Genomic DNA, 110344 nt, shown 5'->3' on the forward strand with positions numbered 1-110344 from the left:
AACCGCTTCGGCTTGCTGGGCTTCCGCGACCGGGATTTCGGCGCGAAGGCCGACCAGCCGGGCGCGGAGTTGCCGCTGAAGGATTGGGCGGCGCGGCATCTGGAACGGGCCGGAATCGTCGCCGACGGGCCGATCCGCATCCTGTGCTTCCCCCGCGTTTTGGGCATGGTTTTCAACCCGCTCAGCGTCTGGTTCTGCCACCGGGCCGACGGCAGCCTCGCCGCCATCATCCACGAGGTGTCGAACACCTTCGGCCAGCGCCATTCCTATTTGATCCCCGCCGAAATCGGCGCCGATGGGCTGGTGCGGCAGAGCTGCGACAAGCGTTTTTACGTCTCCCCCTTCATGGACATGGAGACGGCCTATCATTTCCGCATCCGCCCGCCCGCCGACGATCTGCTGCTGGCGATCCGCCAGACCGACGCCGAGGGGCCGGTGCTGCACGCCACCCTGGCCGCCCGCCGGGTGGAGATCAGCGACGGCGCGCTGCTGCGCGCCTGGGCGCGCCATCCGCTGATGACGCTCAAAGTCGTGGCGGGCATCCATTGGGAGGCGCTGCGCCTGTGGCGCAAGGGCATGACCATCCGCCCGCGCCCCGACGCCCCCGCCGATCCCGTCACCATCGTGACGCCCGCTCTGGCGTCGCCAACCTCCCTGTCATCCGCCGCCCTTTCCCCCATCATCGCCCCCAGCAAGGGAATTCCCGCATGACCGACGTTGCAGCAACCGCCGTTCGTCCCTGGTGGCGGCGGCTGACGCCCGGCCGCGATCTGTGGACCAATCTGTTTTTGCGCGCCGCCTCCCGCATCCGCCATGGCAGCCTGACCATACGGCTGCCCGACGGGCGGTCGATGGAGTTCGGCAACCCGGCGGACGGCCCGCGCGCCGACCTGACGCTGGACGACCCGACGGCGGCCCGTCATCTGCTGTTGGGTGGCGACATCGGTCTGGCCGAGGCCTATGGCGATGGGCTGTGGCGCAGCTCCGACCTGCCCGCCTTGATCGAGCTTGGCATCCGCAACGAGGCCGAGTTGGGCAGCCAGATCCTGGCCTCAGCCGCCCTGGCCTTCGTCAACCGGCTGCACCACCGGCTGCACGACAACACACGCGGCGGCAGCCGCCGCAACATCGCGGCGCATTACGATCTGGGCAACCGCTTTTACCAACTGTGGCTTGACCCCGGCATGACCTATTCCTCCGCCCTGTATGAGCGGGCGGGGCAGAGCCTGGAGGACGCGCAAGACGCCAAGATCCGCCGCGTCGGCGACCTGTTGGAGCTGTCGCCGGGCCAGAGCGTGCTGGAAATCGGCTGCGGCTGGGGCGGCATGGCGGAGCATCTGACCCGCGCGCGCGGCGTCTCCGTCGTCGGGCTGACCCTGTCCACCGAACAGCTCGCCTTCGCGCAAGGGCGCTTGGCCGACAGCCCCGAATCTGGGATGGCGGAATTCCGTTTGCAGGATTACCGCGACGTGGAGGGCCAGTTCGACCGCATCGTCTCCATCGAAATGATCGAGGCGGTCGGCGAAGCCCATTGGCCGCGTTACTTCAGCACCCTGCGCGACCGGCTGACGCCCGGCGGCTGCGCCGTCGTCCAGGCGATCACCATCGAAGACAAACGTTTCCCCGGCTACCGGCGCGGCTGCGATTTCATCCAACGCCACATCTTCCCCGGCGGGATGCTGCCCTGCCCGTCGGCGATGCGGGAGCAGGCGGCGCAGGCCGGGTTGGTGATCGACCATGTCGAAACCTTCGGCTTCAGCTACGCCGAAACGCTGGCGGAATGGCGGCGGCGCTTCCTGGCGGCGTGGCCGCAGGCCGCCGCCCAGGGCTTCGACGAGCGGTTCGGGCGGCTGTGGGACTATTATCTGGCCTATTGCGAGGCCGGTTTCCGCGCCAAGACCATCGACGTCGGCCTCTGGCGCTTCCGGCGGCCATCATGAGCGTCCAAACATGACTGGCCCGCAATGACCAGCGGCGGGGCGTTGTCGGCGCGGCGGCTAGCGCTCTACGCGCTGCCCGCGCTGCCGCTGGCGCTTCCCACGATTCCGGTGGCGGTGCTGCTGCCCGCCCATTACGCCGAAACGCTGGGCCTTGGGTTGGGAAGCGTCGCCTTGGCGCTGACGGCGGCGCGGGCGCTCGACCTGTTGACCGACCCGCTGGTCGGCGCGCTCAGCGACCGCAGCGGGCGGCGCAAGCCATGGATCGCGCTGGGCGGGCTTCTGGCCGGGCTTGGCCTGCTGGCGCTGTTCAACCCGCCCGATCAGGCCGGGGCCGCCCATCTCTTCGGCTGGAGCCTGCTGCTCTATGTCGGGTGGAGCATGGTGCAAATCCCCTATCAGGCCTGGGGGGCGGAGTTGGCGACCGGCTATGACGCCCGCGCCCGCGTCAGCGGCGCGCGCGAAAGCGTCGGCGTGCTCGGCCTGATTCTGGCGGGCGCGGTTCCGGCGGGGGCGGCGGCGCTGGGCTTCAGCGCGGCGCAGGGCTTGAGCCTGCTGGCCATGGTCACGGTGGCGCTGGGCGCGCTCGCCCTGTCGGGCCTGCTGTGGGGCGTGGCGGAGGTTGGGCGGCCTGCCGGTGAAGGGCAACCACGCGCCTTCCCCTCTCTGCGGCCGATCCTGTCCAACCGCCCCTTTCTGCGGCTGCTCGCCGCCTGGATGGTCAATGGGCTGGCGACCGGGGTTCCGGCCACGCTGTTTCCCTTTTTCGTCGGCTCGGTCCTGATGGCGGGCGACGTCGCCAAGGGCGTCTTTCTGCTGGTCTATTTCCTGTCCGCCGTCGCCGCCGTGCCCTTGTGGCTGCGGCTGGCGGCGCGGGTGGAAAAGCACCGGGCCTGGTGCCTCGCCATGCTGACCGCCTGCGCCGCCTTCGCCCCGGTTCCCTGGCTGGGGGCGGGCGACCTGCTGGCCTTCGGGCTGGTCTGCGTCGTCACCGGGGCGGCGCTGGGCGCGGATTTGGCCCTGCCCCCGGCGATGCAGGCCGACGTCGTCGATTACGCCCGCTGGCGGGAGCGCGGGCCGCCCCGCGCCGGGCTGCTGTTCGCGCTGTGGACCATGGCGTCAAAGCTCGCGCTTGCGCTGTCGGTGGCGCTCGCCCTGCCGCTGGTCGCCGCCTTCGGCTTCGATCCGCGCGTCGCCACGCCGTCCGCGTCGGCGCTGTTGGCGGTGGGGGTGATCTACGCCGGGGTTCCCACCGTAGCCAAATTGATCGCGGTCGCGTTGGTCTGGGGCCACCCGTTGAGCCGCCGACGCCACGCCGCCATCCGCAACCGGCTGGATCGCCGGGCCACCGCCCAAGGATTGGACCCCGCATGCTGACCCGCCTGCTTCCATCGCGCCTTTTGCTGACCGCCGCCGCCCTGCTCTTCGCCTTGAACGGATGCTCGTCGATGAAGGTCCAGGATTTCGCCGACCAGAAACCCGTCCTCAAAATCGAAGAGTATTTCGCCGGGCGCACCAAGGCCTGGGGGATCTTCGAGGACCGTTTCGGCACGCTGCGCCGCAGCTTCACCGTCACGATTGACGGCGCGTGGGATGGGCGGGAGCTGATTTTGGACGAGAATTTCCTCTATTCCGACGGCGAGAAGGACCGCCGCGTCTGGCGCATCCTGAAAACCGCCGACGGTCGCTATGAGGGGCGGGCCGACGACGTGATCGGCACGGCCATCGGCGAATCGGCGGGCAACGCGCTGAGCTGGAATTACGAGCTGATGATGAAGGTCGGCGACGGCGCATGGCGTGTGCGCTTTGATGATTGGATGTGGCTGCAACCCGGCGGCGCCCTCATCAACCGGGCCAACGTCTACCGCTGGGGCCTGTGGATCGGCACCGTCAGCCTGTTCTTTCAGCCCGAGGGGCGCGGCGTCATTCCGACAAGCGCCCCGCCGCCGTTGAACCCATCGGCGGACAAACGCCAAGCCGCCGCTGGATGAGGCGCAGCGGCGCGCCCAGCAGCGGCAGCCGCGCGTAGACATGCTCGCCCGAGTCCCAATGGTCGATGTGCTCCGACACCCGGCCATCGGCGGCTTGCACGACCTCGCTGGTTCCGATGACGTCGAGGCGCCCGATCACCGGGAGCGTCGCCTCGAACCGCCAGCGCAGCAGCGCCAGATCCGGGGCGAACAGACGGTGCGTGACGGTGAACCGCAAATCGCCGCAGCCCGCCAGCGTGTGTTCCATCACCGCGCGCAGGGCGGCGCGCCCCCGCGCGTCGTTGAAGGGATCGCGGAAGCGCACGTCTTCCGTCGTCAGATCGGGCAGCCGATCCAGCGCGGCGGGGCTGAGTTCTTCGAAAAAGCGCACCCAGCCATCCAGACCGGCGCGGCGGGCGTCGTCGCTCATCCTGCCCCCGTGATTTTGCGGACCAAGGGAAAATACACGCCATAGGGCAGAAGGCGCAGCGCCTTCATGATCCGGGCGAAGCGTTTGGGAAAGATGATCTCGAAGGCCGATCCGCCAAGCCCCGCGACGATGCGCTCAGCGGCCTCCTCCGCGCCGATCAGGTCGGGCATGGGAAAGGGGTTGCGCGCGGTCAGCGGCGTGGCGACGAAGCCGGGGGAGATCAAATGCAGCCGGATCCCGGCGCGGTCGCAATCCAGCTTCAGCGATTCGCACAGATTGATGAGCGCCGCCTTGGTCGGCCCATAGGCCGCCGCCGTCGGCAGCCCGCTGTACCCAGCGACGGAGGCGACGACGGCGACCACGCCCCGGCCCCGCGCCCGCAGGCGCGGCAGAACGGCGTCCAGCCCATGGACGACGCCCATGTAATTGACCTCCATCAGCGTCCGCGCCGTGGCGGCGGCGTAATCGTCGAGCGACATCGGGATGTGGGTTCCGGCGTTCAGCACCACCTGATCGAGCGGGCCGTGCCGTTCCTCGATCGCCGCGACGCAGGCCGCCACCGCGCCCGCGTCGGTGACGTCGAGCGGGAAGGCGTGGATCCGCCCCGGCGCCAGCGCCGCCAACTCCGCCAAGGACTCGACGGAGCGGGCCGAGGCCGCCACCGTCGCGCCGTCGCGCGCCAACCGCAGGGCCAACGCCCGCCCGATGCCGCTGCCCGCCCCGGTGATCCAGACCAGCGGCGGCCTCACCTCAGGCGCGCTCATTGCGGACGCTCCGCCAATGCGGGATCGGGGCCGCAGCGTTGGCAGACATAGTCGATGGTCGAGCCGTCGCTCGCGGCGAAACGCAGGCCCGTCCAATGACCGGCGTCGTCGTACCAGACCGTCGCCCGCATCTCGCCGTCATAGGCGTAGCGGGTGGAGGGGCGGCTTTGCGCCCCGGTCGGCACGGAATCGCGCCCCTGGGCGGTCATGGTCACGCGGTTGATTTTGCCGGTGATGGTGTTCAGAACCTCGGTCGCGCCGATCACCCCCGGATTCCAATGATCGGTCGGAAACAGGCCGGGCGGCGCCTTGGCCACGCCGTCCGGCCCGGTGACGAGCAGGCTTTGGCCCTCGGCGCGGGCTGACACGCTGGTGACGGTTCCGTCATCGTCCGTGCGGCTGTCCAGCGCCGTCATCCGCCCGGCGGTCCATTGGCTGGTCGAGCGGTAATCGAAACGGTAGACGGGGATTCCCAGCAGGCGGACGACGATCCGGCTGGTCGCCGCCGCCTCCACCCCGTTGGCGGCGCGGCGCAGGGTGACGCGGTGCTCGCCGACCGGCGCGCCGTCGCGCCGGATCTCGAACCGATAGTCGTTTTCCGCCGGAAGCGGGGCGGACTGGGCGGGGAACGCCGCCAGCAGGGCGGCGGCCAAGGCGTGTCGCAAAAGGGCCGGGGGCGGCATCGCGCAATCCTCGTCGGGTGTCCACTGCCCATGGTTACGCCACCGGGACGATTGTGGATCACACCACCCGACCAAAGGCCGAGACGCGCCGCCTAAGCTCAGGCCCCAAGCTCAGGCGTTGAAGCTCAGGCGTTGAAGCTCAACAGGATCTCGCAGCGCCCGCCGTTGCGGACGGAGGAATGGACGTTGTTCGCCATCCGCCCGATCATGTAAGAGGCCAGACGCCGCATGCCGTCGTCGTCCTCCAGGATTTCATCCTCGGTCGGGCGGCTCTTTTCCATGGTCAGCGGCAGGCCGCTGTAGGTGACGGTGACGGAAAAGGTGAACTCGTCGAACAGGGTTTGCAATTCCAGCGGGCGCCGCCCGCCCGCCTCCGTCATCACCATGTCGTTCTGGCCCAGCAGGTCGAACACCTCCTGCAAGGCGAAGCGGACGCGGTGGATGGTTTCCGGCTCCGCCGCCCAAAGCTGGCCCTGCTCCGTCACCACCTCGGTCAATTGTTCGGGCGTCAGATGGGCGATGTCCAGCCGCACCCGGCTGCGGGTGCCGGTGCCGATGCGCAGGGTGGCGTTCAGCAGGATGACCAGCGTCACGCTGACCGTCAGCGGCGAGCCGACCCAGGGCTGAAGCCAGCCCGGCAGGGTTTCAAAGAAATGCGGATCGACCAACCGCCCCAAGCCAAAGGCCAACGCGATGCCCAGCACGAAGATCTTGCGCGAATCGAGCATGCGGGAGCTGATGACCTGGATGCCGTTCATCACCAGGAAACAGCCGCTGGACATCAACGCCGCGCCGATCACCGGCGGCGGCATGATGAGCAACGCGGTGGCGATCTTCGGTGAAAAGGACAGGCCGACCAGCAGCGTCCCCACGCCAAGGCCAATATACCGGCTGGTCGCCCCCGTCGCCACCGACAGGCCGACCGCGCCGGAGGTCGCCGCCTGCCCAACGCCGCCGATCAGACCGGCGAAGACGTTCGCCACGCCGTCGGCCAGAATGCCGCGCCCGATGTTGCCCATGTCCGGGCGCTTCCAATCCGCGTCGTTGGCCTTCTGCGCCGCCGTCACCGCCCCCACCGAATTCAAGGTCATCGCCAGCGCGGTGATGATGAAGGGCAGCAGCAGTTCGACGTCGAAGGCCAGCCCGAAGCTTCCCGGCTGGGGCATGGCCAGCAACGGAGCCTCCTCCAGATGCTGGATGTCGAGCGGGGCGAGCCAGCCCTCCGCCATGCCCAGCGCGTAGCCGAACACCACGCCGATCAACGAGCAATAGAGCCGCAACCGCTTGCCGCCCCAGACGTTGAAGCCGACGATCACCGCCAGCACCGGCAGGCCGACCGCCGCGAAGCGCAGATACTCGCCGTCCGCCTGCCCCATGCCGACCAGTTGGCGCACCGCCAGGATCATCACGGTCAGGCCGATCATGAAGACGACGAAACCGGCGATTTCCGTGGGAAACAGCGGCCTCAACCGATGAATGACGCGCGACAGCCCCATCACCAGCAGGCCGGAAAACAAACTCATGCCGAACAGCAGCGGCAAACCGCCCTTGGCCAGCGCCAAGGCGGCGGGCGGCAGCAGAATGGTGGTGGTGGTCGCCGGAACCATGAAGCCCGATCCCAGCCCGCCCCGCCCCAGACATTGCAGGATGGTGGCGACGCCCCCGGCGATCATGGTCAGGCTGACCAGACGGCTGCCCGCTTCGGTGTCGAGCTGCGCCATCCGGGCGATCGTCACCGACACCACCAGAAAGATCGCCACCAGGGCGAAATGCTGAAGCGACAGCAGGACCAGAGCCAAGGCGGGGGGCTTTTCATCGACCCAATAGGTGATCTCTGTCGGTCGCTTGGCCATGATGCTCGCTGTGCGGGATCAGTCGGAAGCACGCACGATAGGCGGTCCTCACCAACCTGCCAAGCCACCCGTCATCCCATTGACAGGCCGTTCACATTCCAGTCACACGACTTCAAACCCCAACCGCCGTTCAACCGGGCGTCGCAGCCTTCTCGCCGTCCTGGTTTGGACGCCCGCTCTGCGGAAATCGGTTTCGCCCTTTTTCCGACAGCTCGGCGCCCGAGGATGTTTGGTCGTTTTGCGTCGGGGTGATCCTCGGGTTTGGGTTTAGGCCGCGCGCCGCCGCTGGCCGAGCGTGGTCAGGGCAAGGAGGAAGGCCGCCGCCGACATGGCCGAAGCGACGCGGAACGCCGCGCGCATGCCGTCCGCCACCCTGTCGGGAGTCGCGGTGGCGGCGTCGCCGACGGCGTGGGCGAACAGCGCGCCCATCAAAGACGCGCCGGTGATCAAGCCGAGATTGCGGGCGAGCGCCAGCAAGCCGGAAACAAGGCCGCGCTGTTCGGGACGGGCGTCGGCCATGACGGCGGTGTTGTTCGGCGTTTGAAAAAAGGCAAGGCCAACGCTGATGAGCAGGATGGCGACGATGTAGATGGCCACCCCGCCCGACAGAGAGACCCACGACATCACGAAGGCGCCGACGGTGAAAACGGCAAGCCCGGCAACCATGGCAAGCTTTGCGCCGATGCGGTCGGCGGCAGCGCCGGCCGGCACGCCCATGATCGCGGCGGCGAGCGGCCCAACGGTCATGACCAGACCGACCATGCGGGTGTCAAGACCAAGCGCCTTGGCGAGGAAGAACGGCCCAAGCACCAGCGTCGCCATCATCACGGCATAGACGAGCACGCTCATCACCATGCTGGTGGACAAAAGCGCGTTGCCGAACATGGCGAGCTTCAGCAGCGGCGCGCGCGCCTTGATCTGCACAGCCAGGAACAGCGCAAGGCCGACGACCGCGCCAAGACCCAGTTGCAGAACAATCGGCGCCGCAAAACCCTGCTTGCCGGAAAAGGTCATGGCCAGCGAATAGGCGCCGAGGGTGAACGCGAGAAGGATCGTGCCGAGCCAGTCGAATCGGGCGGCGGGCAGGGGGTGTTTCGGAGCGTCGACGGCGTTGGGCAGATAGCGGCTCACCAGCAAAAAAGCGAGCAGGCCGAAGGGAAGATTGACCCAGAACACCGCTTGCCAGCCGAACGCCGCCAGCACCAGCGACCCGAGCGAGGGACCAAGCGCGATGCCGAACGAAACCATGGTGGAGAGCACCCCCATGGCGAAGCCGGCGCGCTCTTTTGGAAAGATCTCGCCGACAAAGGCGAAGGACAACGCCATCAGGATCGCCCCGCCCAACCCTTGCATGGCCCGACCGACGATGAGCATGGGCAGAGTGTTGGACAGAGCGCAGAGCGCGGAGGCCGCCATGAAGATGACAAGCCCCCAGAGATAAAGCCGCTTCTTGCCGAGTTGGTCGCCGAAACGACCGACGCCGACGATGAGGGCGGTGACGACGAGCAGATAGCTCACCACCACCCATTGCACGGATCCGAACTCGACCCCAAGCGCGTTCACCAGGGTCGGCAGCGCGACGTTGATGATGTTGGTGCCGAGCTGCGAGAGCAGAATGGCCAAAGACAGGCCGGTGAGAACCATGCCGGAATGGATGGATCTGTGCTGGACCGCCTGCGCGGCGCCATGCGGGTGTGGGTGTGGGTGCATGATGGGTCCAATCGAAAGGGTCCTCAGCGGGACTGTTGATGCCCTCTTTCGATAACGGGCATGTTCAATTGCATACAGTGCAATTCATCTATTGTATAAGTGCATAGTATGCACTCAACCGGAGCGGAAACGCCCATGTCCGCCAGATCCAACCCAAAGGCCCATGTTTCACTCGACATGAACCTTCTGGTGACGCTCGACGCCCTGCTGGCCGAGGGCAGCGTCGCCGGGGCTGCGCAGCGCCTCAACCTCTCGTCACCGGCCATGAGTCGGCAACTGGCCCGCATCCGCCACCTGCTGGCCGATCCAATTCTTGTCCGGGCCGGGCGTGGTCTGGTTCCGACGCCACGCGCCGAGGCCCTGCGGGAGCGGTTGAGGCGTCTCGTTCTGGAAGCCGAGGCGCTGGTGCGCGGCGACGACGAATTGGATTTGATGCGGTTGGAGCGCGTGTTCGTGATCCGGGCCAACGACGGTTTCGTCGGAAGCTTTGGCGCCGTTCTCGCGTCCTGTGTGGAAGCGGAGGCGCCGCGCGTCCGGCTTCGCTTCGCCCATCAAGACAAGGAGGACGTCGAAGCGCTGCGCGAGGGGAAAATCGACGCGGACGTCGGCGTCATCGGCGCGATGGGGCCGGAAATCCGGCTGCAAGCGTTGTTTCATGATCGCTTTGTCGGCGTCGTGCGCCCCGATCACCCGCTCGTCAACGCGGTGACGCCGCAGCAATTCGCCGCGTTCCCGCATGTTTCGGTGTCGCGGCGCGGGCGTTTTTCTGGACCAATCGACGACGGCTTGGCGGCGCTCGGACTCAAACGCTTCGTCTCCATCGCCGTGGCGAATTTCGCCGACGCCCTCGCCATCGTGCGCACCTCGGACCTTGTCGCCGCCGTGCCGGCGCGCCTGACCGAAGCGGCGCGAAGCGGCCTTGCGAGTTTTGAGCTGCCGGTGAAAACCGACGCGCTCACCATTTCGCTCGCCTGGCATCCACGATTCGACGCCGATCCGGCGCATCGCTGGCTGAGATCCGTCATGCGGAAGGCCTGCGGTCAGGCTGCTCGCTGACGGTTGGGAGCCTGCGAGTGGGCTTGGACTTTGATAGCCAAACCCCGATTGCCGCGTCACGGTCGCCCTTTGAAACTGGAGCGATCAACGGAACTGCGGCGTCCCTTCATCAAACTCTTGCGCAATCGGCAGTTTAGCGCCACATTCTCGACCCCTGGATGGGCCTGTAGTTCAGTGGTTAGAACGCGCCGCTCATAACGGTGTTGTCGTCGGTTCAAATCCGGCCAGGCCTACCATCTTTTCAATGGGTTAGCTCTCTTCTGTTTTGGGAAAGCAGCCCATGGGAAAGCAATGGGAAAGCAGAGTGGCTATTTGGTCGCTCTCAGGGCCAGGGCTTCAGCCCGGAGGACCTTGCGGATTGAGCTGATCGTGCCGTCCGAAACGCCGGTCAGCTCCTTCACTTTGGCGTGTGGAACGCCTTCCAGGATTAAGCGGCGGACCTGCTGGCGCTTCTCGTCGCCGATGCCGTGGCGGATGGCTTTGCCCGTCGTCTCGGCATCGGGGGCGGGCCTATGGCTGTTCCTGACCAGTGCGGCGAGTCGGTGCATCACGTTGTTGATGGCCGTTGCCGCATCGGCCAGATATTCAGGTTCGTAGGGCGCATAGACGGCTGTGGTGCTGGCGGCGCCCGACGGCAGGTGGCCAAGGAAGAGGCTGATCTGTTCGCCCGGCACGCGGGCTTTGCGCAGCTCCCGCGCCATGGTGTGGCGGATCGAATAGGGCGTCACGCGCGCGTCCAGCCCGGCGGCGGCTCGCGCGATTCGGAAAGCGGCGATGATCGACGTGATCGGCTTGCCGCGATAGGTCACATACCGGCCCGTCTTCGCGTCCGCCGCGTCGGGGGCAAGCCAAGGGACCAGAGCGGCGGCGACCGGAACCACAGGCCGCCATTTCTTGTTCTGGACGCGGCCCGGTGGGTTGAGCGTCAACACACCATTGTCGGCGTCATACTGCGTCACCGTCAGATCAAGGATAGCCGCCGGACGGGCGAGCGTGCCGATGGCCAGCCAGAGATAGGCCAGCGTGTGGCGGGACTGCGCGCCGTCGATCAGGCGGGCCAGCTCTTCCAGGGTCAGAGGACGGCCCTTCGGCTCCCGTGACCGCAGCTCTTCCGTTGGCCGAAAGCCCGCGATGAAGGGGATCGACTCGACCTCTTCGTTTTTTCGCGCGTGGTTCAGCGCCGCGCGGAAGGTGGACAGGATGCGGTCGATTCCGCCGGGGCCGGTCCCCAACTCAGTCAAATGCTGGCGGAAGCGGCGTTGTGCGTCCGGCGTGATGTCGGCGACCGTCTTTCCGTCCCACCAAGCGTGAATCAACCGCAGCTCCCGCTTGATCGTTTTGGCCGATGGGCGGGATGCGGCGTGGTCGGTCCAATAACGCAGCGTGATGGCGTCGATCAGGGCCTGAGACCGGGGGGCGTGGCGCGGTCGTTCGCTGTTCAGAACCCAGGCGATCAACGCCCGCTGGGCTATCGAAAAGTCTCGCTCGCCAGTCGAGACGCGGCGGACCTGACGGCTGGGTTGATCGTACCATGCGCGATACCAGACCCCGGAATCGCGTCCGGGCTTCTGTTCGAGCCAATAGCCTTGGAAGTATCCAGGCTTGTCGCTGTGGTCTGGCATGGTTCAACGCGTTGGTTGTTGAAGTACGCTTTGAGTTGGTCGGGCAGGTAGTAGATTTTGTTGAGGATGCGGACATGACCGATCTGGCCGGATTTGCGCAAACTCCGCAGCGATCCGCGTGAGATGCCGATTTCCTGCGCGGCCTCTTCTTCGGTCAGCCGCTTCGGCAGGACGTCGCCGCCATTTCTGTCGGTCACGATCATCCCTCCTGCGACGGGAAGAGGATGTCCGTCACCTCGTCCCAACGGTTTGACGCTTCTTCGAGCTGGTCGCGGTACTGCGATTCGCGCATCACCGCCTCGTCCCAAGCGGGGCGGTCGATCAGCTCGTTCAGTTGGTCGCGGATCAGGCCGTCAATCACCGTTGGATCGAGGGCGTCCAACTCCCAAGACTTCGACCCGTACTTCTTGACGTAGTCGGCGAAGCGGCTGTCGGCTTCCTTTGCCGGGTTGGGCGGCGGCTTGAATCTGCGGATCTGATCCATGTTCAGGGCGAGCCGCCGGATTTCTACAGCCCCCGGCGCCGCCGCGAAGAGCGCCAACCGTTCGTCGTTGTCGCGGGTCATATCCAGACCGCTGGGGTCGTGGTCCCCCAAATGCAGGATCACCACCTGTTTGCCCCGGTTGTGGGCGCGGCGCAGCCGCTTCCCCGCGCGCCATTGTTCCGACTGGCTGCTGTAGCCCCGGCAGGCGAAGAACGGAACGTAGTGGTCGTTGCACACCCGCTCGATCACGCCGACCAGCGCCTCTTTCTCGATCCACACCTCGACGTGGGCGGGCTGGTCGGCCCAACGGTCCACGCGGAAGCTGCTGGCGGCTGCCGCGATGATGTCCTCCGGGTCGTTCCAGGTGCTGACCTGTTGCAGGTTGCGGGTGCGGTCCTCAATCGCTTCCCAATCGACCAGCCCGGCCATGCGGGCGTCGTTGACGATCTGGCCGAGACGCTTGTAGCTCTGCTGACTGTTCTCGATCAGGGCGCGGGCGACGAACTGGTAGTAGAGCTGGCGCAGCGTCAGCGTGAAGCCTTGTCGCTGATAGTCGGCGATGATGTCGTTCGCCTGTTCGATCACGACCGCGTTTCGACCGATGAAGCGCTTTTGCACGAAGCATTCACAGGGCATGGTCGGCATCCTGCTGAAAGCGGTTGAGCAACCCTTCAACCTGCTGCCGCAGATTCAGAACGGCGTTGCGCCCGTCCAACGGGCAGGGGCCAGCGGCTTTCAAACCGTCCAGAACGGTTTCGAGTTTCGTTACGGCGGCAAGACCCGCTTGATGAAGCTTCTGCTGTTTGGTCATCGCCCAGCCTCCGCGTTCGCCGCGTCGTCGGCCAGCTTCAGGCACGCGCGGGGGAGGAAGCAGCCGCCAAGCTGGGCGTCCTCTGTGCTGATGTGGCGGTGGATGCCGGTGACGTCGTGCAGCAGATTGAAGTCGTCGGCGGCCAGCAGCTTTTCCAGGTCCAGCGGGCAGCCGTTGGCGTGGCAGGCGGTCAAACTCATGGCCACGTCGTGGCGGTCGAGCTTCGGCGCGCCTGCAAGCCGACAGGCGGCAGCCGCGCGGTTCACGATCTTGACGATGAGGCCCGCGTCACGGGCTGAGACGTCAAACGAAATCATGGCGTGTCCTTTTGGTTGGTCACTGCACCCGCAGGCGCAGGTTCAGGAAATAGACGATGCTGGCCTTCTGACGGTTCAGGCCGTGGCGCGCGATCTGGAGCAGCAGGCCCTTGCGGGTGATCGGTTCCAGGCCGCGCGGTTGGCACCAGCCGAGATAGGCGCACCACAGGGCTTCGGCCTTCAGGCGGGCGCCGGGGGCCGGTTCGGTGCAGTCGGCGAGGAAGGAGTCCACCCAATCGGGCGTGTCCTTTCCCCGGCGCGCCGCGTCCAGGGGCGGCAACGGCGATTGACGCCACAGCCGCCGGGCCGCGTCGCGACCGCCCAGCATGCGGGCTTCCCGGATCATGTCGATCCACAGGCGATAGACCGCTTCAAGATCGGGGTCGCTGGTCTGCGGCGCGGCGGGCAAAGCTCCGCCGTTCGCCGCCGGATGGGGCGTTTCGGTCATGATCCTGTTCGTGTGGTGATGCGGGGCCGTTAGGCCGGGCGCTGTGTCGTTTGGGTTGAGACGGGTCTTTCGGCTCTACTCGTTCCCGCGTACCATCGGGGTTGCAACACAACCGATGGAGCGTGCGAATGTCGTCAAAAGGCTTGAGTGTTGACGAGGTTGAGTTCCTTAAGGGGCGCATTGAGAAATACAGACTTCCGCCCCCTGATGCTCACGACATAGAAAAAGCGCTTCACGTTTTAAGTTTATCTTCAGTGACTCTGGATAATGGCCTAATTGCTCGGCTCGTTGTGAACAAGGGCGGCCATTCAGAAACGATTGATTTAGCTTTTGACCCCCTTGTTGTTCGCGAGATGATCGGAATTCTGAAGAATTCTGGATTGGAATTGGGTTGGTTGGACGCAAAGGGTGAGGTTCGCGTTGCCAAGCCCAAAAAGGTTGGACAACCGCGCTCTTAACCTTTCCACTCTTCGACAGCTTGTAACGGCTCCACACGCCGCCAGATGCCAACGTCTTGTTCGGTAATGGCGGGCCGATGGTTGGTGACCGGCCCTTCGATAAAGTTGACCCGGACGCCGTGCAACTTCCGGGTCTCCATCGGTTCGCCGCCGGTCACTTCCTTGACCAGACTTTCCGACAACCCATCGCCCTTTTCCGGTTCGTCCGTCAGAACGAGCCGCACGCCCGGCAGTTTGGCGATGGACGGCTTCCGATCAACGGGGGTGGGGTGTTTCATGCCCAACAGCGCGCGGGCGTGGGCGCGGGCGGCGGGGCCGTGTTTGGCGAGGGCGGTGGTGGTGAAGTCGGTCAACAGATCGGCGTCGGTCACGACGCTGCCGTTGGCGGCCAGATCGGCGATGCGGCGGCCCATCTTGCGGGCGGTGGCGTGCAGACCATGGGCGCGCTGGGCGCGGCACGTTTTCTTCATGGGTTCTCCTGTGCGGTTTGGTTGAGCCGGACCTTTCGGCCCGGCTCAACCGCGCGTACCATCGGGGTTGCAACACAACCGATGGAGCGTTCCTATGACGGAAGACGAAATGCAGGAGGCGATTCACCGCCTCGAATGCCAAGTGGTCGCTCTTGCTGCGGTGTGCGGTCATCTGGCAAGGGGCTTGGTTTCAAAGGAGGTTCCTCAGGACGATGTGGAATCGCACCTGCGGGATGCCCAAGCCCACCTGCCGCATTCGGTGAAGACCTATGGTGAACCCATCGTGAAAATGATCGTCGCCACCCTCAAGCACGGCTCTGTTGAAGCCGAGGACTGACCGACCTGTTGGGTCGGGGGGAGCAGGCGCTTCAACAGAAACGCCCGTTCTTTTTCGGTCGGCCAATACTCAGGCTTACCCCAGGTCATGTTTCTCCAGATGACGAAATCCGTTTCATCTTCAGCCGTCCATTCTCCGGCGGCCTGTTTCCTCTCTCGATGCTCGCGAAAAAGGGAGCGCAACATCCCAACGGGGCACGGGAACGTCACGGTTGCGCCCATCTTGCAGGCGGTGGCGTGCAGACCATGGGCGCGCTGGGCGTGGGTTGGTTTCTTCATCGTGCTTCCTGTGTCTTGAAGGTTGAGCCGGACCTTTCGGCCCGGCTCGCCCGCGCGTACCATCGGCGTTGCGACACAACCGATAGAGGCGCGAACATGGGTCTGTGGGATCGATTGAGCGGGCTGTTCCGGCGTACCGAGAACCGTCCGCCCGCTATGCCGCCGGACTTCCATCCGGTGGGACTGACCGCTGATGATGACGCCGACATGGTGGGCGTGGCCGTCACCATCACGGAAACCTATGTCGTGGTGGACAGGCCGGTGCATGACGCTTCCTCTGACCGGCTGAAAGCCGTTGAGGAGTTGGCCAGACAGGACGCCCTTGAAGCCATGGCCGGAGGCAGGGCGCAGGAAGCGGTGCGCCCGCGCCGAAAGCACTTCATGGTTGGCAACGCGGAGTTTGAACCGCTCGCCGAAGATGCGGCGGGCATGACCTTCGCCATCGACTATCGCGATTCGAAAGGGAACCAGAGCCGTCGCCGCATCACGATGCGGGATTTGTACAGCGATGGCGCGCGAACCTACATCCAGGCTTATTGTCACGAGCGCGGCGCGCCACGCGCTTTTCGGTTTGACCGCATCGTTGACGTGATCGACGTAGACGGTGAATGCCACAGCCCGCGATCCTTTTTTGTGGATCAACTGGGGCTGGAGATTCCCGACGATCCGGTTGAACCGACAGCGCCAACGCGCCGCGAGCGCGCCAAGCCCGCCCCGGCGGAAGATCGCGCGCCCGAATCCGTCCCGTCGGCGGCAGTTCCAAGGCTTGCCTCCGTGGTGGCGCCCATCGACATCAGGCCGACGGACAAACCGGGCATGGCCCAACGGCGCGCCGCCCGTGACGGCATTCGGATACTGACCGCCTTGGCGCGTTCCGATGGTGTGATGCAGGATGAAGAAATCAACGTGATCCTGTCCTACATCACCGTTCGGGCTGAAATGGCCGGGATCGCGACCGATCAAAAGGATCGAGAGGCGCTGACCCGTTACCTGAAGCGACAGTTCCCAAGCGCCGATGTGCTTTCGGAATGCTTGATGGCCCTGAACGCCGCGCCGATGGAAGAACAGCGCCTGTTGGTCAGCCATGCCATCCAGTTGATGGACGCGGACGGCGTGCAAGACCCGGCTGAGGTCGAGCTTGTCATGCGCATTCAACAAGAGCTTGGCGGCTAAAACCATTCGTTCGCCCTGGAAAATCCCCTGGACGGAAGCAGGTCCGTCCAGGGGGAGTTTAGGGAGGCGCTTGCGCGGTATTCCTGCAAGCAGAAAAACGTTATGCGCATACGCATTCGATACGCAATAGAAAAATGCGCAAACGCATAGTTTTTTAGGGCCGGTGATTTCCGGCTTGATGTGGCCTTAGACCATCCGCTCCGCGCGGAGAGTGGCTATATGTGAATGCTACAGTATGCAATTATTACAATTCTGAAGCAACAATAGACTACCATTGAATGCGCTGTGGCGATAACATGAGGTGATGCACAAGCCCAAAGTGCAGAAAAGCCTAGATGCGGTGGGGACCACATCTAGGCTCTTACGAGGCTCCCACCTCGCCGGGTATTGTCGCCGCGCTCATGCGCATGAGGCGTCAACTCACTGTCTGCGCCCGATCAGGCAAGGCAGAGATTCGCATGTGGTGGGAGAAATGGGAAGTTCTTGCGATATCGGGATATGTCCCAATTGCAGCAGGCGGCCTGCTTCTCTCGGTTGAATGTTCCCGCTTGCTCGATAGATTTTCTCTTCGATCAAGAGGGTGGCCTGTATGTTTTGGGGGTTCTCGTGTCAGAAGATCGACTTGATGATTTTATCAAAGACTATTCAATCTTGCCGCCGGATATCCAGCGCGAGATTCAGTTGTTGATTATTCGGAAAGCCCGAGACGTGCGCGAAAAGTCTCGGCTTGCTTATGAGCATAGTCTTGAAAATTCTTCCGCGCTTCAGGATCAACGCTGCCAATAGTGCGCATGTCGTCAATCAGACGTGCCATGGCTGCGTCATCTGAGATCGTAGCATCGACGCTTTCCGACAACAGGAAGTCATCGACGGTTTGGCCTATAAAAGAGGCCAGGGCGATCAGATTTTCTGGTTTGATGTCAGCGCCTTTCGTCCACCTGTTCACAGTTGACTGATGGACGCCGATCTTCTCAGCCAGCTCAAGCTGCGTCAGCTTGTGCTGGTTCAGGAGACGAATGATCTTCTCTGCCAGATTTACCATGCGTATAGGCATATAGCGGCTCGCTAGGCTGTGCAAATGCGCAAGCGCATTTTTCTGTTGCCAAACGATGCGTATGCGCATACGGTTTTTGCCATGAACCAGATGCAGCATATCCGCACGATAATTCTCGGCATTTCGCAAAAAGAAATGGCCGGGATTGTCGAGCGTGACCAAGCAACCATCAGTCGGTGGGAGCGTGGTTCTCTCGAACCATCGCGTGATGATTTGGTAAAAATCAGAAAATTCGCGATGAATCGTGAATCTCTAACATGGTCTGACTCTCTTTTCTTCGAAGTTCCTTCGCCTTCAAATTCGCCATGACTGAGACGGATAAAAAAACTCTTGGGAGGGGCGTGGCCGTGCTGCTGGCCTGCCTTGTTCTGGCGGGCTGGCTGCTGTGGGCGGCGGTGCTGCGTCCGGCGGTGAGTGTGGTCCATGCCACAGTGTGGCCGGGCGATCATCAACAGTCTTGTTCAATCATCACGCGAGTAACGGACAATGACCAAAAACCATGACGAACAGTCGCCCGCTGCTCCGGTCGAGCGCGTGAAAATGAAGTTTCCCAGAGGCCAGATCGTGCCGTTTGTCGAGCCAGAGCTGGGCGCGCCGATGGACCCCGCTCTGTTCGCGCATCTGGTCGCCAACGCTCCGCCCGTGACTTACTATCCGATCAGTCGCCCCTATCGGAAGAAGCAGGGGTGATGTTCCCCCGCTCATCCAACCAGCCCGCTTGCCAGCCGCCCGCAAGGATCATGTCGGCAAGATGTTTCGCGGCGACCGGGTTGAAGAACAAGACCTTTGTGGTGTCCCGCCCTTCGTCGCGGACAACCAGTGAAAAGGCGACGCCATTATCCACTGCGGCTGACGTCATGCTGACCACGTCCGGGGCTTCCTCGATCTGCGCCCCGGTTGGGGCGGTGGGCTTTTCGTCCTCGAATTCCAGGCGGCAAACGGTCAGCGCTTCTTTGGTCATCGGGTTCAAAGCCATTGGCGGTCTCCTTTGTCGAGTGATGGTGTCGGATGGTAGCGCGCGCGACCGTCGCGGTCACGGTCTGAGCTGCCACTCGCGCGCGTCACAAATGCAGTTCTTTTCCCAAAAAGCGAGTATCGGACAATGACCAAGCGCCGTGACCCGCTGTCGCTGGAAGACGCCGTTTTTTTGACGCACGCCGTGTTGGGCGACGCGACAATCGAAAGCGTCACCGGCAAAAGCGCGCGTCTGGCGCGCGCCTGGTCGGACCCCGACGACGACGGCCATAATATCCCGCTGTTCCAGGCCCTGCGGCTTGACCGGGCGATGGTGGCGCGCGGCGAGACGGCTTTGATCCTCGCCGCCTATCGCGCCGATCTGCGCAAGGCGGCGGAATTCGCCAGCGGCATCACCGACCCGGTGGCGCGGCTGGCCGACGCGATGGCCGAAATGGGCGATCTGGCCACAGAGCTGCGGCGCGCGCGCTGCCCATCGGGCGACGGCGGGCGACAGATCACGCCGGAGGAGGCCCGAGCCGTCCTGCACGCCCTGTCCGACCTGCGCGGCGTGCTCGACGCGCTGGAACAGGATGTCCTCGCCGCGCTGCCCGCCCCGCGCCCCGTCGGGGTGGCGTCATGACCGCCCGCGCGCTGGATCCCGGAATCGCCCTGTCGGTCGCCTGTGGCCAAGCCCTCTTGGGTCGCAGGCAGGACGCCGACCGCGAGCGGTTGTCCGCCGCCGTCGCGGCTGTGCCGGACGTCCCCAGCGCCGCGCGCGGTCTGGCGCAGGTCGCCGCCGCGTGGCTGGCCGGGGACATGGACGATCACGCCCTGTCCGTCGCGCTCGCCAATTTCAACGCCCCTTTCTGCGCGGCCTACCGCCGCCGTTTCGATCTGGCGCAGACCGGGACTGTCGAAACCGACATGCCCCTGTTCGCGCCGTCCGCCTCAACCCATGCCGCGCACAGCGCGGACGCCATGGAGGATTGACCCCGTGACCCCACGACATCTGACGATCTATTTGGCAAGACGGACGATGGCCGCACCCGGCCTGTCGATCACGACGCAAGCGCTTTTCGCCGATTATCGGCAGTGGTGCGCGCGCTTCGCCATCCGCCCGCTGGGGCGCCAACGGTTCGGAAAAGAGGTCCGTCCGACATGGTGCCCGGTTACGCGGACAACCACCGTCTATGGGCTGGCGCTGCTGCCGTACGGTGAAACTCCCGCGCAGGACTTGCGGCGCGGGAGTTTCACCATGCCGATCCTGGTGCTTCGCGAGGGGCTGACGGCGGACGACGTGGTGGCGCTGTCGCTGGTGGCCGACGAGTTGGCGCGCCAGCGGTTGGACGAAGGCCATTCGGCGGAGCGGGACGACGTTTATCCGCCGGGCCTGCTGGACACCGCCGGTGGCGAATATCTGTCCCACGCGGGCTACCACCGCCGCGACGACTTCCCGCCGGGCCAACCGTCCGATTCCTGGCCCTGGTCGGCGGAGCATTGGAAGCCGAAAGACCCGATGCGGGACGCGACGCGCGGCTGCGCGCTGGGCGTCGCCGGGATCGCCCGCCGCCTGCGGGCCGGTGAACAGCCGGTGGGAGCGTGACGTCATGGCGAGCAAGTCATCTGTCCTCGTGTTCGACGTTTGGGGCGGTCCCGACAGCATGGATCATCTGGCGCGTCGTTTCTTTGACTTCGGCGACGCCTCTTGGCCCGCCGTCGCCGCGTCCGAGGTTTCCGCCGGGTTCCTGGTGAATGTTCGGATGATCGGCCCCGGCGAAGGCTGGGGCGACCGGCAAGACTTCGACCACCGGGGCGCGTCTCCGGCGGGTCGGGCGTGAAGGGGGCCGCGACCATGAAAAACTCCATTCGCGCGGCGTTCGAGAACGCCCGGCTGATGCGCCAGTTCGGCGACGATCTGCCCAAAATGCCCGCGCTGTTCGACCGCTACCGCAGCAACCTTGCGGTGATGGCCGCAGACGCCCAACACGCCGCTGACCGGCGACGGCTGCCGCTTGGGGAGGCTTGAGCCATGGGCGATCACTGCACCATAGAGTGGCTGGTCGCGTTGGCGCAGGCGCGCAACGCCATCCCGGCCAGCATCAACCCGATCCGGGGATGCAGCCGCGCGAGCGAGGCTTGCCGGAACTGCTACGCCGCTGGCATTGCCCACCGCTTTGGGCACAAGGGCAACGGCATCTGGGGCGGTCTGACCGATCTGGACTCCAACGGCGTTCCCCGCTTCAACGGCACCCTCCGGTTCGTCCCGGAGGCGCTGAGTGTTCCGATCAAAGCGAAGCGGAGCCGGGTCTATTTCGTCTGCGACATGGCGGACCTGTTCCACGCCCGCGTCGATCAAGATTGGATCGATCAGGTGTTCGCGATGATGGCCTTGTGCCGTCATCACCTGTTCCTGCTGCTGACCAAGCGCCCGGATCGGATGCGGCGCTATCTGACCGCGCGGGAGACCCCGTATCGGATCAACAGGTGCCTTTACACGCTTGGCAGCCAATCTAACCGGGCCGGTGATCTGCACTTTGCGCTGAAGGTGGTGGACGAAAGCGGCAAGGATCGGTTGCCGTACTGGCCGCTCCCCAATGTCTGGACGGGGGCGACCGTCGAAAATCAGCCAACAGCGAACGAGCGGGTGTCGGAGCTGCTGGGCGCGCCGTCGGTCCTGCGCTTCCTGTCGGTGGAACCGATGCTTGGGGCGGTGGACTTGACGGCGGTGGAAAGCCTGTTTTGGGATATGGGAGACCACGGAGGTCAACGCAACGCCCTAACCGGAGAACTCTACATTCCCGGTTGTGCGGGCGAATCGTCTCGAACCCTGTCCGGTGGGTCACGCCTGGGATGGGTCATCACCGGGGGCGAAAGCGGCCCCTGCGCGCGGCCCACGCACCCGGATTGGTTCCGGTCGGTGCGCGACCAGTGTGCGGCGGCGGGAGTTCCCTTTTTCTTCAAGCAGTGGGGTGAGTGGCTCCCGGCGGAAGATGTTCCGAGCGAGGCGCAGGAAAGCTTGGAATTGCAGAACCGTGATGGCTACGCGGGCGGCGAGGACAATCTCGCCCTCCTGTACCGCGTCGGCAAGAAGGCTGCCGGTGGCCTGTTGGACGGACGCACCTGGGACCAAGTCCCGGAGGTGGTCTGATGGTGGCCTATTCCTTCAAAAAGCGATTCGCCCCGCCGATCCTCTTGGGGCTGGAACCCGGCCCGTTGCAGCCGGGCGCGAAGCGCCAGACCATTCGCGCGGATCGCAAGCGCCATGCGCGGCCCGGCGAAGAAATCCAGCTCTACACGGGGATGCGCACCAACTCGTGCCGCTTGCTGGGCCGGGCGATCTGCACGGATGTCTCCGCGATCTGCCTGTCGTTCGGCGCGTCGCCGTCGGTCCAGATCGGCCAAGGAACATTCTGCAACGCCGTTGAGCTGGACGCCTTCGCGCGACAGGACGGCTTCGTGGATTGGGCCGATCTGGCGCGGTTCTGGGCGTCGGAACATGAGCAAACGCCCCTGTTCGACGGCGTTTTGATCCGGTGGGAGATTCGGCCATGACCGAAAAGCCCGGTCCTGAGCTGGTCGCCGCCGCCGCTGACTATGCGGCGCGGGGGTGGCCGGTGTTCCCCTGCGTCGCGGGGCAGAAAATCCCCTACAAGGAAAAGGATTTCTTTGAACACGGCGTGTTGGACGCCAAGACGTCGGCCTATTGGGTTGGGCAGTACTGGCGGCGGTGGCCGTCGGCGAATGTTGGGCTGGCGGTGGGCGAGGCGGCGGGCTTTTGGGTGCTCGACGCCGACGTCAAAGAGGCCGTCGGCGACAAGCCCGGCGAAAACGGCTTTGAGACGCTGGCGGTGCTGGAAGGGCTGTTCGGCGAGCCGCTGCCCGCCACGCTGGGGCAGGAAACGCCCAGCGGCGGGCGGCACTGGCTGTTCAAATGGCCGGGCCGCGCGGTCAAAAACAGCGCGCGGTCGCGGCTTGGCCCCGGCCTCGACACCCGGTCCAGCGGCGGCTACATCCTCGCCGCGCCGTCGATCCACCCCAATGGCGGGCGCTACGCCTGGAGCGGGCCGGTGGAGACGACGCCGATTTTGCCCGCGCCGGAATGGGTGGTCCGCCTGTTGATGGGCGAGCCGGAGGATCTGGAGTGGTTGCGCCTGCGTTTGGATGGCCGGGAGATTCCGGCGTTTCTCGCCAAGCGCGTTGGCCAGCCCGTTCCAGCGGCGGCGCGCGCCCGCCCGACGCCGAAGCCGGAAACCCTGTCGCCCTACGCCCGCGCGGCGCTGGACGATGAGGTCAAGACGGTCCGCCAGACTGGACCCGGCAATCAAAACAACGCGCTGAACGAGGCCGCGTTCAAGCTGGGCGGGCTTGTGGAAACCGGGGCGTTGCCGGAATCCCTCGTGCATCAGCATTTGATGGCCGCCGCGCTGTCCTGGGCCATCGACCCGCGCAAGGGCGGCTGGAGCCACGAACATCTGACCAAGATCATCACAGGCGGCATCGCCTCCGGGCGGAAAAGCCCGCGCGACGTGCCGCCGCCGCCGGAGCGCGCGCCCCGCGCCGCCCCCCGCCGTCGTCGGGCCGACGCGCCAACGCCGGTGGCGGTGGGCGTGCAGATCGCGGCGGGGCGCGCGGTGTGGTCGGCACGCCAACCGCTGGCCGACACGCCCGCCGCCGCCTTTTTGACCGCGAACGGCGTGAACGCGGCCAATGTCGGGCCGTGGTTTGGTTTTGGCGAGGTGGAATATCTGCATGCGCCGGACGGCGGCGAGCCGCTGTGTCTGGGGAAATTCCCGGCGCTGCTGGCCGGGATGGCGCGCTGGGCCGACCAAGGCCAGCCAGAAGTGCGGGCGGTCAACGTCACCTATCTGGACGGCGCGGGCCGTCCGGCCAGCGTCCATGATCCGCTGACCGGCGAGCTGCTGCCGTCGCGCGCGCTGATTGGCGCGTGGCACGGCGCGGCGGTGCGGTTGGGCAAGCTGGCCGGTGATCGGCTGCACCTTGCCGCCGGGGTTTTGGGCGGGTTGCAGGCGCGCAGCGTCTATCCGGCGATTCCAACCTGGATCGCCGGGCCGCCATCGGCGATGGCGCATCTGGCGCTGCCCGCCGCGATCCGCACCGTGATCGTGATCGGCGCGGGCGACGCGCCGGAGGAACTGCGCGCCCGCGTGGCGCGGTCGTTGGGCGGCGCGGATGGCCGGGTGACGGTGCGTTTCGCCGACGCCCGGCGGCGCGCCAGCGTCGCGGCGGGGAGTGGCCATGGATGACGCCGCCGCCCGCCTGCTGGCTTTTGAATTCATGGTGGCGACCGACCGTCGCGCGGTGGACGTCTACCGCCTGTGCCGCCGGGTTCTGGGCCACCGCGCCACGCGCCGGGAATGCCGGGCGCTGTGGTCCGACGCCTTCGACCTGTTGGTCGTTCTGATCGCTGATTCCGAAACATTCGCCGCAGGCATCCGCCGCCGCGTTCGCGCGGCGGGGCGGCGATCCGACTGCGGTCATGACCGAGAAAGGATGCGGGCATGAAGCCTGACATCAGCCTTCCATCACGCCGCGCGCGGCTGAATGTCGGCGATGTCCGTCGCGGCCTGCGCGGCGGCGGACAGATCGTGCAGCGTTTGCAGGTTCATCCAGAATTCCGGGCCGGTGTCGAAATAGCGGCCCAAGCGCAACGCGGTGTCCGCCGTGACCGGCGTTTCCTCGCGCGCCAGCCGCTCGATGCGCGTGCGCGGGACGCGGCACGCCTGCGCCACGCCGTAGGGCGTCAAGCCCAAGGGAATCAGGAACTCTTCCCGCAGGATTTCGCCCGGATGCACGGGCGGGTTGGGACCGATCATGGCGGTGTCTCCTCAATGATAATCGACGATTTCGACGTCATGGGCCGCGCCGTCGCGCCAGACGAAGCAAACGCGCCATTGGTCGTTGATGCGGATGGAGTGTTGCCCGGCGCGGTCGCGCTTCAACGCTTCCAGCCGGTTGCCCGGCGGCTGACGCAGGGCGTTCAGATCAATGGCCGAGGCCAGCATCGCCAGTTTGCGTTGGGCCGGGCGGATCAGGTCGGACGGAAAACCCTTGGCCGCCGCGCCGTTCCAAATCGCTTCCGCCAATTTGCCCTTGAAGCCCGCGATCATCGTCTTGCCCTTGATTGCCGTGCCATGAACGTATCGCGTCGCGATACGTTAGTCAAGGGCGGCGTATCATGGCCTGATACGTATTTTGGGGGTGGGTCATGACGGATCGCCTCTCCCCCGCCCCCCTCCTGTTCGATCTTCCAGCGATTGGGGGCAATGCTCCCTTGCGGGCCGGAACGCTGTCGGGCGCGCCCGCGTCCTGGTCCTTGAAACCGCTGTTGCCGGGCGAATACACGCTCGTCATGGCTGATCCGCCGTGGCGCCTCGCCTTGCGCAGCAAAAAGGGCGAGGCCAAATCGCCGCAAGCTCATTATGACTGCATGCCTTTGGCCGACATCAAGGCCCTGCCGGTTGGGCATCTCGCCGACAAGCGCGGGTGTCTGCTGTGGCTGTGGGGGACATGGCCAATGCTGCCCCAAGCCATCGAGACGGGCTTGGCATGGGGGTTCCGCTATGTCACCGGATTCCCATGGGTCAAGCGGACGGTCAACGACAAGCTGGCGTTCGGGACGGGCTATGTGGTTCGGGTCTCGACCGAACATGTCACCTTGTGGGCCATTGGCGACCCGCCTTATGGGCCGGGCTGCAAATCCGAACGCGGCATCCTGCTGGACGGCGGCGCGGCGCTGGACGCCAAGACGCGCGAGCACAGCCGTAAGCCCGATGAGCAATACGCGATGGCGCGCCGCCTGATTCCCACGGGTCCGGCCTGCGAGCTGTTCGCCCGCCAATCCTGGCCGGGCTTCGACGTTTGGGGCAATCAGACGGACAAATTCCAGGCGGATGCCGGGGCGGGCGGGCTGTGACCGTTCCGCGCCCTCCCGCGCCTCCCCCCCGCCCCCTCAAGATTGGCCCGCGCGAAAGAGGGGTGGGCTATGCCCGATGACGCACGGGGCATTCCCGAGGCGCTAGACGACCTGCGCGCCCAGATCGACGGGGCCGTCGCCGTCGATCTGGGCGCGGGCGGCGGCGTCCTGCCGCCCGACGACGACGAAGATGGCGCGCCGCCGCCGGATCGCGAGCTTGCGGCCTTCGATCAATCCGACAAGGGCAACGGCGAGCGGCTGATTCAGCGTTCCGGCGACAAGCTCGTCTTCGTCGACCAAAACGGTTGGGCGGTGTGGGACGGCAAGCGCTTCGCCTATGAGTTGGGCGAGGGGGCCGCGACGAAGCTGTGCCACCGCATGGTCGAAAAGCTGCGCGACGAAGTGATGGCCCTGCGCGATCTTGGCCCGCCGCCCGCGCCGCCAACCGAGTTGGACGAGCCGGACCCGATGATCCAGGGCAAAATGCGGCTGGAGCGGATCAAGGCGTGGGAACGCGGCCTGAAAGCGTTTGAGGCGTTTGCGGTCAAGTCCGGCAACACGCCGCAGGTCAAGGGGGCGTTGGCGCAGGCCGCGCCGTACCTGTCCAAGCCCGCGCGGGCGATGGACGCCAACCCCTGGCTGCTGACCGTGGACAACGGCACGCTGGACCTGCGCCAGCAGCCCGAGACGCTGGACGGCATGCGGCTGGGCGGGTTCCGGCGCGCGAACCTGATAACCCGGCTGGCCGGGGCCGGGTTCAGCCCGCAGGCCGCCGCGCCGCAGTTCGAGCGTTTCATCAACCGGATTTTGCCCGACCCCGAGGTTCGGTTGTTCGTGCAAAAGTTGTTGGGCTATTGCCTGACCGGGGACACGTCCGAACAAATATTTGTGATCTTCTATGGGACTGGCAAAAATGGCAAATCAAAGCTGGTTGATCTGATCCGAAAGATATTCGGAGACTATGCCGCGACCATTCCGGTTGGCGTTTTTCTTGACGGAAAGGAGAAGAAGGCGGACGGGCCGAAGCCGTCCATCGCCAAGCTGCCGGGCGTGCGGCTGGTGCTGATGAGCGAGCCGGACAAGGGCGAAGCGCTGTCGGAAGGGCTGGTCAAAGAGGTGACGGGCGGGGAGCCGATGGAGACCCGCAAACTGAACCGCGACCCGTTCGAGTTCCGGCCAGAGTTCACGCCGATCATGGTGACGAACCACCGGCCCATAATCCGAGGGCAGGACGTTGGCATCTGGCGACGGGTTATCCTCGTTCCATTTGAAGTGTTTATCACCCCGGAGGAGCGCGATCCGCACATTCTGGACAAGCTGCTGGAAGAGAAGGAGGGCGTCCTCAACTGGCTGCTGACCGGGCTGTGGTTGTGGCGCGAGGAAGGGCTTGACCCGCCCGCGAAGATCATGGCGGCGGTCGAAGAGTACAAGCGCGATCAAGACCCGCTGGGCGATTTTCTGGAAGCGGAGGCGGCTGGCATCCAGGGCAAACGGGTGACGGCGACGGCGCTCTACGCCGCCTATGCCGTGTGGTGCGAAAGAAACGCGGTGGAACCGCTCAAGCAAAACGGGTTCGGACGAAAGATGAAAGATCGTGGTTTCCGCACTGTCAAAAGTTGTGGTGTCAACGAGTATGTCGGGCTGTGCCTGCTCACCACGCCCCAGACGGTCGCCGCGCCGCCGCCCGAGGCGTGGTGAGCGCGGTGACGGGCAGGGAGCAATTCCCCCGACAGGGATCAATCGCGGGCATGCCCCCCTTGGTGAAAGGCGCGGAAATGCTGGGTTTAGGGAGGATAGGGAGCGAAGGGAGCGATTTTCGGACATCACCCTCATGTGCGTGTGTGCGTGCGTGGGCGAGCGCGCGCGTATAGGCCACCGGCGAATATTGCTCCCTATCCTCCCTATCCTCCCTAAAATGAGGATTTCCAAGGGTTACAGAGAGGGAGCAATCCAAAAATCCAGGGATCAATCGGTATTTTCAGGGAGCAATCGGGCATGGGCGTCGTGGTGAACGTCACGGATGATGCAGGCGCGGCGGTCGTGACGGGCCGGTGGCGCGATCTGCCGGAGCGGGGCGACCCTGTCGTGCCTGGGTTGGCTGGTGGGCGCGGTTGGGTGGCGCTGATGTACGCGCGGGGCCGGATGGACGCGGCGCAGCTTGCGGCGGCGGTGGACATTGGGCGCGGGCTGATGGTGGACGCGGTCGCGGCCAGCGGCTTGCGCGCCGTCGATCCGGCCCGGCTGGTAGTGGACGGTGGGAACCGGACCAGCCCACCGGACTTTCCGTCGGGCGGTTGCGCGGCGGGTGGCGGGTCGCCGTCGTCGCGGCGGGTCGCGGAGTGGCGTCGGTCGCTGCGCGCGGATGAGAAGGCGGGCTTGCTGCGCGGTCGTCATCGGGCGCTGTGGTTGGACGTCGCCGTGGTGCGGGTGGTGATGGGCGAGGATGCCCCGACCAAGCTCGATGAGCGGTTGGGGTTGCGCAAGGATCGGGTTCGTGACGCGGTGTTGACAGCGTTGGCCGGGTATGCCGCAACTTTCCGTCTTGCTGTGCCGAAAAAAACCACTTGACGGACGCGGGGGTGTTTGTGCCAGTGTTTCACGTAGATTGCCATAGTGCGCCCGGCCAGAGTGTTCCTCTCGCCGGGCGCACGGCGTTTCAGCCCCATGCAAGACACTCACATCCCCCTTTCCGCCGCGCGCGGCGCGCTCATTTGGCCGATGGCCAGAGGGGTGGTCTGTCCATGATTAAGATCGACGTCAAGAATGGCGAAGTGGCCATCCGTCTGGTTGGCGGCGTGTCGCAGCAGTCGCGCCGCATCATGGCCACAGCGCTGACCGAAACCGCCTGGATCGCGCAACGCACGCTCCGCGACGACATGAAGCGCGTGTTCGACCGTCCGACGCGGTACGCGCTGAATTCGCTGAGCGTGTTGAAGGCCAGAAGCTCCACGCTGACCGCCAAGGTCTATTTTCGCGACGCTTGGGACAAAGGCGTTCCTGCGGCGAAATTCATGGGGCCAGAGGTTTTCGGCGGTCAACGCTCGCACAAGCGTGGTGAAAATCAGCTCATTCGCGCGGGGAAGATGCCAGCGGGGCGCTTTATTCACCCTGGCAAAGAGGCTGACATGGATGAGCATGGCAACATGGATACCGGCCAGATCATCAAGATTATCTCGGCTCTAAAAGCCTTTGGCGAAGTCGGCTATCTGGCAAACCGGAATAAAAAGAACCGTAGCCAGGGCAAGCGGAAAGATGAGTTGTACTTCGCCATCGGCGGGGCTGGCGCGCACCTGCGCCCCGGCGTCTATCGGCGAACGGGTGGGCCGGGCAAGAAAGGCGGAATGCCGCGCGGGATCGAACCCGTGATGGCCTTCGTTCGCGCGCCAACCTATGCGCCGCGCTTGCCGATGGCCGCGACGGTCGAAGGCGTGGTCGTCCGCGAGTTCCCCGACCAGTTCCGGCGCGCCCTGGAACGGGCCGCCGCCCGTGGCCGCTGACCGGACCATGAAAATCAACGGGTCCCTCCCGGCGCTTCCCCCACTGCGGGAAGTTCGCGCCGTGGGGGTTTGCCAGAGAAACAGCGATTTCAAAGCCTTAAATTCACTTAACTGGCTTTAAAGTCCACACCGCACACCGATGAACCTCAGCAAATCCGAGTTCGCGCGCCATCGCGGCGTGTCGCCTGCCGCCGTGTCGCAATGGATCAGCAATGGCCGTCTGTCTGGATCGGCGCTGATCGGCGCTGGGCGGACAGCGAAGATCAACGTGGAAGAGGCTGACCGTCAACTCGGCGTCACGCTGGACTTGGGCCAGCAGATGGCGCAACAGGCGCTGCGTCCGTCGCCCCCTTCGCCGCCGTCTTTTCGCTCGCCTGAAGACGATCACGCCGCCCGCTATCAGAAGGCGCGGGCGGACAGCGCCGAAATCGACGCGGAGCGCGCGCGACGCCGCGATCAGGCGGAGCGTGGGCTGTATCTGGAGACCGACGCCGCCCGCGCGGCTTGGGCGAAGGAGCTGGGCGGCCTGTTGACCGCCATGGACCAGTGGATTTCCGATCTGGCCCCTGCCCTTGCGGCGACGCCGAGCCGTGATCCGAAGGAACTCGCCGTTCTGCTGCGCCAGCGGTGGCGAGAGTTCCGCCAGCAACAGGCCGATCAGGCCCGCGCCACCCGCGACGCGGTTCCGGCGCTGACGGTGGAGACCGCCACCACCAACGCCGCCGCCGTCGGCGCCGAAGCGGAGGACGCTTGATGCCGTTGGACGGCGATTTCCTAGCAAATCCGGCCCGTGTCGTCGCCGACGTCATGGCCGATCTGCTGCAACCACCCCCGCCGGTGGATTTCAACGTCTGGGCCACCATGAATCTGGTGTTCGGGCAGGAAAGCCCGTTTCCGGGGCCGTACAAAGACCAGCGGTTCCCCTTCTTCCGTCGCGTTCTGGAAGTCTTGGGGCCGGATCACCCGGCGCGCGTCGTCCTCATGATGAAATCGGCGCAGTTGGGCGGCACCGTGCTGGCGCAAATCTTCCTGGGCGGGGCGCTGGACCTCGACCCCGGCCCGTTCATGTACATCCACCCCAGCGAGGGCAACGCCACACGCTGGGCGCGGACAAAATGGCGGCCCATGCTGCGCAACACGGCGGTTCTGACCAGTTTGTTCGGCGCGGCCAGCACGCGCGAGGGTGGAAACAGCACGCTGTATCAAGAACGGCGCGACGGTCGCGGATTCCTTCAGATCAGCGGCGCGAATTCCGAAGCGTCGCTGTCGATGATTTCCGTTCCGCGTCAAGTTCAGGACGATCTGTCGAAATGGGAGATGAACAACGCGGGCGATCCCGAAACCCAAGCGGACAGCCGGTCAAAGGCGTTCGAGTGGGCGAAGATCTTCAAGATCAGCACGCCGCTGATTGAGGACAATTGCCGCATCACGCGGGCGTTCGAGAAATCGACGCAAGAACATTACCATGTGCCGTGTCCCGATTGCGGTTTCCTGCATCGTCTGGAATGGGAAAACCTGCTCGCCAATCTGGACGAGGCCCATCCCGAAGACGCGCATTTCACCTGCCCGGATTGCGGCGTGGAAATCCATCGCCACCAGTTGCCGGACATGCTGCTGGCGGGTCGTTGGGTGGCGGACAACCCCGGCGCGTCGATCATCGGCTTTCATCTGTGGAGCGCCTATTCGCTGCTGGAAAGCTGGCAGCGGATCGCGGAAGCCTGGATCGCGGCGAAAGGCGATCCGGCCAAGGAACAGGCGTTTGAGAACGACACGCTGGGCCGGGCCTATCGGGCGGCGGGGGAAAGCCCGCCGTGGGAGGGCTTGCGCGACCGCGCGGAAGCGGGCGAGCGCCGCCGTGGAATCATCCCGCGCGGGGCGCTGCTGCTGGTCTATGGCATGGATTGCCAAGACGACCGCGTCGAATGGCAATTCGTTGGTTTCGGGCGCGACCTTCGGCGCTGGACCATCGACTATGGAACCGTGGAGCATCACATTTCCACGCCCCAAGCGCTGGACGGTCTGGACGCGCTGATGAAGCGCTCGTGGCCCGACATGTTCGGCAACAAGCGCGAGGCGGCCTTGGCCGCCATCGACGGCAACGCCTGGACCAACGAGGTGTTTGATTGGGTCAAACGCTGGCCGACCAACCGCGTCATCATGGTGCGCGGCGTCCACCCCGACACCGCGCCGCCGCTCGCCTTGGTGCGCAAGGAACGGGGCCGGGACGGCAAGCTCAAACGCTATCAGAAGCGCTTTTTCAACGTCGGCGTTTCCGGCCTGAAGTTGGGTTTCTACAAGAACTTGACCAAGCTGGACCCGTTGGAACGCGGCTATGTCGATTTTCCGGCGGGACTGGGCGAGGAGTTCTTCCGTCAAGTGACCGCCGAACGGCGCGTCCCGGTGAACCGTCGCGGTTTCACCGTCTGGCGTTGGGTGAAAGCGCGCGATCAGGCCAACGAGGGGTTGGACACGGCGATCTACGCCGAGGCGGGCGCCATCAAGTTGGGCTGGCGGACCAAAAGCGACGCGGATTGGGACCGGCTGGAGGCTGAACTGGAAACGCCGCCCACCGTCGGCCAGCTCGACCTTGAGGATCTGATGACCGGGTTCGCGCCGTCCCCTGCGGTCAAGAGCGACGCCGCGCCTCAAGCGACAACCTCCGACAAGCCGCCGGAGCGGCCCCTGTCCCTTGCGTCACGTCTTGCCTGAACGGTGGTTTTGATGATCGATCCCCAAATCCTCCGCGTTCGCCTGTCCAAGCTGGAAGCGGCCAAAGACGAGCTTTTGACCGGAAAGGCTGTGGTGTCCATCACCGACGGCGGGAAGGCGATGACCTTTAGTCGGGCGAAGCTGTCCGATCTGAACGCTGAAATCATGGGCTTGAAGTCGGCTTTGGGTTTGGCACGTCGCCGCGCCATCGGCGTGAGTTTCGGGCGATGATCGTCAACAGCGACGGGACGCCCATGCGCGCGCAGGCGTCGGCCCCGACCGCCTATCAGGCGTCGGACCCGATGAGTCACGAGCTGGCGGGGTGGCATCCGGTCCTGGGGTCGGCGGACGCCGATCTTCTGCCGGAGCGCGCGGACATCGTCGCGCGCATCCGCGATTTGGCGCGCAACAACGGGTGGGCGTCCGGCGTGGTGCGGCGTGAAATCGACACCGTCATCGGGTCCGGCCTGCGCCTGTCCTGCAAACCCGATTACCGGGCGTTGGGCTTGTCGGCGGAGTGGGCGGCGGAATGGGCCGATCAGGTCGAAGGCCAGTTCCGACTTTGGGCGGACGATCCGGGCCGCTGGTGCGACGCCACCCGTCATTACACCTTGGGTGGTCTGTTCGGTCTGGCCTATCGCCATTACGTGATCGACGGCGATGCGGTGGTGATCCTGCAATGGCGTCCGCACGCCGGACCCTACGCCACCACCATCCGCGTCGTGGACCCTGACCGTTTGTCCAACCCGCAAAATGTGATGGACACCGACACGTTGCGCGGCGGGGTCGAGTTTGATTCCTGGGGCGCGGCGGTCGCCTACCACATTCGCAAGCGGCACCCCAACGACTGGCCCAACGCCGGGCGGGACGCCTATGTCTGGGAGCGGGTGCCGCGCGAAACCCCCTGGGGCCGCCCGATCACCGTTCATTTCTTCGACAAGGAGCGTGACGAACAGTCACGCGGGGTCGGTCGTCTGACGCCGGTGCTGGAGCGGTTGAAGATGCTGGACCGCTACGACAAGGTGGAGCTTCAGGCGGCGGTGCTGAACGCCATCCTGGCGGCCTTCATTGAAAGCCCGTTCGACCACGACCTGATCGCCGACGCGTTGGAAGACGGCAAGCTGTCCGGCTATCAGGATCTCCGCAAAGCGTTCCATGAGAACCGCAACATCAGCATGGGCGGTGTTCGTCTTCCCACCCTGTTCCCTGGTGAGAAGATCGGTTTTCACACCGCGACCCGACCGAACCAAGCCTATGCCTCGTTCGAAGCGCAAGCCCTGCGCAACATCGCGGCGGGCACCGGCTCGTCCTACGAACAGATATCAACCGATTGGTCGCAAACAAACTACAGTTCCGCCCGCGCTGCGTTGCTTGAGACGTGGAAGACGATGATTAGCCGACGCAAGGCATTCGCAGGCGGCCTCTGTTCGCTGATCTACGTGACGTGGTTGGAAGAGGCCATCGACGCGGGCAAGGTGGTGCTTCCTGTCGGCGCGCCCGATTTTTACGCCGCGCGCGCGGCCTACGCCCGATGCGATTGGATCGGCCCGCCGCGCGGTTGGGTGGACCCGGTCAAGGAACGCCAAGGCGCGTTGCTGGGCGTCGCCGGTGGGCTGTCCACCCTGGACGATGAATCCGCCGAGCAGGGCAAGGATTATCAGGAAACCTTGGCGCAGCTCCGAATCGAAATCAGCGAAATGCCGCCGGGCGTGCTGCATCCGGCGCAGGCGGATTTCGCCAAGCTGATGGCGGGTGCCGCCGCCAGTCTGGGCGCGGATGAATCCCGCCAGAGCCAGCCGCAGCCGTAAAGGACGGACGACATGTTTTCGATGTTGCATGGTCCGGCGCTTTTGGCGCCGGAGTGGGAGGCGGCTGCCGCCGACGCGCTGATCCGCTTCCGGTCTGAGCGTTCCAACCCGCCACGCGGCGCGCTTGCGCTGGTGGGGGACGTTGGCGGCGGCCAGCGGCTCTACGGGGTGGCCGACGGTGTGGCCGTCATCCCGGTGTCTGGCCTGTTGGTGCAAAAGCTGTGTTGGATCGGTTGGGGCTATATCACCGGCTATGACGGGTTGCGCGTGCAGCTCGCCCGCGCCTTCGCCGATCCCGAGGTGAAGGCCATCGCGCTGGACATCGACAGCGGCGGCGGCGACGTCGCCGGATGTTTCGATCTGGTCGAATGGATTGTGGCGGCGAAGGCCGCCGCCGGAAAGCCGGTGGCCGCCATCCTGTCGGAAATGGCCTATTCAGCGGCCTACGCCATCGCGACGTCGGCGGACAGCGTCGCGGTTCCGCGCACCGGCGGGCTGGGGTCGATTGGGGCGCTGTGCGTCCATTGGGACTTCTCGGCGCTGCTGAGCCGGGAGGGCGTCGCGCCCACCCTGATCCATTCCGGTCAACACAAGGTGGACGGCAACCCGTTCCAGCCGCTGCCCGAGGATGTGCGGGCGCGCTGGACGGCGACCGTGGATGATCTGCGCCGCCTTTTCGCCGATGTCGTCGCGCGCAACCGCCAGTCGTCCGGCGCCGCGCTGACGATGGAACAGGCGATGGGCACGGAAGCCCGTTGCTTCACTGGCCCCGCTGGTGTGGCGGAGGCGGTTCGTTTGGGATTGGCCGACGCAATCCTGTCGCCAGACCGCGCGTTCGCCGCCCTGGTCAGCCACGCCAGCACGCTTTGACCAACAGTTTTTTGAGGAGAACATCGCCATGATGAGATTCAGTTTTTCCCATCTGTTGCCGGGCGGGCGTTCGCGCGCGCAGGGGAGCGAGGCCCCGCCGGGAAACAGCGACGCCCCGAACGAGGACGCCCCCGCCGACGGGGAGTCCAGCAAGGACAAACCCGAGGGCGATGGAGAGGGCGACGCCCCCAACGAGGATGGGGGCGATGGGGACGCCGCCCCGGAAGACGACGACCCGCAGGACGCGACCGCCCGCGCCTTCGCCAAAGGCTGGTCGGCGGGGCGGGCGCGGTGCGCCGCGATCTTCGCCAGCCCTGCCGCCGCCGGAAACATCGCCGCCGCGTGCGAATTGGCCTTCAACACCACGCTGCCGGTCAAGCAGGCCGTCAGCGTTCTGGCCGTCACCGGCAAGAGCGGCGGCGGGTTGCGGCAGGCCATGGCGTCCCTGTCCGGGCCGCAGATCGGCAGCGACGGGCCGGGGGCTGGCGGCGACGCCCCGTCCGGCGCGAAATCCAACCCGTTGGTGGCCGCGCGCGCCAAAGCGACGGGCCATCGCCCGCGCCCCCGTTGAGGAGATGAAGCCATGATTGTTGAACGTTACACCCCTCAAACGCTGTTCAGCGGGTCTTTCCCGGTCCACAGCGAACCCCGCCGGATCGCCGCCGGGCAGACGCTGGCGGCGTTGTCGGTCTTGGGTCGGGTCACGGCGACCGGGGCGCTGACGCTGTCCGTGCAGGCGGCGACCGATGGGTCGGAAAAGCCCGTCGCCATCCTGCTGGCCGCCACCGACACCAACGCGGGCGCGACCGACGCCCCGGTCTATCTGGCGGGCTGCTTCAACCCGGCCCTGTTGGTCTACGGCGCGGGCCACGACGCGGACAGCGTCAAGGCCGCCTTGCTTGGCTCGCCGCTGTTCCTGCGCGCGATCCTCTGACCTCTTGTTTGTGGGAGTTTACGACCGATGAGCATCACCCTGTACACCACGCGCCAGATGATGGGCGTGTTCGAGGAATACGACGCGCCCGGCACGCATTTTCTGGACCGATATTTTCCGCGCCTTCAGACCTTCGACAGCGAGCTGATCGACTTCGACGTGATCGAGAAAGGCGGCGTCAAGCTGGCGCCCTTCGTCATGCCCACCGCCGCAGGCGCGCCGGTGCGCTCGAAAGGGTCGGTGACGAAGACCTTCAAGCCCGCCTACGTCAAGCCGATGACGGAAGTCGATCCGAATCGCCCCTTCACCCGCCGCCCCGGCGAACGCTATGGCGGGGACATCACCCCCGCCGAACGCCGGGCGGTGGTGATCGCCGACATTCTGCTGGACCATCGGGCGCAGATCATCCGGCGCAAAGAGTTCATGGCGGCGGAGATCCTGCGCAGCGGCATGGTGACGGTGGTCGGCCCGGACTACCCCAAGGTGCTTGTCGATTTTGGCCGTGATCCGGCCTTGACCGCCGCGTTGACCGGGGCCGCGCGCTGGGGCGAAGCGGGCGTCGATCCCATCAAGACGCTGGAAGACAAAGCGGCGTTGACGCAGGAAAAATCGGGACTGCCCGCCACGGAGGTGACGTTTTCCCCCACCGCCTGGTCTTTGTTCCGCGCGTCGGATCGGGTCGAACGGTTGTTGGACCTGCGGCGTCAATCGTCCGGCGACGTGGAGATGGGTCCCATCGCGCGCGGCGGTCCCGACAAACCCAAGCAACGTTTCGTCGGTTCCATCGGCGATTTTGATTTCTGGGTCTACAACGACGTGGCCGAAGATGACGGCGGGGCGACGATCAAGCTGATGGGCGACTATCAGGTGGTGCAGGCCGCCCCACAGGTCGATGGCGTGCAAGCGCAGGGCGCCATCCGTGATCCGCGCGCGGGCTATCAGGCGTTGGAGTTCTTTCCGAAGAACTGGATCAACGACAACCCCAGCGCCGAATTCGTCATGACCCAATCGGCCCCGTTGGTGGTGCTGCCGTTGCCCAACGGCACCTGCTGCACCACGGTGCGCTGACATGGCCGCCGCAAAAAAGCGCCGCGTCGTGGCGCGCGTCACCCTGATTGCGAGCGATCAGGGCAAGACGCAGGAAATCGCGCCGGGGCAGGAAGCCGACATCCTGGCGGATGAGGCCGACTCCTTGGTCCGTCGCGGGTTCGCGTCCTGGGGCGCCGCCAAGCCGCAAGCGGCGGACGGCTCCCCCGGCCTGCCGCTGGAAGACGCCGACGCATGAACGTGTGGGCGCAAGCGTCGGCGGAGCTAGCCGACGCGTGCCTCGCCACGTTTGGCGAGGCCGCCATTCTGTTTCCCGGCGTCGCCGGGGCGCGGGAGGTGACGGTGATCTTCGATGAACAATGGATCGAGACTGATCCTGAAACGGGCGTCGGCGTGTCCAGCAGCGCGCCGCGCGTGCGCGCCCGTCCGTCTGATTTTGACGGCGTTCACGCGGGCGACCGCATCCGCGTCCGGGGCAAGGCGTGGACTCTGGCGGACCTTCAGCCTGACGGCCATGGCATGACGATGGGGGTGCTGTCGCGATGACGACATCGGCGCGCCAGACCATTCGCGACGCCTTCCGCAATCGGTTGAGCCGCGTCGGGCCGGACGGCGTTCACCCGACGATGGCGGGCGCCCGCGTGTTTTCGTCCCGCACCCGTCGCATCGGCTTGCGGGACATGCCGTGCATCCTGCTGTTCGCGCGTGGTGAAAAGGTGCTTGGCGCGCCGCTCAACGACGGAACGGTGGAATACACCGACCGTGAATTGCGGCTGACGGTCGCGGCGATCTTGGTGGAAATCCGCAGCGACGCGGACATCGAGACGGAAGATCGCCCGGACAGCCGCCTGGATGATCGGCTGGACGAGATCGCGGAACAGATCGAGCGGACGCTCGCCGGTTGGGAAATCCCCGGTTTCGAGGGCGCGGACATCGCGCTTGTCGAAACCGAGCTGTTTGTGGATGTGGACGGCGCGGAGCCGCACGGCAACGCGCTGTTGACCTACGCCGTCGCCTACCGGCTGGCCCGCGTCCTGCCCGGCGCGGAAGACCCGCCGATTCCCACAATGGTGATGGCGTCCTGGTCGCCCGACATTGGGCCGCCGCACGAAGCCGACTATCGGCCCGTCGCCGATCTGCCGGTCCTTTTGCCCGTGGAGACACCGTGATGGCGCGCCAACCGGGCGAAATTGTGTCGGACCTGGAGCGTCGTGTGGGCAACACCATCGCCTATGGCCGCATTGAGGCGGTTGACTACGCCAAGGCGCGCGCGCGTGTGCGCACCGGCGAAAACGTCACCGCCTGGATACCCTGGGGAACGGCCCGCGCGGGGGGGGATCGGACGTGGCACCCGCCGGAAATCGGCGAACAGGTTCTGGTCGCGTCGCCCTGCGGCGACCTGTCCCAAGGCTGCATCGTCACCACGGTCAATCAATCGGCGCACCCGGCCCCCGGCGACAAGGCCACGGTGTCGCGCGTCGTCTATCAGGACGGCGCGGTGGTCGAATATGACCGGGACGGCCACACGCATGCGATGCGTCTGCCAGCGTCCGGGACGGCGACGGTGGAGGTGGGGGCCGCCACCATCGTGACCACGCAGGACGGCATCACGCTGACCTGCGGCGGGTCCTCGTTGCGCGTCACGCCCGCAGGCGTCTTCCTGTCCGGTCCAACGGTCGGCATGACCGCCGACGCCGGAAACGGGTCGGCCACGTTGAGCGGCCATTTCAAGATGGTCGGACAGCTTGCCGTCACCGGCGACGTGTCCGCCACCGGCGACATGCTGAACGCCGGTCAGAACAGCAACCATCACAGTCACTGACGGACGGAGAGGGTCATGCAAGGCATGAACGCCGCCAACGGCCAGCCGTTGAGCGGGCTGGACCATTTGCGCCAGTCGATCACCGACATTCTCACGACGCGGATCGGCACGCGGGTGATGCGGCGGGATTACGGGTCCGATCTGCCCGCCCTGGTTGACGCGCCAATGAATCCGGGGCTGTCGCTGGACCTGTACGCCGCCACCGCGACGGCGTTGCGGCGTTGGGAACCGCGCATCCGCTTGTTGCGCGTGGCCATCGCCGCCGCCGCCCCTGGTCGCGTGGTGCTGCGTCTTGAGGCGCAATATCTGCCGGATGGCGCGGCCATCACCATGGACGGCATCGTGGTGGAGTGACGGGAAATGGCGTCCTCTTCGATTGATCTGTCCAGCCTGCCCGCTCCGGCGGTGGTCGAACCCCTGTCGTTCGACAGCGTCGTCGCGGCGATGCGGGCGGATTTCCTGGCGCGCTACCCGGCCTTTTCCGCCATGCTGGACAGCGATCCGGTGATGAAGCTGCTGGACGTCGCGGCCTATCGCGAAGTGTTGATGCGTCTGCGGGTCAACGAGGCGGCGAGGGCCACCATGGTGGCTTACGCGCGTGGCGCTGATTTGGAGAATTTGGGCGCGCTTCTGGGGGTCGGACGGCTGTCCACGAACGGCGTGTCGGAAGACGATCAGCGCTTTCGCAGCCGCATCGCCATGTCGCTGGAAGGCTATTCGACCGCCGGTTCGCGCGGGTCCTACCTGTATCACGCCCTGAGCGCGTCGGCTTTGGTGAAGGACATCGGCGTGGACACGCCCATTCCCGGCGTCGTCCGCTTGACCGTCTTGTCCACCCATGCCGATGGCGCGCCCGATCTTGCGACGCTGGCGGCGGTGCGGGCGGCGGTAAACGACGACCGTGTGCGCCCGCTCACCGATCGGGTTGACGTGCAGGCGGCGGCGATCCGTCGTTACGACGTGCGGGCTAGTCTTGACATTGATCCAGGCCCGGACAGCGGCACGGTGCTGGCCGCCGCATCCGCCGCGCTGCAACGCTATGTCGCCCAGCGCCATGGGTTGGGCGTGACCGTGCCGCTGTCCGGCTTGATGGCCGCCCTGCACCAGCCGGGCGTGGCGGCGGTTCGGTTGACGCAGCCTCTCGCTGACATCGTTCCAGCGTCCACCGAGGCCGCTTTTTGCGCCTCCGTCTCGCTGGCCATGGGGTGACGGGCATGGTCGATTTGCTTCCGCCCAACGCCACGGCGCAGGAACGGGCGATCAGCGTCACGCTCGCGCGGTTGGCCGACGTGCCGGTTCCGATCCGGGATCTCTGGAATCCGTGGACCATTCCCGCCGAGCTGCTGCCCTGGCTGGCCTGGACCCTGTCGATTGACGAGGAGTGGGAAAGCGCCCGCACCGATCAGGACCGCCGCGCCCTGGTCGCGTCGGCGGTGGAGTTGCATCGCTACAAAGGGACGCCTTACGCCATCCGCCGCGCGCTCGCCGCGCTTGGCCACACGGTGGCGTCGATCACCGAGGGCTTGCCCAGCGTTCGACACGACGGCGCAGGGCGGCGCGATGGCGGCGCCCGTTATGACGGGGCGGCGCGCTGGGCGCTGTTCCGCGTCGCTGTGGTGGCGGGCGACGCTGGGCTGACCCGGTTGGACACGGGGCGCATCGTGACGGCGATTGGCCACGCCAAGAACGCCCGTTCGGTGCTCCACGCGCTGAGGCTGCTCGTGAATCCAGAGACGACGCGGGACAGCGACCCGGTTGCCACGCCAATGTTGCGCGTTGGGCTGACGATTCCCACCCGTCGCGTGGGGATCCGCGACGGCACCCGGCGACGCGGCGGCGTGGTGGCGCTGCGGCGCGACGGCAGCGTGCGTTATGACGGCGCTGAAACTCGCGCGGGTCGCGTCATCCCCTCTCCGGTGTTCGTCGAAAACAGTTTGCGCCTGCGGCTGCGGCTGGGCCTGCGGTTGGAGTGCGCGCGCGCGCCATACCTGCCGCGCGACGGATCGGTGCGCTACGACGGGTTGGTCAACCGTCGTCACGATGGGCCGTTGTCGGTCCTGAGCTTGCGTCTCCGCCGCCGTTCCGCCGCGTCCGACGCTGAAGTTCGCTTCCTCGTCGCCGATCCCATCGCCGAATCCAGCCAATTGGCCGCCGTTCGGCTGTCCGGGCCGGACGGCGTGGACAGCCGAACGGCGGTGACGATCCGCGTTCAGGGTCACGAAACCCTGGTTGATTGGGCCGTTGCGGCTGACGCCGCCCCCGACCTCACGCGGGTGTCGGCGATCACCTTGCTGCGGCAGGACGGCTCCACCGTCTGCGCCCTTCTGTTCGATTCCCCTGCGGATCGCCTGCCGTCCGATCCTTGGTCGGGCGCTTGGGCTTTGTCACCATTACCACAGCGAGACACGCGCATGACAACGACTTACCTGCCCGCCTATTACGACGGCGTGCGCCGTCTGCTCACGACCGGCGACCCGGCGTTGCTTTTGTCACACGTCGCTTTCGGCGAAGGATTCGCGCCGGACGCCGACGCCATAACCAACCCGGTGTTGGTCCCGATTGGTGGGATCGTGTATCCGCCCGACGAACCCAAGCGAATGTTGGTCCATTGGGTGCTGCCGCATGAGGCGGCCAACGGTCTCATGGTTCGGGAAATCGGCCTGCTGCGCGCCGACGGCGTTCTCGTTGCGCGCATGGTGCGCAGCGCCATCGAAAAAACGCCGGATCTGGAAATCGGCGACGTCTGGAAACTCGACGTCTGAGGAGGACACGACCATGGGAACTCTTGTCGATCCCGACAATCCGGCTTGGACGGATGTCTACCAGTTGGAAATTGATGACGAGGTGGCGGGCGGCCCGGACGGCGTGGACAACCGGCCGCACAAAGATCTCGCCGAACGCACCGCCTATTTACGCCTGGGACACGAGGCGCTTGCCGCAACGGTGGACGATCACGCCAGACGGCTGACCGACATCGAGGGCGACAGTTCGGCGGTTGCGGGCCGGGCGCAGCGCCTCGTCTGGGGATTGGGCGACAGCGGGTATGATTGCGAGCTGTTCGTCGCCGACGGCTACAGTTGGCGCGACATGCCCGTCGTCGGCGACGTTGTGACGGTCGCCGGTGACGACAGCGTCGATTGCGCGTCCACGGCGCGGCTGTTGGTCGGCGGCAGCTATGTGGTGTGGGCGGGGGCGACGCGGGCCACGGTGACGGTGGCGCAAATCCTCTCCGCCACCCGGTTGCGCGCGACGGCTCCCCTCGTGGTGTCGCTGACCGGCGGGCAGATAGGGCGCACCGATTGGGCCGTCGGAACGGGATTCGCCGACGCCCCTGTCGGCGGCGTGCTGTTCAGCCGGGCCTTGTCGGCGGTGCGTTACTACGCGGAAGGTCGCGTGGTCGTGCGGCGCGACGTCGGCGACGCGGTTCTGGACGTGGCGTGGCGCGGGGCGGGCGGCAACCTCTGGACGGCGGGCGCGCGCGTCGAAACGCTGGAGGCGGAGGCAGGAACCCGTGACGAGGTGTGGGCGGTCGGCGGCGGGCCGATGGACATCCGTGTGACCGTTTCCGCCGGGCCGTCCGGGCTTGGCGCCCGCGTCCATTCCATGGTGGCCTACACCGCGCCGAAAGCGGGCGTCGCTGATTTTGTGCAACGGCCCGTCGCTCTGTCGCCGGTCGACGGGGCAGAGAACGCCAGCGAGACCCCCACCTTGACGGCCTCGCCCTATCGGTCGCTGTACGGTCTGCCGCAAGCGTCGTCACGCTGGCAGGTCAGCGAGGACCCCGCCTTCGGCACGGTGCTGCACGACCACGCCGACGGCGCCGTCGCCAATTACCAGCTTCCGGCGGGCGTTCTGGTGACGGGGCGCGCCTATTTCTGGCGAGTCAACAACACCGACAGCGACGGCAATGTGTCGCCCTGGTCTGAACCGGGAGCATTCACCACAGGATCGACCTTTGAATATGTCGTGAAACCGGCGGCGGTCGCGCCAGCGGCGGGCGCGACCGGGGTGTCGCGCACGCCGACTTTGCAATCGTCGGGCTTTGCGTCGGTTGGTGGAGCGGACACCCACGCGGCGAGCCGCTGGCGGGTCGGCACATCGGCGGCGATGACGACGCTGGTGCATGACAGCGGCGACGACGCCGCGCATTTGACCAGCTACACCGTGCCATCGGCTGCCGGGCTGGCGCTGCTGACCAGCTATTGGTGGCAGGCGCGGCATATCGGCGCGCGCATTGGCGCGGGCGAATGGTCCACTCCGACCGCCTTCACCGTGCAAGCCCTCCCCGCGACGCCGACCAATCTGGCCCCGGCGGCGGCGGTCGGCGTCAGCTTGACGCCGACGCTGCAATCGTCGGGCTTCTCGATGCTGGCGGGCGGCGCGGACGCGCATCTGGCGTCGCGGTGGCAAATCGCCGCTGACGAGTCCTTTGCTGTGATTGTGCATGACAGCCTGGAGACGGCCAGCCTGACCAACTACGCCGTTCCGTCGGCGCTGCTGGCCTTGACCTCGTACCGCTGGCGCTGTCGGCACAAAGGCGCTGTTTCGGGCTGGTCCGATTGGTCGGTTCCGACAGCCTTCACCACCCGCCAACCCGTCGGCGAACAAGAGTGGACGACGCCGGGCGTCTACCAATTTGTTCCAGAACCGGGTTGTACGGCGATCTGCGGTGTGGCTGTGGGTGGCGGCCACCCGAACGGCGGCGGCGGCGGATTGCGCTGGGCCAACGAAATCCCGGTGACGCCGGGCGTCCCCGTGACCATCACCGTCGGCGGGCCGGGCGAATCCTCAAGCATTGGCTCCTGGCTTGTCGCATTTGGCGGCACGGCGACGGCGGGCGGCGCGGGCGTGGTCGATCCGAGCTTGGCCGACCGCAGTGGCGGCGGCGCCGGCGGCGCGCCGGGAACAACCAGCGAGGGGAACGTCAGCGGCGGTGGTGACGGCAATGGCGGCGGCGTCGGCCTGCGTGGTCAAGGGAACAACGGGGCTGGCGGCAGCGGGAGCAATGAAGGCGGAAGCTCCGGCAGTCCTGGAAGCGGCGGCGGCGGCGGCGGGGCTGGCGGCGGGGCGGGCAATCCTGGCTACAGCGGCGGCCCCGGCGGTCGCGGCGGCGCTGCTGGCTATATGGGCAATGGCGGGCGGGGCGGCGACGGGGCAGGCAGCGGAAACACCAACCCGCATTCAGGCAACGGTCAACCGGGGTCGAACGGCGTCGGCCCGCAGTATGGCGGCGGCGGGACCGGGACCGGCGGCGTCCGGGTGATCTGGGGTCCGGCCCGGTCCTATCCCACCAACGCGGCTTGAGGGAGGCTTTCATGTGGTGTCGCGAACAGGATGGATCGGTCGCTGAGGTTACGACGACCGATCCGGCGGGCCGCTACCCAGCGGCTGTTGTGTGGATTGAGGTCCCGCTTTCTCTGCGAAAGTGGATCGCCACCGATTGGATCATCGTCGATGGCGTTCCAGGCCCGCCAACGCTGGACCATCTGGTCGACCAGTTGTTGGCCAAGGTCGCCGCGCGCGGCGAATCCGAGGCCGCGCGCGGCGTCGTGATGCCGGACAGCTATCGCGTGGACACGTCTGAACGCGGCAGAACGTTGCTTCTTGGCGCGTATCTTCGGGCCGCGCAACTGGCGCAAAGCGCGCCTCAAGCCTTGATTCGCTGGAAGCTGTCGCGGCGTGTTTTTGAATCGGCGTCGGTCAGCACGGTGATGCGGCGGGGAGCGGCGGCCATCGACCACGTCCAACACTGCATCGACCGTGAGTTCACGATCACGCAAGCGATCTTGGCGGCGGCGGATGTCGCCGCCGCCATCGCCGCTTACGATGCGGCGATTGACGCCTATGGGGCCACCGGCGCCACGGGGTGGCCGGGTCCCGCGCCGGGCGATCAGCAAGGCTGATCGGCTCTCCCCCCTTCTTCTTCAAAAGCTTGCGCCCCGCGTCCACCCCGCTTTTGCGGGGCGCCGCGTCCTGCGCGTTTCATGGAGTGTCCGTATGCCCGAACAATTTTTGCATGGGGTTGAGGTTGTCGAGATTGACGATGGCCCGCGCCCAATCCGCACCGTCAAATCGTCGATCATCGGGGTGGTCGGCACCGCGCCCGACGCCGACGCCGCCGCGTTTCCGCTGAACACGCCGGTGTTGGTGGCCGGGTCCCGCGCCGCGTCCGCGAAGCTGGACATGATCGGGGAGCGAAAAGGCACCTTGCCCGGCGCGCTGGACGCCATTTTCGACCAGATCGGGGCAATGGTCGTGGTGGTTCGCGTCGCCGAAGGGGTTGGGGACGGGGCCGTTGCCGCGACCATGGCGAATGTGCTGGGCGGGGTGGACCCCGTCACCGGCGCGTATCGGGGGGTGCACGCCCTGCTGTCCGCGCGAACGGAATTGGGCGTGATCCCGCGCGTTCTGATCGCGCCGGGCTTCACCCACCAGCGCCCGGACGATCCTGATTCCCCTGGTCAGACGCTGGCCAACCCGGTGGTGGCCGAACTGTTGGGCATCGCCGAACGCACCCGCGCCGTCATCGTGAAGGATGGCCCGAACAGCAACGACGCCGCCGCCCTGACGGATCGCGCGGATTGGGGCAGCGCGCGGGTCTATCTGGTCGATCCTTGGGTGAAGGTGCTGGCCGGAACCGCCGTCGTCAACGAACCGGCGTCGGCCCGCGTCGCCGGGTTGATCGCCAAGATCGACAACGACCGTGGCTTTTGGTGGTCCCCGTCCAACCAGACGATCAACGGCGTGCTTGGCACCAGCCGCGCCGTGGATTTCACGCTGGGCGACGCCAATTGCCGGGCCAATCACCTGAACGAGCATGACGTCGCCTGCATCATCCGTGAGGACGGCTTCCGCCTGTGGGGCAACCGCACCTGCGCCAGCGACTCGAAATGGGCGTTCCTGTCGGTGCGCCGCACCGCCGACATGATAAACGACAGCCTTCAGCGCGCCCATCTGTGGGCGGTGGATCGCAACATCACCAAGACCTACATGGCCGACGTCGCCGAAGGCGTGAACGCCTATCTGCGGTCGCTGACGGCGCAAGGGGCGATTCTCGGCGGTCGCTGTTGGCCGGACCCCGACCTGAACAGCCCGGCCAACATCGCGGCGGGCAAGGTCTTTTTCAACTTCGACTTCACCCCGCCGTATCCCGCCGAACACATCACCTTCCGGTCGCAACTGGTCAACGACTACATCGTGGAGATCCTCTGATGCCGATCCAGTTTCCACGGGTTCTGAAAAACATGAACCTGTTCATCGACGGTCGCGGCTATGCCGGGCGGGTGGACGAACTGACCTTGCCCAAGCTGACCTTGCAGACGGAAGACCACCGGGCCGGTGGCATGGACGCCCCCGTCGATCTGGAATTGGGCATGGAGAAGCTGGAAGCCGCCATGACGGTGTCCGATTTTGACCCGGATATTTTCAAATCCTTCGGGCTTTTGGACAGCGCCGCTTTGCCGGTCACGGTGCGCGGCGCGTTCCAGGCGCAGGGTGGGACCGTGCAGGCGGTCACGGTCAATCTGCGTGGCGGGTGGAAGGAAATCGACCTGGGGACGTGGAAGCCGGGCGACAAATCCGCCCTCTCCCTGGCTTTCACCGGCTTCTATTACAAGCTGACCGTTGACGGCGGCGATCTGATTGAGATCGACGTCATCAACATGAAGCGCGTGATCGACGGCAAAGACCAGCTCGAAGCCCAACGGACGGCTATCGGTCTGTAACTCCCGGCCTGTAACCCCGATCAATCCGTCGGCGTTCGTCCGGCGGAATGCCCATTCTGATTGACCAGCAAGGATTTCGACCATGACCGAACCCACGACCCGTGGCGCGCGCGCCATCCCGCTGCCTGAGCCGATCACCATCGGTGGGCGCGTCCTGACGGAAATCATCCTGCGTCGGCCCAAAACGGGCGATCTGCGCCGCATGGACAAGGTTGGCGGCAGCGACCTGAACAAGACCCTGTGGATGATCGGCGCGTTGGCCGAACTGTCTCCGGCGGAGGTTGACGATATTCCGGCGGATGTCCTGCCGCTGATCGCGGAGGTGGTCGCGGATTTTACCGGGACGGCGCGGGGCTGAGTCCCGACGCCGTGTGGGCGGCCATGGCTGACGTGGCCGCCGTGTTTCATTGGTCGCCGGACCTCATGGACATGATGGAACCGGAGGAGCTGCTTCGGTGGCGTGGTCTGGCGCGCGAGCGCGCCGGGCTGGCGTAGGGGGTGAACGTGGCGAAAGCCGAAGTATCCGTCATCGTTTCAGCGGTGGACCGGCTGACCGCCCCGATCACCCGCATGAACGCGGCGATGGCGCGTCTGGCCGCACCGGCGCGCGCAGTGAACATGGCCATGGGCAATCTCGCCAACGTGTCGGGTGTGACGGCTCTGGGCGCGCGGTTCCAGGCTGTGGGCGGCGCGATCCGGTCGGTGTCCGGGCATGTCGGGGCGCTGACCGGAAAGCTGGCGGGGTTGGCCGGGATCGGCACCATCGGACTTGGCGCGGGCGCGGTCGCCATGGGCAAGTCCGTGGTGTCGGTTTCCGCCCAGTTTGAAAAATTCGAGACGATCTTGACCACCATCATGGGTTCCAACGCCAAAGCGAAGGAAAGCATGAAGTGGGTGGCCGACTTCGCCGCCAAGACGCCCTACGAGTTGGACGGCGTCATGGACAGCTTCGTGAAGCTGAAATCCTACGGCATCGACCCGACCGATGGAGCGTTGCAGACGCTGGGCGACGCGGCGGCGGCGATGGGCAAGCCGCTGAATCAGGCGGTGGAGGCCCTGGCCGACGCCGTGACCGGCGAAATGGAGCGGATGAAGGAGTTCGGCGTCAAATCGAAGACCGAAGACGACATCGTGTCGATGGCCTTCACCGACGCGAAGGGGCGGCAACGCACGTTTCAGGCGGCCAAGGACGACGCCAAGGCCATGAAGGCGGCGGTTCTCGCCATCTTCAAGGCCAAGGGCTTCGATGGGGCGATGGACAACCTGTCCAAAACCTGGGACGGCATGGCGTCGAACATGATGGACAACATCGCCGGGTTCTGGCGGTCCATCGGCGACGCCGGTTCCTTCGACGCGCTGAAAGGCAAGCTGGCCGGATTGCTGGCCTGGATCGACAAGCTGAAGGCCAACGGCACGTTGGACGCCTGGGCCAAACGAATCTCCGACGCCTTCGTCACCGCGTTGACCGCCATCGAAAACAAGGTGATGTCGGTCGATTGGGAAGCGGCGTGGGTGCGGGTCAGCGGAGCGGTCGCGGATTTCGTCGGATGGGTCCAGCGCGCCGTGACCTTCGTCGGCGGGTGGGAAAACGCGGCCATTGGCGCGGCGGCGGTGATGAACGGCGCGCTGATCGCCGCCGCGCTGAACCTTGGGTTGGCGCTGGGCGGGGTGACGATGGGGCTGGCGCGTGTCGGCATGAGCATGGCGGCTCTGGCTACGGGCGGGGTTTTGTCTCTTGCGTCGGCGTTTTTGCGGCTGAATTTCGCCATGACGGTCACGGCGGCGCGGATGGCGCTGCTGCTGTTCGCGCCGTTGGCCGCCGCCGTCGGGAATTTTGTGACGGCGTTGCGCGCCGGTTATGGCGTCATGGCGGCGTTCAACCTTGCGATGGCGGCAAGCCCCATCGGCCTTGTCATCGCCGCCGTGGCCGTGTTGGCGGCTGGCGCGGCGCTGCTTTACCAGAATTGGGACGGGGTGTCCGCGTGGTTCGCGGGGCTTTGGGCGCCCGTCAGCGCCGCGTTCAACGACGGGTTTGTCCAAGGCGTCGTCGCGCTACTGAGCCGGTTCAACCCCGTCTCGTTGGTGGCGCAGGCCGTGAACGACCTGATCGCCTATTTCACCGGGATTGACCTTTACGCCTTGGGCGCGGCCTGGGTTCGCGGCTTTCTGGATGGGTTCAAGGACGAATGGGCGGTTCTGACCCGTTGGGTGTCCGGCGCCATGGCGGAGTTGACGGGCTGGTTGCCGGATTGGGCGAAAGACAAGCTTGGCTTGTCAGCGCCAAAAGGTGATTTGAGCGCCTCCGCCGCCAGTTCGACCGGGGGCAAGACGGCCCCTCAGGCGGCACCTCAGGCGGCACCTCAGCCGGTGGGCGCTCGCCCGTCTGGGGTGACGGCGGTGGCGACCGCTCCGGCGGCGATTCCCTCCCCAGCGAATCGCCTGTCCGATCCGACGCCGTCACCGGCGATCACCGCCGTGGCGAGCGCCCCGGCGTCGATTCCATCCCCGGCAAGCCGCGTGCCTGTCCCGAAGCCGTCGCCGACCATCGCCGTCGTGGCCGCCGCCCCAGCGGCCATACCGTCCCCGCGCCCCACCCCGGCGGCGGCGGCGGCGATCCAGGCGGCGGCGTCACCGGGCGTCGCGCCCCCGCCGTCGCCCGGCGTGAAGCCGTCGCCTCCCACCCAGACCCAGACCCCGGCCCCGGCAAAGCCGCCGGAACCGGGGTTGGTGAAGTCGGCCAGCCCCACCACGACGATCAGCGCGCCGGTGACGGTGTCGATCACCGTCAACGGCGTGGCGGAACTGGACCTGTTCAAGCGCGAAGCGCAGGCCGTGGTGGAGCGGGCCTTGGCCGACTGGCGTTCAGCCCTGCAATCGGACGCGGCGGCGTCCCTGTACGATCATTGAAAGGTGAAGGCCAATGGCATTCGTCTTAATACTTGAACCCTGGAGTTTGGCTGCTCGCCGATTGCTCCATATTGATGCAACCTTGCAGAATGGAGTAAGAGCCGCCGCCGCCAACGCTTGCCACCATGTCGCAGTGTTTTCGCATGGCTTGCGGCAATCCGGCCCACAAAGGCTTCAAACCGTTGTAAGCCGATTGCTCCATTTGAAAGCACCCGTTGCGGATGACTTCAGACGGCGCGCCCCCACCCGCAGCGGCAACGGATCCGCAATGTTTGGCCACGTCATAGCGCGGAATGTCCTGTGCCGACGCGGTTCCGGCGATCATGACGACCATCGCCACACCGATGCGTGCGCCCATCATGGCGTAACACCCGAAAAAACACGATTTTCTCTTTCCACGGCGTCCTCCCGATCATTGTGCTTTTCGACTCCTACCACCAAAAAAGGCGCAAGGAAAACCCATCATCGACAGGGGGCGTCACCATGTCAGACCGAATCATGATGGGGCTGGGCGACTTCCGGTTTGAAATCGGCACCGCCGCCTATCAAAAGCTGCAACGCACCCAAGGCTTCCGTTGGGAAAAGCAGGACCGCATTGGTCGGGCGCCAGCCCTGCAATTCACCGGGCCGGACCTGATCGCCGTGGAACTGGAAGGCACCATCTACACCGCGTTCAAGGGCGGTTTGGGGCAGGTTCTGAAAATGCGCGAGTTGGCCGCCAAGGGCGAGCCGCAGGACCTTGTGGACGGAACCGGCAAAGTCTGGGGGCCTTACGTCATTCTTGACGTGGCGGAAACGCAATCGGTGTTCCTGGCGGATGGCCGTCCGCGCCGGATTGATTTCACCGTCAAGCTTCAGGAATACGGCCAAGACGCGGGGGCCGCGTGATGGCCGCGCGTTATGTCACCCGCGACGGCGACACCGTCGATTGGATCGCCTGGAAACATTACGGCGCGGTGGGTGGAGCCATGGAGGCCGTGTTGCAGGCCAACGACGGGTTGGCTGACGCGGGTCCGCTGCTGCCCGCAGGTCGGACGATTCTCTTGCCCGACCTGCCGTCGCCGACCGTCCAGACCCTTGTCCGCATCTGGGGGTGACAGGCCATGATTCCCGTGTTTCGGCTGACCGCCGACCGCAAGGACATCACCGCCGCCATCGCGGATCGGTTGATTTCGATATCCTATAAGGACGAGGCGGAAACAAAATCGGATCGTCTGACCTTGCGGTTGGACGACCGCCCCCGCGACGGCTCCTATCTGGCGATGCCCAGCGTTGGGACCAAGCTGGAATTCGCCATCGGCTACAAGGATGGCGGCGCGGTGTCGATGGGGTCCTTCACCGTGGATGAGATCAAATACAGCGGCCCGGTGGCGACGCTGGAAATCGGGGCCAAGGCTGCGGGGATGGAGACCAGCTTCCGTTCGCCCGTGTCCAAATCCTGGAACGACACCACGCTTGGGGCCATCGCCGAGGCCATCGCCAAAGAGCATGGCTTCACCGTGAAGGCCGACCCGGTCTTAGCCGCCGTTCCGGTGCGGCATGAGGATCAAACCAACGAAAGCTCCATGGCTTTCCTCACGCGGCTGGCGTCCGCCCACGACGCGGTCGCCAAGCCTGTGGACGGGTATCTGGTGCTGGCGCCGAAGGGGCAAGCCAAGGCCGTGACCGGCAAGGCGTTGCCCGGCGTCACGCTGCGTCCGGGCGACCTGACGTCTTGGACCTACAGCTACTCGGCGCGGTCGGAAGCGGGCGAGGCCGACAAGGACGGCGCGGACAAACCGGGGTCAAAGGGCGGAACCAAGGCCGTCTATTGGGACAAGGACACGGCGGCGCTGAACGCCGTCACCGTCGGAGACCCGCCCTATGAGAACGTCAAATTCGTGTCCAGCAACCCGGAAAAGGCGGCGGCGGACGCCAGCACGAAGAAGAACGAGAAAGACCGGGAGAAAGCCCGCTTCAATGGATCGGGTCCCGGAAATCCCCGGATGATGGCGGAACAGCGCCTCACGCTGTCCGGCTTCAGGCCGGGGGTGCCGACCGATTGGCGGGTCACGTCGGTGGAACACAAGCTGGACAAAGGCGGCTACACCTGTTCGCTGGACGCCGAACAGTTCAACGAGGGGCAACAGAACGCCGCCGCCAACGCCGCAAAGCTGGCCAAGGTTGGCGCGGATGGGTCTGTCCCGGACGCGGACGTGGTCCGATTCTGACCGCGACAACAATCCAGACCGCTTATCACTTTCATATAGGAGGATCCACTGTGGGAATCGATGAACTGTCGCAGACGCTTGGCCGGTTGGAGGCTGGCCAAGATCAGGTTGCGCAGCAATGCCGGTCTCTTTTCGTCAAATACGATGAAGGGACCGCCCAATTGCATTCGCTCGCGGCCACGGTCGAAGGGTTGGGGGAATCGCTGGTGGAACTGCGAAAAGCGGTGGGTCAATTGGCCCAAGAAACCGGCGAGCTTCGACGCTTGCGGGATCGGGGTATGGGTGTTTTGAGCGGCATGACGCTTTTGGGCGGTGGCGCGGGCGTTGGAGCGGCGAAGCTCCTTGGTCTTTTTCAATAGGCGCTATTCGCCTTCCTGATCCAACCGAACTGATCCCGATCACCATCCCGTGTTTTCCAGCCGCTGGCATCCCGCCTGCGGCTTTTTTGATGCCCGAAGGAGGGGCATAGCATCATGAACTATCTCATTTCCCGTCTGTCCGAAGCGTCCACTTGGCGCGGCCTTTCTCTGCTGGCCGCCGCGCTTGGCGTCAACATCGCGCCGGAGCTTCAGCAATCCATCATCACCGCTGGCATCGCTGTGGCAGGGTTGGTGGGTGTCGTCACCAAAGGGTGATCGAGGAGCGGGGCAGGTTGATCCTGCCCCGTTTGGGAAAGCAATGGGAAAGCAATGGGAAAGCAGACGACAAAAAGTCCTTGTTTTCCGCCATCGCCGAAAGCCAATTGCGCACGTTAAAAAGCGAGGAAATCCGCCATTGTTCAGCTAAAACTTGCCCGCTCATAACGGTGTTGTCGTCGGTTCAAATCCGGCCAGGCCTACCAGTTTTTCAATGGGTTCGCTCTGGTGTGTTTTGGAAAAGCGCCCGTTGGGACAGCAATGGGAAAGCAACGCCTCTGTTTTGACGCTCGCAAGACCGGCGTTTCCTACAAAGTCTCTCCGAATTGAGCGGAACGCCCCGCCGGGAACGCCCTTGAGGATTCCCTCAAAAGCCCGCTCAAGCGTTCTTGATGTAGGGCTTGTACAGCGCGTCGGTCTGCTGGATGTGTTCAACAAACCAGTCCTTCAACAAAAGGATCAAATCCATCCGCAGCATCGTCGTGTCGTCGCCATCGAACTCTTCGCACAGCTTGGCGACTTCGGCGGCGAAATAGCGGTGCGCGGCGATGTGCTCCTCAAGATTGGGGTAGGAGCCACCCGCCATCAGCCCCTCCTCCCGCGCGAAATGGACCGCGACATAATCGTTCAGGCTGGCGAGCAAACCGGACAATTCCTCGCGGTTCGACGGCGTGATGCCGCTTTCCAGCAAACCGTTGAACAGCTTGAGAAGATGCTGGTGCTCCCCGTCCAACACGGCGACGCCGACGCTCATCGTTTCGTCCCAGACAACGTGATCCATGGCCCCATCCTCCCCCCGCGCGCGCCCCTGTTTTCCGGGGCGACGGCTGGCCGAACAGTCTAAATTGTCGATGTCTTGACAGGGATCCTAAAACCGGCAACGGTGCGAAGACAAAGCGGCAAATCCCCGCAGGGGGGTGGTCATCCCGGTCATCACGCGGGGCCAAGCCCCCGCCGCAAGGCCCCTCTCCCGTTGATGTCTGGTGTTTTTCGGAGAATCGGCCCATGGCCCTGCATGATGAGATCGCGGACAAGAAACGAGTGCTCGACGGCGCCCGCCCGCTGCCGCAGGACACGGTCCATGATCTGGCCGACTGGTTCGAGATGGAATTGACCGTCGCGGCGGTGGGAATCGAGCGGGTGCCGCTGAACCGCGCCGACATCAAGGCGATCCTGGACCGGGGAACCCTGTTGCGGCACCGGGCGGTGGAGGAGCAGCGCTTCACCCTCAACCATCGCGCCGCGCTGGAACTGATGGCCCGCCTGTCCTTTGAACCGGCGGGCGTGGTCAACGAGCGGACCATCGCCGCCTTCCACGGCGTGCTGCACCAGGGCATCGACGACGAGGCTGGAAAATACCGCAACGCCCCGCCCAAGGACGACGAAACCGGCAACGCCCCCGACTCAGCCAAACTGCGCGTGTCGATGCCGGCGCTGTCGGGCTGGCTGCGCCGGGCCGAGGCCGCCCCCGACACCGCGTTCGAGGCGCATCACCGCCTGATGGCCCTCCGCCCCTTCAACAGCGGCAACCGCGCCACCGCCCTGCTGCTGTGCAATCTGCTGCTGAACCGCGCCGGTTATCCCCCGGTGGTGGTCCGGGCGGAGGATCGCGCGCTGTACAATGATCTGGTCGAACGGGCGTGGGCGGTCGGCGACAAGACGCCGTTCCGCGACCTGATGATGCGCTTTCTCGATCAGAGCCTGGATGTTTGTCTGGTCGCGGCGGCGAAGGGACCCGCCGATCCCATCATCCCCCCCTTCGACGCCGAAGCGTGATCCTCCCCGTCGCGGGACAACGGCAAGGGCAAGGGCAGACGCAGGCGTGACGGGCGGTCGGGGCCGCTGTGGATCAACAGGGTGATCGGCAGCGCGTCCACCCGCCGGGTTTCCCCCGGCTCCGCCCCGGTTCCCGGATTGATCGGATAAGCCGGGAAGCAAGCCCCGGCAAGACTGAGGCGCAGGGCCGACCCCGGCGCCAGCGTCGCGCACACCCCGCGCAGGGCGATGGTCAAGGGGCGCGTCGGATCCCCCGGCTCCACCCGCGCGTGGCCTTGAGTCAGCGGCAGCACGCGGCCATCTGGGCGCAGCACCGACAGCACGGCGTTGACGTCGAAAGACGGCGCGTCGGCCTCAATCCACAAATCCAACGCCACCCGCCCGGCGAGACGCAACGGTTCGCTCACCGGCAGGCTGGTGTAAACCGCCACGTCGGGCCGCCGGTCCAGGCTGGCCCGGTCAAAGCGTCCGGGGTCCGGCACGGCGTGGCCGCCAAGCGCCGGGACCGGGCCGCGTGGGTCATGGACCAGCACGTCCAATTCCGCCAGTTCCCCCGGCTCCGGCGACAGCCGTCCGCCTTGGCGGGTCGCCAAGCCGTCGCTGGACAGCCAGAAGGCCGTCGTCGCCGCCGGAAGATCGGGCAAATCATGCCAACGCCCGGCCTCGACGTCGTGCAGTCGCACCGCGCGACCGCGCTCGACGGCCTGCGACGCCTCCCCCTTCAGCACACGGTCGAACCACGCGAGTTGCAGACTGTCGAGCGAGGGGCCGTCCTGCGGCCCCGCCGCCGTCCAGGGGCCGACCACCAGCCGAACCGGCGCGCGGCTGCGGCCCGCCAGCGCGTCATGCGCGTCCAGCGTTCCGGCCAGCCGGGGATCGAACCAGCCGCCAATCTGCATGATGGCGACGTCGGGCGGCATGTCGGCCAGCAGGGCGCGCGGCGACAGCGCGTCCCAGCTTTGTCCCGGCGTCGGCATGGTCAGCCAATCATCGTAATGGGGGGCGTAGCGGGCGTAATCGCGCAGCGCCTGCGGGCGCGAGGGGATTTCATCATCCAGCGGCAGGCGCAGCGCCGCGTCGCTCAGCGCGCGGTGAGCCGCGCCATCCTCCACCCGCCGCGCCGAATCCGCCGCCATGCGCAAGGCCCAGCCCATGGCGTCGGCCAGACGGAAGGCTCCGCCCTCATACGCCCAATCGGAAAAGACGTCCCACCCGGCGAAGGCCGGGGCGACCGCGCGCAGAGCCGACGGGGCCGCCGCCAGCGTCAGCAACTGCGCCATCCCGGCATAGCCGCAGCCATACAGCCCGACCACGCCCGAGGATCCCGGCAGCGACGCCGCCCAGGCGACCGCGTCGGCCCCGTCCTCGCGCTCCGCCTCAAAGGGACGGAACCGCCCGTCCGAGGTGCCGCAGCCCCGCACATCCTGCACCACCACCACATAGCCGCGCGCCGCGTACCAGCGCGGGTGCGCGTAATGGCTGGTCAACGCCGTTCGCCGCCCGCAGGCGACGCGCAGCAGCAGCACCGGCCAAACCCCCGCCGCGTCGGGCCGATAGAGATCGGCGTCCAAACGCACCCCGTCCCGCGTCCGCATCGACACGGTTTCAGGAGGCCGGACCGGCAGCAGAATGGTGGAGGATTCGATGAGCACAGGGGCCAGATGGGTCATGCGGAGACGGCGTTGTGGGAGAGATACGTCACCACTTGGCAAAGCCTGTGCCAGAGCCGGTTGCGCGCGCCGGATGCGGTCTTTTGTCCCGCGCCCGCGACACGGCCCGCGCCATGGCGCACGGGCAAAGGCTTCCGCGTCGGTCGCCGGGGCCGGATGACCTGGAGCCTTGGAGGTGTTCGGACCGGCGCGGGATCCCACACCCGCGCAAGTCCGCCCATTTCACAATCAATCGCCTAAAAAACAGACAGACGCCCGTTCACGCGGCGATCAGCTCGAAGCGGTCCACATCGACCATGCCCCGGTCGGTGATCTTCAGATGCGGGATCACCGGCAGCGGCAGGAAGGCCAGTTGCAGGAAGGGTTCAGCCAGCGGGCAACCCATGGCGCGGACGGCGGCGCGCAGGGCGCGCAATTGAACCTCGACCGTCTCGAACGGCTCCAGGCTCATCAGGCCGGCCAGCGGCAAGGCCAATTCGCCGACCACCCGCCCGTCGCGCACGGCGACGAAGCCGCCTTGCAGTTCGATCAGCCGGTTCACCGCGACCGTCATGTCGGCGTCGCTGGCGCCGACGACGCAAATGTTGTGGCTGTCATGGCCAACCGACGACGCCAAGGCCCCCGCGCCGATGCCGAAGCCCTGGACGAAGCCGCGCCCGATGTTGCGGTTGACGCCATGGCGGGCGAACACGCAGATTTTCAGCAGATCGCGCGCCGGATCGGCAACCATCCGGCCATCGACGACAGGAACCTCGATCCGGCGATGCTCGGTGATGATCTTGCCGGGCAGCAGCCCGATGACCGACTGCACCGATCCGCCCGCCGGAACCGCGAAATCGCCAAGCTCGACCGGATCGAGCTTCACCGAATCCAGCCCGACCGGCGCGACCGCCGGGCGGTTGGCGAAGCTTTCCGCCGTCACCACCCGACCGCCCCGGATCACCCGGTTGACCGCGCAGTCTTCCAGATCGTCGAGCAGCACCAGATCGGCCCGTTGCCCCGGCGCCACCAGCCCACGGTCGAACAGGCGGAAACCGCGCGCCGCCGACCAGGTGGCGGCGCGGTAGACATGGGCCACCGGCGCGCCCAGCTTGATGGCGCTGCGGATCAGATGATCCATGTGGCCTTCTTCGGCGATGTCCAGCGGGTTGCGGTCGTCGGTGCAAAAGCCCAGAAAAGGCGAGGTTTCCGGGGTGATGACCGAGGCCAGGGCGTGAACGTCCTTCGACACCGAGCCGTCGCGGATCAGCACCTGCATGCCCTTGCGCAGCTTCTCCATCGCCTCGGCGGCGCTGGTGGTTTCGTGGCAGTTGCGGATGCCGCAGGACAGATAGGCGTTCAACTCCTTGCCGGTGACGAGCGGGGCGTGGCCGTCGATGTGCCGCCCGTCAAAGGCCGCCAGCTTGTCGAGCACCCCGTCCACCTTGTGGAAGACGCCGGGGAAATTCATGAATTCGGCCAGCCCCAGCACCTTGGGGTGGTTCATGTGGCGGACCAGATCGGGGGCCTCCAACCGCGCTCCGGAGGTTTCCAGCTCCGTCGCCGGAACGCAGGAGGACAATTGCACGAACAGGTCCAGCACCGTGCCGCCCGCGCTGTCGAGGAAATAGCGCAAGCCCTGCTCGCCCAACACGTTGCAGATCTCGTGCGGGTCGCAAATCGCCGTGGTGGTGCCGCGCGGCAGAACGCAGCGGTCGAATTCGCTGGGGGTGACGCAGGTCGATTCGCAATGCAGATGGGTGTCGATGAAGCCCGGAACCACGGTCAGCCCGCGCCCGTCGATCTCCTCCACCCCATCATAAGACTCATAGGTGCCGACGATGACGTCGCCGCACAGCGCGATGTCGCCCTGCGCGATTTCCCCGGTCACGACGTTGAGAAAGCGCGTGTTTTTGATGACCAGATCGGCCTTGTGGTCGCCCAACGCCTGCCCGATCCGCGTCTTCAACCCATCCCGTCCAACCGTCATCGCCGTCGCCCCGTTCGTTTGCGCGCCTGTGCGGCAAGGTGGCGCGGCGGCGCGGGTTGCGCAAGCCTGCGTTCAAGATTCGCTTGGCAAGCGGCGGGCGCTTGGGTTAGGGTCGTCTTATGCAACACGCGCTTTTCCTCGCTCCGTCGGGCTTGTCCCGATATTTTGGCCGCTGGTTTCCACCGGCGGCCTAGGATCGCGCACATGTTGCCCATCCCGAAGCCGCCCCAAGTCCTTGAGGCGGCTTTCGTGTTTCGTGTCCCCAGGCGGCGCGGCATCCAATCCAAATCACAGGACCGATCCACAGCGGATCACCGGGGCGGCCTCATCCTGATTGAATGAGGTTGTCATGTTCGATTTCGACGTCGTCACCGGCCCCACCCAAGCCCCCCAGCCTCCGGCCAGCGAACCCGCCCCGGCGGCGAACCCCGCCCCAACACCGGCCAAGGCGGACGCCCCGACGCCGTCCTGACCGGGGATTTCCCGGCATGACGGCGGCCAACGCCCGCCCGGAAAAACGTCCGAAAAAAATTCCGATGTCCGCGCAGGAGCCGCGCCCCCCGTCCGTATCCCTTCACACAGGGATGTCTGTGCAGGACGGGGCGGCGGGCCGCGTCGGAACGGAAAGGATGCCGGGTCATGGCCGACGATGCAGTCTCAAGCGTCAGTTCCATGGTGTCGAGCCTCAACGCCTCCATCGCCAACGCGGTGTCGGCGCTTCAGGCCTCGCAAACCACCACTTCCGCTGAGGAGGTGAAGACCTACGAGAAGACCGTCAAGAAATCGACGCTGAGCAACTCGGGCGCCGCCACCGACATCGGCATTCTCGCCAAGAACACCACCCGCCTGAACGTCGCCAGCACGCTGGCCGCCAACGACACCGTTGATTTCTACAAGTTCAAGACGACCAGCGCGGGCGAAGCCACCTTGGGCCATGTCGGCGACGACGGGGTGCATGTCCAGTTGATGAACCGGCTGGGCACCGTTCTGGCCGACAGCGACCCCAAGGCCGGGGATCGGTACGACTCCTTCAAATCCTTGGAAAAGGGCAATCTGACCCTCGACAAGGGCGACTACACCCTGCGCATCACCCGCGACAAGGGCGAGTCGGCCAAGGATCCGAAAAACTACGCGCTTCAGCTTGTGATGGGCAGCTACAGCCAGGATTACGACACCGTCGCCAAACAGCCCGCCAAAGGCGACAACCCGTATCAATTGTCCACCGGCCAGCAAGCCATGCTGGACGGCTTGAACACGGCGATCAGTTCGATGAATTCGATCACCACCGGCCAGACCGGCACCGAAAAGCTGATGGGCAGCTTCAGCCTGTTCGTCTGAGCGTCGGCAATGCTATGAGGCGTCTCCCGCCCCGCCGCCGGAGACGCCCCCATGCCGTCCTACACCCTGCTCACCCCCGCCGATTGCCGCCGCGTTCCCTGGAAAAACGGTCTGGGGACGACCACCGAAATCGCCGTCGAGGCGCTGACCGCCGAGCGTTTCCTGTGGCGCGTCAGCATCGCCGACGTCGCCGCGCCCGGCCCCTTTTCCAACTTCACCGGCTATGATCGGCTGATCGCCGTGATCGAAGGGGTCGGCATGACCCTGTCGGTGAATGGCGGCGCCCCGGTGGCGCGTCGGCGGATGGAACCGGCCTTCGCCTTCCCCGGCGAGGCGGCGGTCGATTGCGCCCTGCTCGACGGGCCGATCCGCGATTTCAACCTGATGCTGGACCGCGCCAACGCCACAGGGGCCGTCACGCTGCTGAGCGGCGGCGACTGCCTCGCGTCGGGCGAGGTGGTGCTGGTCCACGCGCTGAGCGGAACCACGCGGGTGCGACCCGCCGACGGCGACGCCATCCCGGTTCCGCCCGGCCACAGCCTGTTGTTGCGCGGCGTGACGACGGCTCTTGTGTCGGCTCTCGACGGGGCCGAGGCCGTCGTCGCCGAAATCCGCCGCCGTGAAAGCGGGGTTGCGGCCTGAGCGCTTGACCATGTCGGCGCATCTTTGTACCGTTCGGTCATAATTTGAACGAAAGGTACAAAGATGCGCCGTTACCTCGCCCCCCATCTGCCCGCCACGCCGCTGACGCGCAGCCTGCTCGCCGGGCTGGGGGCTGTTCTGGCCGTCGGGCTGGTCGGGGGCTTGAGCCTTCAGGTGGGCACGCCTTTGCTGATGGCGCCCTTCGGGGCCAGTTGCGTTCTGCTGTTTTCCGTACCGGGCAGCCCGCTGTCGCAGCCGATGCACGTCGTCGGCGGGCATCTTCTGTCCACACTGGTCGCCTTGACGCTGCGTCTGGCTCTGCCGAACGAGTGGTGGGCGGTGGCGCTGGCCGTTGGGTTGGCCATCGCCCTGATGGCGGCGTTCCGCGTCACCCACCCGCCCGCCGGGGCCGATCCCATCGTGGTGTTCGCCGCCGATCCCGGTTTTTCCTATTTGCTGACGCCGGTGCTGGCCGGGTCGGTCAGCATGGTGTTGATCGCCGTGCTTTACCACCGGCTGACCAGGACCCCCTACCCGATGAAGCCCGCCTGATGGCCCGCAGCGTCGCCGAACGCGCCGACGTCCTGCCCGTTCTGGGCGAGCTGTTCCGCGCCCATGGTTTCGAGGGGGCCAGCCTTGCCGTGATCGCCAAGGCCACCGGGCTTGGCAAGGGCAGCCTGTATAATTTCTTCCCCGGCGGGAAGGAGGAGATGGCGGCGGCGGTCCTCGCCAACGTCGAAGAGTGGTTTGAAACCAACCTGTTCGCCCCGCTGTCCGACGCGCCCGACGGGCCGGCGGCCATCGCCGCGATGTTCACGGCGGTGGACGGCTATTTCCGGTCGGGCCGCCGGATGTGTCTGGTCGGGGTCTTCGCGCTGGGCGACATCCGCGACCCGTTTAGCGCGCGGATCCAGGGCTATTTCCAGCGCTGGGTCGATGCTCTGGCCGCCGCTCTGGTCCGCGCCGGACAGGACCCGGACGAGGCGCGGGGCGTGGCCGAGGAGGTGGTGGCGGGCATCCAGGGCGGGCTGGTGATGGCGCGCGCCACCGACGACCCGGCGCTGTTCGGGCGCGTGCTCGACCGTCTGCGGCGGCGCTGCGGGCTGGCGGAATAGCCGCCGTCAGGCGGTTCCCAGCGGCTCCATCGTCGCCAAGCCGTCCCGGCCCTTGTCGCTCCGATCCGGGCCGCTCCGATCCGCGCGCGCCGCCGCCATGGTCAACGCCTGCCAATAAAGATCGAGCAGCGGGGCGGGCATGCCGCCCTCCTCATGGCCGGGCAGCGGCAGAACAGCGGCGGCGTGGGCCAGCGCGGCGGTGGCCGCGTTCACGCTGCGCGTCGCCGCCTCGCCAATCAGGGACAAGGTTTGCGCCAGCGCCGCCGCGTCGAAACGCAGCAAGGCCGGGGCGACGGTCAGTTGCGCCGCGCCGCCGCGCAGACGACCAATCGCCACATAAACATCGAGCAGATCGGCGCGATCCTCCGGCCGCAGCAACGCGGCGACGACGCGGTTGCCGGTCAACGGGCCGCCGCCGTCAAACTCGTACATCGTCGCGCGTTCTGTCTGCCGCAAACGGCCCAGCGGGTGGATGCGGGCGGTCAGCGGCGCTGCGGTCAGGCGCGCGGCCTCGTCGAACAGGTCGGGGTGGCCGCCCTCGCTGAGCACCACCAGCGGGGCGTCGGTCGCCGCCGCCGTCGCCAGCAAGCGGGATAGGAACGCCAGCGGGTCGGTCGGCGTCGCCGCGTCGCTGGCCGCATCCGCCGCCGCGTCCTGCAACAGCCCGGCGCCCCGGCGCAGCATCGCCTCGGCAAAGCTGATGTCGGTGTCCATGGCGCCTCTCCCCTTGTTCGCGGTTGGGGGCTGTTTGTAGGACAAGCGGGCGGGTCGGCTCAACCGTTTGCGCGTCAGTGGGGCGGATAGACGCTGGTGACGCCGGACAGGATGGTCTGCGCCGCCAGCGCCGCCAGCACGATGCCCAGCACCCGGCTGACCGTGTGGATCACCGTGCGGCCCAGCATCTTGCGCACCATGTCGGCCCCCAGCAGAATCAGCGTCACCCCGCCGATCACCGTCGCCGCCGCCCCCAGCACGCTGAGTTGCCCGGCCACCGAGCCGCCGGAACGGTCCATCAGCAGCAGGATCGAGGTGATGGCCCCCGGCCCGGCGATCAACGGCACCGCCAGCGGAAAGACGGCGACGTCGTGGGCGTCCTCGTCGGTCAAGGCCGCGTCGGTGTCGCGCTCCTTACGGTCGGAGCGTTTGCCGAACAGCATTTCAAAGGCGATCCAGAACAACAGCGCGCCGCCGGCGATGCGGAAGGCGGGCATTTCGATGGTCAGGGTTTCCAGGACCAGCTTGCCAAAATAGGCGAAGAAGACGAGCACGGCGAAGGCGATGGCCGTGCCGCGATAGGCGATCATCCGCTTTTGCCGCGCCTCGAACCCGCGCGTCAGCGCGATGAACAGCGGCACCAGCCCCGGCGGATCGACCACGACGAAAAAGATCACGAGGTTGCTGATGTAATCGGACACGGGCGCGGCTCCTGTCGCAAGAGTGTCAAAGACCGACGGCGGGCTGCGGCGGCCCGATTGGATCCCCCTGGACGCGCCCGAACCAACGAGCGTCGTGATAGGCGTTCTTGAACCAGCCCCGCCCGCGCGTCGTTCCTTCGTACCGGAAGCCAACCTTTTCCAGCACCCGATCCGACGCGCCGTTGCCCAGCAGCGTCCACGCTTCCATGCGGTGGAGGCCGAACAGGTCATGGCCGCAGACGACGACGGCGCGCATCGCCTCCGTCATCACGCCCCGGCCCCAGAAAGCGGGGTGAATCTCATAGCCGACGCCCGCGCAACTCCACTCCCGCATGAAGTAGTTGAAGCGCACGGCCCCGATGAAGGCGGCGGTCTGGCGTTCTTCAATGATCCAGGAGCAACCAAGCCCATGGGGGAAGGCGCCCGCCATCATCTGGGCGAACTCCCGGCCCTGCTCTGGCGTCGGGTCGTCGGGCCAATTGGAAAACTCCGTGACGCCCGGCGTCGCCAGCAGCGCGCGAAAGGGTTCGGCGTCCTGCGGCGTCACCGCGCGCAAAAGGAGCCGGTCGGTGGTCAGCACCGGAAACTCCGTGACCTCGGCCATCGGCATTGCGCGCGTCCCCTCGCCCGTTTGTCAAAAATCGGTTTGTTGGCGCAATCATAGGCGCGCCCAGCCTGGGCGTCACGCCCCGTTCAGCGCCGGACCGAAAGCGTCCAGCCCGGCAAAACCGGCGGGGGTCAGGCGGTAGGTTCCGCGCGCCACCCGCTCGAACCAGCCATAGACGTCGCGCTGCAACAAAGCGCCGACGTCCTTCGGCGCTCCGGCGGCCCGCAACGCCGCCACCGTCTGCGGCCCGTCGCGCAACAGCCGGGCGCAGCGCAACGCGTCCTGGCGATAGGCGGTGACGATGGGCACGCGGGTCGAGCCACCCCGGTTGTGATCGCCGACCCGGCGGGCGTGTTCGCCCAGCAAGCGGGTGGTTCGTTTCTTGTCCTTGCGCGGAACATAGGGGACGGGGTCGAGCAGGACGGTGACGCGATGCCCCTCGGCCAGCTCTGGATCGACGATCATCAGCCCAACGCCCAGACGGCGGCAGAGCTTTTTGACGCCCGAATCCAGCGGCGAGGCCCCGGTCGCCCGCCGCCCCGGCTGCGGCACCGCCAGATAAACCAAATCGGTCACGGCCAGCCGGTCCACCCCCTGAAGCACCAGATCCAGGGTGAAGCGCCGTTTCAACTCGACGATGACCGGCGGCTCGTCGCCGCGCACGGCGACCAGATCGCAGCCCTTGACCTCGCCCTTCACGGCGTAGCCCTGCCCTTCGAGAAAGGCTTTCACCGGGGCGTAGAGGTCAGTTTCAGCGGCGACGGTCAAAAGTCGCCCGTCAGCACGTCGATGGCGCGGCGGATCTCCGCGCGGGCCGTGAGCAAAGACGCCACCACCGGCCCGATGTCGGACACGGCGACCGCCGCCATTTCAGGCGTCATCGCGACGAACGTTTCATCCGCCACGGTGACGACCGGCATGATGTCCCGAATTGGCTTCGGCGCCTTTGCCTGCCGCACCAACGGAACCACCAACTTGGAGCGGCTCACCTCGACATAGTCGCCCTGAACGATCAGCAAATAAGGAACCGGGTGATCGCGTCGGCTTCCCGCAACCGGATTGCGGCACACATCCAGGAAACGCATCAAAAAAGCCGTAGCTCGTCGCTGAACAGGCCATTGGCGTCAATGTAGGCGTCATAAGCGGCGAAGGCTTCCCGATTCTCCTCGACCCATTTCTGGATCTCGGCTTCGGTCGCGCGGGGTTTTTCGCGCGAAGTCTTGGCCGCGCTCTCTTCGACCACGGCGCGGTGAACGGCGAAGCGGCTCATGACGGTCATCTCCTGCACCTTGACATGCCGAGTATGACCCATGAGCCGAACGCCGTCCAGAGACGCGGGGGGCGGAGGCGCAGGCGGAGCGTTACGCCGCCGCCTTCTTCTTGCTCAGAATCGCCAGAATTTCCGCCGCCGCCTTGGGGATGTTGGTGCCCGGCCCGTAGATGGCCGCCGCGCCCGCCTTGTAGAGGTAATCGTAATCCTGCGGCGGGATCACGCCGCCGCACACCACCAGAATGTCGCCCGCGCCCTGGCGGCGCAGCTCCTCGACCAGTTGCGGCACCAGCGTCTTGTGACCGGCGGCTTGGCTCGACACGCCGATGACGTGCACGTCGTTTTCCACGGCTTGGCGCGCCGCCTCGTCCGGGGTTTGGAACAGCGGGCCGATGTCCACGTCAAAGCCGATGTCGGCGAAGCTGGTGGCGATCACCTTGGCCCCACGGTCATGGCCGTCCTGGCCCATCTTGACCACCAGGATGCGCGGACGGCGGCCTTCCTCGGCGGCGAAGGCGGCGACGTCCTCCTGGATCTTCTTGAACCCGGCGTCGCCCTCATAGGCCGAGCCATAGACGCCCGACACCGAGCGGATGACCGCGACGTGACGGGTGAAGGCCTTTTCCAGCGCGTCGGAGATTTCGCCGACGGTGGCGCGGGCGCGGGTGGCGACCACCGCCAAGGCCAGCAGATTGCCCGACTTGTCCGTCGCCGCTTGAGTCAGCGCGTCCAGCGCCGCGCGGCACGCCGCCTCGTCGCGGCTGGCGCGGATGGTCTTCAGGCGGGTGATCTGCGATTCGCGGACGGCGGTGTTGTCGATGTCGAGAACGTCCACGCCCTCCGGGTTTTCCGGGCGGTATTTGTTGACGCCGACGATCACCTCTTCGCCCCGGTCGATGGCGGCCTGACGGCGGGCGGCGGCCTCCTCAATCAACAGCTTGGGCATGCCGCTTTCCACGGCCTTGGTCATGCCGCCCAGCTCTTCCACGCGGTCAATCAGCTCCATCGCCGCCTTGGCGAGGCTGTGGGTCAGATTCTCGACGTAGAAGGAGCCGCCCAGCGGATCGACCACCTTGGTCACGCCGGTTTCCTCGGCGATGACCAATTGGGTGTTGCGGGCGATGCGGGCGGAGGTCTGCGTCGGCAGGCCCAGCGCCTCGTCAAAGGCGTTGGTGTGCAGCGACTGCGTGCCGCCCAGCACCGCCGCCATCGCTTCGATGGTGGTGCGGATGACGTTGTTGTAGGGGTCTTGCTCCGTCAGGCTGACGCCCGAGGTCTGGCAATGGGTGCGCAGCGCCAGCGAGCGGGCGTCCTTCGGCGCGAATTTCTCCTGCATCAGGGTGGACCACAGCAGGCGCGCGGCGCGCAGCTTGGCGATCTCCATGAAGAAATTCATGCCGATGGAGAAGAAGAAGGACAGGCGCGGCGCGAATTTGTCGACCGGCAGACCCTTTGACATCGCGGCGCGGACATATTCCAGACCGTCGGCGATGGTGAAGGCCAGCTCCTGCACCGCCGTCGCCCCGGCTTCCTGCATGTGATAGCCGGAAATCGAGATCGAGTTGAACTTCGGCATGTGCTGCGAGGTGTACTCGATGATGTCGGCGATGATCCGCATCGAGGGTTCGGGCGGGTAGATGTAGGTGTTGCGGACCATGAACTCCTTCAGAATGTCGTTCTGAATGGTGCCGCTCAACTTGTCCTGGGACACGCCCTGCTCTTCCGCCGCGACGATGTAACCGGCCAGGATCGGCAGAACCGCGCCGTTCATCGTCATCGACACCGACATCTTGTCGAGCGGGATGTCGGAGAACAGGATCTTCATGTCCTCGACGCTGTCGATGGCGACGCCCGCCTTGCCGACGTCGCCGACGACGCGCGGGTGATCGCTGTCATAGCCGCGATGGGTCGCCAGATCGAAGGCGACCGACAGGCCCATCTGCCCGGCCTTCAGGTTCGCCTTGTAAAAGGCGTTGCTGGCCTCGGCGGTCGAGAAACCGGCGTATTGGCGGATGGTCCAGGGCTTCACCGCGTACATCGTGCCGCGCGGGCCGCGCGTGAAGGGCGGGAAGCCCGGCAGCGTGTCGAGTTCCAGCCCTTCCAGATCGGCGGCGGTGTAGAGCGCCTTGACGTCCAACCCCTCCGGCGTCTTCCACACCAGCTTGGAGAGGTCGGCGTCGGCGCCGAGATCCTTGGCGGCCAGCTTGTCCCAATCGGCAAGGCTCTTCTTGGGGAACTCGGTCATCGACGCCTCCTGGTGGCTTCTTGTGCGCGTGGGCGGTCTTTGAAACCCATCCCCCGCCGTTGCTGAGCGGCGGCGGGGGATGGGTCGGTGCAGGGCGTTTCCAACCCCAGTTACGCGAATTCCACGATCTTTTGATCGACCGCCAAGCTGCTGCCCGGGGCGGCGTGGATTTTCGCGACCGTGCCATCCTGGGATGCCCGCAGGATGTTTTCCATCTTCATCGCCTCGACCACGGCCAGCACTTCGCCCGCCTTGATCTCCTGCCCTTCCGTCACCGCCAGCGAGACCAGCAGGCCCGGCATCGGCGACAGCAGGAACTTCGACATGTCCGGCGGCGCCTTCACCGGCATCAGCGCGTCGAGACGGGCGGCGTTCGGCGTCAGCACCTTGACCATCGCCTGCGCGCCGGAATGGTGCAGGCGGTAGCCGACGCCGACGCGGTCAACCTGGATGCAGACATGCTCGCCGTTCACCGTGCCACGGAACAGCGGCTCGCCGATCTGCCAATCGCTCCACACCGTGTGGTGCTTGCCAGCGATGTCCACCGTGTAGCCGACGCGCTGCGGGCTGCCGTCGGCGGGGTGCAGATGCACCGGGTGCGGCGAGCCGTCGAGCACCACGACCCAATCATCGCGCACCTTGACGGTGTTGCCCGCCATCTTGCCGGAGATCTGGATGTCGCGGTCGTTCAGGCTGCGGTGGATGACCGCCGCGACCGACACCAGCACCGCCGGATCGTCGGGCGGCAGATCGGAGGCGTGGAAGCCGTTCGGGTATTCTTCGGCGATGAAGTTGGTGGTCAGACGGCCATCGACGAAGCGCTGGTTCGCCATCAGCGAGGCCAGGAACGGGATGTTGTGGCTGACGCCCCGGATGTAATATTGGTCGAGCGCCTCGCGCATCCGGCCAATCGCCGCGTCGCGCGTCGAACCCCAGGTGCAGAGCTTGGCGATCATCGGGTCGTAGAACATCGAGATCTCGCCGCCCTCGAACACGCCGGTGTCCACCCGCACATGCGGGTCGTCCGACGGCGGCCGGTAATGCGACAGACGGCCGGTCGAGGGCAGGAAGTTGCGGAAGGGATCCTCCGCGTAGACGCGCGCCTCGATGGCCCAGCCATGCAGACGGACGTCCTCCTGCTTGATCGTCAGCTTCTCGCCCGCCGCGACGCGGATCATCAGCTCGACCAGATCAAAGCCGGTGATGAGTTCCGTGACCGGGTGTTCGACCTGAAGACGGGTGTTCATCTCCAGGAAGTAGAAATTGCGGTCGCCATCGACGATGAATTCGACGGTGCCCGCCGATTTGTATTGCACGGCGTCGGCCAGCGCGACGGCCTGTTCGCCCATCGCCTTGCGGGTGGCGGCGTCCAGGAACGGGCTGGGGGCTTCTTCGATCACCTTCTGGTGACGGCGCTGGATCGAGCATTCACGCTCGCCCAGATACAGCGAGGTGCCTTGGCCGTCCGACAGAAGCTGAATTTCGATGTGGCGCGGCTGCTGAATGTATTTTTCGACGAACACACGGTCGTCGGCGAAGCTGGAGCGCGCCTCGTTGGTCGCCGACCGGAAGCCCTCGCGCGCCTCCTCGTCGTTCCAGGCCACGCGCATGCCCTTGCCGCCGCCGCCCGCCGACGCCTTAATCATCACCGGATAGCCGATCTCGCGGGCGATTTTCACCGCCTCTTCGTCATCCGCGATGACGCCGAGATAGCCGGGAACGGTGGAGACGCCCGCCGCCTTGGCCAGCTTCTTCGATTCGATCTTGTCGCCCATCGCCCGCATGGCGTGGGCGTCCGGGCCGATGAAGGCGATCCCGGCGGCGGCGAGCGCCTCCTGGAAGCCGGGCTTTTCCGACAGAAAGCCGTAGCCGGGGTGGACGGCCTGCGCGCCGGTCTTCTTGCAGGCGTCGATGATCTTGTCGATCAGCAGATAGCTTTGCGCCGAGGCGGGCGGGCCGATGTGAACGGCCTCGTCGGCCATTTCGACATGCAGGGCGTTCTTGTCGGCGTCGGAATAGACCGCCACCGTCTTGATGCCCAAACGACGCGCCGTGCGGATGACGCGGCAAGCGATTTCGCCACGGTTGGCGATGAGAATTTTCTCAAACATGCGGCCAGCCCTCACAGCGGAATGTTGTCGTGCTTGCGCCAGGGGTTCTGGAGCTGCTTGTTTTTCAGCATGGACAGCGCCCGGGCGACGCGGCGGCGGGTGCCGTGCGGCATGATGACGTCGTCGATGTAGCCGCGCGAGGCCGCCACGAAGGGGTTGGCGAATTTCTGGCGGTACTCTTCGGTGCGCGCGTCGATCTTCTCAGCGTCGCCGATGTCGCCCCGAAAGATGATCTCGACCGCGCCCTTCGACCCCATGACGGCGATTTCCGCCGTCGGCCACGCGTAATTGATGTCGCCGCGCAGATGCTTGGACGACATCACGTCGTACGCGCCGCCGTACGCCTTGCGGGTGATGACCGTCACCTTCGGCACGGTGGCTTCAGCGTACGCGTACAGCAGCTTGGCGCCATGCTTGATGATGCCGTTGTATTCCTGGCTGGTGCCGGGCATGAAGCCGGGGACATCCACCAGGGTCAGGATCGGAATTTCAAAGGCGTCGCAGAAGCGTACGAAGCGCGCGGCCTTCTTGGAGCTGTCGATGTCCAGGCAGCCCGCCAGCACCATCGGCTGGTTGGCGACGATGCCAACCGTCGAGCCGTTCATCCGGCCAAAGCCGATCAGGATGTTCTTGGCGTATTCCGGCTGAAGCTCGAAGAAATCGCCCTCGTCCACGATCTTGAGGATCAACTCCTTCATGTCGTAGGGCTTGTTGGCGTTCTCCGGCACCAGCGTGTCGAGCGAGAAATCCTCGCGGTCCAGCGGGTCGGCGCAGGGCCGGACCGGGGCCTTTTCGCGGTTCGAGGAGGGCAGGAAATCGACGAAGCGGCGCAGTTGCAGCAGCGCCTCCACGTCGTTTTCAAAGGCCAGATCGGCCACGCCCGACTTGGTGGAGTGGGTGATGGCGCCGCCCAGCTCCTCGGCGGTCACGACCTCGTGGGTGACGGTCTTCACCACGTCGGGGCCGGTGACGAACATGTAGGAGCTGTCCTTCACCATGAAGATGAAGTCGGTCATGGCCGGGGAATAGACCGCGCCGCCCGCGCACGGCCCCATGATGAGGGAGATTTGCGGAATGACGCCCGAGGCGTCGACGTTGCGCTGGAACACCTCGGCGTAGCCGCCGAGCGAGGCGACGCCCTCTTGGATGCGCGCGCCGCCGGAATCATTCAGGCCGATGACCGGCGCGCCGACCTTCAGCGCCTGGTCCATGATCTTGCAGATCTTCTCCGCGTGGGCTTCGGACAGCGAGCCGCCGAACACGGTGAAATCCTGGCTGAACACAAAGACCAAACGACCGTTCACCGTGCCGTGGCCGGTGACGACGCCGTCGCCGGGAACCTTCTGGCTTTCCATGCCGAAGTCGATGCAGCGGTGTTCGACAAACATGTCGAACTCCTCGAACGACCCTTCGTCCAGGAAGAGGTCGATGCGTTCGCGCGCGGTCAGTTTGCCTTTGGCGTGCTGACCGGCGACGCGCTTTTCACCGCCGCCCAGCCGCGCGCCGGCGCGCATGGACTCCAACTTGGCCAGAATGTCTTGCATCGGGCGTTCCCAATCCTGTCGTCGCGTCCTGATCTTCCGCCCCGGTTGCGGCAGACGCGTTCCCTCACCGGATCGACGCGGATTATTCACAAACTTCGCATGGGTTCAAACAAGCTCTTCGCAAAAACGTGCGAAGTTGCGAATGTCTTTGCAAAGCAGGCTTTAACTTTGCCACACTTGCGAAGAATGGCGGTTTTCCAAGGCCGGGGAATCACACGTATGCAAAAGAAATTATTCCTTGGCTACAAGCTGCGCCGGTTGCGCGAGCAGCGCGGGCTGACCCAGGCGACGCTGGCCAAGGCGCTGGATCTGTCCCCCAGCTATCTCAACCAGTTGGAGAACAACCAGCGCCCGTTAACCCTGCCGGTGTTGATGAAAATCTCCGCCGTGTTCGAGGTTGAGCTGTCCGCCTTTCTGGAGGATGAGGACAGCCGCCTTGTCGCCGATTTGCGCGAGGCGCTGGCCGACCCGCTGTTCGCCGGGGCGCCGCTGACGGCGGCGGAGCTGCGCAGCGCGGTGGGATCCAGCCCTGAATTGGCCCGCCGGGTGCTCAGCCTGCATCAAGCCTATCAAAAATTGCACGAGCGGGTGCATTCGCTGGCCGACAGCCTGTCGAACCAGGAGCAGGGCGACAGCTTCGCCGGGCCGCAATTCCCCTATGAGGAGGTGCGGGACTATTTCCACTATTGCAACAACTACATCGGCCCGCTGGACGAGGCGGCGGAAAAGCTGTGGAACGACGAGAAGATCCACTCCGGCTTTCTGCTGAACGAACTCGCCGCCTATCTGAAACGCCGCCACGACGTGCGGGTGAAGATCGTCGCCGACGAGGCGGGCGACACCGCCATGCGCAGCTACGACGCCTCAACCGGCACCCTGCGCCTGTCCGCCCTGCTGAACGGGCCAAGCCGGGCCTTTCACATGGCCAACCAGATCGCCCTGCTGGGCTATGGCGACGTCATCGACCAACTGGTCGAGCAGGCGAAATTCTCCAGCGAGGACGCCCGCTCGGTTTGCCGCGTCGGTCTGGCGAATTACTTCGCGGGCGCGCTGGTCATGCCCTACCGCACCTTCGCCGCCCAGGCCCGCGCCCTGCGCCACGACATCGAACAGTTGCAAAGCCGCTTTTCCGCCAGTTTCGAGCAGGTGTGCCATCGGCTCTCCACCCTGCAACGGCCGGGCGCGCGCGGCCTGCCCTTTTACTTTGTCCGGGTGGACATGGCCGGGAACATCACCAAACGCCATTCGGCGACCCGCTTCCACTTCGCCCGCTTCGGCGGCGCCTGCCCGCTGTGGAACGTGCACGAGGCTTTCGCCCAGCCCGGCAAGATCCTGGTGCAGTTCGCCGAAATGCCCGACCACACCACCTACATCAGCATCGCCCGCACCGTGACCAAGCGCGGCGGCGCCTATCTGAAGCCCTCCCGACAATTCGCCGTCGGCTTGGGCTGCGAGACCAGCCACGCGTCGGAACTGGTCTACGCCGCCGGCATCAACACCGCCGATCTGAAGGCCGCCGTCCCCATCGGCGTCAACTGCCGCCTGTGCGAACGCACCGACTGCCAACAACGCGCCTTCCCCCCCATCGGCAGCGCGCTGCGGGTGAACGAGCATCACCGCAGCTTCGTGCCTTATCTGTTCGATCAGCCGGGAAAACGCTGACCCCGCCGGATCACCGCGTCACGGCGGCCAGATCGCTCTTCGCCCGCCGTTCCCGATGGCCAAGGATTTGCGCGCCCAGCGCCACGGCGGCCAGGGCGACGCCGAACAGGCTCACCGCCCACCAGCCGCCGTTGTTCCAGGCCACGGTCGCCCCCGCCGAACCAAAGGCGCCGCCCAGGAACATGCCGGTCATGAACAGCGTGTTCAACCGGCTGCGCGCCTCCGGGCGCAGGGCGTAAACAACGTGCTGGTTGGAAATCAGCGCGCTTTGCATGCCGAGATCCAGCACGATCACCCCAACCACCAACCCGATGAGGCTGTTCCACAGACCGAAGATCAACCAGGACGCCAGGACCAGCGCCGCGCCCAACAGAATGACCAGATGCGGCCCGCGCCGGTCGGCCAGACGTCCGGCGATGGGCGCGGCGAACACCCCGATGGCCCCGACGACCCCGAACAGCCCAGCAGCGTCGGCCCCCAAACCGAAGGCCGGTTCCTCCAGATGCAAAGCGAGAATGGTCCAGAAGGCGGAAAAGCCGCCGAACAGCGCTGATTGGGTCAGGGTGGCGCGGCGCAAGGTCGGCTCCTCCCGCCACAGATGCCGCAGCGAGGCCAAGGCCGCGCCATAGCGCAGGCCAGAGGCCGGGGCGGCGTGGCGCGGCAGGGCGAGCGCCATCGACAGGGCGCCAAGCAGCGCCAGCGGCACGCCCACCCAGAACATCGCCCGCCACCCGGCGTGGGTGGCGACGAAACCGGCCAGCGTCCGGCTGAACAGGATGCCGCAAAGCAGGCCCGCCATCACCGTGCCGATGACCCCGCCCCGCCGCTCCGGGCTGGCCAGCGCCGCCGCGAAGGGAACGATCTGCTGCGCCACCGCCGCGTTGGCCCCGACCAGCACCGAAGCCAGCAGCAAAAGCGCGGCGGTCGGGGCGGAGGCGGCCAGAACCAGCGCCAGCGCGATGCACAGGAATTGCGCCACGATCAACCGCCGCCGGTCCATCAGATCGCCCAACGGCACCAGCAGGAACAGCCCCGCCGCGTAGCCAAGCTGGGTGGCGGTCGGGATCAGGCCGGTGGCCGTCTGCCCCACGAAACTCCGCTGGATCTCCGCCAGCATCGGTTGGTTGTAATAGATGTTCGCCACGGCGACGCCGCAGGCGGCGGCCATGGCGAAGGTCAACCCACGGCCCAGCGGAGCTTGCGCGTCAGCCGAGGGAGCTTGGGATGGGGCGGCGGCCAGAGGCGGGGTCATCGGTCAGACCTTTCGAAGGAACACAGCGTTGGCGCACTGTGGCAGCTTATCGGAAAACGTTGTAGATGGAGTGTTTGATAGGCCGGTTTATCAAAAGGCGATGGAATGGACACGGACGCGGTGGCGGTTCTGGTGACGGCGGCGGCGGCGGGCAGCCTGTCGGCGGCGGCGCGGCGGCTGGGCATCACCCCGATGATCGCCACCCGCCGCTTGGCGGCGCTGGAGCGTGATTTGGGCGTCACCCTGATGCACCGCACCACCCGCTCCCTGTCCTTGACGCCGGAAGGGGACGCCTTCCTGCCCTACGCCCAGGCGCTGGTGGAGAGCGAGGCGGCGGGCCGCGCCAATCTGCGCGCGGCGGCGGCGGGGGCGTCGGGCCTGCTGCGGGTGTCGGTCTCCACCGCCTTTGGCCGGAAGATCGTGGCGCCGCTCGTGCCCAGCTTGCTGCGGGCGAATCCCGATTTGCGGATTGATCTGGATTTCACCGACCGGGTGGTCGATGTGGTGGCCAGCGGGGCCGATCTGGCCATCCGCATCGCCCATCTGCGCGACAACAGCCTGATCGCTCAAAGGCTGGCCGATGGTCCACGGGTTCTGTGCGCCGCCCCCGCCTACCTCGCCGAACGCGGTGCGCCGACCCGGATCGAGGATTTGGCCGACCATGATTGCCTGCTGCTGAGCGGGGCCACCCACTGGCCCTTCCAAGTGGAGGGGCGGGAGCGTCGGGTGCGCGTGCAGGGCCGCTTCTCCGCCAGCAGCATCGAGGGGCTGCACGAGGCCTGTCTTGGCGGCGCGGGCATCACCCTGCTGGCCACCTGGAACGCGCGGGAGGATTTGCGAGCCGGGCGTCTGGTCCCGGTTGTTCTGAGCGACGCGACGTTGGAGGAGTTGCCGATCTGGGCCGTCTACCCGCCCGCCCGGCTGATTCTGCCAAAGCTACGCGTGTTCATCGCGGCGCTGAAACAGGCGTTGGCCCAGGACGCGACGACCGCGCCCCAGGCCAAACCCGAACCCTCGCCGTAACCCAAAAACCCCGGCGTCAGCCGTGCAGCTTGCTCGTGATCTCAGCGACATGGCGGCCCTGGTAGCGGGCGCCGTCCAACTCCACCGCGCTCGGCTGACGCGAGCCGTCGCCGCCAGCGATCGTGCTGGCGCCGTAGGGCGAATTGCCCATGACCTCCGACACGCCCATCTGGCCCTGGAAGGCATAAGGCAGGCCGACGATCACCATGCCCTGGTGCAACAGCACGATGTGGGTGCTGAGGATCGTGCTTTCCTGCCCGCCATGCTGGGTTCCGGTCGAGGTGAAGACGCTGCCGACCTTGCCGACCAACGACCCTTTCATCCACAGACCGCCGGTCTGATCCAGAAAGTTCTTCATCTGCGAGGCCATGTTGCCAAAGCGCGTCGGCGTGCCGAAGATGATGGCGTCGTAGCTCGCCAACTCGTCCACCGTGGCGACGGGCACGTCGCTTTCATCCTTGTAATGGGCGCTCTGCCGCGCGGCCTCCGGCACCAATTCGGGAACCCGCTTGACCGTCACCTCGGTTCCAGCGACGGAGCGGGCGCCCTCGGCCACCGCCTGCGCCATCGTCGAAACATGCCCCCAGCTGCTGTAATAAAGCACCAGAACCTTGGCCATCGTCAGCACTCCCCATGGTTGGCGCGAACACCGCCGATGCACGTTCCGGCGGTCGCGGTCCCACAGAGATAGTGCGCCGGAGACGATCTGGTAATGGAGGTTCTTGGCACATCATTGTTTCTGGGTGTAGAACAATGCCATGGACCGACTCGACGACATGCTCGCCTTCATCAAGGTGGTGGACACCAAAAGCTTCACCGCCGCTGCGGATCGACTGAATCTGTCGAAATCCGTGGTGTCCCGCCGCATTGGCGAGCTGGAAAACCGGCTGGGCGCCCGGCTGCTCAACCGCACCACCCGCAAGCTGAGCCTGACGGAAGTCGGACAGGCCTATTACGAACGTTGCTCCCGCATCCTCGCCGATCTGGAAGAGGCGGAGCAGGCGGTCGCCGACCTGCACGCCGCGCCGCGCGGGCGGTTGCGGGTCAACGCGCCGGTGTCCTTCGGCGTGCGCCATCTGGCCCCCGCCGTCGCCGAATTCCTCAACCGCTACCCGTTGATCGAGGTCGATCTGGAACTGAACGACCGCTTCGTCGATCTGGTGGACGAGGGGTATGATCTGGCGATCCGCATCGGTCGGCTGCGCGACAGCTCCTTGATCGCCCGGCGGCTGGCCCCGGCCCGCGCCGTGGTCTGCGCCAGCCCGGCCTATCTGGAACAGCACGGCACGCCGCAGACGCCCGAGGATCTGAGCAACCATCGTTGCCTGATCTACACCAATCTGCCCACCCCTGAGATCTGGCATTTCAAGGTGGATGGCGAGGTGCGCGGCGTGCGGGTGTCCGGCCCGATGCGCGGCAACAACGGCGATCTGCTGCGCGACGCCGCCATCGCCGGGGTGGGAATCGTGCTGTCGCCGACCTTCTTGTGTGGTGACGCCTTGTCGTCGGGCGCCTTGCGCCCCTTCCTGAGCGATTGCATGATCGCCGAGGCCAGCGTCAACGCGGTCTACCCGCAAAACCGCCATTTGTCGCCGAAGGTGCGCGTCTTCGTGGACTTCCTCGTCCAACGCTTCGGCCAACGGCCCTATTGGGATTGCGCGCTGCTGGAAACCTTGCAGCCGGACGCCGAACGCGACATCGAACTCTTCGAGCCAAGCTGACCCTGCCCGTCGCGCGGCGAAGCGTTACGGGGTGGAGCGACGGCGCGAGCGGAGATTGAGCGCTGTGATGAGGCTGGGTTGCTGGCTGACCACCGGCCCCTGCTGCGTCACCGTCTTCTTCGGCGCGGTGGACAGGAAACCGCCAACCCGCGCCCGCAATTCGACCGAGCTGTGGGCGGCGACGTCGGCTGTGCTGGCGACCTGACGGCGCACCGCCGGATCCAACGTGTTGAAGGCGCGGGACGCGAACTCGAAGGCCGGTTGCGATTTGGTGGCGATCACCTGCCGCAACGCCTTGGACACCAGAACCGTGTCGAGGCCGCCCGGCCCATCCACCCCGTCCAACACGTCGGCCAGAATGCCGATGGCTTGCAGCGTCTGGCTGTCTTCCAGGGAAAGGTCTAGAGCGGTCATGCGGTTCGTTCCGTTCGTCTCAGGCGGGACAGGCCGAAGCCCCGCCCGGATTGCACGATCCTCAAAGCATAATCCGTGCGCCGCCGTCTGGCAATCCGCCGTTACGCCCGATTGACAAGCGCCACGCCCGCCACCGCGACCGCCATTCCGGCCAGCGCGACCAGCCCCAGCCGCTCGTCGAACATCGCCCAGGCGACCAGCGCCGTCACCGGCGGGGTCAGATAGAACAGGCTGGCGACCCGCGCGGCGGCCCCCCGGCGGATCAGGCCGAACAGCAGGAAGATGGCGCCCACCGACAGAACGAAGCCCAACCACAGCAGGGCGAAAAGGAACTCGCCGGTCCATTGGACCTTCATGGTCTCGCACAGCGGCGCCAGCACGGCCAGCGCCAGAGCGGTGGCGGCGTATTGGATCGCCGTGCCGCTGCGCAGATCCATCGCCGCGCCGTGCCGCTTCTGGTACAGCGTGCCAAAGGTGATGCCGATCAGGGCCATGACGGCGTAGCCCATGCCGACCAGATGATCGGCGTCGATGGAAAATTTCTCACGCACCACCAGCCCGACCCCAGCCAGCCCCAACAGCAGCCCGGCCCATTGCCGCCCGGTCACGCGCTCGCCCAGCAGCGGGCCGGACAGGGCGGCGATCAGCAAGGGCTGAATGCCGACGACCAGCGCGGTGACGCCCGCCGGAAGCCCGTGGGCGATGGCCAGGAACACGCCGCTGAGATACACGCCATGGACCAGCAGCCCGGCCAGCGCGATGCGGCCCACCGCCCGCCAGTCCTGCGGCCAGGGCGCGCGGGTCGCCAGCGCCACCAGGGCCAAAATCAGCGAGACCAACCCCAGACGCCACAGCAGGAAGGTCAGCGGTTCGGCGTAGGGCAGCCCGTATTTGGCGCCGATGAAGCCGGTGCTCCACAGCAGCACGAACAGGGCGGGGGCCAGACGCACCCAGCCGGGGTTGTCCTGGGTCGTCATCGTGGTCATGGCGGCTTTCGCGTCCCGTCGTCAGCTGACCGCCGGGGCTGGTTGCGCCGGTTGTTGACGGCGCGCCTCGGCGACCGCCTGGAAATGGGACCGGAGATTCGGATCCTTCTGCACCAGTCGGCGGAAATCCTTCTCATCCAGCACCAGCAATTGGCAATAGCCCATAGCGCGCACGTCTGCATTGCGCCGCTGGCGGGTCAACAGCGCCATCTCGCCGAAAAAGTCGCCGGTGCCCAGCTTCACCGGCTCCGCCAGATTGGGAACCAGCACCTCCACCGCGCCGGATGCGACGAAGAACATCGCGTCGCCCCGCTCGCCGCGCCGCACGATGGTTTCCCCCGGCAGGGCCAAACGGGCGCGCAGCAGGGTGGCGATGGTGGACACCCGCTCCTCCGGCAGCCCGGCGAACAGCGGCACCCGGCGGATCAACTCGGCCACGTCGAACCGCACGTCCAACTGGGGCAGCCGCTCCAACGCCCGGCGGCGCACGTCCAACTCCCGCTCCAGATCGCTCAAGACCTCTTGGCTGATGATGGATTCGGCGCGCATGGCCCGGTAATCGGCGTGCTCCAGCCGCAAGGCGGCGCGGCCGACGTAGCGGCCTTGCAGGACCATGGCGTAATCGGGGTATTGCAGCTTCATCGCCGACAGCGCCTGTTCGACGATGCCCAGACGGCCAACCAGCATGCCTTCCAGCTCGAACGCCACATCCTCGCCCAGCAGGCGGGCCAGCTTGTCGCGGGTGAAAGCGAGCAATTCGCGCAGCACGGTGCGAACGGCGACCAGCACCTCGAACCGCATCGACAGGCGGCGGGCCAACGGGGCGTGAATCCCAAAGCGCCGTTGCAGCCAGCTCGCCCCGCGCATCCACACCGAAAAGGCGATGAACGGCTCCTCAAAGGCGCGGTAGCCGTTGCGGCCTTGAGTCTTCACCGCGTCCAGCAACCGCCCGGACCGCCCGGCCAGCATGTCCATCACCGCGCGCGACACCACCCCTTCGGAGAAGTGGGCGTAATACAGCTCCTCCTCCCGGTTCACCAGGATGACCAGCCCGATGGTGACGCGGTCCTCGTCGCGCAGCGGCGCTTCCTTCTGCCGCTCCAGGTCGATGGCCTTCAAACGGTCGGCGTAGCGCGTCAGCATCACGTCGGTGACGGCGGCGTCCACCTCATAAGTGCGGGCGACGGCGCTCACCCGGTCGCGGATGTTGTCCATCGACAGCGCCAGCGCCCGGTTGCGCATGGCGCGCTCCACCGGGCTTAGGCGGTCCAGCTTCAGCAGATGGATCAAGGGCCGCAGCGTCGCCCCGTTGATGAACAGGGTGACGAAGACGAAGCCCGTCACCAGCACGGCGATGAAGCCCTGCACCCGCTCCGGCACCCGGACATTCTCGGTCACGGCCAGCGCCAGCGTCAGCGACACCGCCCCGCGCAAGCCCCCCCACAGCATCACCGCCTTGTAGGAATGGCTGACCCGTTGCGACAGCCCGGCCCAGGAAAACAGCGGCAGCAACCCGAACAGCACCAGCCCGCGCGCGGCGAAGGCGGCGACGGTGACGACCAGCACCAACCCGACCTCCTCCAACCCAGCCTGCGCCAGAAGGCGCGGCACCAGGATGGCGGTCAGCAGAAAGATCATGGAGTTGGCCCAGAAACCCAACTGGCGCCAGACATGCTCCAAGGCGCCCCAGGTGGTGGGGGAAATGCGCGTCCGCCCGACCGAACTGATGACCAGCGCCGAGGTGACGACGGCGACGACGCCCGACGCCCCGACATAATGCTCGGCCAACACATAGGCGAGGTAGGTTTGGGCCACGGTCAGAGTGATTTCCGCCATCGGCTGGTTGCGCACCGGCTCCACCAGCATGCAGACCACCCGCCCACAGATGTAGCCGACGATGACCCCGCCCGCGAAATCACGCAGAAACTCCAACGCCGCCATCATGGCGCCGCCTTCGGCCTTCCGCGTCAGCATCCCCAGCAGCAGCGTAAACAACGCGATGGCCGCCGCGTCGTTCAGCAGGCTTTCGCCCTCGACCAGCGTGGTCAGGCGGCGCGGCGCGCCCAGATCGCGGAAAATGCCGATGACCGCCGCCGGGTCGGTGCTGGCGACGATGGCCCCCAGCAGCAGACAAGACACCAGCCCCAGCGAGGTGAACAGGCTGACCGCGTAGCCGACGGCGAAGGTGCAGACGAACACCGCGACCACCGCCATCAACAAAATCGGCGCGATGTCGTCGAACAACCGCCGGACGTCCACCGCCAGCGCGGTTTCAAACAACAACACCGGCAAGAAAATATGCAGCAACACTTCGGACGAGATGTCCAACTCGGCCAGCGAGTTCAGAAAATCATGGAACGGCCCGGCCCCCGGCATCCCGGCGAAGGTCTGGATGACCGCCCCCAACGCCACCCCGACCGCCGCCAACAGCACGGTGAAGGGAACCTGGAAGCGCGCCGCCAGCGGCGGCAGGAAGCTGACCAGAGCCAGAAGCCCGGCGACTCCAAGAACCTGAATGACGATGTCGTGCATGAATCCTTGCTGCGCCATCTGCGACCGTGGGGCTGCACGGTATCGTCCACTTATGGCGGGAGCAAGGCCAAGCCGTTCCTCGACATGCGGCAAATGTGGGACGGACGGCGATGCCGAACCACGAACCGGGCTGGCGATGATACGCCCGAAAACAAAGAAACCGGCGTCGCCCTGAAGGCGCGCCGGTTCTTGAACCCAAACAATCGGCGAAGCGCCACCCGGTCAGATCGAAATTCGCAGCGATTCGCGGTTGACCGCCGGGGCGTCGGCGGCGGGGACCGGCGGACGCGGCATTCCGGCGGCGGGGCGCAAGCCCGGAACGCCCCCACCCCCGCCAACGCCCGGCGGCAGCGGAGCGGCGGCGACCGGCGCGTCTTTGGCCGCTTGGGCGGCGATGAAATCATTTTGCGCCATCAAACCGCTGGCGACCGTCCGGTTGATGCTGACCAGCGTCTCGATCTTGGAGAAATCCAAGTCGATCAGACGCGCGGTCGTTTCACGGTCCACCAGCAGCGACAAGGCGGCGAGGTTGGTGCGCACCTCTTGCGGGTGGCCGCAATCCTCTTCGGTCAAGGCGGCCTGGAAGATCGTCCAAAGCCGTTGGTTAAGCTGCAAGGCGGCCTGAAACGCCTCCTCATCCTTCGCGTGGCTTGACGAGATCAGGCGGCGGGCGGCTTCGGCCAAGGCCCAGGACTCGACGTCGCGCGAATTGTCCGAGGTCGGTTTGTTGACGTAGGTGGGTGTCGGCTTCATTCCAAACCCTCGGGTGACAGACCCAATCGACCGCAGACGGACTGCCCGCGTTCGTTTCATTGCGAAGTGTCGATCATCCTCGCGGTTTTGTCAACGCAAGGGGGCCATTTCCACCAATTCGCAAGCATTTGCCACAACTTGACTATGTTTTGTGCGCGCCATCCAACAGAAGATGAGCCGCCTCGGCCACCCGATCTTCCGAAACACCGTCCATCAGACCCGGAGCGTTGGCGTCCACCGCCACCCGGCGCAGCAACTCATCACGGGGAATCGACCCGGTGACGGCCTGGGCATGACGCCCCCACGGCCCATAAATTTCAGGGAAGCCCGGACCAAACAGACCGACGGTCGGCACGCCCGCCGCCGCCGCGATGTGCATCAAACCGCTGTCGTTGCCGACATAGAGCGCCGCCCGCCGCAAACAGGCGGCGGCGGCCAACGGATCGGTGCGCCCGGTCAGGTCGATAGCTTGATCGCCCAACGACTCCAGCAGAGGGCGGGCGCGTTCCCGCTCCGGCCCGGCGGCCAACACCGCCACACGCGCGCCGGGCAACGGCCCGTCCGGGCCGGTCAAGCGCTGCGCCAGCCGGGCGAAGCGATCCACCGGCCATTCCTTGCTCAACCAGTTGGCCGTCGGCCCGATGGCCAAAAACGGCGGGACGCCCGAGGGAAGCAGGGCGTCGGCCTCAGCCTCCGCCCGCGCGTCAATCCACAGGCGGGGGCCGGGCGGCGGGGACAGCCCCAGAACCGCCCCAATCTCCTCCACCTTGTGCATGGGCCGGGCCGCCTTGCTGTGGAAGGCGCGTTGACCGGCAAAAACCAACCGTCCAACGGCTGAATTGCGCAGATCAACCACCAGATCCCAACGCACGCCGACGCAGGCCAACCACAAACGCAGCCAATGCCGGGCGTAGGATTGCTTGGCCAGCGGAATCAGACGCTCCAGCCCCGGAACGGCGCGAAACAGCGGCGCTGGAAGGGGGCCGCAAACAACCGTCACCCGCGCGTCGGGGTGTCGCTCGATCAGGTGCCCGAGCAGCCCGGTGGACAGAACCGCATCCCCCAAACGGTTGGAGGTGATGAACAGGATTCGCGTCACGACGCCGGTTCCGCGACCGGGGGCGCCGCCGCATGGCGGCCCGGCTTCAGATGAAGGCCGCGCGACATCACCCAGATGGCGGGCAGCAGGACCAAGAGCGGCAGCAGATACATCAACGGAACAAAGACCGTCATCTTTCCCGCCAGACTGGTCAACCCCAGGGCCGCCGCCTGCAACCCCATCACCAGCAGAATGGCGATGGTGACGCGCATGGATTGGCCCCGGCGATTGAACTCGCCCGACAGCAGCGCCGCCAGCGCCACGGCGGCGTAAGCCAGCGCCAGCAAGGGCGAGGCGAAGCGGTGGTGCAGCTCGGCGATCAGGCCGCGCCGCATCCGGTCGTCCTGCGCGATGGCCCCTGGCTCCATCAACTCGGCGGTGGAGCGTTCGCGCGCGTCGGGCCAACGCTCCTCGGCGGCGGGGGTCAGCACCTTCAAATCAACGGCGTAGCGTTCAAAATAAAGCTGAGACAGCCGCCCGGTCTTGCGGTCCAGTTCCTGCCGGTTGCCGTCAAAGACGACGAAACGGGCGCCCTCCGGCCCGGTCAGCATCACGGCGCGGTCGCCCATCACGGTCACGGGCTTGCTCTCCTCACGCCCGTCGTGAATCAGCACCTTGTGCAGATTGCCATCGGAATCGCGTTCGCGCAGAAACACGCTGAACCGCTCGCCGACCTCGTTGAACACGCCCTCCCGCAGGAACAATTGCGAATAGTCGCTGCGCACCGCGTATTCCATCCGCACCAGCTCACGGTGCGCCGACGGCGTCACCCAGACGTTCAGCGTGTAGACGGTCCCCACCACGATCAACGCCAGCACGATCGCCGGTTGCGACAGGGAAAACGGCCCGACTCCGGCGGCCCGCATCACCACCAGTTCGCTGTCCGTCGTCAGCCGGTTGTAGGTGAACAAAATGGCGCCAACCAGCGCCAACGGCAACACAACGCCAAGAAAGGTCGGCACGGTCAGCAGCAGGAGCCACAGGAACATCTGCATCGGCGCGCCCGCGCTGACCACGATTTCGATCAGGCGCAAGGACTGGCTCAACCAGATCGTCAGCGTCAGACCGGCGGTGGAATAGAGCGTGGCGATCAGCAGATTGCGAAACAGATACCGTTGCAGTCGGTTCATGGGCCTAGCCAAAGATACAGCACGCGCGGCAAGCTGACCGTCTCCGCCCGCCGGGTCAAGCGTTGAAACAGCGGCGCGTTGAAACACCGCCATGCGAGCGACGCCCTTTGAAAAATCCGCGTCGGAAATCGCTGGCGCGGCAACCACCGAGGCGGTTAGACAGACCCCCATGGCGACGATTCAAGACGTGTTGACGGCGGCCCTCGCCCACCATCAGGCCGGGCGGCTGAACGAGGCGGCGGCGGGCTACCGCGCGGTGCTGGACGCCGTCCCCAACCACGCCGACGCGGCCCATCTCCTTGGCGTCGCCCATCTCCAGGCCGGACAGCCCGCCGAGGCGGAACGCTGGATCCGCGCCGCCATCCAAAGCAACCGACGCGCCCCCGATTATCACGACAATCTGGGCAGCGCCCTGAAGGCGCAGGGCCGACTGGACGAGGCGGTGACCGCCCACCGGCAGGCCATCCGGCTGCGCCCCGATTTCGCCCAGGCGCTCTACAATCTGGGCAACGCGCTCGACGCGTTGGGACGGCGGGAGGAGGCCGTCACCGCCTACCGGCAGGCCGCCGCCCGCCGCCCCGGCTACGCCAAGGCGCGCTTCAATCTGGGCAACGCCCTGACCGCGCTGGGACGCCGGGACGAAGCGGACCAGGCGTTTCGCGCCGCCATCGCCGACGATCCGAGCTTTGTCGAGGCGCACGCCAACCGGGGGTCCCTGCTGCTGTCGCTTGGCAAGGCGGTCGAATCCAACGCCGCGTCGGCCCGCGCCCTGGCCCTGCGACCGGACCACCCCACGGCGCTGACCAACCGGGCGGCGGCGTTTCTGGCCGCTGGCGACGCGGCGGCGGCGGACGGCGCGGCCCGCCGGGCGGCGCGCGCCTGTCCCGATCTGGCCGACGCCCGGCTGCGGTTGGGCGAAGCGCTGCACAGGGCCAACCGGCTGGCCGAAGCCGGAGACGCCTACAGCATCGCCCTTGCCCTCGCCCCCGATCTGGCCGAGGCGCTGGCCAACCTCGCCGTGGTCCGCCAGACCCAAGGTCTGCTCGACGACGCCGAACGCGGCGACCGGCGCGCCCTGATCCTGCGCCCGGATCTGGCGGAGGTCCGCTCCAACCTCGCCTATCTCCAGCTTTTCCAACCCGGCGTGACGCTGGCCGGGGTTCTGGCCGCGCACCGCGCCTGGGACGACGCCCATGGCGCGCCGCTGCGCGCGGGCTGGCCGAAGCCCACCGGCAAACGGAAGACCCCCGCCAACGGGGCTGAGCCGCCGCTGACCGTCGGCATCCTGTCCGGCGATTTCCGCCGTCACCCCGCCGGTCAATTCGCCATCCGCGCGGTGGAGGCCCTGCCCGCCCACGGAATTCGCCTGTTCCTCTACGCCAACCAGACCGAGGCCGACGATCTGACCGCGCGCTTCCGCGCGGTGGCCGAACGCTGGACGCCCGTCGCCGCTTTGTCCGACGCGGAGCTGGCGGAGCGGATTCGCGCCGACCGGCCCGATGTGTTGATTGATCTGGCCGGACACAACGCGCGCGGGCGGCCCGGCGTCTTCGCCCGCAAACCGGCGCCGATTCAGGTCGCTTGGTCGGGCTATATGGCGACCACCGGCATGGCGGCGATGGACGGCTTGATCGCCGACCGCCACCATGTCCCCGACGGGGCGGAGGTTCATTACCGCGAACGCGTCCTGCGCATGCCCGACGCCTTCATCGCCTATGACCCGCCCGACGGCGCCCCCGACGTGACGCCGCCGCCCTGCCTGTCCGGCGCGCCGGTCACGTTCGGATACTTCAACATTCTGACCAAGCTGAACCCCGAGGTTCTGCGCGCCTGGGCGGCGATCCTGGCGCAGTTGCCCGATTCCCGTCTGTTGATGAAAACCAAGGCGCTGTCTTGCCCAATCACCGCCGCCCTGTGGCGGGATCGGTTGACCAAGGCCGGAATCGACGTCAATCGGGTGACGATGATCGGGGCCAGCACCAATCTGGAGCATATGGGCTGGTGCGCCTCGGTCGATGTGGCGCTTGATCCCTTCCCCTTTTCCGGCAGCACGACGACGCTGGAGACCCTGTGGATGGGCGTGCCGGTGGTGACGCTGCCGGGGGAAACCTTCTCAAGCCGCCATTCCCTGGCCTTTCTGGAGGTCGCTGGTGTCGAGGGCTGCGTCGCGACGGACGAGGCCGCCTATGTGGATCTGGCGGTTGGTTGGGCCACAGATCCGACGCGGCTGGCCGCGCTGCGTAACAGCCTGCGCGCCCGCATGGCCGCCGGACCGCTGTGCGACGGAGACCGTCTGGCGGGGTCCTTGGCTGAGGCGTTGAAAAAACTGGCGTCCTGAAACAACGCGGCGCGCCGACGGGGGACAAGGCCCCTCGCCAACGCGCCGCGCCCATCACGTCAAACCGACAAGCCGATCCAGAAGACCGAGCATGCGGTCGAGACCGCTGTGTTGGTGAAGCTCACCGTGTATTCGGCGCCGCGCGCCACCGGGAAGGTGAAGCTGTTGTAGGGAACATAAACGTCGTCGGCGCTGTAACTGTGGACCGAGCTGTTCGCCACCATGGTGGAGGCCGGTTGACCGGCGGCGGAGCCGGCAAAGCCCTGCATGACGCCGCGCGAACCATCCTGCCCGGCGGCGTTGAGGAAGCTGATGACAAAGCCGTCGGTCGACGCGGTGTAGGTGGTGTTGGCGCTGAGCGACGCCGGCGCCTGCAACAGAGGGCCGTTCGGCGACAGCAACGGGATGGTGGTGATCGTCACCAGCGGGTTGATCGCGGTCGGGGTGTAATCGACGCTGTAGCTTGCCCCCTGCGGCACCGGCATCATGAAGCTGGCGTAGGGAACGTGGATGTCGTCGGTCATGAACCAATGCATCGACGCGGCGGCGACCTGCGTCCCGTTGATCGAGCCGGTCACATAGCCACGGTCGCCGTCATTCTGTTCCTGAAGGGTGACGCAGACGAACAGATCGGTCGCCGCCGTCGCCGTCACGGTTTTGGCCACGGTGCTGGTGATCGGCGTTGACCAACTGCCCAGCGCCACCCCAGGCGGAAAGGTGAAGGGAGTGAAGGCGGCGGCGAAATGCGGTTCGCCCGCCGTCGGCGTGTAGACGACGTTGTAACAATCGCCCTTGCGCACCGGGGTGACGCCATTGCCCGACGGCACGACGATGCCGTTGCCTGAATATTGGTGCATCGACCCCATGGCCTGGATCGTGGTGGGGTTGAGGCTGCTGTCGGTCGCCAGGGTGAATTGCCCACGGTCGCCGTTGTTCAGCATATAGGCGAAGGCCGACAGGACACCGTCGGTTTCCGCCTGGACGACCGTGGCGGACGTCACCGTCGTCGGCTGCCCGATCACCGACAGCGCCGGATTGAGGTAAAGCGACAACGCCTGCTGATAAGCGGCGACCATCGCGGCGGAAGCGGGGGCGGCCATCAGATCGGTCATCGGGCCGACCACCGCCTTGGGCGCCACCGAAGGGTTCATCAACAGCACCGGATCCGACGAGATTCCGCCGATGAAGCTGTCGATGGTGGTGACGGGCTGCCCACCCATGGTGAAGAAGCTGAAGCTGCTGGAACTGGAGAAGGAGGACACCGCGCTGCCCGTCTGATCCAGCGCCGTGACCGACAGCGACCCGCTGGCCACCACGTCGTTGAACCCGGCGGTCAGCGCGGTGGACACCTGCGAGGAGGTCATCGTGCTGATGGCTGAGGTTTCGATGGAGCTGACCATCAGGTAAGAGCCGCCAAAACAGCCGGATTTCAGGTAATGGGTGCCGTATTCGTCAAAGAACGCGGCGAACTCCGCCTGACTGCTTGACGGAGTCAGGGCGTTCAGTGCGGCGGCGAAGCCGGTGGTCAAATAACCGCTGGCCGGGATGCTGGTCGGCAGATTCCGGGCGACGGAGAAGACGACCGCGCCGCCAAAATTCAAACCATAGGTTTGGCTGCTGGAAATCGCGATGTTCTGGGAATAGACGGTGGAGGCGCTGGCCTGGACCGAGGCGATTTCATAGGAGCCGCCCAACGACACCGAATTGGCGACGTAGCTGCTGTAGTCAGCCTGATTTTGAATGATCGACGAGGACACCGACTGATAGGTGCCGTTGTGGGACGGATCATAGAAGATCTGATCGGGGACTTCATACGGTCCGGTCTTGCCATCCACCGTGTATTGGGCGGTCTTGCCGTTGGTGAAGCTCTGTTCAAAGGCCGCCGCGCTGGCGAAGCCACCAGTCTTCAGATTATAACCTTGAGTTGTGTATACCGCCAGATTGGGAAGCTGATTTTGCGGGGTGGAAACGCCACTGGACGGAAGCTTTACGGCAACAACAGTCGTCGCAGACATCGCGTTTGCTCCTGAAAGGACATTCCATGGATGGATGAATTGCAATCACGAGATCTACTCCCATAGAAAATCTCCTCAAGGAAGAAGTTATGCCGACTTGTTCTTAAATGAATCAGGTTGTTTTAAAAAATCTATTTTAAAGAGATGTTTGTTGCACGTCGTACACAAAGGAGGGGCCTCATCATAAAAATCGACACACACGACGAGCCATCCAACATATGCGAACGCGCGACGAACGACGTCGTTCGCCAACCAAACCACTCCGGGCTGTTCAACGCTGTTCTGATTTCCTGACGCCGGGGCCGTTAAATTTTACCCTGCGACGCCCATTCCTCAGGCATCGACGCAGCGCCCGCATAGCTTTTTGAGGACCGCTTCCAATCTGGGGCCTGCCCAAGCGCGTCAGCCTGTTGCGTTGAGGCGCTTGGGCAGGCTGCAAAACGATCCAGCGCCTCCCCCCAATTCTGGGAGACACTGTGTCGCTTGTCTGGCTCGTCGCGGCTCCCTGCGTCAGGGGTTGGAACCGCCGAACACTCCGGCCTGGTTCAACAGGGCGTCGCCGGTGTCCTTGCGGAACAGATGCATCTTGTCCGTGTTGATCGGCACGCGGATGGTGTCGTCGGGTTCAATGCGCGCGTGCGCCGGAACCTGGGCGGTGAACGGCGCGCCGCCCACCGTTCCGATGACCAAAGTGTGCGGTCCCAGCGGTTCGACGTCTCGCACCTTCAAGGTGACGGTCGGCAGGTCGCGGCCCTCGGCGACCGTGTGTTCGGGACGGATGCCGAGCACGACGGCCAGTCCGTTGGTGGTCTCGGATCGCAAGGGCGTCGGGATGGCGACGCCGTCGGCGGCGCGGAACAGCGGCCCTTCCGGGCCGGTCGCCAAATGACCGTCCAGGAAATTCATGCTGGGAGAGCCGATGAAGGCGGCGACGAAGAGGTTGCGCGGCGCTTCATAGAGGGTGATCGGGTCGGCGGCCTGTTCGATCCGGCCCGCGTTCATCACCACCACGCGGTCGGCCATCGTCATCGCCTCGACCTGATCGTGGGTGACGTACACCACGGTGGTTTCCAGCCGACGGTGCAGCGATTTGATTTCGGTGCGCATTTCGATGCGCAGCTTGGCGTCCAGATTGGACAGCGGTTCGTCAAACAGGAAGACGTCGGGTTTGCGCACGATGGCCCGGCCAATGGCCACGCGCTGGCGCTGACCGCCCGACAATTCGCGCGGTTTGCGGTGCAGATAGGGGCCGAGATTCAGGATGCGCCCGGCCTCCGTCACGGCGGCGGCGATGTCCTCCTTGGGAAGACCGCGCACCTTCATGCCATAGCCGATGTTCTCGGCGACGGTCATGTGCGGGTAGAGCGCGTAATTCTGGAACACCATCGAACAGTTGCGCAAGCCGGGGCGCTGGTCGGTCACGTCGCGGTCGCCAATCATGATGGTTCCCGACGTCGCCGTCTCCAAACCCGCGATCATGCGCAGCGTCGTCGTCTTGCCGCAGCCCGACGGGCCGACCAGCACGACGAACTCGCGATCGGAAATCTCAAGATCAAGCGGCGGGATCACGCTGTGGTCGCCGAATGACTTGGTGATCGACTTCAGACTGACTCGGGACATGACGGGTTTCTTCTCTGTTCGCGGCCTCCGCCCCGACCAGGCCGGTCGGGGCGGAAACTTGCGGGCCTTGGTTTGCGTGAACGGATATCCCCGCTCCGGTTATTTCGCCGCCAACCCCATGGCGGCGCGGTAGGCGACGCGTTGCTTGTCACGCCCGAACTCGTCGGTCAGGCGGTTCCATTCCGTCGCCACCGTATCCAACGCCTGTTTGGGCGTGACCTGCCCGGCGAGCGCCTTCGACAACTCGATCTCCAACACTTCGGTGTAGGAGAAATAGCCGGGAAGGCGCATGTCGAGCGCCACATTCTTGGCCGCGATCGACGCCGCTTGCGCGCCAAGATACTCCTTGGCCTCCCGGTCGGTGAACAGCTTCGACCACAGCGCCAGATTGCTGGTGTGCGAGGCGCGGTAGGGGTTCACGCCGGTGCCGCCGGTGATGGCGGCCAGACCGGACACCGCCGGGCTGGTCACGAACTGAATGTAGTTCCAGGCCGCGTCCTTTTTCGTCGAGGTCGCCGGAACCGCCGTCTGCCAGCCGCCAAAGGCCATGAAGGGCGAATAGACCACCTCGGCGAATTTGTCCCACTGCTTGGTCTTGTAATTGTACAGCTCGTTCGAGCCGGGCAGGATCGCCGAGCCGACCTTGCCCGCGATCTTCGACTGCTTGGGATCGGCGGCGATCACGCCGGTGTCGCCCCAACCGATGGATTCCGCCACCTGCCCACCGGCCACGGCGGCGTTGACCTCGCCAAAGGAGAAGTTCAGCGCGTTGGGCGGGGCCAGCTTCGAGACGCGGATGTATTCTTCCAGGCCGCGCACCCAGCCGGGATTGTTGACCTGCGCCGCCATCGTGTCGGGATCGAAGAACATCGAGCCGGGGTTGCTCGGATGGTTGGTGTAGGCGGCGACATGGCTGAACAGGAACCAGAATTGTTGCCCGCCCCGGCGGAACGCCTCGGCGGTTCCCCACAGATTTTTGTCGGGGCGGGTGAAGAATTCCGCGATGTCCGTGTATTCTTTCCAAGTCTTGGGAATGGCCAGCTCATAGCCGTATTTGGCTTTGAAGGCGTCCTTTTCCTTGGGATCCTCGAACAGGTCGATGCGGTAGGTGTAGGTGTGGACGTCGCCGTCCATGCTTTGCGACAGGGTCTTGCCGTTCCACACCATCAAGCGTTCGCGATACACCGGCGCGATGTCGTCCCAATCGGCTCCCTGGCGCATCGCGGCGGGCATTTCCGACAGGCTGTCGGCAAAATCCGGCGTCCAGGCCGGGGCGAAGGACACCACGTCAAAGGCGTCTTCCCCCGAGGTCAGCGACGTGACGATCTTGGGATACAGCTCCGACCAGGGGAATTCGACGACGTTGACCTTGCCGCAGGTCTTCTTGGTCCATTCGTCGCCCGCCATCTTCAGGGCCGAGGCGATGTAGGGGCCGGTCTGGGCGGCGACGGTCAGCGTGACTTTGGAGTAATCAGGGCTGCACGCGGCAATGGCCGCGCCGGAACCGGCGATGGACAGCGTGACGGCGGTGGTCGTCGCGAGAAGCCAGGATTTCATCGTTTCACTCCCATGGATGATTTTTTGGAACGGAGCGGTCATTTGATCGCGCCAAGCAACAGGCCGGACCGCATCAACCTGCTGAGAAGAGCCGCCATGACCATCATCGGGATGATCGCGATCAGGGCCGCCGCAGAAATCGCCCACCATTCATCCCCGCGCTGGCTGTTCTGACCGGCGACGAGAATGGGAAGCGTCTGCCATTTGGAGGTCGTCAGGAACAAGGCGAACAGGAACTCGTTCCAAACAAAAGCCAGGGTGATCATGAAGGTGGCGATCAAACCCGGCATCGTCATCGGAACGACGATGTCGGTGAAGATCCGCCAGGAGGGGACATTGTCGACCATCGCCGCTTCCTCGACCTCGATCGGCAAGGCGGCGAAGAAATCGCGCATCAGCCAAACGACGATCGGCAGCGAAAAGGCGACATAGGCCAGCGTCAGCCCGAGATAGGTGTCCACCATCTTGAACCCCATGCGCCCGAACTCGGTGTACATCAGGAACAGGGCGAAGGCGGCGACGATGGGCGGGAACATGCGCTGGCTGACGAACCAGAACACGATGTCGTCGTTGCCCAGCACCGGACCCGGCAAGGGCAGCCGGTTGGCCAACACCGACAAAAGCAGGGCCGCCGCGAAGGCGTCGAGCATCGCCGGAGCGCGCGGCAAGCCAAACCAAAGAGTGCCCGCCAGATACCCGCCCAACGCGACCACGAAAAAGAGGATCGCCGACCCCAGCCGAACCCGGAACGGGAAACGAACCAGCGCGTAGGCCGCCATCGCGCCGATGGCCGTGGCGATCACCGCCGCCGTCACCCCAATCAGCGAGGAGGCCAGGAAGGTCGAGGAGAATTGACCGCGATTCCCGGAAAACAGATCCCGCCACGCGTTCAAGGTCGGCTCGAAATCAATGAAGGGCAGATAGGTCGGGCCATCGACCACCGACACCGGCGTTTTGAAGGACGTGATGACGATCCAGTAGAGCGGAAACATGGTCAGGACGAACCAGATCAGGCAACCGGCGAAGGCGAGCAGCCGCCCGCCGCCCTTGAGACCCCGGGCGCTCATCGGTATTTCTCCAGATAGGGTTTCAAGATGGCCAGATAGACGACGCCGATCACGGTGATGACGATCAGGAACAGGAAGCTCAGGGCCGACGTGTAGCCCAGGTTGAACTTCTTGAAGCCCTCTTGATAGGCGAACAAAGTCAGGGTTTCGGTGGACACGCCCGGCCCGCCGCCGGTCATGACGAACACGGTGTCGATGATCTTGTAGCTTTCGATGATGCGGACGAAGACCACGGCGACCGACACCGGCAGCATCATGGGAAAGGTGATGCCCCAAAATTGTTGCCATGGCGTGGCGTTTTCGATGTCCGCCGCCTCATACACGTCATGGGGCAGGGTTTGCAGACCGGCCAGCAGCATCAGCACGACGAACGGCGTCCATTGCCAAACCTCGACGGCGATGATCGCGCCCAACGCCCACGGGGTTTCGGTCAGATAAGGCAGATTGGGAAAGCCCAAACGCGTCATCAGATGGTTGAGCGGCCCCATGGTCGGGTTGAACATTTGGCGGGCGATCAGCGCGACGGCGACGGGGGCGATCAGCATCGGCAGCAGAAAGCCGACCCGGAACAGCTTTTCGCCGGGAACCCGCGCGTTGAGCGCCAGCGCCATGGTGAAACCGATGACATACTGCAAGGCGACCGACAGGAAGGCGATCAAACTGGTGGTGCCAATCGCGTTCCAGAAGCGCGGATTCTGCAAAAGGCTGGTGTAATTGTCGATGCCGACAAAGCGCGACGGCGTCGGCGGCACCAAACGGAAGCTCATGAAGCTCGTGGTCAGCGAGTAGATCAGCGGAAAGATCGACACGCCCAGCACCACCAGCAGGGCGGGCCAGATGAAAAAATACTTGATCGGGTCGTTGCGCATCGCCGTGTCACGCCTTCGCCAACAAGGCGTCAACCTCGGCGCGGGTCGGCATCGCCGGGGCGGTGCCGCGCCGCGTGACCGCAATTCCGGCGACCGCGCCGCCAAAACGCGCCGCCGCGACCGGATCCTCGCCCCGCGCCAGAGCGGCGGCGAATCCGCCGACAAAGGCGTCGCCCGCCCCGGTCGTGTCGATCACCGTTCCAGCGGACAGCGCGGGCAGATGGATCGACCGATCCCGGTTGTGAAACAGCGCGCCGCGTCCGCCCAACGTAATCAACGCCGTTCCCACGCCGCGTGCCAACAGCGCGTCGCCCACCCGTCGCGCGTCGTCGAGCGTGTCGACCGGCAAGCCGGTGAGCGCCGCCGCCTCGGTCTCGTTCGGCACGATGTAGTCGCACAGGCCATAGATCGCCTCGGGGACCGGCTCCGCCGGGGCTGGGTTGAAAATGGTGGTGACGCCCGCCCGCCGGGCGATCTCCAACCCGCGCCGCGCGGCGGCGACCGGCTGCTCAAGCTGGGTGACGAACACCCGCGCGGCCTCGATCACGGCGGCGGCCTCGTCCACATCGGCGGGCGACAGGGTGGCCGCCGCGCCGGGATAGACGATGACCGCGTTCTCGCCGGTCTGGTCGTTGACATAGATGAAGGCGGCGCCGGTGGGGTCGGTGGCCGATTGCGGCGCCCGCGCCGTGACGCCTTCCCGCGCCCAGGCGGCCAAGGCCATGTCGCCGAAGGTGTCGCGTCCGATCTTGGAGATGAACGTCACCGCCCCACCGGCGCGGGCCGCCGCGACCGCTTGGTTCGATCCCTTGCCGCCCGGCCCCATGGCGAAGCCCGACCCGGCGATGGTCTCGCCGATTTTGGGCAGCCGGGGGGCCAGAAAGGCGACGTCGGCGACGAAAATGCCCAAAATGGCGATGCGCGCGCTGTTGTCCGTGGTCGTCATGTCCGTCACTCAGCCGTCGGCGGGATGACGCCCTTGGTGAACAGGAAGCAGCCGTAAAAGCGCGTCTCGCCGGTCGCGATCACGCAATAGGCGCGCTTGGCCTGCTCGTAAAAGGCCATGCGTTCGACCGAGACCAACGGCCAGGAGCGGCCCTCGGCGTGGTCGATTTCGCGTTGCAACTCCTGCTGGACCGGGGGCAATTCGTCGGGGCTGCCGACAATTTCCATCCGGGCGGCGGCGTCATCGACAAAGCTGTCGAGCGGCATCACCGACAGGATGGCGCGGGCGGCGCGGGCCGCCGACACCCCGTCGATGCGCAGCAACCGGCCAAGCGCGGTCTGCCGGGCGATGGAGTCCGCCGGGAAATTGGTGTCGCACAACACCAGCCGGTCGCCATGCCCCATCGCCTTCAAGGCGTAGAGCACATCGGCGTTCAGGAGCGGGTCGAGGGTCTTGAGCAAGGCGTGTCCTCCTGTCTTGGCGTGGAACGGTTGCGATTCGGCGGCTCACTCGCCGTAGGGAATCCAGACATTCTTCACCTGAACGGCGTGGGGCAGGAAAATCCGGCCTTCCGCCGCCGCCGGGTCGTGCCAATCGGTCAGCAGCCCGTTGTCGACCAGCGTCCGTTTCAGATTGCCGACCGACAGACGTTCGGCCAGCGCCGAAACCTCCGCGCTGTTGAAGACCCACAGCGCGTCGACGTCGTCATGCTCGGCCAGCGTTTTCGCCAGATCGGCGGACGCGCCGGTGACGATGTTCACCACGCCGGCGGGCAGATCCGATGTTTCCATCACCTGATAAAAGTCGGTGGCGGCCAGCGGGTGGCGTTCGCTTGGCGCCACGACCACGCGGTTGCCCATGGCGATGGCCGGGGCGACCAAACTGATGAAGGCGAGCAGCGGCGCCTCGTCGGGGCAGACGACGCCGACGACGCCAATCGGCTCGTTCAGGGCCAGGGCGACGCCGCGCAGGGGCGGCGTGTGAACAGTCCCTTCATACTTGTCGGCCCACGCGCCATAGCTGAACAGGCGGGCGACCGCCGCCTCCACCTCGGCCAGCGCCTTGGCGGGCGGGGCGTCGGTCATGGCGGCGATGCGGGCGGCGAACTCGTCGGCGCGGGCCGACAGGTTTTCCGCCAGATAATAGAGAATCTGAGCGCGGTTGTGCGCCGTCGCCCGCGACCAACCGTCCGCCGCGCGCGCCGCCGCCACGGCGTTGCGGATGTCCTTGCGGTTGCCTTCCCCGACCTCGCCCAGCCGAACGCCCTTGGGCGACAGCACGGGCCGGGAGTGATTGCCGTCCGGTCGGGCCTGCTTGCCGCCAATGAACAGCTTGGCGGTGCGATCAAGCGTCGGCGTGGCGAAGCGTTGCTCCACGCGCCGCGCCGTTGGCGGCGCGGCGACCACGCGCGGCTTGCGTCCGGTCCAGGCTTTCGGCTTGAGATACTCCAGAACGCCCTCGCGCCCGCCTTCCCGGCCAAAGCCCGATTCCCGGCAGCCGCCGAACCCGACGGCGGCGTCGAACAGATTGGTGGCGTTGATCCACACGACGCCGACCTGAAGCTTTGGCGCGATGTCCAGCGCAAGGCCTATGGTCTCGCTCCACACGCTGGCCGCCAGCCCATAGCGGCTGTTGTTGGCAAGCGCGACGGCCTCGTCGGGCGTGCGGAAGGTCATCGACACGACCACCGGGCCAAAGATCTCTTCACAGGCGACGGTGGCGCTGGGCTGCACCCCGCTCAACAAGGTCGGCGGATAAAAGCAGCCGGTTTGCGGCAGCTCCACATCGGCTTGGTGCAAGGTGGCGCCTTCGGCCACCCCGATGGCCACCAGCCGCTGAATCCGCTCCAACTGGACCGGGGCGACGATGGCGCCGAGATCAATGGTTTTGTCGAGCGGATGGCCCACCCGCAGCGTCGCCATCCGCCGCTTCAGCTTGTCGAGGAAGACCGGGGCGACGCTCTCTTGCACCAGCAGCCGCGACCCGGCGCAACAGACTTGCCCCTGGTTGAACCAAATGGCGTCCACCACCCCCTCGACCGCGCCGTCGAGATCGGCGTCGTCGAACACGATGAAGGGCGATTTGCCGCCAAGCTCCAGCGTCAGCGACTTGCCCGACCCGGCGGTGGCGGCGCGGATCATCCGCCCGACCTCGGTCGAGCCGGTGAAGGCGATCTTGTCGACATCGGGGTGGGCGACCAGCGCCGAGCCGGTCGCGCCGTCGCCCGTCACGATGTTCAGAACCCCCGGCGGCAAACCGGCGTCGGCGGCGATTTCCGCGAAGAGAAGCGCCGTCAAAGACGTGAACTCCGCCGGTTTCAGCACCACCGTGTTGCCGAGCGCCAAGGCGGGGGCAATCTTCCAGGCCAGCATCAGCAGCGGAAAATTCCACGGAATGATCTGGCCGATCACGCCGACCGGCCCATGGTCGGGAAATTCGCGCTCCTGAAGCTGCGCCCAACCGGCGTGGTGGTAGAAATGGCGGGCGACCAGCGGCACGTCGATGTCGCGCGTCTCGCGGATCGGTTTGCCATTGTCCAGCGCCTCCACCACGGCCAACAGCCGGGCGTGACGCTGAACCGCGCGGGCAAGCGCGTAGAGATGGCGGGCGCGGCCATGGCCGCCCAGCTTGGCCCAGGGCGCTTGCGCCTTGCGCGCGGCGGCGACGGCGGCGGCGACGGTGGCGGCGTCGCCCTGGGCGATCCTCGCCAAAACCTCGCCGGTGGCGGGGGCGATGGTGTCGAAACGGGCGCCGTCGGTCGGCGGAACCAGCGCGCCGCCAATGACGTGATGAAAGCCCTCGGCGTGACGTTTCAGCCAGGCGCGCGCCTCGCTGTCGGATTCAGGGGCGGGGGCGTAGGACATTTCGTCGAAATACCGTGCGACGTTCATGGTCTCAGCTCATCGGGTGACGGTTGAAGGCCGAATAGCGGCCTGTCACATGGTGTTCGAGTTGCCGTTCAATGTCGGCGAGCAGGCTCGACGCGCCGATGCGGAACAGGGTCGGCTCCAGCCACGGGCGGCCCAGCTCCTCCTTCATCAAAATCTGATAGTCGAGGATGTCCTTGGCCGTCGAAATGCCGCCGGCAGGCTTGTAGCCGACGATGGCGCCGGTGCGGCCGTGGTAGTCGCGGATGGCCCGGATCATCGCCAGCGTCACCAGACGGGTGGCGTTGACGCCCTCCTTGCCGGTCGAGGTCTTGATGAAGTCGGCCCCGGCCATCATGCAAACCAGCGAGGCGCGAACGACGTTGCGCAGAGTCTTGAGATCGCCCGTCGCCAAAATCGCTTTGACGTGGGCGTTGCCGCAAGCGGCGCGGAAATCGCGCATCTCCTGATACAGCGCGGTCCAATTGCCGGTCAGCGCGTGTTCGCGGGTGATGACGATGTCGATTTCGGCGGCGCCGTCGCGCACCGACGCTTCAATCTCCCGCAGCTTGACGTCGTGCGGCGCCAGACCGGCGGGAAAGCCGGTGGACACGGCGGCGACGGGAACGCCGCTTCCGGCCAGAGCGTCCACCGCCGTCGCGACAAAACGGTGGTAGACGCAGACCGCGCCGGTGGTGACGCCGCGTTCGGCCATGCCAAGGGCGGCGAGCACATCGGGACGAACCGGCGAACGGGCCTTGGCGCAAAGCCGCTTGACCCGTTCCGCCGTGTCGTCGCCGTTCAGCGTCGTCAGATCCATGCAGGTGACGGCCTTCAACAGCCACGCCGCTTGCGCGTCCTTCTTGACGGAGCGGCGTCCGGGCAGGCTGGCCACGCGGCGTTCCGCCGCCGAAAGATTGATCCGAACATCCTGAACCCAGGACAAATCAAGCGGGATTCCGCCATTGCGCGCGGGATGGGCGTCACCGGACCGAACGTCCGAAGCGAGCGCAAGATGAGTCATGAGACGCCTCCTGACGTCGAAACAAGAGATGCCGAACACCGGACGGCATGGAGGGCGCTCAAGGCCGCGCGGCGCGGGCCTCGCTCCAACCCACGCGCTTGGCCTTGGTCGGGTCTTTGGGTGCTTCGTTCGTTCAACGAACAGATTGAACACTGAAGGACAATGTTAGGATCGTCAAGGAATTTTGCGCTCGCACGTCACTTTTGTTATTATTTTAACATTACTGACCGGCGGCGCGCAGGCGCGCCTCGGCAAACGTCGCCAAGCCGCGCAACCGCTTATTCAGTCAGGACATGATGGAAACGCCACAGAAGGCGATCACCGCGTGGCGCGCACGCCCTCTTCGGTGACGATGGCGTGGAAATCGGTGAGTTGGGCAAAAAAAGCGGGGCGAAGACGCCCGATCTTGCTGGTGTCGACCACAAGATAGCTGGCCAACGCGCTGGCGATGGCCTTTTGCTTGATCGCCACTTCGTGAAAATTGGAACAGCTGACGCCGCGCGCGGCGTCAACGCCGCCCGCCGACAGGAACGCCTTGTTGATGCCAAAGCGACTGAGCGTCTCGCCAGCCTCCCCGCCGGAAAAGGAGGCCGACACCGGGTGATAGAGGCCGCCAAGCAGAATCAGGCGGACGCTGGGTTTGCGGATCAAGCGTTCCGCCACATTCATCGAATAGCAGATCGCCGTGATGGAAAAATCATCGGGAATCTGGTCGATGAGATGAACCAGCGTCGTGCCGCAATCGATGAAAATCGTGTCGTCCGGTTCGATCAGCCGCCCTGCGTTGGCGCAGGCGCGAAGCTTGGCCTCGGCATGGCTGCCCGCCTCTTGATCGATTTCATAATTCTGGCTGCCGCCAATGTCGCCAGCTTTGACGATGTGACCGCCCAGATACGCAAAACGGTCAGGGTCGGACGCGATGTCGCGCCGGACGGTCATTTCCGACACATTCAGCATCTCCGCCGCCTCGCGAAGACGCAGCACGCCACGTTTGGCCAGAACCTCGGCCAAAAGAATGGCGCGCTCCGCTCTGCGGTTCGACATGATCGCGACGCGTCTCCCAGCGCTTACCACCATGGAATCAACGATCCGCACTCCGCAGACCGTCCATGGGCGCTTTCAGAGTGGGATCCGAGACGGCTTGATGTCAACAGAAACTGTCCATTTTATAACATTTGGTGTTATTGACGCCGATTGATGGGGATCGTCCTGATTCGCATCCCTCGCCTCCGGGCGTCGCGCGCCCGGCGGCCTGTCTGGTGTCACGCGCCTTGGGAACGACGCCCCTCGGCTATCCCATCAGCGCCAGCGCGTTGGCGAAGAAATCCCGCCCGCCGAAATTGCCTGATTTCAGGGCCATCAAGCGGTCCCCGCCAGCGAGACCGGCGGCGCGCAGAACCGGCACGCCAGGGGCGATTTCCGGGCCGACCAGGAAGGCCGGAACGACCAGCCGATCCACCACGGCGCCGGACGTCTCGCCGCCCGCCACCACCAGACGCCGGACGCCGCGTTCGGTCAGGCCCGCCGCGATGTCCGCCAACGCCTGTTCGACGCGGTGGCCGACCGCTTCCCGGCCATGGCGGGCTTGCAGCGCGGCGACGCGCTCCGGCGTGGCGCTGGATGCGATGACGACCGGCCCAGCGCTCAGACGCGCGTCGGCGAAGGCCAGCGCGCGGGCGACTTCGGCGGTGGGGTTGTCCAGCAGCGCGTCGGTGTCCAGGCGCAGGACCGGATACAGCGCCTCCGCTGCGGCGAGTTGCTCCAACGTGGCTTTGGAGCAGCTTCCCGCCAGGATCGCCGCCGGACCGCCAACCGGACGGGCGACGTCCGCCACGCCGTTTTCCGCCGGACGGACGCGCCCCGACGCGACCAGCGCGCGGGCGAGGCCCAGCCCCAACCCCGATGCGCCAGTGGACAGCGGCCCGTCCAGCGCCACCGCGCCGATGATCGCCAAATCGGCGTCGGCCACCGCGTCGATGATGGCGGCGCCCTGCCCCGTCGCGCCCAATTCGTCCCGCCGCGCCCGCACCGCGTCGGCGCCGCGCGCCACCGTCATGCGGTCGATCAACCCGACCCCGGCCTGCGACTGGCGGGCCAGCACGCGGACCAGATTGGAATCGCGCATCGGGTTCAGCGGGTGATCCTTCAGCGGGCTTTCGTGCAGCGGTTGGCTGCCGACGAACAGATGTCCCATGAAAACGGTGCGCCCGGTTTCCGGGAAGGCGGGCGTCACCAACACCGGGCCGCCGCCGCAAGCGGCGCGCAGCGCGTCGGTGACGGGACCGATGTTGCCCTGATCGGTCGAATCGAAGGTCGAGCAGATTTTGAACAGCGTGTGGCCTGCGCCGCGCGCCGCCAGCCAACGCTGGGCGTCCAACGCCATGGCCACCGCCGCGTCCGCCGCGATGGAGCGGCTTTTCAGCGACACGACGACCGCGTCCACCTCCGGCAGCTCCAACCCGTCGGCGGGCACGCCGATGGTCTGAACGGTGCGCAAACCCGCGCGGGTCAGGGTGTTGGCGAGGTCGGACGCGCCGGTGTAATCGTCGGCGACGCAGCCAAGCGCCAGGGTTGTTCCAACGGTCATCGCCGTCACTCCCCCGCGCCGGTGGAGCGCTGGGGCGTGAACCAGCCCAGACCGGCCAGGGTTCCGGCGCGCGGGCGGTATTCGCAGCCGACGAAACCCGCATAGCCCAGCCGATCCAGCTCCTCGAACAGGAAGGGATAATTCAACTCCTCCCCCGCCGGTTCATGGCGCGAGGGGACCGACGCGATTTGGATGTGGCCGGTGATCGGCAGCAAACGGCGCAGCGCCATCGTGCAATCGCCATGCAGGATCTGCCGGTGGTACAGGTCGAACTGAAGCTTGACGTTCGGGCGGTCGAGGTCGGCGATCAGCCGTTCGGTCGCGGCGAAATCGTTCAGGAAATAGCCGGGCATGTCGCGCCCGTTGATCGGCTCCAGCAGCAGATCAAGGCCGCGTTCGGCCAGCGCGTCCGCCGCGTGGATCACGGCGCGGCGGTAGCTGGCCCGCGCCGCCGGGTCCGCCGGATCGGCCAAACCCGCCATCAGATGCAGACGGCGGCAGCCGGTGGCCTCGGCGTAGCGCAACGCCGTCTCAACCCCGGCCTGAACCTCGGCGAACCGCTCCGGCAAGGCCGCCAGCCCGCGTTCCCCCGCCGCCCAGTCGCCGGGCGGCATGTTGAACAGCGCCTGGGTCAAACCGTTGCGCCGCAACCGCGCCGCGACCGCGTCGGGCGGATGGTCGTAGGGGAACAGATACTCCACGGCCTGGAATCCGGCGTCGGCGGCGGCGTCGAAGCGGTCCAGGAACGACCATTCATTGAACATCATGGTCAGGTTGGCGGCGAAGATGGGCATGGCGGTCACGGCCTCTTGTCGGCTTTGGCGGCGGTCTCAGGCGTCAGCGTCTTAGACGGCGGCGTCTTAAACGGCGGCGTCTTGGGCGCTGGTTTTGGCGGCGTCGGGCAGAACCGCGCCGGACAGCGCGGCGTAGATGCGGGCCAGCGACGAATCATCGTCCCGCCCCATCCCGGCCCCCGCCGTGGCGAGATACATCTGCAACGCGGCGGCGGCCACCGGAACGGGATAGCGCGCGCTGCGCGCCATGTCCTGGATGATGCCCAGATCCTTGACGAAAATCTCCACCGCGCTCAAGGGCCGGTAATCCCCGGCCAGAATGTGCGGCACTCGATTCTCAAACATCCAGGAATTGCCCGCCGACGCGGTGATGACCTCATAAACCTTGCCCAGATCCAACCCCTGCTTGGCGGCGAAGGCCATCGCCTCGCAGGCGGCGGCGATGTGGACCCCGGCGAGAAGCTGGTTGACCATCTTGAAGGCGGCGCCGGTCCCCGCCGACTCGCCCAGCTCGTACAGCTTGCCCGCCATGGCGTCGAGCGCCGGGCGCGCCTTGGCGAAGGCGGCCTGCGAGCCGGAGGCGAGGATGGTCAATTGCCCCTGCGCCGCTTTCGCCGCGCCCCCGCTGATCGGCGCGTCCAGATAGAGCCGCCCGGTCGCTTCCAGCCGGTCGGCCAGACGGCGGGCGATCTCCGGCGCCATGGTGGCCGAGGACAGGAAAACGGCGCCGTCCGCCATCGTCTCCGCCGCGCCCGCCGGGCCGAACAGCACGGTTTCGGTCTGGTCGGCGTTGACGACGACGCAGACCACCACGTCGGCGTCGCACGCCGCCTCCGCCGGGCTGGCGGCGGCGTGACCGCCCTCAGCCACCAGCCGCTCGACATTCGCGGCGGTCACGTCGCAGCCGACGACGCGGAACCCAGCCCGCAGCAGCGATTGCGCCATGCCGACCCCCATCGATCCCAAACCGATGACGGCGGCCTTGCCCCCGGCGGGCGCGGCGTTGGACGAAACACTCATCATTCACACTCCAGTTGGATGGCAACCGCGCCAGACGCGCGAAAAAAGGGGCGGGACGCCGGGTCGATGTCACGGCGGCGCGGCGTCCCGCCCAAGGTTCGCGCACCAGCGCGCGGGAGGACCCTCAGCGATTGACCAGCTTGGCCGGGACGGTCAGGACGGCGCCCGCGCCGATCACCAGCACGGCGGCCAGCGCGTACATGCCAAACGCGGTGCTGCCGGTGAAATCTTTAATCGCGCCAATCAGATAGGGACCGGCGAACCCCGCCAGATTGCCAACCGAATTGACGATGGCGATGCCCGCCGCCGCGCCGGTTCCGGTCAAAAAGGCGGTGGGCAAGGACCAGAAGAGCGGGGCGCAGGTGATGACGCCGGCGGCGGCCACCGACAGGCAGGCGATGGCGAGCGGCGTGCTGGTCGCCGTCGCCGCAACGATGAAGCCGACCGCGCCGCAGAGAGCGGGAACCACCAGATGCCAACGACGTTCGCGCATCCGGTCGGCGCTGCGACCGCACAGGATCATGACCACCACGGCGCACAGGAAGGGGATGGCGCTGATAAGCCCGATGTTGAAATTGCCGACCACGCCGGTCGCCTTGACCAGAGACGGCATCCAGAAGGTCAAGCCATACTGACCGATGACGAAGGTGAAGTAGATCAGGCACATCAGCCACACCCGGCCATCCTTGAAGGTGGCGGCGGTGGTCTGCGGGCTTTGCTTGGTCCGGCTGTCCGCCTCGATGTTGCGGGCGAGCAGCTCCTTTTCGTCATCCTCCAGCCACGCCGCATCCTTGATCGAGTTGTCGAGGTGGAGGAAGACGGCCACGCCCATCAGCAGGGCGGGAACCGCTTCGATCAGGAACATCCATTGCCAGCCCGCCAGACCATGGCTCTGGTTGAAGCTGTCCATGATCCAACCCGACAGCGGGTTGCCGAAGATGCCCGACACCGGGATCGCCGACATGAAGATCGCGATGATCTTGGCCCGACGGTTCGACGGATACCATTGCGTCAGATACAGAATCACGCCGGGGTAAAAGCCCGCCTCGGCCAAACCCAGCAGGAAGCGCAGGGCGTAGAACATTTCCGCCGAATCCACGAACATGAAGGCGGCGGAAATGACGCCCCACGTCACCATGATGCGGGCGATCCACAGCCGCGCGCCGACCCGGTGCAAAATCAGGTTGCTCGGCACCTCGAACAGGAAATAGCCGAGGAAGAAGATCCCCGCCCCCAGCCCGAACACCGTTTCGCTGAAGCCCAACGCCTGCGACATCTGGAGCTTGGCGAAGCCCACATTCACGCGGTCGAGATAGGCGACCACATAGCACAGCATCAAAAACGGCACGATCCGCCAGAACACCTTGCGGTAGGCGCGCGTCTCGACGGCTTCAACCGGGCCGTCCGCCGCCAGCACTTGCTGCGACATCGTTTCCTCCAAGGGGTTTTTCCTGCGGGCGTTGCGTCGCCCTTTCGCCGCCGCCAGAGTCAAATTTGAATTGGCAGCGCTGCCAAATGGTCATAACATTCATTGGCAGCGCTGCCAATCAATTTTGGTGGCGCTGCCAACAATTGTTGCGGCGCACCGGCGGAAGGCGGAGAATGTCCAAAGTTTTGAAGCTTTTAAGGACATGCGACGGTGGACGGACGTGCCAAATCAGCGGCGGCGGTGACGCTGGCGGAGGTCGCGGCGGCGGCGGGGGTGGGGGAAAGCACCGTGTCGCGCGTGCTGCGCAACCACGGCTCCTTTTCCGCCAAAACGCGGGACCGGGTGATGGACGCGGTGAACCGGCTGGGCTACGTCCCCAACATGATCGCCGGGACGTTGGCCTCGGCGGGGTCGCGTCTGGTCGGCGTGATCGTGCCGTCCTTTTCCAACATCGTCTTCGCCGACGTGCTGCGCGGGGCCAGTCAGGCGCTGGACGACAGCGGCCATCAATCGGTGATCGGAGTCAGCGACTATGACCCGGCGCGGGAGGAGGAATTGATCGCCTCGATGCTGTCCTGGCGTCCGGCGGCGATCCTGCTGGCCGGGCTGGAGCACACCGAACGCGCCCGCGCCATGCTGAAGGGCGGCGGCGCGCGGGTGGCGGAGATGCTGGACATCGACGGGAACGGCCTTGATCTGGTCGTCGGTTTCGCCACCGCCGAAACCGGACGGGCCAGCGCCCGCCATCTGCTGGCGCGCGGCTACCGGCGCATCGGCTATGTCGGCCATGATCTGAGCCGCGACACCCGCGCCGCCAAGCGGCTCGCCGGGTTCGAGGACGCCTTGGCCCAATCCGGCCTCTGTCTGATCGACCGCGAGATCGCGCCGGTCCCCTCCTCCGTCGAGGTTGGGCGGGATGGGCTGGAGCGGTTGCTGGCCCGCCGCCCGGATCTGGACGCCGTCTATTTCTCCAACGACGACATGGCGGTCGGCGGCTATTTCCTGTGCCTGTCGCGGGGAATCGCCATTCCGGGGCGGTTGGCGCTGTTTGGTTACAACGGTTTGGACGTCGCCCGGCTGACGCCGCAGCCCATCGCCACGATCCGCACGCCGCGCGTGCTGATCGGCGAAACGGCGGCGCGGCTCGCCCTGACTGGCGCGCCCGCGCAAACCGTCGACGTCGGGTTTGAACTGATCGAGGGGGCCACGGCCTGACCGCTGGCCCGACAACAGGCAAGGAAGCAGCGATGAGCGACAGCAAACTGCGCGAGGACATGTGCCGCTATGGCCGGTCCCTGTTCGAGCGCGGCCTCACCCCCGGATCGTCGGGCAACATCTCCATCCGCCTGGACGATGGCGGGTGGCTGGTGACGCCGACCAACGCGTCGATGGGTTTTCTCGACCCGGCCCGGCTGGCCCGGCTGGATCGGAATGGCCGTTTGCTGTCCGGCGACCCGCCGACCAAGGAAATCCCGCTGCACAGCGCGCTGTACGACACCCGGTCCAGCACCCAGGCCATCGTCCATCTGCACTCCACCCACGCGGTCGCCGTGACCATGCTGCCGGAAATCGACCCGCGCGTGGTTCTGCCGCCGATGACGCCCTACGGCCTGATGCGGGCGGGCCAGACGGCGTTGATCCCCTACTACCGCCCCGGCGACCCGGCGGTCGCCGACGCCATCCGGGGGTTGGCCGGGCGCTACTCCTCCGTTCTGCTGGCCAACCACGGGCCGGTGGTCGCCGCCACCACGCTGGAGGGCGCGGTCTTCGCGACGGAGGAGTTGGAGGAAACCGCCAAGCTCTATCTGCTGCTGCGCGGCATGAACCCCCGCTGTTTGACCCCGGCGCAGGTCGCCGACCTTGTCGCGACCTTTGGCTTGGAACTGCCGCACCCCGATCATGTCCATGGGCATGATGGGCGTTGTCACGGGTCGGAGGATTGACGCCCCCTCAGCGAAAACTCTCGATGGGCAGGCCCAGGCGGCGCAGGCGGTCGTAAAGCGTCTTTTTCGGGAGCTTCAGCGCCTCGCTGGCCGCGCCGACGTCGCCGCCGGTCAGCCGCATGGTTTCGGCGATCAGCGAGCGCTCGAAGCTTTCCAACTGCTCCGCCAGGGACGGTTCCTGCTCGCTGGGTTTGGCGGTCAGGTCGATGACGCCGCCCTGGACGCGCAGGACGAAGCGGTCGGCGATGTTGCGCAATTCCCGCACGTTGCCGGGCCAGGCGTGCGCCATCAGGCGCAGCATCTGGCCCTGCGTGGCGATGGGGGCGTCGCGGCCATAGCGGGCGGCGGCCTGAAGGACAAAATGCTCGAACAGCATCGGAATGTCCTCCCGCCGTTCGCGCAGCGGCGGCAGGTCGATGGTGACGACGTTCAGACGGTAATAGAGATCCTCGCGGAAGCGCTGCTTGCGGCTCAGCTCGACCAAATCCTCCTTGGTCGCGGCGACGACGCGCAAATCAATGGGAATCGGGCGGTTGGCCCCCAGACGCTGGACCGAGCGCTCCTGAATCACCCGCAACAGCTTGACCTGAAGCGCGACCGGCATGGATTCGATTTCGTCCAGGAACAGGGTGCCGCCGTCGGAATATTCGAACTGCCCGACCCGCGTGCGGATCGCCCCGGTGAAGGCCCCGGATTCATGGCCGAACACCTCGCTTTCAAACAAGGCTTCGGGCATGCCGCCGCAGTTCAGCGCGACGAAATTGCGGTCGCGCCGGTTGGAATATTGGTGCAGGCAACGCGCGACCATCTCCTTGCCGGTCCCGGTTTCCCCCCGGATCAGCACGTCGGCGCCGGTGTCCGCCACATGCAGGATGGTCGCCCGCACCGCCACCATGGCGGGCGACTGACCAAGCAGCAGCGCCTCGACGCCCTGGCGGTCGCTCAAGCGGCGGCGCAGCGTGTCCACCTCCAGCATCAGGCTGCGGCGCTCCAACGCCCGCTGCGCGGCGTCCACCAGCCGGTCGGAGGCGAAGGGCTTTTGAATGAAGTCATAAGCCCCGCCGCGCATCGCCTCCACCGCCATCGACACGTCGCCATGCCCCGTCACCAGCACCACCGGCAACCGGGATCCACGGCGATGGCGCGGCGCAGCAGCTCCAACCCGTCCATGCCGGGCAAACGGACGTCCGTCACCAGAATGCCGGGGAAATCCGCGTGGATCAGGGCCAGCGCCGGGGCGGCGGACATGAAGCCCCGCACCTCCAACCCGGCCAGCCGCAGCGCCTGGGTGGCTCCGGCCAGAACGTCGGCATCATCCTCGACCAGCAGGACGGTCAGGCTGTGGGGCATTGCGGTTCCTTGATGGTGGGAAGCGGAAGCGGGTCGGCGGCGGGCAGGTCCAGCGTGAAGACGCAGCCCCCGCCATCCTCCGGCGTTTCAGACTGGTGGCGCAGGGTTCCGCCGAGTTCGCCGACGATGGCGGCGGAGATCACCAGCCCCAACCCCAGCCCCTGGCCAATCGGCTTGGTGGTGAAGAACGGCTCGAACAGGCGTGCGGCCACGTCGGGGGGAATCCCCGGCCCGTTGTCCTGGACCTCGATCACCACGCGATCCGCGACGCGGGCCGCCGACACGCGCAAACAGGGCGCCTCGCGTTCGGCCAGCGCGTCGAGCGCGTTGCTGAACAGGTTCAACAGCACCTGCTCCAACCGTTCGGGATCGCCGGGGACGGCCAGCCTGTCGGGAATTCCGGCCTTGTCCACGCGAACTCCCGCGCGCCGTATCCGCTCGTCCAGAAAGGACAGGGCGTTGGCGGCGCAGCTCTGAATCCGGCAGGGCACCGGATCGCCCGAGCGATGGGCGAAGGAGCGCAACGGCCCGGTGATGCGGCCCATCCGGTCCACCAGCCGCGTGGACGACGCGAGATTCTCCAGCACCGCGTCGGGCTGCTCCCGCCGCAAAAAGACGGCGGCGTTGTCGATCATCATGCGCAGCGCGGCCAAGGGCTGGTTGAGTTCATGCACGATGCCGGCGGCCATCTGCCCCAAGACCGCCAGCTTTTCTTTCTGGATCAATTCCGCCTGCGCGGCGCAAAGCGCGGCGGTGCGCGCCGTCACCCGTTCCTCCAAAACATCGTTGGCCCGTTGCAAGGCCGCCTTCGCCGCCATCTGCTGGCGGAACGCGGCGTGGCGCTGGGCCAGCGCCAGCAGAATCAGCAAAAGCACGACGCCGCCAAGACCGCTGACCAACGCCGCCTCCCGCCCGGCTTGGCGAAAGGGATCGAGCGGCGACAGGATCGTCATGCGCCAGCCAGTGCCGGGCAAGGGGCGGGTGTGGGCCAGATAGGCGACGGTGGGCGCGTCGTTTTCGGCCAGAGCCACCACCCGCGCGCCGTCCCCCGATCCTCGCGCTCCTCGACCGGCAGGGGTTTCAGCGTCACCGCGCCATATTGGCGGGTCAAGCTGGCCGTCGTCCACATCGGTTCGGACAAGGCGGCAGTCATGCCGAATTTCCAGGAGGGAACGGACGTCAGGATGACGACGCCCAGCCCGTCGGCGACGAACACGCGCTCGTCGCCGGGCGCCCAGCTCTCTTCGATCCGCTCCAGGCTCACCTTGGCCGCCGCCACGCCCAACACTTGATCGCCATCGCGGATGGCGACCGCGAAATAATAGCCGGGCCGCCCGTTGGTGGTGCCGACGCCGTAAAAACGCCCCTCGCCCCGCCTCCCCGCGTCCTGGAAATAGGGGCGGTAGGACAGATCCATGCCGACAAAGCTCAAAGGCGCCCGCCAGTTGCTGGCGGCCAGCACCCGGCCCGAGGGATCAAGCAGATAGAGATCCCCTGCCCCGGCCTCGGCGTTCAACCGCTCCAGATACTGGTTGGCCGTCGCCGCGCGCGCGCCGTCGCCGGGATGGCGCAGCGCGTCAAGGACGGAGGGGTGCAGGGCCAAGGTCTTGGGCACATAATCATATTTCGCCAGCGCGCTTTCCAGACCGGCGGAATACAGCTCCGACACATGACGGACGCGCTGCCCCCAGGCGGCCATGGCCGCGCGTTCGGCCCAGCCGCCGCCGACGGCCATGACGACCGCCAACAGGACCAGGGCCGCAAGCCCGACAAACAACCGGACGGCGAAGGACCCAGTCCGCATCACGCTCGTCGCCTTCCCCGCTTCATCCTAATGCAGCTTAACGCGCGGTTCGGTGCGATGCACGATCATGCGGGCCAGGGTGTCCAGCGTGGTCTTGATCGGGCCATGCAACGCCAACTCATGCTTCTTGTAGAGCGACAGATACATCAGGCGGGCGAACAACCCCTGCACCACCAGACTGCCGCCGACCAGCCCGCCCATCAAGCTGCCGACCGTGCTGTAGGCCCCCAGGGAGACCAGCGATCCGAAATCGCGGTAGCGGAAGGCGGTCAGCGGTTGGCCCGCGATGCGCCGCTTGATCTGCCGAACCAGATGCGCCGCCTGCTGGTGCGCCGCCTGCGCGCGCGGCGGCACCGTGCCGCCGGTTTCCGGCCAATGGCAGGACGCGCAGTCGCCCAGCGCGAAAATGTCGGGATCGCCGACGACCTGAAGCGTCGGTTCGACGAGAAGCTGGTTGATCGGGTTGGTTTTCAGCCCGTCCAGGGTCGCCAGCACTTCCGGCGCCTTCACCCCCGCCGCCCAGACCACCAGCTCGCTGTCCAGGAACCGGCCATCGGTCAGCCGGACGCCGCCGCTTTCGACCGCCGCCACCCGCGCGCCGGTGACGACCTCCACCCCCCGGCTGCGCAACAGCTCCTCCGCCGAGCGCGACACCCGGTCGGGCAGGACGGGCAACAGGCGATCCGCCGCCTCCAGCACCGTCAGGTGGATGTCCTTGCCCGGATTGATGCGGTCGAGGCCGTAAGACACCACGGCGGGCGTGGTCCGTTGGAGTTCCGCCGCCAGCTCGACCCCGGTGGCCCCGCCGCCGATGATGACGACGTGCAACTGTTCGGGCCGCACCGTGCCGGGCTGGGCGTGGGCGCGGATGCAGGCGTTGACCAGACGACGGTTGAAGCGCGCGGCCTGCGCGGCGGTGTCAAGCGTGAAGGCGTGCTCGCGCACCCCCGGCGTGCCGAAATCGTTGGAGCGCGCGCCGACCGCGATCACCAGCGTGTCATACCCGATGGAGCGCAGGGGCGTGATGAGCTGGCCGTCCTCGTCATGGGTCGGGGCGATCAGCAGCTTCTTGCCGGTCCGGTCGAGGCCGATCATCTCGCCGTAGCGAAAGCGGAAGCCGTGCCAATGGGCTTGCGCCAGCAAATCGACCTCATGATGGTGCAGATCCATGCTGCCCGCCGCCACCTCGTGCAACAGGGGTTTCCAGACATGGCTGCGGCTGCGGTCGATCAGCGTCACCTGCGCCCGCCCCCGACGGCCATAGCGGTCGCCAAGGCGGGTGGCCAGCTCCAGCCCGCCCGCCCCGGCGCCGACGATGACGATCTGATGCCGGGACGGGTCGCGCCCCTCCACCAGCGACGGGGTGGACGGGTCGTTGTCGGGTGGGACGGGATCTTGCGGCATGATGGGGCGTCTCCGTCAGATGGCGAATGGGGGACCGGGCCGGGTTCCGCCTCGCCTGCCCCCTCCCCAACCCTCCCCCGCTTTTCAGCGGGAGAGGGGGCCTGGAGCCTTGTCGGCGTTCGGCGGAGTTCCCTCTCCCGCCAAGGGCGGGGGAGGGATAGGGAGGGGGCAAAGCGTCGCAAAACCCGCGCCTGTCTGTTGGGCGATCAGCCTCAACCGGCCGATTTGGCGGCGGCGGGGCCAAGGCCGATGCCCATGGCCTCCTCCTCGCTGACCAGCACGGATTCGGGATCGTCGGCTTCCGCCTCGGTTTCCTGATTCAGATGCCGGTGCAGCTTGGCGGTGTCGAGCGCGCCCTCCCACTTGGCGATGATGACGGTGGCGACGCCGTTGCCGATCAGGTTGGTCAGCGCGCGGGCTTCGGACATGAAGCGGTCCACCCCCAGGATCAGGGCGATGCTCGCCACCGGAATGGTGCCGACCGAGGCCAGCGTGGCGGCCAGCACGATGAAGCCGCTGCCGGTCACGCCCGCCGCCCCTTTGGAGGTCAACAGCAGCACCCCGACGATGCCAAGCTGCTGGACGAAGGTCAGATCCGTGCCGGTCGCCTGGGCCAGAAACAGCGCCGCCATGGTCAGATAGATGCAGGTGCCATCCAGATTGAAGGAATAGCCGGTCGGCACCACCAACCCGACGACGGACTTCTCGCAGCCGAGAATCTCCATCTTCGCCATCATCCGGGGCAGCACCGATTCCGAGGAGGAGGTGCCAAGGACGATCAGCAGCTCTTCCTTGATGTAGGCGATGAACTTGATGATGCTGAATCCGGCCAGCCGGGTGACGGCGGCCAAAACCACGAAGATGAAGATCAGGCAGGTCGTGTAGAAGGCCGCCATCAGTTGGCCCAGCGACAGCAGCGTGCCGACGCCGTATTTGCCGATGGTGAAGGCCATGGCGCCGAAGGCGCCGATGGGCGCCGCCTTCATGACGAAGCCGACCACCTTGAAAAAGGCGTGGGCGCCCTGGTCGATGATGCCCAGCATCGGCTTGCCGCGCTCGCCCAGCGCGAACAGCGCGAAGCCGAACAGCAGCGAGAAGAACAGCACCTGAAGGATTTCACCCTGGGCGAAGGCGCCGACCACGGTGTCGGGAACGATGTGGGTGATGTAGTCGATCACCCCCTGTTCCTTGGCCTTGGCGGTGAAGGTGGCGACGGATTTGGCGTCGAGCGCGTTGGGATCGATGTTCATCCCGGCGCCGGGCCGCCAGATGTTGACCACGGCCAGACCGACGACCAGGGCCAGGGTGGTCATCACCTCGAAATAGATCAGCGCCTTCACCCCGACGCGCCCGACCTTCTTCATGTCCTCCATGCTGGCGATGCCGTGGACGACGGTGCAGAAGATGATCGGGGCGATCAGCATCTTGATCGTCTTGATGAACAGGTCGCCCAACCATTTCAGGCTGGCCCCGAAATCGGGAAAGAAGTGACCGACAAGGACGCCGACCACGATGGCGCTGAGAACC

General features: G+C 66.2%; 121 protein-coding genes and 1 tRNA gene (2 of these 122 cut by a window edge). 65 read left to right on the forward strand and 57 right to left on the reverse strand.

What is annotated here, in order from left to right:
• The 4 genes in view from D3877_RS12705 to D3877_RS12720 are tightly spaced (at most 24 nt apart) and all read left to right on the forward strand, a layout consistent with a single transcriptional unit that may run on beyond the window.
• A protein-coding gene (locus D3877_RS12705) for a DUF1365 domain-containing protein (protein WP_119831172.1) crosses the window boundary here: on the forward strand, window positions 1-711 show its 3' portion. The gene continues 153 nt to the left of window position 1, outside the view; the window shows 711 of its 864 coding nt (coding positions 154-864); the start codon falls outside the window, past its left edge; its stop codon occupies window positions 709-711.
• Window positions 708-1940 carry an SAM-dependent methyltransferase gene (locus tag D3877_RS12710; RefSeq protein ID WP_119831173.1) on the forward strand — a complete coding sequence of 411 codons (1233 nt, stop codon included), beginning with the start codon at window positions 708-710 and terminating at the stop codon, window positions 1938-1940. Before D3877_RS12705 ends, D3877_RS12710 begins: the two co-directional genes overlap by 4 nt.
• 24 nt (window positions 1941-1964) lie before the next feature.
• Window positions 1965-3314, forward strand: a complete 1350-nt coding sequence (locus tag D3877_RS12715; protein WP_119831174.1) for an MFS transporter — start codon at window positions 1965-1967, stop codon at window positions 3312-3314.
• The gene (locus D3877_RS12720) at window positions 3308-3928 is read left to right on the forward strand and encodes a DUF3833 domain-containing protein (RefSeq protein ID WP_119831175.1); all 621 of its coding nucleotides are present in this window, start codon (window positions 3308-3310) and stop codon (window positions 3926-3928) included. The genes D3877_RS12715 and D3877_RS12720 overlap by 7 nt, the downstream gene beginning before the upstream one ends.
• Here D3877_RS12720 and D3877_RS12725 read toward each other — a convergent pair.
• The 5 genes from D3877_RS12725 to D3877_RS12745 all read right to left on the reverse strand — a co-directional run bounded on the left by D3877_RS12725 (window position 3861) and on the right by D3877_RS12745 (window position 9347).
• Complete coding sequence (locus D3877_RS12725; RefSeq protein ID WP_119831176.1) at window positions 3861-4337, reverse strand: nuclear transport factor 2 family protein; 477 nt, start codon at window positions 4335-4337, stop codon at window positions 3861-3863. The two genes, D3877_RS12720 and D3877_RS12725, sit on opposite strands and share 68 nt — an antisense overlap.
• Window positions 4334-5101, reverse strand: coding sequence for an SDR family NAD(P)-dependent oxidoreductase (locus D3877_RS12730; RefSeq protein WP_119831177.1), 768 nt, complete (start codon window positions 5099-5101; stop codon window positions 4334-4336). Before D3877_RS12730 ends, D3877_RS12725 begins: the two co-directional genes overlap by 4 nt.
• On the reverse strand, window positions 5098-5784 hold the full coding sequence (locus tag D3877_RS12735; RefSeq protein WP_119831178.1) for a DUF6134 family protein: 687 nt from the start codon (window positions 5782-5784) through the stop codon (window positions 5098-5100). The genes D3877_RS12730 and D3877_RS12735 overlap by 4 nt, the downstream gene beginning before the upstream one ends.
• A 125-nt stretch (window positions 5785-5909) precedes the next feature.
• Window positions 5910-7637: a uracil-xanthine permease family protein gene (locus tag D3877_RS12740; RefSeq protein ID WP_119831179.1), complete on the reverse strand. Its 1728-nt coding sequence runs from the start codon at window positions 7635-7637 to the stop codon at window positions 5910-5912.
• Window positions 7638-7904: 267 nt separating this feature from the next.
• A complete protein-coding gene (locus tag D3877_RS12745) occupies window positions 7905-9347 on the reverse strand; it encodes an MFS transporter (RefSeq protein WP_119831180.1) in 1443 nt (480 codons plus the stop codon).
• Between the two features lie 135 nt (window positions 9348-9482).
• Here D3877_RS12745 and D3877_RS12750 point away from each other — a divergent pair, with 135 nt between their 5' ends.
• Window positions 9483-10403 (forward strand): LysR family transcriptional regulator, encoded by a 921-nt coding sequence (locus tag D3877_RS12750; RefSeq protein ID WP_119831181.1) that lies wholly within the window; start codon window positions 9483-9485, stop codon window positions 10401-10403.
• A gap of 160 nt (window positions 10404-10563) precedes the next feature.
• Window positions 10564-10639 (forward strand) — tRNA-Met (locus D3877_RS12755).
• Between the two features lie 72 nt (window positions 10640-10711).
• Here D3877_RS12755 and D3877_RS12760 read toward each other — a convergent pair.
• From D3877_RS12760 to D3877_RS12785, 6 genes are read right to left on the reverse strand one after another with little or no spacing between them, the layout of a single operon-like run.
• A complete protein-coding gene (locus D3877_RS12760; RefSeq protein ID WP_158599909.1) occupies window positions 10712-11860 on the reverse strand; it encodes a tyrosine-type recombinase/integrase in 1149 nt (382 codons plus the stop codon).
• Window positions 11861-11871: 11 nt separating this feature from the next.
• Window positions 11872-12228, reverse strand: a complete 357-nt coding sequence (locus tag D3877_RS12765) for a helix-turn-helix domain-containing protein (protein ID WP_119831183.1) — start codon at window positions 12226-12228, stop codon at window positions 11872-11874.
• A complete protein-coding gene (locus D3877_RS12770) occupies window positions 12225-13145 on the reverse strand; it encodes a hypothetical protein (protein ID WP_119832415.1) in 921 nt (306 codons plus the stop codon). The genes D3877_RS12765 and D3877_RS12770 overlap by 4 nt, the downstream gene beginning before the upstream one ends.
• The gene (locus tag D3877_RS12775) at window positions 13135-13320 is read right to left on the reverse strand and encodes a hypothetical protein (protein WP_119831184.1); all 186 of its coding nucleotides are present in this window, start codon (window positions 13318-13320) and stop codon (window positions 13135-13137) included. The genes D3877_RS12770 and D3877_RS12775 overlap by 11 nt, the downstream gene beginning before the upstream one ends.
• Window positions 13317-13637 carry a DUF6874 family protein gene (locus tag D3877_RS12780; RefSeq protein ID WP_119831185.1) on the reverse strand — a complete coding sequence of 107 codons (321 nt, stop codon included), beginning with the start codon at window positions 13635-13637 and terminating at the stop codon, window positions 13317-13319. The genes D3877_RS12775 and D3877_RS12780 overlap by 4 nt, the downstream gene beginning before the upstream one ends.
• A gap of 19 nt (window positions 13638-13656) precedes the next feature.
• On the reverse strand, window positions 13657-14085 hold the full coding sequence (locus tag D3877_RS12785) for a hypothetical protein (protein WP_119831186.1): 429 nt from the start codon (window positions 14083-14085) through the stop codon (window positions 13657-13659).
• Between the two features lie 128 nt (window positions 14086-14213).
• Between D3877_RS12785 and D3877_RS29415 the strand changes: the two genes are divergently transcribed.
• Window positions 14214-14543 carry a hypothetical protein gene (locus D3877_RS29415; RefSeq protein WP_147395184.1) on the forward strand — a complete coding sequence of 110 codons (330 nt, stop codon included), beginning with the start codon at window positions 14214-14216 and terminating at the stop codon, window positions 14541-14543.
• Here the strand turns inward: D3877_RS29415 and D3877_RS12790 are convergent.
• Window positions 14540-15013 (reverse strand): hypothetical protein, encoded by a 474-nt coding sequence (locus tag D3877_RS12790; RefSeq protein WP_119831187.1) that lies wholly within the window; start codon window positions 15011-15013, stop codon window positions 14540-14542. The genes D3877_RS29415 and D3877_RS12790 overlap by 4 nt on opposite strands.
• A gap of 94 nt (window positions 15014-15107) precedes the next feature.
• Here D3877_RS12790 and D3877_RS12795 point away from each other — a divergent pair, with 94 nt between their 5' ends.
• Together D3877_RS12795 and D3877_RS12800 are read left to right on the forward strand one after the other, a co-directional pair.
• Window positions 15108-15350, forward strand: coding sequence for a hypothetical protein (locus D3877_RS12795; protein ID WP_119831188.1), 243 nt, complete (start codon window positions 15108-15110; stop codon window positions 15348-15350).
• A gap of 374 nt (window positions 15351-15724) precedes the next feature.
• The gene (locus D3877_RS12800) at window positions 15725-16801 is read left to right on the forward strand and encodes a tellurite resistance TerB family protein (protein ID WP_158599911.1); all 1077 of its coding nucleotides are present in this window, start codon (window positions 15725-15727) and stop codon (window positions 16799-16801) included.
• A gap of 688 nt (window positions 16802-17489) precedes the next feature.
• On the opposite strand, the gene D3877_RS12805 is transcribed toward D3877_RS12800, so the two are convergent.
• Window positions 17490-18017, reverse strand: coding sequence for a helix-turn-helix domain-containing protein (locus D3877_RS12805; protein WP_238474872.1), 528 nt, complete (start codon window positions 18015-18017; stop codon window positions 17490-17492).
• Between D3877_RS12805 and D3877_RS31035 the strand changes: the two genes are divergently transcribed.
• The 3 genes from D3877_RS31035 to D3877_RS29865 are packed head-to-tail and all read left to right on the forward strand — an operon-like array spanning window position 17991 to window position 18545.
• Window positions 17991-18164, forward strand: coding sequence for a helix-turn-helix domain-containing protein (locus D3877_RS31035; RefSeq protein WP_420796897.1), 174 nt, complete (start codon window positions 17991-17993; stop codon window positions 18162-18164). The two genes, D3877_RS12805 and D3877_RS31035, sit on opposite strands and share 27 nt — an antisense overlap.
• Before the next feature lie 32 nt (window positions 18165-18196).
• Entirely contained in the window at window positions 18197-18358 is a 162-nt protein-coding gene (locus D3877_RS29860) for a hypothetical protein (protein WP_158599915.1), read from the forward strand.
• Between the two features lie 37 nt (window positions 18359-18395).
• Window positions 18396-18545: a hypothetical protein gene (locus D3877_RS29865; protein WP_158599916.1), complete on the forward strand. Its 150-nt coding sequence runs from the start codon at window positions 18396-18398 to the stop codon at window positions 18543-18545.
• Here the strand turns inward: D3877_RS29865 and D3877_RS12815 are convergent.
• The gene (locus tag D3877_RS12815) at window positions 18514-18831 is read right to left on the reverse strand and encodes a hypothetical protein (RefSeq protein WP_119831191.1); all 318 of its coding nucleotides are present in this window, start codon (window positions 18829-18831) and stop codon (window positions 18514-18516) included. The genes D3877_RS29865 and D3877_RS12815 overlap by 32 nt on opposite strands.
• 126 nt (window positions 18832-18957) lie before the next feature.
• Between D3877_RS12815 and D3877_RS12820 the strand changes: the two genes are divergently transcribed.
• The 9 genes from D3877_RS12820 to D3877_RS12855 are packed head-to-tail and all read left to right on the forward strand — an operon-like array spanning window position 18958 to window position 24335.
• Window positions 18958-19452 carry a hypothetical protein gene (locus D3877_RS12820; RefSeq protein ID WP_119831192.1) on the forward strand — a complete coding sequence of 165 codons (495 nt, stop codon included), beginning with the start codon at window positions 18958-18960 and terminating at the stop codon, window positions 19450-19452.
• The gene (locus tag D3877_RS12825) at window positions 19449-19802 is read left to right on the forward strand and encodes a hypothetical protein (RefSeq protein ID WP_119831193.1); all 354 of its coding nucleotides are present in this window, start codon (window positions 19449-19451) and stop codon (window positions 19800-19802) included. Before D3877_RS12820 ends, D3877_RS12825 begins: the two co-directional genes overlap by 4 nt.
• A gap of 46 nt (window positions 19803-19848) precedes the next feature.
• A complete protein-coding gene (locus D3877_RS30570) occupies window positions 19849-20415 on the forward strand; it encodes a hypothetical protein (RefSeq protein ID WP_238474873.1) in 567 nt (188 codons plus the stop codon).
• Between the two features lie 4 nt (window positions 20416-20419).
• Window positions 20420-20650, forward strand: a complete 231-nt coding sequence (locus D3877_RS12835) for a hypothetical protein (RefSeq protein ID WP_119831194.1) — start codon at window positions 20420-20422, stop codon at window positions 20648-20650.
• A 14-nt stretch (window positions 20651-20664) separates the two neighbouring features.
• On the forward strand, window positions 20665-20838 hold the full coding sequence (locus tag D3877_RS30230; protein ID WP_199720792.1) for a hypothetical protein: 174 nt from the start codon (window positions 20665-20667) through the stop codon (window positions 20836-20838).
• 3 nt (window positions 20839-20841) lie between these two features.
• Complete coding sequence (locus tag D3877_RS12840) at window positions 20842-21960, forward strand: phage Gp37/Gp68 family protein (RefSeq protein WP_119831195.1); 1119 nt, start codon at window positions 20842-20844, stop codon at window positions 21958-21960.
• Window positions 21960-22364, forward strand: a complete 405-nt coding sequence (locus D3877_RS12845; protein WP_119831196.1) for an ASCH domain-containing protein — start codon at window positions 21960-21962, stop codon at window positions 22362-22364. The genes D3877_RS12840 and D3877_RS12845 overlap by 1 nt, the downstream gene beginning before the upstream one ends.
• Window positions 22361-24076, forward strand: coding sequence for a bifunctional DNA primase/polymerase (locus D3877_RS12850; RefSeq protein WP_119831197.1), 1716 nt, complete (start codon window positions 22361-22363; stop codon window positions 24074-24076). The genes D3877_RS12845 and D3877_RS12850 overlap by 4 nt, the downstream gene beginning before the upstream one ends.
• Entirely contained in the window at window positions 24069-24335 is a 267-nt protein-coding gene (locus D3877_RS12855) for a hypothetical protein (RefSeq protein ID WP_147395186.1), read from the forward strand. Before D3877_RS12850 ends, D3877_RS12855 begins: the two co-directional genes overlap by 8 nt.
• A 20-nt stretch (window positions 24336-24355) precedes the next feature.
• On the opposite strand, the gene D3877_RS12860 is transcribed toward D3877_RS12855, so the two are convergent.
• Both D3877_RS12860 and D3877_RS12865 read right to left on the reverse strand, forming a co-directional pair.
• Window positions 24356-24646, reverse strand: coding sequence for a HigA family addiction module antitoxin (locus D3877_RS12860; protein WP_119831199.1), 291 nt, complete (start codon window positions 24644-24646; stop codon window positions 24356-24358).
• Between the two features lie 12 nt (window positions 24647-24658).
• Window positions 24659-24940, reverse strand: a complete 282-nt coding sequence (locus tag D3877_RS12865) for a type II toxin-antitoxin system RelE/ParE family toxin (protein WP_119831200.1) — start codon at window positions 24938-24940, stop codon at window positions 24659-24661.
• A gap of 98 nt (window positions 24941-25038) precedes the next feature.
• Here D3877_RS12865 and D3877_RS12870 point away from each other — a divergent pair, with 98 nt between their 5' ends.
• From D3877_RS12870 to D3877_RS12990, 26 genes are all read left to right on the forward strand, one after another.
• Complete coding sequence (locus tag D3877_RS12870) at window positions 25039-25746, forward strand: MT-A70 family methyltransferase (protein WP_119831201.1); 708 nt, start codon at window positions 25039-25041, stop codon at window positions 25744-25746.
• A 69-nt stretch (window positions 25747-25815) separates the two neighbouring features.
• Entirely contained in the window at window positions 25816-27444 is a 1629-nt protein-coding gene (locus D3877_RS12875; RefSeq protein ID WP_119831202.1) for a DNA primase family protein, read from the forward strand.
• Between the two features lie 297 nt (window positions 27445-27741).
• Entirely contained in the window at window positions 27742-28314 is a 573-nt protein-coding gene (locus D3877_RS12880; protein WP_119831203.1) for a hypothetical protein, read from the forward strand.
• 173 nt (window positions 28315-28487) lie between these two features.
• On the forward strand, window positions 28488-29243 hold the full coding sequence (locus tag D3877_RS12885) for a hypothetical protein (protein WP_119831204.1): 756 nt from the start codon (window positions 28488-28490) through the stop codon (window positions 29241-29243).
• 139 nt (window positions 29244-29382) lie between these two features.
• A complete protein-coding gene (locus D3877_RS12890; RefSeq protein ID WP_119831205.1) occupies window positions 29383-29997 on the forward strand; it encodes a hypothetical protein in 615 nt (204 codons plus the stop codon).
• The gene (locus D3877_RS12895; RefSeq protein ID WP_119831206.1) at window positions 29997-31952 is read left to right on the forward strand and encodes a phage terminase large subunit family protein; all 1956 of its coding nucleotides are present in this window, start codon (window positions 29997-29999) and stop codon (window positions 31950-31952) included. Before D3877_RS12890 ends, D3877_RS12895 begins: the two co-directional genes overlap by 1 nt.
• A gap of 12 nt (window positions 31953-31964) precedes the next feature.
• Window positions 31965-32183 carry a gpW family head-tail joining protein gene (gene gpW, locus D3877_RS12900; RefSeq protein WP_119831207.1) on the forward strand — a complete coding sequence of 73 codons (219 nt, stop codon included), beginning with the start codon at window positions 31965-31967 and terminating at the stop codon, window positions 32181-32183.
• Entirely contained in the window at window positions 32180-33760 is a 1581-nt protein-coding gene (locus D3877_RS12905; RefSeq protein ID WP_119831208.1) for a phage portal protein, read from the forward strand. The genes gpW and D3877_RS12905 overlap by 4 nt, the downstream gene beginning before the upstream one ends.
• 12 nt (window positions 33761-33772) lie before the next feature.
• Window positions 33773-34630: a S49 family peptidase gene (locus tag D3877_RS12910; protein ID WP_119831209.1), complete on the forward strand. Its 858-nt coding sequence runs from the start codon at window positions 33773-33775 to the stop codon at window positions 34628-34630.
• A 28-nt stretch (window positions 34631-34658) separates the two neighbouring features.
• Window positions 34659-35201 (forward strand): hypothetical protein, encoded by a 543-nt coding sequence (locus D3877_RS12915; RefSeq protein WP_119831210.1) that lies wholly within the window; start codon window positions 34659-34661, stop codon window positions 35199-35201.
• 12 nt (window positions 35202-35213) lie between these two features.
• Window positions 35214-35564 (forward strand): head decoration protein, encoded by a 351-nt coding sequence (locus D3877_RS12920; protein WP_119831211.1) that lies wholly within the window; start codon window positions 35214-35216, stop codon window positions 35562-35564.
• 27 nt (window positions 35565-35591) lie between these two features.
• A complete protein-coding gene (locus D3877_RS12925; protein WP_119831212.1) occupies window positions 35592-36632 on the forward strand; it encodes a major capsid protein in 1041 nt (346 codons plus the stop codon).
• Window position 36633: 1 nt separating this feature from the next.
• Window positions 36634-36849 carry a hypothetical protein gene (locus tag D3877_RS12930; protein WP_119831213.1) on the forward strand — a complete coding sequence of 72 codons (216 nt, stop codon included), beginning with the start codon at window positions 36634-36636 and terminating at the stop codon, window positions 36847-36849.
• On the forward strand, window positions 36846-37157 hold the full coding sequence (locus D3877_RS12935; RefSeq protein WP_119831214.1) for a head-tail joining protein: 312 nt from the start codon (window positions 36846-36848) through the stop codon (window positions 37155-37157). Before D3877_RS12930 ends, D3877_RS12935 begins: the two co-directional genes overlap by 4 nt.
• Window positions 37154-37780: a hypothetical protein gene (locus D3877_RS12940; protein WP_119831215.1), complete on the forward strand. Its 627-nt coding sequence runs from the start codon at window positions 37154-37156 to the stop codon at window positions 37778-37780. Before D3877_RS12935 ends, D3877_RS12940 begins: the two co-directional genes overlap by 4 nt.
• Window positions 37780-38433, forward strand: a complete 654-nt coding sequence (locus tag D3877_RS12945) for a phage baseplate assembly protein V (RefSeq protein ID WP_119831216.1) — start codon at window positions 37780-37782, stop codon at window positions 38431-38433. The genes D3877_RS12940 and D3877_RS12945 overlap by 1 nt, the downstream gene beginning before the upstream one ends.
• Before the next feature lie 15 nt (window positions 38434-38448).
• Window positions 38449-38787: a GPW/gp25 family protein gene (locus D3877_RS12950; RefSeq protein ID WP_119831217.1), complete on the forward strand. Its 339-nt coding sequence runs from the start codon at window positions 38449-38451 to the stop codon at window positions 38785-38787.
• A 6-nt stretch (window positions 38788-38793) separates the two neighbouring features.
• On the forward strand, window positions 38794-39642 hold the full coding sequence (locus D3877_RS12955; RefSeq protein ID WP_119831218.1) for a baseplate assembly protein: 849 nt from the start codon (window positions 38794-38796) through the stop codon (window positions 39640-39642).
• 5 nt (window positions 39643-39647) lie between these two features.
• On the forward strand, window positions 39648-41195 hold the full coding sequence (locus D3877_RS12960; protein ID WP_119831219.1) for a phage tail protein I: 1548 nt from the start codon (window positions 39648-39650) through the stop codon (window positions 41193-41195).
• Between the two features lie 13 nt (window positions 41196-41208).
• A complete protein-coding gene (locus D3877_RS30235; RefSeq protein ID WP_199720793.1) occupies window positions 41209-43737 on the forward strand; it encodes a hypothetical protein in 2529 nt (842 codons plus the stop codon).
• Window positions 43738-43748: 11 nt separating this feature from the next.
• A complete protein-coding gene (locus D3877_RS12965) occupies window positions 43749-44336 on the forward strand; it encodes a DUF4376 domain-containing protein (protein WP_119831220.1) in 588 nt (195 codons plus the stop codon).
• 94 nt (window positions 44337-44430) lie between these two features.
• Window positions 44431-45645, forward strand: a complete 1215-nt coding sequence (locus D3877_RS12970; RefSeq protein WP_119831221.1) for a phage tail sheath C-terminal domain-containing protein — start codon at window positions 44431-44433, stop codon at window positions 45643-45645.
• Entirely contained in the window at window positions 45645-46157 is a 513-nt protein-coding gene (locus D3877_RS12975) for a phage major tail tube protein (RefSeq protein ID WP_119831222.1), read from the forward strand. The genes D3877_RS12970 and D3877_RS12975 overlap by 1 nt, the downstream gene beginning before the upstream one ends.
• A gap of 82 nt (window positions 46158-46239) precedes the next feature.
• Window positions 46240-46515 carry a phage tail assembly protein gene (locus D3877_RS12980; protein WP_119831223.1) on the forward strand — a complete coding sequence of 92 codons (276 nt, stop codon included), beginning with the start codon at window positions 46240-46242 and terminating at the stop codon, window positions 46513-46515.
• A gap of 23 nt (window positions 46516-46538) precedes the next feature.
• Window positions 46539-46652: a GpE family phage tail protein gene (locus D3877_RS12985; protein WP_119831224.1), complete on the forward strand. Its 114-nt coding sequence runs from the start codon at window positions 46539-46541 to the stop codon at window positions 46650-46652.
• Between the two features lie 9 nt (window positions 46653-46661).
• Entirely contained in the window at window positions 46662-49064 is a 2403-nt protein-coding gene (locus tag D3877_RS12990) for a tape measure protein (protein WP_147395187.1), read from the forward strand.
• A gap of 25 nt (window positions 49065-49089) precedes the next feature.
• Here the strand turns inward: D3877_RS12990 and D3877_RS12995 are convergent, their stop codons facing one another.
• Window positions 49090-49425 carry a hypothetical protein gene (locus D3877_RS12995; RefSeq protein WP_119831226.1) on the reverse strand — a complete coding sequence of 112 codons (336 nt, stop codon included), beginning with the start codon at window positions 49423-49425 and terminating at the stop codon, window positions 49090-49092.
• 122 nt (window positions 49426-49547) lie between these two features.
• Here D3877_RS12995 and D3877_RS13000 point away from each other — a divergent pair, with 122 nt between their 5' ends.
• From D3877_RS13000 to D3877_RS29420, 6 genes are all read left to right on the forward strand, one after another.
• Window positions 49548-49952, forward strand: coding sequence for a phage tail protein (locus tag D3877_RS13000; protein WP_199720794.1), 405 nt, complete (start codon window positions 49548-49550; stop codon window positions 49950-49952).
• Window positions 49952-50161 carry a tail protein X gene (locus tag D3877_RS13005; protein WP_119831227.1) on the forward strand — a complete coding sequence of 70 codons (210 nt, stop codon included), beginning with the start codon at window positions 49952-49954 and terminating at the stop codon, window positions 50159-50161. Before D3877_RS13000 ends, D3877_RS13005 begins: the two co-directional genes overlap by 1 nt.
• 6 nt (window positions 50162-50167) lie before the next feature.
• A complete protein-coding gene (locus tag D3877_RS13010; protein WP_119831228.1) occupies window positions 50168-51274 on the forward strand; it encodes a phage late control D family protein in 1107 nt (368 codons plus the stop codon).
• Between the two features lie 50 nt (window positions 51275-51324).
• Window positions 51325-51633 (forward strand): hypothetical protein, encoded by a 309-nt coding sequence (locus D3877_RS13015; protein ID WP_119831229.1) that lies wholly within the window; start codon window positions 51325-51327, stop codon window positions 51631-51633.
• A gap of 114 nt (window positions 51634-51747) precedes the next feature.
• Window positions 51748-51909, forward strand: coding sequence for a hypothetical protein (locus D3877_RS30240; protein ID WP_199720795.1), 162 nt, complete (start codon window positions 51748-51750; stop codon window positions 51907-51909).
• 17 nt (window positions 51910-51926) lie between these two features.
• A complete protein-coding gene (locus D3877_RS29420) occupies window positions 51927-52196 on the forward strand; it encodes a hypothetical protein (RefSeq protein ID WP_147395188.1) in 270 nt (89 codons plus the stop codon).
• Between the two features lie 92 nt (window positions 52197-52288).
• Here the strand turns inward: D3877_RS29420 and D3877_RS13020 are convergent, their stop codons facing one another.
• Window positions 52289-52690: a bacteriohemerythrin gene (locus D3877_RS13020; protein ID WP_119831230.1), complete on the reverse strand. Its 402-nt coding sequence runs from the start codon at window positions 52688-52690 to the stop codon at window positions 52289-52291.
• 224 nt (window positions 52691-52914) lie between these two features.
• Here D3877_RS13020 and D3877_RS13025 point away from each other — a divergent pair, with 224 nt between their 5' ends.
• Complete coding sequence (locus D3877_RS13025) at window positions 52915-53685, forward strand: Fic family protein (RefSeq protein WP_119831231.1); 771 nt, start codon at window positions 52915-52917, stop codon at window positions 53683-53685.
• Here D3877_RS13025 and D3877_RS13030 read toward each other — a convergent pair.
• Complete coding sequence (locus D3877_RS13030) at window positions 53604-55355, reverse strand: CocE/NonD family hydrolase (RefSeq protein ID WP_119831232.1); 1752 nt, start codon at window positions 55353-55355, stop codon at window positions 53604-53606. The genes D3877_RS13025 and D3877_RS13030 overlap by 82 nt on opposite strands.
• Before the next feature lie 259 nt (window positions 55356-55614).
• Window positions 55615-57324: an adenine deaminase gene (ade, locus tag D3877_RS13035; RefSeq protein WP_119831233.1), complete on the reverse strand. Its 1710-nt coding sequence runs from the start codon at window positions 57322-57324 to the stop codon at window positions 55615-55617.
• Between the two features lie 349 nt (window positions 57325-57673).
• Between ade and D3877_RS30850 the strand changes: the two genes are divergently transcribed.
• The 5 genes from D3877_RS30850 to D3877_RS13055 all read left to right on the forward strand — a co-directional run bounded on the left by D3877_RS30850 (window position 57674) and on the right by D3877_RS13055 (window position 60419).
• Window positions 57674-57796 (forward strand): hypothetical protein, encoded by a 123-nt coding sequence (locus D3877_RS30850; RefSeq protein WP_274379631.1) that lies wholly within the window; start codon window positions 57674-57676, stop codon window positions 57794-57796.
• Window positions 57797-57963: 167 nt separating this feature from the next.
• Entirely contained in the window at window positions 57964-58662 is a 699-nt protein-coding gene (locus tag D3877_RS13040; protein WP_119831234.1) for a hypothetical protein, read from the forward strand.
• A 51-nt stretch (window positions 58663-58713) separates the two neighbouring features.
• Entirely contained in the window at window positions 58714-59304 is a 591-nt protein-coding gene (locus tag D3877_RS13045; protein WP_119831235.1) for a HutD/Ves family protein, read from the forward strand.
• 63 nt (window positions 59305-59367) lie between these two features.
• Window positions 59368-59856, forward strand: a complete 489-nt coding sequence (locus D3877_RS13050) for an HPP family protein (protein WP_119831236.1) — start codon at window positions 59368-59370, stop codon at window positions 59854-59856.
• Entirely contained in the window at window positions 59856-60419 is a 564-nt protein-coding gene (locus D3877_RS13055) for a TetR/AcrR family transcriptional regulator (RefSeq protein ID WP_119831237.1), read from the forward strand. Before D3877_RS13050 ends, D3877_RS13055 begins: the two co-directional genes overlap by 1 nt.
• A gap of 6 nt (window positions 60420-60425) precedes the next feature.
• Here the strand turns inward: D3877_RS13055 and D3877_RS13060 are convergent, their stop codons facing one another.
• The 9 genes from D3877_RS13060 to D3877_RS13100 form a co-directional block, all read right to left on the reverse strand.
• The gene (locus tag D3877_RS13060; protein ID WP_238474874.1) at window positions 60426-61133 is read right to left on the reverse strand and encodes a hypothetical protein; all 708 of its coding nucleotides are present in this window, start codon (window positions 61131-61133) and stop codon (window positions 60426-60428) included.
• Window positions 61134-61207: 74 nt separating this feature from the next.
• Window positions 61208-61834 carry a MarC family protein gene (locus tag D3877_RS13065; RefSeq protein WP_119831238.1) on the reverse strand — a complete coding sequence of 209 codons (627 nt, stop codon included), beginning with the start codon at window positions 61832-61834 and terminating at the stop codon, window positions 61208-61210.
• Window positions 61835-61859: 25 nt separating this feature from the next.
• Window positions 61860-62444, reverse strand: a complete 585-nt coding sequence (locus D3877_RS13070; RefSeq protein ID WP_119831239.1) for a GNAT family N-acetyltransferase — start codon at window positions 62442-62444, stop codon at window positions 61860-61862.
• Between the two features lie 72 nt (window positions 62445-62516).
• Window positions 62517-63209 carry a DUF2161 domain-containing phosphodiesterase gene (locus D3877_RS13075; RefSeq protein ID WP_119831240.1) on the reverse strand — a complete coding sequence of 231 codons (693 nt, stop codon included), beginning with the start codon at window positions 63207-63209 and terminating at the stop codon, window positions 62517-62519.
• The gene (locus tag D3877_RS13080; RefSeq protein WP_119831241.1) at window positions 63206-63526 is read right to left on the reverse strand and encodes a CcdB family protein; all 321 of its coding nucleotides are present in this window, start codon (window positions 63524-63526) and stop codon (window positions 63206-63208) included. Before D3877_RS13080 ends, D3877_RS13075 begins: the two co-directional genes overlap by 4 nt.
• Window positions 63526-63711, reverse strand: a complete 186-nt coding sequence (locus D3877_RS13085; protein ID WP_119832419.1) for a type II toxin-antitoxin system CcdA family antitoxin — start codon at window positions 63709-63711, stop codon at window positions 63526-63528. The genes D3877_RS13080 and D3877_RS13085 overlap by 1 nt, the downstream gene beginning before the upstream one ends.
• A 91-nt stretch (window positions 63712-63802) precedes the next feature.
• Window positions 63803-65956, reverse strand: coding sequence for a methylmalonyl-CoA mutase (gene scpA, locus D3877_RS13090; protein ID WP_119831242.1), 2154 nt, complete (start codon window positions 65954-65956; stop codon window positions 63803-63805).
• A gap of 110 nt (window positions 65957-66066) precedes the next feature.
• Window positions 66067-68067, reverse strand: coding sequence for an acetyl-CoA carboxylase biotin carboxylase subunit (locus D3877_RS13095; protein WP_119831243.1), 2001 nt, complete (start codon window positions 68065-68067; stop codon window positions 66067-66069).
• An 11-nt stretch (window positions 68068-68078) separates the two neighbouring features.
• Window positions 68079-69611 carry an acyl-CoA carboxylase subunit beta gene (locus tag D3877_RS13100; RefSeq protein ID WP_119831244.1) on the reverse strand — a complete coding sequence of 511 codons (1533 nt, stop codon included), beginning with the start codon at window positions 69609-69611 and terminating at the stop codon, window positions 68079-68081.
• Window positions 69612-69830: 219 nt separating this feature from the next.
• Between D3877_RS13100 and D3877_RS13105 the strand changes: the two genes are divergently transcribed.
• On the forward strand, window positions 69831-71273 hold the full coding sequence (locus tag D3877_RS13105) for a helix-turn-helix domain-containing protein (protein ID WP_119831245.1): 1443 nt from the start codon (window positions 69831-69833) through the stop codon (window positions 71271-71273).
• A 10-nt stretch (window positions 71274-71283) separates the two neighbouring features.
• Here the strand turns inward: D3877_RS13105 and D3877_RS13110 are convergent, their stop codons facing one another.
• Window positions 71284-72525, reverse strand: coding sequence for an MFS transporter (locus D3877_RS13110; RefSeq protein WP_119831246.1), 1242 nt, complete (start codon window positions 72523-72525; stop codon window positions 71284-71286).
• A gap of 105 nt (window positions 72526-72630) precedes the next feature.
• On the opposite strand from D3877_RS13110, the gene D3877_RS13115 reads away from it, so the two are divergent.
• Window positions 72631-73548, forward strand: coding sequence for a LysR family transcriptional regulator (locus tag D3877_RS13115; protein WP_119831247.1), 918 nt, complete (start codon window positions 72631-72633; stop codon window positions 73546-73548).
• A gap of 16 nt (window positions 73549-73564) precedes the next feature.
• Here D3877_RS13115 and wrbA read toward each other — a convergent pair whose 3' ends face one another.
• On the reverse strand, window positions 73565-74167 hold the full coding sequence (gene wrbA, locus D3877_RS13120; RefSeq protein ID WP_119832420.1) for an NAD(P)H:quinone oxidoreductase: 603 nt from the start codon (window positions 74165-74167) through the stop codon (window positions 73565-73567).
• Between the two features lie 139 nt (window positions 74168-74306).
• Between wrbA and D3877_RS13125 the strand changes: the two genes are divergently transcribed.
• Entirely contained in the window at window positions 74307-75269 is a 963-nt protein-coding gene (locus D3877_RS13125) for a LysR family transcriptional regulator (RefSeq protein ID WP_119831248.1), read from the forward strand.
• Window positions 75270-75293: 24 nt separating this feature from the next.
• Here D3877_RS13125 and D3877_RS13130 read toward each other — a convergent pair whose 3' ends face one another.
• From D3877_RS13130 to lptF, 6 genes are all read right to left on the reverse strand, one after another.
• The gene (locus tag D3877_RS13130; RefSeq protein ID WP_119831249.1) at window positions 75294-75683 is read right to left on the reverse strand and encodes a hypothetical protein; all 390 of its coding nucleotides are present in this window, start codon (window positions 75681-75683) and stop codon (window positions 75294-75296) included.
• A gap of 101 nt (window positions 75684-75784) precedes the next feature.
• Complete coding sequence (locus D3877_RS13135; RefSeq protein ID WP_119832421.1) at window positions 75785-76660, reverse strand: DMT family transporter; 876 nt, start codon at window positions 76658-76660, stop codon at window positions 75785-75787.
• Window positions 76661-76690: 30 nt separating this feature from the next.
• Window positions 76691-79201 (reverse strand): cation:proton antiporter, encoded by a 2511-nt coding sequence (locus D3877_RS13140; RefSeq protein WP_119831250.1) that lies wholly within the window; start codon window positions 79199-79201, stop codon window positions 76691-76693.
• Window positions 79202-79423: 222 nt separating this feature from the next.
• Window positions 79424-79954 carry a flagellar biosynthesis regulator FlaF gene (locus D3877_RS13145; protein WP_119831251.1) on the reverse strand — a complete coding sequence of 177 codons (531 nt, stop codon included), beginning with the start codon at window positions 79952-79954 and terminating at the stop codon, window positions 79424-79426.
• Between the two features lie 142 nt (window positions 79955-80096).
• Window positions 80097-81053, reverse strand: coding sequence for a glycosyltransferase family 9 protein (locus tag D3877_RS13150; RefSeq protein WP_119831252.1), 957 nt, complete (start codon window positions 81051-81053; stop codon window positions 80097-80099).
• The gene (gene lptF, locus D3877_RS13155) at window positions 81050-82183 is read right to left on the reverse strand and encodes an LPS export ABC transporter permease LptF (protein WP_119831253.1); all 1134 of its coding nucleotides are present in this window, start codon (window positions 82181-82183) and stop codon (window positions 81050-81052) included. The genes D3877_RS13150 and lptF overlap by 4 nt, the downstream gene beginning before the upstream one ends.
• A 169-nt stretch (window positions 82184-82352) precedes the next feature.
• On the opposite strand from lptF, the gene D3877_RS13160 reads away from it, so the two are divergent.
• Window positions 82353-84521, forward strand: a complete 2169-nt coding sequence (locus D3877_RS13160) for an O-linked N-acetylglucosamine transferase family protein (protein ID WP_119831254.1) — start codon at window positions 82353-82355, stop codon at window positions 84519-84521.
• 59 nt (window positions 84522-84580) lie between these two features.
• On the opposite strand, the gene D3877_RS13165 is transcribed toward D3877_RS13160, so the two are convergent.
• The 14 genes from D3877_RS13165 to D3877_RS13230 all read right to left on the reverse strand — a co-directional run bounded on the left by D3877_RS13165 (window position 84581) and on the right by D3877_RS13230 (window position 102316).
• Window positions 84581-86536 (reverse strand): MAC/perforin domain-containing protein, encoded by a 1956-nt coding sequence (locus tag D3877_RS13165; RefSeq protein ID WP_119831255.1) that lies wholly within the window; start codon window positions 86534-86536, stop codon window positions 84581-84583.
• Between the two features lie 510 nt (window positions 86537-87046).
• Window positions 87047-88156 carry an ABC transporter ATP-binding protein gene (locus tag D3877_RS13170; protein ID WP_119831256.1) on the reverse strand — a complete coding sequence of 370 codons (1110 nt, stop codon included), beginning with the start codon at window positions 88154-88156 and terminating at the stop codon, window positions 87047-87049.
• 99 nt (window positions 88157-88255) lie between these two features.
• Window positions 88256-89713, reverse strand: coding sequence for an extracellular solute-binding protein (locus D3877_RS13175; protein ID WP_119832422.1), 1458 nt, complete (start codon window positions 89711-89713; stop codon window positions 88256-88258).
• 38 nt (window positions 89714-89751) lie between these two features.
• Window positions 89752-90780, reverse strand: a complete 1029-nt coding sequence (locus D3877_RS13180; protein WP_119831257.1) for a carbohydrate ABC transporter permease — start codon at window positions 90778-90780, stop codon at window positions 89752-89754.
• Entirely contained in the window at window positions 90777-91649 is an 873-nt protein-coding gene (locus D3877_RS13185) for a carbohydrate ABC transporter permease (RefSeq protein ID WP_119831258.1), read from the reverse strand. Before D3877_RS13185 ends, D3877_RS13180 begins: the two co-directional genes overlap by 4 nt.
• A 7-nt stretch (window positions 91650-91656) precedes the next feature.
• A complete protein-coding gene (gene rbsK / locus D3877_RS13190; RefSeq protein ID WP_119832423.1) occupies window positions 91657-92595 on the reverse strand; it encodes a ribokinase in 939 nt (312 codons plus the stop codon).
• Between the two features lie 5 nt (window positions 92596-92600).
• On the reverse strand, window positions 92601-93056 hold the full coding sequence (locus D3877_RS13195; protein ID WP_119831259.1) for an RbsD/FucU family protein: 456 nt from the start codon (window positions 93054-93056) through the stop codon (window positions 92601-92603).
• Between the two features lie 45 nt (window positions 93057-93101).
• Window positions 93102-95486 (reverse strand): aldehyde dehydrogenase family protein, encoded by a 2385-nt coding sequence (locus D3877_RS13200; protein ID WP_119831260.1) that lies wholly within the window; start codon window positions 95484-95486, stop codon window positions 93102-93104.
• 4 nt (window positions 95487-95490) lie between these two features.
• The gene (gene deoC, locus D3877_RS13205) at window positions 95491-96486 is read right to left on the reverse strand and encodes a deoxyribose-phosphate aldolase (RefSeq protein WP_119831261.1); all 996 of its coding nucleotides are present in this window, start codon (window positions 96484-96486) and stop codon (window positions 95491-95493) included.
• 318 nt (window positions 96487-96804) lie between these two features.
• Window positions 96805-97530 carry a DeoR/GlpR family DNA-binding transcription regulator gene (locus D3877_RS13210; RefSeq protein ID WP_119831262.1) on the reverse strand — a complete coding sequence of 242 codons (726 nt, stop codon included), beginning with the start codon at window positions 97528-97530 and terminating at the stop codon, window positions 96805-96807.
• 247 nt (window positions 97531-97777) lie between these two features.
• Window positions 97778-99073: a 3-oxo-tetronate kinase gene (gene otnK / locus D3877_RS13215; RefSeq protein WP_119832424.1), complete on the reverse strand. Its 1296-nt coding sequence runs from the start codon at window positions 99071-99073 to the stop codon at window positions 97778-97780.
• Between the two features lie 5 nt (window positions 99074-99078).
• Complete coding sequence (gene otnI, locus D3877_RS13220) at window positions 99079-99867, reverse strand: 2-oxo-tetronate isomerase (RefSeq protein WP_119831263.1); 789 nt, start codon at window positions 99865-99867, stop codon at window positions 99079-99081.
• A 66-nt stretch (window positions 99868-99933) separates the two neighbouring features.
• Window positions 99934-100890 carry an L-threonate dehydrogenase gene (ltnD, locus tag D3877_RS13225; protein ID WP_119831264.1) on the reverse strand — a complete coding sequence of 319 codons (957 nt, stop codon included), beginning with the start codon at window positions 100888-100890 and terminating at the stop codon, window positions 99934-99936.
• A 121-nt stretch (window positions 100891-101011) separates the two neighbouring features.
• On the reverse strand, window positions 101012-102316 hold the full coding sequence (locus tag D3877_RS13230) for an MFS transporter (protein WP_119832425.1): 1305 nt from the start codon (window positions 102314-102316) through the stop codon (window positions 101012-101014).
• Between the two features lie 210 nt (window positions 102317-102526).
• On the opposite strand from D3877_RS13230, the gene D3877_RS13235 reads away from it, so the two are divergent.
• Both D3877_RS13235 and otnC read left to right on the forward strand, forming a co-directional pair.
• Complete coding sequence (locus tag D3877_RS13235; protein WP_119831265.1) at window positions 102527-103531, forward strand: LacI family DNA-binding transcriptional regulator; 1005 nt, start codon at window positions 102527-102529, stop codon at window positions 103529-103531.
• Window positions 103532-103563: 32 nt separating this feature from the next.
• The gene (otnC, locus tag D3877_RS13240) at window positions 103564-104259 is read left to right on the forward strand and encodes a 3-oxo-tetronate 4-phosphate decarboxylase (RefSeq protein WP_119831266.1); all 696 of its coding nucleotides are present in this window, start codon (window positions 103564-103566) and stop codon (window positions 104257-104259) included.
• Window positions 104260-104266: 7 nt separating this feature from the next.
• On the opposite strand, the gene D3877_RS13245 is transcribed toward otnC, so the two are convergent.
• The 6 genes from D3877_RS13245 to D3877_RS13265 all read right to left on the reverse strand — a co-directional run.
• Entirely contained in the window at window positions 104267-105376 is a 1110-nt protein-coding gene (locus tag D3877_RS13245) for a sigma-54-dependent transcriptional regulator (protein WP_338014625.1), read from the reverse strand.
• Window positions 105364-105609 (reverse strand): response regulator, encoded by a 246-nt coding sequence (locus D3877_RS30945; protein WP_338014615.1) that lies wholly within the window; start codon window positions 105607-105609, stop codon window positions 105364-105366. Before D3877_RS30945 ends, D3877_RS13245 begins: the two co-directional genes overlap by 13 nt.
• Complete coding sequence (locus tag D3877_RS13250; RefSeq protein WP_147395189.1) at window positions 105594-106640, reverse strand: sensor histidine kinase; 1047 nt, start codon at window positions 106638-106640, stop codon at window positions 105594-105596. Before D3877_RS13250 ends, D3877_RS30945 begins: the two co-directional genes overlap by 16 nt.
• Complete coding sequence (locus D3877_RS13255) at window positions 106559-107413, reverse strand: cache domain-containing protein (RefSeq protein WP_119831268.1); 855 nt, start codon at window positions 107411-107413, stop codon at window positions 106559-106561. Before D3877_RS13255 ends, D3877_RS13250 begins: the two co-directional genes overlap by 82 nt.
• Before the next feature lie 27 nt (window positions 107414-107440).
• Window positions 107441-108817 (reverse strand): NAD(P)/FAD-dependent oxidoreductase, encoded by a 1377-nt coding sequence (locus tag D3877_RS13260; protein WP_119831269.1) that lies wholly within the window; start codon window positions 108815-108817, stop codon window positions 107441-107443.
• A gap of 212 nt (window positions 108818-109029) precedes the next feature.
• Window positions 109030-110344: the 3' portion of a dicarboxylate/amino acid:cation symporter gene (locus D3877_RS13265; protein WP_119831270.1), read on the reverse strand. Its footprint extends 71 nt past the window's final position; only the last 1315 of its 1386 coding nucleotides appear in the window; the start codon falls outside the window, past its right edge; it ends in the stop codon at window positions 109030-109032.

It is taken from the genome of Azospirillum cavernae (assembly GCF_003590795.1).
Taxonomy (GTDB): Bacteria; Pseudomonadota; Alphaproteobacteria; order Azospirillales; family Azospirillaceae; genus Azospirillum; species Azospirillum cavernae.

What these genes read in the sequence shown, in the direction of transcription:
- D3877_RS12855 (WP_147395186.1), top strand. Translation starts at nt 24,069, where the DNA reads ATGGATGACGCCGCCGCCCGCCTGCTGGCTTTTGAATTCATGGTGGCG.
- D3877_RS30230 (WP_199720792.1), top strand. Translation starts at nt 20,665, where the DNA reads ATGAAAAACTCCATTCGCGCGGCGTTCGAGAACGCCCGGCTGATGCGC.
- D3877_RS12730 (WP_119831177.1), bottom strand. Translation starts at nt 5,101, where the DNA reads ATGAGCGCGCCTGAGGTGAGGCCGCCGCTGGTCTGGATCACCGGGGCG.
- D3877_RS13230 (WP_119832425.1), bottom strand. Translation starts at nt 102,316, where the DNA reads ATGTCGCAGCAAGTGCTGGCGGCGGACGGCCCGGTTGAAGCCGTCGAG.
- D3877_RS12720 (WP_119831175.1), top strand. Translation starts at nt 3,308, where the DNA reads ATGCTGACCCGCCTGCTTCCATCGCGCCTTTTGCTGACCGCCGCCGCC.
- deoC (WP_119831261.1), bottom strand. Translation starts at nt 96,486, where the DNA reads ATGACTCATCTTGCGCTCGCTTCGGACGTTCGGTCCGGTGACGCCCAT.
- D3877_RS13165 (WP_119831255.1), bottom strand. Translation starts at nt 86,536, where the DNA reads ATGTCTGCGACGACTGTTGTTGCCGTAAAGCTTCCGTCCAGTGGCGTT.
- ade (WP_119831233.1), bottom strand. Translation starts at nt 57,324, where the DNA reads ATGACGGTTGGACGGGATGGGTTGAAGACGCGGATCGGGCAGGCGTTG.
- D3877_RS12865 (WP_119831200.1), bottom strand. Translation starts at nt 24,940, where the DNA reads ATGATCGCGGGCTTCAAGGGCAAATTGGCGGAAGCGATTTGGAACGGC.
- D3877_RS12825 (WP_119831193.1), top strand. Translation starts at nt 19,449, where the DNA reads ATGACCGCCCGCGCGCTGGATCCCGGAATCGCCCTGTCGGTCGCCTGT.
- D3877_RS13125 (WP_119831248.1), top strand. Translation starts at nt 74,307, where the DNA reads ATGGACCGACTCGACGACATGCTCGCCTTCATCAAGGTGGTGGACACC.
- D3877_RS30850 (WP_274379631.1), top strand. Translation starts at nt 57,674, where the DNA reads ATGTTCGATTTCGACGTCGTCACCGGCCCCACCCAAGCCCCCCAGCCT.
- rbsK (WP_119832423.1), bottom strand. Translation starts at nt 92,595, where the DNA reads ATGACGACCACGGACAACAGCGCGCGCATCGCCATTTTGGGCATTTTC.
- D3877_RS13180 (WP_119831257.1), bottom strand. Translation starts at nt 90,780, where the DNA reads ATGAGCGCCCGGGGTCTCAAGGGCGGCGGGCGGCTGCTCGCCTTCGCC.
- D3877_RS12915 (WP_119831210.1), top strand. Translation starts at nt 34,659, where the DNA reads ATGATGAGATTCAGTTTTTCCCATCTGTTGCCGGGCGGGCGTTCGCGC.
- lptF (WP_119831253.1), bottom strand. Translation starts at nt 82,183, where the DNA reads ATGAACCGACTGCAACGGTATCTGTTTCGCAATCTGCTGATCGCCACG.
- D3877_RS12970 (WP_119831221.1), top strand. Translation starts at nt 44,431, where the DNA reads ATGCCCGAACAATTTTTGCATGGGGTTGAGGTTGTCGAGATTGACGAT.
- gpW (WP_119831207.1), top strand. Translation starts at nt 31,965, where the DNA reads ATGATCGATCCCCAAATCCTCCGCGTTCGCCTGTCCAAGCTGGAAGCG.
- D3877_RS30570 (WP_238474873.1), top strand. Translation starts at nt 19,849, where the DNA reads ATGGCCGCACCCGGCCTGTCGATCACGACGCAAGCGCTTTTCGCCGAT.
- D3877_RS12975 (WP_119831222.1), top strand. Translation starts at nt 45,645, where the DNA reads ATGCCGATCCAGTTTCCACGGGTTCTGAAAAACATGAACCTGTTCATC.
- D3877_RS13010 (WP_119831228.1), top strand. Translation starts at nt 50,168, where the DNA reads ATGATTCCCGTGTTTCGGCTGACCGCCGACCGCAAGGACATCACCGCC.
- D3877_RS13005 (WP_119831227.1), top strand. Translation starts at nt 49,952, where the DNA reads ATGGCCGCGCGTTATGTCACCCGCGACGGCGACACCGTCGATTGGATC.
- D3877_RS13255 (WP_119831268.1), bottom strand. Translation starts at nt 107,413, where the DNA reads ATGCGGACTGGGTCCTTCGCCGTCCGGTTGTTTGTCGGGCTTGCGGCC.
- D3877_RS12820 (WP_119831192.1), top strand. Translation starts at nt 18,958, where the DNA reads ATGACCAAGCGCCGTGACCCGCTGTCGCTGGAAGACGCCGTTTTTTTG.
- otnI (WP_119831263.1), bottom strand. Translation starts at nt 99,867, where the DNA reads ATGCCCATCTTCGCCGCCAACCTGACCATGATGTTCAATGAATGGTCG.
- D3877_RS12750 (WP_119831181.1), top strand. Translation starts at nt 9,483, where the DNA reads ATGTCCGCCAGATCCAACCCAAAGGCCCATGTTTCACTCGACATGAAC.
- D3877_RS12925 (WP_119831212.1), top strand. Translation starts at nt 35,592, where the DNA reads ATGAGCATCACCCTGTACACCACGCGCCAGATGATGGGCGTGTTCGAG.
- D3877_RS12965 (WP_119831220.1), top strand. Translation starts at nt 43,749, where the DNA reads ATGTGGTGTCGCGAACAGGATGGATCGGTCGCTGAGGTTACGACGACC.
- D3877_RS13050 (WP_119831236.1), top strand. Translation starts at nt 59,368, where the DNA reads ATGCGCCGTTACCTCGCCCCCCATCTGCCCGCCACGCCGCTGACGCGC.
- D3877_RS12895 (WP_119831206.1), top strand. Translation starts at nt 29,997, where the DNA reads ATGCCGTTGGACGGCGATTTCCTAGCAAATCCGGCCCGTGTCGTCGCC.
- D3877_RS12985 (WP_119831224.1), top strand. Translation starts at nt 46,539, where the DNA reads ATGGCTGACGTGGCCGCCGTGTTTCATTGGTCGCCGGACCTCATGGAC.
- D3877_RS12735 (WP_119831178.1), bottom strand. Translation starts at nt 5,784, where the DNA reads ATGCCGCCCCCGGCCCTTTTGCGACACGCCTTGGCCGCCGCCCTGCTG.
- ltnD (WP_119831264.1), bottom strand. Translation starts at nt 100,890, where the DNA reads ATGATGAGTGTTTCGTCCAACGCCGCGCCCGCCGGGGGCAAGGCCGCC.
- D3877_RS12800 (WP_158599911.1), top strand. Translation starts at nt 15,725, where the DNA reads ATGGGTCTGTGGGATCGATTGAGCGGGCTGTTCCGGCGTACCGAGAAC.
- D3877_RS13185 (WP_119831258.1), bottom strand. Translation starts at nt 91,649, where the DNA reads ATGCGCAACGACCCGATCAAGTATTTTTTCATCTGGCCCGCCCTGCTG.
- otnC (WP_119831266.1), top strand. Translation starts at nt 103,564, where the DNA reads ATGAGCGACAGCAAACTGCGCGAGGACATGTGCCGCTATGGCCGGTCC.
- scpA (WP_119831242.1), bottom strand. Translation starts at nt 65,956, where the DNA reads ATGACCGAGTTCCCCAAGAAGAGCCTTGCCGATTGGGACAAGCTGGCC.
- D3877_RS12920 (WP_119831211.1), top strand. Translation starts at nt 35,214, where the DNA reads ATGATTGTTGAACGTTACACCCCTCAAACGCTGTTCAGCGGGTCTTTC.
- D3877_RS13020 (WP_119831230.1), bottom strand. Translation starts at nt 52,690, where the DNA reads ATGGATCACGTTGTCTGGGACGAAACGATGAGCGTCGGCGTCGCCGTG.
- D3877_RS13025 (WP_119831231.1), top strand. Translation starts at nt 52,915, where the DNA reads ATGGCCCTGCATGATGAGATCGCGGACAAGAAACGAGTGCTCGACGGC.
- D3877_RS13080 (WP_119831241.1), bottom strand. Translation starts at nt 63,526, where the DNA reads ATGCGTTTCCTGGATGTGTGCCGCAATCCGGTTGCGGGAAGCCGACGC.
- D3877_RS12795 (WP_119831188.1), top strand. Translation starts at nt 15,108, where the DNA reads ATGACGGAAGACGAAATGCAGGAGGCGATTCACCGCCTCGAATGCCAA.
- D3877_RS13115 (WP_119831247.1), top strand. Translation starts at nt 72,631, where the DNA reads ATGGACACGGACGCGGTGGCGGTTCTGGTGACGGCGGCGGCGGCGGGC.
- D3877_RS12935 (WP_119831214.1), top strand. Translation starts at nt 36,846, where the DNA reads ATGAACGTGTGGGCGCAAGCGTCGGCGGAGCTAGCCGACGCGTGCCTC.
- otnK (WP_119832424.1), bottom strand. Translation starts at nt 99,073, where the DNA reads ATGACCGTTGGAACAACCCTGGCGCTTGGCTGCGTCGCCGACGATTAC.
- D3877_RS12785 (WP_119831186.1), bottom strand. Translation starts at nt 14,085, where the DNA reads ATGACCGAAACGCCCCATCCGGCGGCGAACGGCGGAGCTTTGCCCGCC.
- D3877_RS13030 (WP_119831232.1), bottom strand. Translation starts at nt 55,355, where the DNA reads ATGACCCATCTGGCCCCTGTGCTCATCGAATCCTCCACCATTCTGCTG.
- D3877_RS30235 (WP_199720793.1), top strand. Translation starts at nt 41,209, where the DNA reads ATGGGAACTCTTGTCGATCCCGACAATCCGGCTTGGACGGATGTCTAC.
- D3877_RS12870 (WP_119831201.1), top strand. Translation starts at nt 25,039, where the DNA reads ATGACGGATCGCCTCTCCCCCGCCCCCCTCCTGTTCGATCTTCCAGCG.
- D3877_RS13260 (WP_119831269.1), bottom strand. Translation starts at nt 108,817, where the DNA reads ATGCCGCAAGATCCCGTCCCACCCGACAACGACCCGTCCACCCCGTCG.
- D3877_RS13070 (WP_119831239.1), bottom strand. Translation starts at nt 62,444, where the DNA reads ATGCCGATGGCCGAGGTCACGGAGTTTCCGGTGCTGACCACCGACCGG.
- D3877_RS12930 (WP_119831213.1), top strand. Translation starts at nt 36,634, where the DNA reads ATGGCCGCCGCAAAAAAGCGCCGCGTCGTGGCGCGCGTCACCCTGATT.
- D3877_RS13100 (WP_119831244.1), bottom strand. Translation starts at nt 69,611, where the DNA reads ATGCAAGACATTCTGGCCAAGTTGGAGTCCATGCGCGCCGGCGCGCGG.
- D3877_RS13085 (WP_119832419.1), bottom strand. Translation starts at nt 63,711, where the DNA reads ATGAGCCGCTTCGCCGTTCACCGCGCCGTGGTCGAAGAGAGCGCGGCC.
- D3877_RS12995 (WP_119831226.1), bottom strand. Translation starts at nt 49,425, where the DNA reads ATGATGGGCGCACGCATCGGTGTGGCGATGGTCGTCATGATCGCCGGA.
- D3877_RS12945 (WP_119831216.1), top strand. Translation starts at nt 37,780, where the DNA reads ATGGCGCGCCAACCGGGCGAAATTGTGTCGGACCTGGAGCGTCGTGTG.
- D3877_RS13040 (WP_119831234.1), top strand. Translation starts at nt 57,964, where the DNA reads ATGGCCGACGATGCAGTCTCAAGCGTCAGTTCCATGGTGTCGAGCCTC.
- D3877_RS12890 (WP_119831205.1), top strand. Translation starts at nt 29,383, where the DNA reads ATGAACCTCAGCAAATCCGAGTTCGCGCGCCATCGCGGCGTGTCGCCT.
- D3877_RS12815 (WP_119831191.1), bottom strand. Translation starts at nt 18,831, where the DNA reads ATGGCTTTGAACCCGATGACCAAAGAAGCGCTGACCGTTTGCCGCCTG.
- D3877_RS13175 (WP_119832422.1), bottom strand. Translation starts at nt 89,713, where the DNA reads ATGAAATCCTGGCTTCTCGCGACGACCACCGCCGTCACGCTGTCCATC.
- D3877_RS12885 (WP_119831204.1), top strand. Translation starts at nt 28,488, where the DNA reads ATGATTAAGATCGACGTCAAGAATGGCGAAGTGGCCATCCGTCTGGTT.
- D3877_RS29865 (WP_158599916.1), top strand. Translation starts at nt 18,396, where the DNA reads ATGAAGTTTCCCAGAGGCCAGATCGTGCCGTTTGTCGAGCCAGAGCTG.
- D3877_RS12790 (WP_119831187.1), bottom strand. Translation starts at nt 15,013, where the DNA reads ATGAAGAAAACGTGCCGCGCCCAGCGCGCCCATGGTCTGCACGCCACC.
- D3877_RS13045 (WP_119831235.1), top strand. Translation starts at nt 58,714, where the DNA reads ATGCCGTCCTACACCCTGCTCACCCCCGCCGATTGCCGCCGCGTTCCC.
- D3877_RS12850 (WP_119831197.1), top strand. Translation starts at nt 22,361, where the DNA reads ATGACCGAAAAGCCCGGTCCTGAGCTGGTCGCCGCCGCCGCTGACTAT.
- D3877_RS12835 (WP_119831194.1), top strand. Translation starts at nt 20,420, where the DNA reads ATGGCGAGCAAGTCATCTGTCCTCGTGTTCGACGTTTGGGGCGGTCCC.
- D3877_RS29415 (WP_147395184.1), top strand. Translation starts at nt 14,214, where the DNA reads ATGTCGTCAAAAGGCTTGAGTGTTGACGAGGTTGAGTTCCTTAAGGGG.
- D3877_RS13160 (WP_119831254.1), top strand. Translation starts at nt 82,353, where the DNA reads ATGGCGACGATTCAAGACGTGTTGACGGCGGCCCTCGCCCACCATCAG.
- D3877_RS13055 (WP_119831237.1), top strand. Translation starts at nt 59,856, where the DNA reads ATGGCCCGCAGCGTCGCCGAACGCGCCGACGTCCTGCCCGTTCTGGGC.
- D3877_RS13145 (WP_119831251.1), bottom strand. Translation starts at nt 79,954, where the DNA reads ATGAAGCCGACACCCACCTACGTCAACAAACCGACCTCGGACAATTCG.
- D3877_RS13135 (WP_119832421.1), bottom strand. Translation starts at nt 76,660, where the DNA reads ATGACGACCCAGGACAACCCCGGCTGGGTGCGTCTGGCCCCCGCCCTG.
- D3877_RS13210 (WP_119831262.1), bottom strand. Translation starts at nt 97,530, where the DNA reads ATGTCGAACCGCAGAGCGGAGCGCGCCATTCTTTTGGCCGAGGTTCTG.
- D3877_RS12765 (WP_119831183.1), bottom strand. Translation starts at nt 12,228, where the DNA reads ATGATCGTGACCGACAGAAATGGCGGCGACGTCCTGCCGAAGCGGCTG.
- D3877_RS13105 (WP_119831245.1), top strand. Translation starts at nt 69,831, where the DNA reads ATGCAAAAGAAATTATTCCTTGGCTACAAGCTGCGCCGGTTGCGCGAG.
- D3877_RS13095 (WP_119831243.1), bottom strand. Translation starts at nt 68,067, where the DNA reads ATGTTTGAGAAAATTCTCATCGCCAACCGTGGCGAAATCGCTTGCCGC.
- D3877_RS12880 (WP_119831203.1), top strand. Translation starts at nt 27,742, where the DNA reads ATGGGCGTCGTGGTGAACGTCACGGATGATGCAGGCGCGGCGGTCGTG.
- D3877_RS12780 (WP_119831185.1), bottom strand. Translation starts at nt 13,637, where the DNA reads ATGATTTCGTTTGACGTCTCAGCCCGTGACGCGGGCCTCATCGTCAAG.
- D3877_RS13000 (WP_199720794.1), top strand. Translation starts at nt 49,548, where the DNA reads ATGTCAGACCGAATCATGATGGGGCTGGGCGACTTCCGGTTTGAAATC.
- D3877_RS12960 (WP_119831219.1), top strand. Translation starts at nt 39,648, where the DNA reads ATGGTCGATTTGCTTCCGCCCAACGCCACGGCGCAGGAACGGGCGATC.
- D3877_RS12740 (WP_119831179.1), bottom strand. Translation starts at nt 7,637, where the DNA reads ATGGCCAAGCGACCGACAGAGATCACCTATTGGGTCGATGAAAAGCCC.
- D3877_RS13130 (WP_119831249.1), bottom strand. Translation starts at nt 75,683, where the DNA reads ATGACCGCTCTAGACCTTTCCCTGGAAGACAGCCAGACGCTGCAAGCC.
- D3877_RS12955 (WP_119831218.1), top strand. Translation starts at nt 38,794, where the DNA reads ATGGCGTCCTCTTCGATTGATCTGTCCAGCCTGCCCGCTCCGGCGGTG.
- D3877_RS12840 (WP_119831195.1), top strand. Translation starts at nt 20,842, where the DNA reads ATGGGCGATCACTGCACCATAGAGTGGCTGGTCGCGTTGGCGCAGGCG.
- D3877_RS12940 (WP_119831215.1), top strand. Translation starts at nt 37,154, where the DNA reads ATGACGACATCGGCGCGCCAGACCATTCGCGACGCCTTCCGCAATCGG.
- D3877_RS13060 (WP_238474874.1), bottom strand. Translation starts at nt 61,133, where the DNA reads ATGGACACCGACATCAGCTTTGCCGAGGCGATGCTGCGCCGGGGCGCC.
- D3877_RS12845 (WP_119831196.1), top strand. Translation starts at nt 21,960, where the DNA reads ATGGTGGCCTATTCCTTCAAAAAGCGATTCGCCCCGCCGATCCTCTTG.
- D3877_RS31035 (WP_420796897.1), top strand. Translation starts at nt 17,991, where the DNA reads ATGGCCGGGATTGTCGAGCGTGACCAAGCAACCATCAGTCGGTGGGAG.
- D3877_RS12875 (WP_119831202.1), top strand. Translation starts at nt 25,816, where the DNA reads ATGCCCGATGACGCACGGGGCATTCCCGAGGCGCTAGACGACCTGCGC.
- D3877_RS13110 (WP_119831246.1), bottom strand. Translation starts at nt 72,525, where the DNA reads ATGACCCCGCCTCTGGCCGCCGCCCCATCCCAAGCTCCCTCGGCTGAC.
- wrbA (WP_119832420.1), bottom strand. Translation starts at nt 74,167, where the DNA reads ATGGCCAAGGTTCTGGTGCTTTATTACAGCAGCTGGGGGCATGTTTCG.
- D3877_RS12860 (WP_119831199.1), bottom strand. Translation starts at nt 24,646, where the DNA reads ATGATCGGTCCCAACCCGCCCGTGCATCCGGGCGAAATCCTGCGGGAA.
- D3877_RS12725 (WP_119831176.1), bottom strand. Translation starts at nt 4,337, where the DNA reads ATGAGCGACGACGCCCGCCGCGCCGGTCTGGATGGCTGGGTGCGCTTT.
- D3877_RS12745 (WP_119831180.1), bottom strand. Translation starts at nt 9,347, where the DNA reads ATGCACCCACACCCACACCCGCATGGCGCCGCGCAGGCGGTCCAGCAC.
- D3877_RS30945 (WP_338014615.1), bottom strand. Translation starts at nt 105,609, where the DNA reads ATGCCCCACAGCCTGACCGTCCTGCTGGTCGAGGATGATGCCGACGTT.
- D3877_RS12910 (WP_119831209.1), top strand. Translation starts at nt 33,773, where the DNA reads ATGTTTTCGATGTTGCATGGTCCGGCGCTTTTGGCGCCGGAGTGGGAG.
- D3877_RS12775 (WP_119831184.1), bottom strand. Translation starts at nt 13,320, where the DNA reads ATGACCAAACAGCAGAAGCTTCATCAAGCGGGTCTTGCCGCCGTAACG.
- D3877_RS12715 (WP_119831174.1), top strand. Translation starts at nt 1,965, where the DNA reads ATGACCAGCGGCGGGGCGTTGTCGGCGCGGCGGCTAGCGCTCTACGCG.
- D3877_RS13140 (WP_119831250.1), bottom strand. Translation starts at nt 79,201, where the DNA reads ATGCACGACATCGTCATTCAGGTTCTTGGAGTCGCCGGGCTTCTGGCT.
- D3877_RS12980 (WP_119831223.1), top strand. Translation starts at nt 46,240, where the DNA reads ATGACCGAACCCACGACCCGTGGCGCGCGCGCCATCCCGCTGCCTGAG.
- D3877_RS13200 (WP_119831260.1), bottom strand. Translation starts at nt 95,486, where the DNA reads ATGAACGTCGCACGGTATTTCGACGAAATGTCCTACGCCCCCGCCCCT.
- D3877_RS30240 (WP_199720795.1), top strand. Translation starts at nt 51,748, where the DNA reads ATGAACTATCTCATTTCCCGTCTGTCCGAAGCGTCCACTTGGCGCGGC.
- D3877_RS13170 (WP_119831256.1), bottom strand. Translation starts at nt 88,156, where the DNA reads ATGTCCCGAGTCAGTCTGAAGTCGATCACCAAGTCATTCGGCGACCAC.
- D3877_RS12770 (WP_119832415.1), bottom strand. Translation starts at nt 13,145, where the DNA reads ATGCCCTGTGAATGCTTCGTGCAAAAGCGCTTCATCGGTCGAAACGCG.
- D3877_RS12950 (WP_119831217.1), top strand. Translation starts at nt 38,449, where the DNA reads ATGCAAGGCATGAACGCCGCCAACGGCCAGCCGTTGAGCGGGCTGGAC.
- D3877_RS12710 (WP_119831173.1), top strand. Translation starts at nt 708, where the DNA reads ATGACCGACGTTGCAGCAACCGCCGTTCGTCCCTGGTGGCGGCGGCTG.
- D3877_RS12905 (WP_119831208.1), top strand. Translation starts at nt 32,180, where the DNA reads ATGATCGTCAACAGCGACGGGACGCCCATGCGCGCGCAGGCGTCGGCC.